The following is a 115,343-nucleotide window of genomic DNA, read 5'->3' on the forward strand; positions in this document are numbered from 1 at the left end:
ATCACTTTGAGACAATGATACCTATTAAAGTATCACACTCAAAACTAAACAAAACTTTGAAACAAACAAATTGACACTTAAGTCGCTGTCGCTTTCCGATTATCCTTAGAAAGGAGGTGATCCAGCCGCAGGTTCTCCTACGGCTACCTTGTTACGACTTCACCCCAGTCATCTGTCCTGCCTTAGACGGCTCCTTCCCGAAGGTTAGGCCACCGGCTTTGGGCATTACAAACTCCCATGGTGTGACGGGCGGTGTGTACAAGACCCGGGAACGTATTCACCGCGGCGTGCTGATCCGCGATTACTAGCGATTCCGACTTCATGTAGTCGAGTTGCAGACTACAATCCGAACTGAGACGTACTTTAAGAGATTAGCTCACCCTCGCGGGCTGGCAACTCGTTGTATACGCCATTGTAGCACGTGTGTAGCCCAGGTCATAAGGGGCATGATGATCTGACGTCGTCCCCGCCTTCCTCCGGTTTGTCACCGGCAGTCTCGCTAGAGTGCCCATCTGAATGCTGGCAACTAACAATAAGGGTTGCGCTCGTTGCGGGACTTAACCCAACATCTCACGACACGAGCTGACGACGACCATGCACCACCTGTCACTTTGTCTCCGAAGAGAACACTTTTATCTCTAAAAGCTTCAAAGGATGTCAAGACCTGGTAAGGTTCTTCGCGTTGCTTCGAATTAAACCACATGCTCCACCGCTTGTGCGGGTCCCCGTCAATTCCTTTGAGTTTCAACCTTGCGGTCGTACTCCCCAGGCGGAACACTTAATGCGTTAGCTTCGGCACTAAGAGGCGGAAACCTCCTAACACCTAGTGTTCATCGTTTACGGTGTGGACTACCAGGGTATCTAATCCTGTTTGCTACCCACACTTTCGAGCCTCAACGTCAGTTGCAGTCCAGTAAGCCGCCTTCGCCACTGGTGTTCTTCCATATATCTACGCATTCCACCGCTACACATGGAGTTCCACTTACCTCTACTGCACTCAAGTTAACCAGTTTCCAATGCAATTCCGGAGTTGAGCTCCGGGCTTTCACATCAGACTTAATAAACCGTCTGCGCTCGCTTTACGCCCAATAAATCCGGATAACGCTCGGGACATACGTATTACCGCGGCTGCTGGCACGTATTTAGCCGTCCCTTTCTGGTATGGTACCGTCAAACTAAAATCATTTCCTATTCTAGCTGTTCTTCCCATACAACAGTGCTTTACGACCCGAAAGCCTTCATCACACACGCGGCGTTGCTCCATCAGGCTTTCGCCCATTGTGGAAGATTCCCTACTGCAGCCTCCCGTAGGAGTTTGGGCCGTGTCTCAGTCCCAATGTGGCCGATCAGTCTCTCAACTCGGCTATGCATCATCGTCTTGGTAGGCCTTTACCCCACCAACTAACTAATGCACCGCGGATCCATCTCTAGGTGACGCCGAAGCGCCTTTTAACTTTGTATCATGCGACACTAAGTTTTATTCGGTATTAGCATCTGTTTCCAAATGTTATCCCCAGCCTTGAGGCAGGTTGTCCACGTGTTACTCACCCGTTCGCCACTCACTTGAAAGGTGCAAGCACCTTTCGCTGTGCGTTCGACTTGCATGTATTAGGCACGCCGCCAGCGTTCATCCTGAGCCAGGATCAAACTCTCAATTTGAAAATTTGAAGATTGCTCTTCGATTAAACTGACTATTTTTCGCTATATCTCTATAACGTAATCCGTTTATTGTTTGTTACGAATTGACTTCGCAAATTTGTTTTTGTTACTTTACGTAACAGCTACAGATTCGTTTGTTCAAAGTTTTGTTCAGTTTTCAATGTGCTACTTGTTGTCGCTGAGACAACTATATTATCTTATCACGCTCTTTTCGATTTGTCAACTACTTCTTTTCGTTGCTTCCTCTCTCTTTTCGCGCTCGTTCCTTCCCTACGCCTCAACCTTTTCGTTGCTTCGCTCCGTCGGAACATATACTAATATACCAACTTTATCCCTTTCAGTCAACTACTTTCTTTACTTCTTTTTTACGTTCGTTTTTTACCCTTTTTATCTCGTTTCCTTTTGCTTACATTCGCTTTAATCGCACTTTTCTTGTCCCTTGACTCATTTTCGTTCTTTTATTTAACTAATTATTGCAAGGTTAGTTTAAGATCTTCCGCCCTAATCACTTTCAATTTAGTCACGAATAACCATTTTAAGGCTATAGCGATAATAACGGGAAGTATGACAAATACTAGCAAAATGCTAAATATAGATACAAGGCTTTTGTCTGATTCTGACCAAGCTGTCAAGGGACCCACTAATCCAGAAAATCCAAATCCTGCGGAAAATGGTGTACCTTTGATATTCAATATAGTTGCTACCGTACCCATTATCGCCGCACCTATACTTGTCGGTATAAATAATTTAGGCTTGACTAACATATTTGCCATTTGAATTTTTGGTGAACCAACAAAATGTGCCAACGTACCACCAATAGGATTCACACTAGCGCCCATTAGCGCTAATGTAAAACTGGCTACTGTAATTCCTGCATTAGCAGCACCTGATCCAACCCCTGTTAGGCTAATAGCCATCGCAATACCTACCGAAGATAGCGGGGAAACAATGAGAAAAGCAAAAATCGCGCCTAGAGCCGCGCCCATGAGTAACGGTGTTAATTCAGTAGCATAAGCAACACCATCCCCTATCCAAGTTTGCAAGACACTGATTGGCTGTAAAGTCATCAGTCCAACAGTACCAGCAATAACGACTACAAATAATGGCTGTAATAGTATTTTAAGATGTCCAAAAGATTTTTCAGTGAGCTTTACCAATATAGATGCCAAAAATGCCACGAGCAAAATATTAAGTATCACACCGCTACCAGAAATAATTGTCCCATTGGCTGTGCTTTTCACAACACCAGCAGAAACAAACATTGCAAGTGCAATGGCGCCTGAATCAATCACTGTTAACTTTAAAATTTGACCAACAGCAAAACCTGCTACTAATGGCAATGTACTCTGAATCAGTGTTGTCATGAATGCAATTCGGGTAGCAATTTCATTACCAGAAAACAATAACAGTAATTGACTGACCAACGCACTAGGAATTAAAGTCAACACTATACCCAAACTCGTACCATTCAATATATCAATAATAAATTTTTTGATTGTTGTCGCGGAACTATGTTTAACTGATCTCATATTTCTTTCCTATGTATGCGCCGAAGCGCTTAATTTAAACTTCGTGTGGTGAAGATTGTCCGTTGAGTATCATTAAAGTATCATCCAACGAAATATCAACCATGTTTTTGACGGCTATGTTAGTAAAGAAGCCAATATGTGGCGTAATAATGACGTTTGACATTGATAATAGTTTTTGGATGCGTTCATCTGGCACCCCCTGATCGTGTAAATCATGATTGAAAATACCGGACTCATTTTCTACCGTATCTAGTGCCACGGCACCCACTTGACCATTCTCTAAAAAAGTAATTAAATCACTTGTGTTGATAACTGGTCCACGCGAAGCATTTATTAACAACACACCCTTTTTCATTTTTAGGAAATCCGCTTCAGAAAGCAAATGAATTGAGGTTTCATTTAAATCAACATGTAAACTGATTACATCACTTTGCGCCAAGAGCTCATCTTTTGTAACGTAACTAATCACATCACAAAGTGCGACATCAGGAGCTATATCATAACCTAAGACATTGACACCCATGCCTTTTAATAATTTTGCCAGTGTACCACCAATTCGTCCTACACCGACAATACCGACAGTAACCGAATGAATTTCTCTCGCTTGCAGACCTATCCAGCGAAAATCGTTGTTAGCAATTCGTTTATCAAATTCTGGCGTATGACGCAACAACCTCAAAATCTGCATAAGTGCCATTTCAGCTACTGATCTTGGTGAATAGGCTGGTACATTGGTTATTTTCAAACCAGCTTTTTTAGCCAAATTAATTTCAATCATGTCATATCCAGCAGTTCTGGTCGCTATTTGCGGTATGTGCTTGGCAATATGATCATAAAACTGCTGATTCCCGCCAATTTTTGCTGTTTGTTGTATCACTAATCCGTCAATTCCTGTTAAATCAGGTAGTGTTTCAAGATGAACATCATCACGAGAAATCACTATCTCCACATGATTTTTTTCAGCATAGTGATGAATAGCCTGCTCTTCGTCACTACGCACACTTGTCATTAATATTTTATTCATTTACCATTTTCTTCCATATAAGCAGTCAAACGGTGCATGGCTTTTTGTAATGTTTCAATGGATGCTGCATAGCTTAATCGAATATATCCTTCTCCGCCTGGACCAAATGACGAACCCGGAATCAAAGCTAACCCATTTTTTTGAGCTAAATCACGCGCAAAAGCAAAATCATCCTGAATATAGCCAGCCGGTATTTTAGCAAAAATATAGAATGCGCCATCTGGTTTAGCAACTTTAAAACCAAGTTGTGTCATTGTGTCATAAACATAATCACGTCGTTGAAGATACTCAGCTTTCATGGCCAACGTATCTTGCCGCCCTGCCTCTGTCCCTAAGGCCTCTGCAGCTGCAGCCATAGCTGGATTAGAAGCAGTCGTGGTTACAAACTGATGAATCATCGCTATTTTTTGAACCAATTGTGCTGGACCAGCTAAAATACCAATGCGGTAGCCCGTCATTGCATGTGATTTTGAAACGCCGTTTAGCAGAATTGTTTGTTCAGGCAAATATTTAGCCATGGATACATGCTTGTTTTCATATGATAGTTCAGAATAAATTTCATCGGAAATAACAATAATGTCCGTACCACGCAAAACATCCGCAATCGCTTTTATTTGTTCCTCATTGTAAGTAACCCCAGTTGGATTAGATGGGAAGTTGAGCACAACAGCTTTAATATCATCCCCATGCTTCTCAATTGCAGACTCAAGCATCTCTGGACTCAACACAAAATCATTTGAAGAAGTGTCGATAAATACAGGTTCAGCACCATCTACTAATCCAACTGCTATATATAATGGAAAAATCGGTGTAGGGAGTATAATTTTATCGCCCGGGTTTAATATCGTTGTAAGCGTATCATAAATAGCTTCGGTTGCACCTATAGTTACAATAATTTCACTAGTAGGATCGTAATCGATATCATAACGATCTGCCAAGAATCCAGCCGCAGCCTCACGTAAATGAATCGTACCATTGGATGCAGCATAGTGTGAATCATTTGCTTCAATGGACCGAATCGCAGCTTGCTTGATATGATCAGGTACATTAAAATCCGGTTCACCTAGTGTCAGCTTAATAATGTCTGGAATTTCACTTACTTCAATATCAAATGCCCGAATAGCAGATGGACCAACAAGTTTTAAATGTTGATTGAGGTTATTCAATAACGTGGGTTTTACTTCTGGCATAATTTTCTCCCTAATTTAACACAAAACGCACACCCAGAAAGAACTCTGAATGTGCGTTTGCTCAAATGTATATGAACTCACTAGGCATTCAGCAGATTAATCCGAATACCTACGCAAAATGCCTTAAGTACTTGGACAATTAACCAAAATACTTAAAGTAAAAATTTACTGTAGTTTTGTTCATTAAATGTGACATTGTGTTAAAACCTTTTTTATTTTTATGAGACTAATTTTAATATTAATTCAATCATTTGTCAAGTTTCTTATTAACAAACTCACATTTTCCCTTTTCGAGGTAGGCTACGGCCACTTATAATATCATTCACCAGAAGATCGAGACGTATTTTAGTTTTTGCCCAATCATCGTTTGCTAGCTCATAAGCAACATTTTTTAGTTCTTTTGGCAAAGTTACGTCACGTAAAAATTCTGGCGAGGCGATTCGTTGTTCAATCACTAATGGATCATCACCTCGAACTTGCACGCGGTCAATTAACATATCAGGATGTGTGACCGTAACGAAAATAATTACAGCCTGCTCACCCAGCTCCCGAGAATATGTAATAGCTCCCGCTGTATCCAAAACAATTGTTGCATACGGGTTTTTCCTCCAAGCGCGCTCTAATGCTTCATATGATGAGCCATATTTATATCCAGCATACTGCACCCGTTCCAAATAATGATTTTTTTCAAAACTATTATCAGTTTCAAAATAGTAGGCCACGCCGTTCTCTTCCCGTTCCCGCGGGTGGCGCGTTGTATGCGTTACAACTCTCGGCATCCGATATGTATCTTGCAAATAGCGGGCAATTGTTGTCTTACCAACACCTGTGGCACCAGTAATTACAAAAACTTTGTTATTTTTCATCATTCAAATTCCTTAGTTATTATTGTATCGTAAAACTATTTGTAAAGTTCGACAAGTATACTTGAAATTGATAGAATAACTGGTGTACAAAAACTATTAAAAATTGGAGAATTATTATGTCACTTCTTGCGCGAGCTTTTAAGCGAGAATCTGTTGATAATTATTTGAGTGCAGATTCACATATGTCGCGGGTTTTAACAACGCGTGATTTGATTAGTCTAGGAGTAGGCACAGTCATTGGTACAGGAATATTTATTTTACCAGGTCACGAAGCCGCCGATCATGCTGGGCCGGCGGTTGCTATTGCATTCCTAATTGCTGCGATTTTTTCTGGCTTATCGGGTATGGCTTTTGCCGAGTTTTCAGCAGCCATGCCAGTTGCCGGCTCAGCGTACTCATACGGGGGCGCTATTTACGGAGAAATTATTGGTTGGCTATTGGGTTGGTCATTAATTGTTGAATATTTCTTAGCAGTATCAGCAATTGCAACCGGATTCTCGGCATACCTGAGCAACTTATTAGCTATATTTGGCATTCATATTCCCAAATATCTATCTGCAGGTCCAATGGAGGGCGGAATTGTTAATTTATTTGCAGTATTAATCATTTTACTCGTCGCTGTTATATTATCCCGAGGATTAAATACTTCAAAAAATGTTGAAAATGGTGCGGTCGTTATCAAAATTGTTATTTTAATCTTGTTTATTGTTGGCGGATCATTCTTTATTAAAACAAGTAATTATGTACCGTTTTATCCCAAAGAATTCCACAGCGGATTTGGTGGATTGAACGGCATCTGGGCTGCAACAGCAAGTATTATCTTTGCTTTTCTAGGATTTGATACCATTGCTGCTCATGCTGCTGAAGTTAAAAACCCACAGAAAACAATGGCTAAAGGTATTATTGGAACGGTTGTTGTTTCGGCTCTATTGTATACACTATTCTCCATCGTATTAACAGGAATTGTTAATTATAAAAAGCTGGGCGTTGATGATCCAGCAGCGTTTGCGCTGCAAGTTGTCCACCAAACACAGTTTTCTATTGTGATTACCATCGGTGCATTAATTGGTATGTTTACAGCCGTATTGGCTCTGATTTATGCGTCATCTCGTTTAACTTATTCTTTCGGACGTGACGGTTTACTCCCTCGTAGCCTAGGTAAAATATCACCCAAATCACATTTACCAGTCAATGCATTAATTTTGGCAGTTGTTGTTGAAGTTATCTTTGCCGGCCTTATTCCCCTTAGCACATTGGCTAGTTTAATTAATGCGGGCACTTTAACAGCCTTTGCTTTTATTAATTTTGGTATTCTAATTCTTCGTCGGCGTAAAGATTTAGCGCATGATGGTTTTAAAGTACCTGGCTATCCAGTTGTACCGTTTATTGCGGGTGTGATAAGTTTGTTCTTTATTACACAGCTATCTGCCGAGACACTCAAAATGTTTGGCCTCTGGTTACTACTTGGTGTTATCTGGTACTTCTTCTATGGCATTAAGCATTCTAAATTATCATAACCTAACATAAAAGGAGCCACCGCTCAATAGCGGTGGCTCCTTTTATGTCGACTATACTAATGGTGTTTTTCGACGCATATATGAATCAACTAGTCTTTCATAAACCCCTGGTTCAGCACTATCAAGAGCTGATCCGAGGATATCCATTGCCTGCTTGAAATTGTAATCTCTCTCGTAAAACATACGTGCTTGCTCGCTTGCAGCAGCCACACGCTCATTCGAAGCACGATAACGATTAGCATATTGTAATAGTTGTTCGGTTAGTGCGGCCTGATCAACGATTTCTTCTGTCTTTTCTTTTAATGTATCAATATCAGCTGATACAATGTTCAATTGACGTTGTACCTCATCCATATTAATCAAATTCGTATTTAATGACTTTGCAAGACGCTTTAATTCGTTTGATACAGCGTAAAAATATTCTAGATAAGCAACTGGTAAGCCCGGCAAACTCATCCGTTCAACAGCATTTTTAATGGCTTCAACTTCTTTTTGGTATTGTCCACCTAGCTGTCTAGCTGATCGGTCAGCTTTTTCTAATCCAGATATTTTATCCCAAATATCTACCTGCTGTGTCTCAATTTCTTCAAACTGCTTCAGCAATTTTTCTTGCTGAATCCGCAACTCACTGTATGATATCTCTTTAGCTTCGAGTAAATCATCATTATGATTAATTTGCTCCTCTGCCATATTGATTTGTTCTAATAAAGTACGTCGTGTTTCTAACTCTTTATGATTAAATTGGAAACTTTGACCTAATCTATCCAGCTCGACAGATAATGTCTGATTTTGCTCACGTAAGCGTAGCAAATCAGAAGATAGACGATCGGCATTTTTAGTAACGTGTTTGCGAGCCGTTACTTCCGTTTCCATCGTTTCGTACATGGCATCAATACGCTGTTCGATATATCCAGTTTGTTCAGTTACTTCCTTTAATTTCAAATCTGCTAATAATTTCAAAACTTGCTGACGTTGTGCGTCAATTGCCTGAAGTTCTTGCTCCACACTATCATTTAGAAAAACATAACCAGCTTCTATAAGCTTAGTGTGTCCTTGAGCTAATTCATTTAATTGGTCAACATACTTAATATTTAATTGATCAAACAGCTCTGGAATATCGGCCATCATTTTTTCCATTTGAGTGGTTTCCATCGCTAATTGCTCATAGATATCAGAAGCCGTAGCATGATCACCATTTTCAGTTAACTCTGTAAACTCATCATAATCGGCTTCTAATTGACTCAAAAACTCATCTAGAGCAGGATTAGCTGGCCCAAACTTAAAGTTTTCAGCAAGCAACCGCTTACGCAATCCTTCATACTTCTTCTTAAGATCGTTGATTGCCTCGCGGTGTTCCTCATCTGTTTTCTTTAAATCAAGCAGACCAGACCGCACATCTTTAATGGTAGTTTCTGTATCATCGACCATACCTTGCAAACGTTCTAATTCATTGCGTGTCTTAATGAAATTGATACCCCGAGCTTCAAAAAGTACCAAATTAGCTTGTTGATCAATTTTTAAAAACTTGTTATTTTGAACATCGTTAAAAGAACTCTCAAGTTTTTGATAGTTCTTTAAAGACTGACCTGTTAAAGGCAATTTTCGCCCTTCTACAAGTTCTTCACGAACTTTCAAAGACTCAAGCTGCTCTTTTCTTGCTCTGAGGTCACTAACTTTTTTGACGGTCGTTCTTTGCATCACAAATATTGCTAAATAAGCGATGACAACCAAAAGTAATATAATTGCTAAAACTGTAAAGTTAAACATATGGATAGTTTCCAACCTTTTAATTTTCACTTTCCATCTTAGCACTTATACAGTTGAATTAAAGGAGATTTGCCAAATCTCAAATCGTTTACAATTTTCTTAACAATTTGCTATTCCTTAATGATTCTGATATCATGTAATGAGTTGTTAAATTGAGTAGCAGTAAGTAAAGAAGCGCGTCAACAACGCCCCAAATCGTTAGTAAGGCCATAGCTACTGGCTCTGAGAAACGTCAAGATAGGCGCTGCACGCATCTGGTACTTACCCTCAAATGTACAGCATAATACATTTTGGAGGACATATACATGTCACGTTATACAGGTCCAAAGTGGCGTATCTCACGTCGCTTAGGTGTTTCATTGTCTGGTACTGGTAAAGAATTGTCACGTCGTGCTTACGCACCTGGTGATCACGGTGCCGGTCGTCGTGCTAAAATTTCTGAATACGGAATGCAATTGCGCGAAAAGCAAAAGTTGCGCTTCACTTATGGTTTGACTGAACGCCAATTCAAAGCTTTGTTTAACAAGGCTGGTAAGATTCGTAAGGGTACTCATGGTACTAACTTCATGATCTCATTGGAACAACGTTTAGATTCAATTGTTTACCGTCTTGGTTTGGCAACTACACGCCAACAAGCACGTCAACTTGTTAATCATGGTCACATCTTAGTAGATGGTAAGCGCGTTGATATTCCTTCATACAACGTACAACCTGGACAAGTTGTATCAGTTCGTGAAAAGTCAAAGAACATCTTGCCTATCCAAGCTGCTATCGAATCAGTTGTGGCTCGCCCACAATTCGTATCATTAGACACTGAAAAGCTTGAAGGTTCACTCGTTCGTTTGCCAGAACGTGAAGAATTAGATGCTGATATCAACGAAGCGTTGATCGTCGAATACTACAACCACTTGGGTTAATACTTTAATTCTTAGTTGTTTGTAACGTCACCAGATTTGGTGACGTTTTTCTTTTTTATAAGTAACAAGCAAAAAGACAGCTCAAAATTGGGCTGTCTTTTTGTACGAATTTTTTTATTCGTGTCGCTATTTATTTTTCCAGTATTTTTATAATCATATTAATTCCTTTCATTTACTAAGAATTGATAAGCATAGCGCTATAACAGCATGAGTCATGTAAAACCAGCCCTTTTCAAATAAATGAAATATCATCTTTTTTCAGTTTGTATGCAACAATGTGACTGTAAAAAATAGCTAGAACAATACCCTCACCTTAATAGTTCGCTCGAATTATTTTTTAACCTCTGCTAATGGTCTATCCCTTCGTATTGTTGAATGAGGACTAACAGAAATTTCTCCTGTGTCAGCGTGAGCTCGTGAACTAACGGCTAAGATAAAGTATAATAGAAGTATCAAACATTAATGGAGAAAATTATGGACGTCAATGAACGCTTACAACAAGAACAGCTTGGTAATGGTAGCCCAAAAATTAACCCCGATGAGCAAAACCGCTATCTTGGTACGTTCCGAGAACGTGTCATTGTCGCAATTAAGTTATCTCAATTGGGCAATTCAAACATCCAATCACAATTTGCCGCATCACTTAAATCGCACAGCATCGGTAAGGTTTTAATCGATCAACAACTTGCTGGCGACTATTTTTCAACGTATGTCGGTTTGGCAACGCAAAGCAAACATAGTTTTACCTTACTTTCTGACGCTACAAAATCTGCACATCAAGAAGACCCCATAGCAGTAGTACTAGCCGCTAATACTGCTGTCAATGTGGATAATATTTACTTAGGATAAACGTTCATGACCCAAGAACCGCTAGCGTACCGTATGCGCCCCACAAAAATTGAAGAAATTGTCGGCCAACAACACTTAGTTGGTGAAGGCAAAATCATCTGGCGTATGGTCTCTGCTCATCGACTGAGTTCGATGATTTTGTATGGACCACCTGGTACTGGTAAAACATCAATAGCTAGTGCCATAGCCGGTTCATCAAAATATGCGTTTCGCATGCTAAATGCTGCGACCGATAGCCAAAAAGATTTACAAATTGTTGTCGAAGAAGCCAAAATGTCAGGTACTGTTGTCTTACTACTAGATGAAATTCATCGTTTAAACAAAGTCAAACAAGACTTTTTGCTACCGCATTTGGAGTCCGGAGCAATTATATTAATTGGTGCGACGACAGAAAATCCTTATATTAATGTCACACCAGCTATTCGTTCTAGAACGCAAATATTTGAAGTTAACAGCCTAAGTGAAAATGATATCACAAACGCTGTTAAAAGAGCCATTGCTGACAAAGAAAAAGGTCTTGGGCAATATAATATTGCTCTCGATGATAATGCTATGTTACAGTTATCGCGAGCAACAAATGGTGATTTACGTAGTGCATTAAATGGTTTAGAATTAGCAGTTTTATCAACAAAACCTAATGAAAATGATATCGTTCATATCAGTTTGCCAATCATTGAAGAAACTGTGCAACGTAAAGCATTATCAGCTGATAAAAATGGAGATGCACATTACGATGTGATTTCAGCACTCCAAAAATCAATTCGTGGATCCGATACCGATGCAGCATTACACTACGCTGCACGTATTATCGAATCTGGTGATTTACCAATCTTAGCACGTCGACTTACGGTTATTGCATACGAAGATATCGGATTAGCAAATCCACCAGCAGCTCAGCGGGCAGTGACTGCTATTCAAGCAGCACAAACACTAGGATTCCCAGAAGCCAGAATTCCGATAGCCAATGCTATTATTGAACTTTCTCTCTCACCTAAATCTAATTCCGCCTATAAAGCAATAGACTTGGCTATTAGTGATGTGCGTCATGGCAAATCTTACGATATACCTGATCATTTAAAAGATGCACATTATAAAGGATCTTCGGAATTGAATCACGGTGTGAATTACGCATATCCGCACGACTATGATAATGATTGGGTAGCTCAACAATATTTACCAGATAAAATGACAAACACTCAGTACTTTGATCCTAAAGGCAATTCAAAAATTGAACAACAATTATTTGATGTCTATCAGACACTGAAATCACGACAAGATGACGGCCTAAGTTGAAAAGTCAAGTCTTTCAGTTAACGAGTTTTAGCGTTATAATACTATATGAATTCCTCAGATATACGCATTGCTACATCATCAGCTTTTTCCTTACAACTTTTATTTTCGGTTGGGAATTCAGAACTTAGAAGGTATGCCCTTTCATTCGGTAATCTGACAATTTTGATGAACCATCCACCTCGATAATTTCGAGGAAAATCTGCGTAGTGATTAACGGTATCAATTGAGTGTTCCAGGCTAGGCCTGTGCGTCCACATCTGTGGGCGCTTTTTTGTATAAATTAAAACCGGTGTCTATTAAGATGAAAGAACATACTATTAATTTTGTTATGAAAGCGCTATACTAGACATATACAAGAACGCATTGCATATTGCAAGAAGGGATGTTATTATGACAGCAAATTATCATAGGATTTTAGTACCAATGGATGGCTCAAAAGAATCTGAAGCTGCATTAACGCGCGCAATTGAACTGACGTTGGATGCTGGTGATGAAGGTATCTTGTCAATTTTGAACGTTATCGATACCCGTGCATTTCAAAATGTGGCCAGTTTTGACGATACAATGGTTGAAGCAGTTTCAGATGAAACACGAAAAAGCTTAGAACAATATAAAACACAGGCGATTGAAGCTGGCGTTAAAAATGTCGATTATCTAATCGAATACGGGTCACCAAAGTCGTTAATCGCTAAAGATGTACCTAACGAAGTCAATGCTGATTTGATTGTTATTGGTGCAACTGGATTAAATGCTGTAGAACGTTTAGTTATTGGTTCTGTTACGGAATTCGTGACAAGGTCTGCTAAAGTTGATGTCCTAGTAGTACGTGGCTAAGCTATTACCCATATAAAAAACATTACCATATCAAGTAAACTCGATAACTTCGACAGAATAGAAAATCTGTTCATCAAGCTATCGGGTATTTTTGTGTCTAACTATTCAAATAACTTTAAAATAATAATTGTCAAAGACTGGCTGGACCAGAGGAAGCTGTGCTCATCAAAAAGCACAAAATATTTACGCCTGTATGACTGGTTCAATTATTATTAAGGCCATTCACCAGAATTCAAAATCCTTATGTTGAATTGTCTAGAATCCCATCCACTGATTACATCAAATTACCGCATCAAAAAACTCAATAATTTGTCGCCAATTCAATATCGGCAACTCATCACTGAGTTTGATAGTTAATTAATTCTATTTTGTTTAACTATTGTGTGGCACTTCAGATAATGTAGTGCCTTTTTATATCCACTTATTTATATTGTTTTAAATCGACATCTTTTAAAGCAATTAGCTTCGTTTTGTGAGAAATTTTGTACCAAAGATATAAGATTACAAACAAAGGTACTGATAAGTAGGTTACAAATATCTTTTCCCAATTCAGATGGGCAAAACTGTTTGGATCTTGGCCAATGATAACCCCAATAGAAATTACTAACGCAAATAGTGGGCCGAATGGGAACCACTTAGCTTTGTATTTCAAATCAGACAAGCTCTTTCCTTGCGCCACATAAGCTCTTCGGAATCGGTAATGAGAGATAGCAATGCCGACCCAAGCGATAAATCCTGTTAATCCTGAAGCGTTAACTAGCCAAGTATAAGCAACTGATCCTCCTTTGGTATTAGCAATAAATGCTAATAACCCAATAGCAGTGGTTACTACTAAGGCTGCTACCGGTACGCCTCTAGATGAAAGTTTGGCAAAAATTTTAGGGGCATCCCCTTTGCGTGCCATAGCGTACAACATACGTGTAGAAGCATATGAACCTGAATTTGCTGACGAAATAATTGATGTTAAAATAACTGCGTTCATCAAACTAGCCGCAAAAGCAATCCCTGCATTTTTAAATACAATGGTAAATGGTGAGACAGCAATATTTTGTGTCGAAGAACTCAACAAGCGTGGATCTTTATAGTAAACCAAGGCGGAGATAACAAAAATTGCAAGAATATAAAACAGTAAGATACGCCAAAAAACTTGATTTATGGCCTTGGGAACTGACTTATCAGGATCCTGAGCTTCACCAGCAGTGATACCTATTAGCTCAGTGCCTTGAAAAGAAAATCCAGCAACAACAAATACCGACAAGATAGCCTGAGGTCCACCAACAAATCCATGATTACCAACAGACAAGTTTTTCATAACATTAATGTCAGAATGAATTACACCAAAAATAGTAGCTAACCCAGTAATCAAGAAAGCGATAATAGTTACTACCTTGATCATCGACAACCAAAACTCAGCTTCTCCAAAAGTGCCAACTGAAAAAACATTAATTAAGAAGATGAGTAATAAAGCAATCGCGGAAAATATCCACCCTGGTGTATTTGGAAACCAAAATTCAGCGACTAAGCCAACTGCTACAATATCAACAGCTAGTGTTATAGCCCAATTAAACCAGTAGTTCCACCCCATGGCAAACCCCAATGCTGGGTCAACATATTTACCAGCATAGTCAGAAAATGAACCTGAAGTTGGTGAATAAGTGGCCATTTCACCCAGCGAAGTCATCAAGAAATAAACCATCACCCCAATAGCTAAGTAAGCGACAATAGCCCCCATAGGGCCTGCTTGTGCGACGGTAGCTCCCGAAGCTACAAATAATCCCGTTCCAATTGAACCACCTAATGCGATCATTGACACATGGCGCGTTTTTAAATTACGCTGTATGTGTCCTTTATGCTCAGACATAAAATCTCCTTCTCAAAATAAAAAACCTCTCCTTAACAAGCAGGACGAGGTTTAAAAAGTCATTATATAATCACTTTTCAAAGCGCACCGCATTTCTACGACAGTCTAGTAACTCTTAATCACTAGCCCAAGGGTTATCTTGCCTGTTAACCCTTTCGGCAACCTTCCCTTTTACATGATTTCAACATCCTGGCGGACTCATTCATGTGACTCATGTTGGTTGCAACCTCTTTGACAATATGAAAATAATAACACACTTATACGCGCCCGTCAATTTCAAGTACCTTTTGCCAATGACGCGCTCTTTTATAATATTGTTGTGTACTAAACTGCCACCAAAAATAACCAAAAGTAATTGCACCCAAGCCACTCGTAAATGCCATGTGATGAGATTGAATGCGAGCTAACATAATCGATAACCAAAATAAACCAATGACAATATTAATTGTCACTTGAATTTTTCTCGACTTAACCAAATATGGCATAATAATGACCAATAGTAAGAGTAATTGTAACCACCACACCAATAATAAATTAGGTATTGTTTCACCTATTTTAGGACCGTTCTGCCAATGGATGCGCAAAATAATTGTAATCACCCATGTCAGTAGCATCGCAATAAGTTGTGTAATCACAAACCACCAGGCAGCAATTTTATAATTTATTAAATAAAGAAATGCTACCATGACTCCTATCAATGGCACAATAACCCAATAATGAGAAAAAAGACTACCTAACTTTAAGTACAAAGGTATTTTCGACGACAAAATGTTATTTACAGCAAAATCTACAGTCGCATCCAGAACTTGCATGAATATCATATGAAATCTAACTTGAATTCCTATAAAAACAAAAATAACACCAAAAGTAATCATTAAAATTTTTCTTAGCTTATCCGGTGGAATTAACATTATTTATCATTGTGATATTACGGATAAGCATATTTAAATTGCATACGCACAAATACAGTTTTGTGACGACAATAATACTTAATATGCTTAATAAACTCCGACTACTCACATTCTCCCAAATATTAAATTTCTACAAACTCATTTGCTTATAGTTCTTAATAATTGTAGCATTATATGAGATATAATTATAAGAAAAAGCCGATATAGTTAAAATTTAATCTTGACTTTAACTAGGTTCGATAACATTATTATCAGTTGGATTTTTTACCTTTGTTACACAAAATGGCAGTATATCGGTGACACTCGGTAACTGTCTTTATTTTCTTACAAACCGCCATATTTCAATGGCTAAAACAATCGAGAGACCGTTATGAAAAAAAATAAACAAACTGCAGTGAAGTCCAGAATTGATCGCTATTCAAAAAGTAATCACAAACTACGAAATATTACCTTGCTCATTGTCGGTTTCTTACTTATCGTGTCGGGTACATTTGCTTGGATGGCAATCCATAATACTAAATCAGCAATCGATAAAACATATAAGAGCAGTGGCGTCACTAAATCCCGAAACGTCTCGAGCGTTGTTCAAAGTGGAAAACCTTTATCTATTTTGTTATTTGGAACGGATACTGGTGAATTAGGGCGTACATACAAAGGACGTACAGATTCAATGATGTTGCTTCTGGTCAACCCCAAGACCCAAAAAACAACAATGATTTCTATCCCTCGTGATGCAATGGTTTCTATTCCAGGATACGAAAGTACGTTCCCTCAAAAGATAAATGCAGCATATGCCTATGGTTCAACGGCTACCGCTATTAAAACTGTAGAATCTTACTTAAACATTCCTATTGATTTTTATGCCTTAGTTAATATGTCCGGATTGGAAAAAATGGTCACTCAAGTCGGAGGCATTTCTGTGAAGTCACCTATTGACTTCACTTATAGTCAGGAAACAGCCCATGACTACGGTGAAAACCTATACCGCTTCCACAAAGGAAGCACAGGTTATGAACATTCTGATGATAATGGTGTCACTTGGTCAGCAACCAAGCACGTTATGACAGGCGATGCAGCCCTTGCATTTTCACGTATGCGTTACGATGATCCAGATGGTGATTATGGGCGCCAAAAACGTCAACGATTGGTATTAGAAGGTCTGATTAAAAAGTCAGCTAATGTATCAAGTTTATTGAATACAAAGTTTATGAATACAATGAGTTCAAATGTTCAAACTGATTTGTCATTTGGAGATATGACGACGATTGCTAGCAAATATATTAATGCAGCAAAAAATATTGTCACCGAACATATTCAAGGTGTCGGAACAAGTTATCCTGACGCTGAAGGAAATAACGTTTCATATGAAGTTGTTACCCAAAAAGAAAAGCAACGCGTGACTAACTTAACTCGTAAAGCACTAGGCTTAAAACATGCTTCCACCGGTTCAGCATACGGTGGTGACATACCGAGTTCTCTACAGACAATAGCCGATTCTCTCCGACCAGCAGAAGAATCACCATCAGAATCTGTCGAAGATTCTTCAAATTAACTAAAAAAGACGCCGTTAACGGCGTCTTTTTTATGTTTTCTCATTGACTGATATTGTGAGTAAGTCACGAACTGAAAATGCGTACATATAACACTATTTTCGTGTAAGTTCTTTACTCAGTCATATATTATACTTATGCTCGATTTAATTAAACTAATCATATGCCATTAAATCAATATGTATAAACAGTTTACATCTTATTCAAGCGACGAGATAGGATTATATAAACAGGGTAACCAACCGCGACAATTCCTATAGAAATTATAACACCAGACAAGTCGTGCATAATCTCAGAGATTTCAACATAGAGTGAACCACAAATAGCAATGATTGGTATCCAGGGGTACAATGGCATAGAAAAGCTACGTTTCTCTCCAAGAGAATCCTTTTTACGTAATTTAAAGACACCAACAAAAACAAGTATATAAAATAAGAAAGTCGTAAAAATCGCAATATCACTTAAACGATCTGGATTCGTAAAGATAATCATCAAAATGCCAAGAAAAATCATAAACCAAATGGACTTATTAGGGGTCCGAGAACGCATATTGATTTTGGCAAACTGTTTGGCAAACGGAAACATACCATCGTTAGCCATTGCAAATAACACCCGTGGGAATGAAACAATTTTTCCATTTAGTGTACCAAGTAAAGAGATTAATACAGCAATACTCAATAACCTACCACCGATAACACCAAATGCATTTGTAGCCATGTATAACGTTGTGTTTTGTCCTAAATTAACAATGGTATTAGCGGGTAAACTCTGATAAACGCCAAAGCTCACACCGACATAAGCAACTAGAACGATCAAAATACCAAAAATAATAGCCTTGGGTAAGACCTTTTGTGGATTTTTAATTTCACCACTTATATTAGCTAGCGTAACCCAACCATCGTAAGCAAATAAGGTCGCTAATACAGCCACTCCAAAGCTACCTTGTCCACTCTGCGAAGCTTGAGCAACAGTTTGTCCAATAGCATCGTGCTGTCCAAAAAATAAACCAAAAACGATTAATGCAATAATCGGTAACATTTTCACTGTAGTTGTTATTATTTGAAATCCAGCACTGAATCGGTTTGGAATTGAATTAATAAGACCTACAAAAGATAATGCAATAATTGCAGATGGTATAGCTAGAGACTTAGATAATCCAAATAAATCAACAAACAAAATACCGAAATAGGCTGCAATGGACCCCATCATTGCTGGGCCGTAAAATACCACTTGCATCCACCCAGCCAAAAAGCCCCAAACTTTACCATAAATTTTCTCGATATAAATATAAATGCCACCAGTTTTGCCCATTTGAGAGCCAATTTCAGCTACGCTGATTCCTGATGCTAGCGTTAAAAGACCTCCAGTAATCCACGCTAGCATTGCTGCGTTTGTACTACCTGCTGACTCTAAGACGCTACCTTGCTTAAAAAATATACCAGAACCAATGATTGTTCCAACAACTAAAGCTAATGATGCTGTTAGCCCGAAACCACGATTCAATTTCTGTTCATTATTTCCCATCATATCTCCAAGATAAATAAACGATATTTCAATTATTTATCAATACCTATCACATAAAATAAAAAAGTTCGGAAAATCCGAGCTCTTAATTGCTAAAATAATCCAGTCCCATCACGTGACGAACATCTTTCATTGTTTGCTCAGCGACAACATTGGCTTTATTTGAGCCTTCTTGTAACATATTTAAAACTGCCGGGATATCTTGGGCATATTCTTCACGTCGTTGACGGATTGGTGCCATTTCAGCTTCCATGACATCTATCAAATGCTTTTTTATTTTCATATCGCCTAAACCACCAGCGGTATACTGATCTTTTAGTTCTTGAACACGTTTTTTATCTGGATCAAAAATATCTAAGTAAGTAAACACCACGTTACCCTCAACATGACCAGGATCAGTAATATTGATATGTAAGGGGTCTGTATACATTGACTTAACCTTTTTCACCAACGTATCTGCATCATCACTTAAGAAAATACCGTTATTTAATGATTTAGACATTTTTGCATTACCATCTAAACCTGGTAAACGTCCTTGTCCCTTGGGTGGAAAAACACCAACTGGTTCAACTAGAACATCGGACTTATAAGCATGGTTGAATGAACGTACTAATTCACGTGTCTGTTCAAGCATGGGTTCTTGATCATCCCCTACCGGCACCTTTGTTGCTCTGAAAATAGCGATATCAGCTGCCTGTGATACTGGATATGTCAAAAATCCTGCAGGGATTCCCTCATCAAAACCTTTTTGTTTAATTTCTGACTTAACTGTTGGGTTTCTTTGCAAGCGAGCAACACTAACCAAGTTCATAAAATATTCTGTCAGTTCAAATAAGCCTTTAATTTGTGACTGTACGAAAATGGTTGTCTTCGCTGGGTCAATGCCAACCGCCAAATAGTCCAAGGCTACTTCAGTTAATGATTGACGTATCTTATCCGGATTACGAGCATTATCTGTAAATGCTTGTGTGTCAGCGATCATAACAAATGGCGAGTAATCACCAGAATTTTGCATGCTCACACGGTTTTTTAATGATCCAATATAATGACCAATATGTAGTTTACCAGTGGGCCGATCACCAGTTAAATAAATTTCTTTTGACATGTTCAAAACCTTCTATTAATTAGTTAACTCATTCTATTATACGTTAAATCTGGCAACAGCGTTGAAGAAATTATCACAAAACAAAGTACGCTATTATTGACATTTCCCTATAAAACTTATACACTATCACTATTAAGAAGAAAGAGGTACGAGAACTTGTTGAACAATTTTTAAGATGTGGTGAATAAAAACAATAGATTGTTTTTATGCGCTTTTCTTGAGATTGGTCTGCTATTTTCGTACCAAACACGTAAACTGCCACCAATCTCGCAAGTTGATTGGAGGCATTTTTTATGCAAGAAAACTCTCGTAAAGTATTTTTAGTTGGTTTAACAACGAGTCAGGGAAACCTAAACTACGAATTAGAAGAACTAGCGAATCTAGCAAAAGCAAATAATCTTGACCCCGTTGAAACTTTTACGCAAAAACTAGAACGTCCGAATCCTAGTACTTACTTTGGTAAAGGCAAGGTTGAAGAGTTAAGTGAAGCTGTAAAAACTTATAACGTTGATATGATTGTTGTTAATGATGAATTAACACCTTCTCAAATTCGTAATCTAGAAAAAACAACAGACGCTACCGTTGTTGATCGTACTGGTTTAATTCTAGAAATTTTCGCAGAACGAGCTCAGACTAAAGTTGCAAAACTTCAAGTACAGTTAGCACGTTTACAATACCAATTACCCCGCTTACGTACAAGCATGTCAATTTCACTAGATCAACAAACAGGTACAGGTGGTGCAGGTTTCACCTCACGAGGTTCTGGTGAAACAAAACTAGAACAATCTCGCCAACGTATTACGTCTCAAATGGTTCATGTCCGCCAAGAGTTAGCTGATTTAGAAAAAAGTGAACATACACGTTCAATGCAACGACATGCGAATGATTTACCTAACGTAGCGCTGGTTGGCTACACAAATGCTGGAAAATCTACCTTGATGAACCGTTTGTTGATGCGTTTTGGTGTTGGTGCCGACAATAATGATAGTAAGCAAGTGTTTGAAAAAGATATGCTGTTTGCTACGCTCAACACAACAGTCAGACAATTGACTCTTGCAGATAAAAGACAGTTTTTATTAAGTGATACAGTTGGTTTCGTGTCAAAGCTACCTCACAACTTAGTTGCTGCTTTCAAATCAACACTGCAAGAGGCAGCCAATGCTGATCTAATCCTGCACGTTGTTGATATTTCAGACGAGCATTATAAAGAAATGATGGAAACAACTGAAACAACATTAACTGAGATTGGTGTTACTGGGAAACCAGTGATTACCGTATATAACAAAGCCGATCGTACTGAGTTACACTATCCAGACATATCTGGCGATAACATAATTACCTTGTCGGCATTAGATACCAATTCTCAAGATGCTTTGATTACTCTCATTGTTAAACATATTTTTAACGACAGCGAAGTTGTAACACTGCACATACCGTTTGATAAAGGAAATGTCGTTGCCCAATTAGCAGCAAAACATCAATTTATAAAAGAAGACTATGACGAAACCGGTAGTTGGCTAACCATTGAGCTATCTGAAGTTGAGCGAAACTTATTTCAACAATATATTACGAAAACAAAAAGCATGAATTCATAGGAATTCATGCTTTTTGCTTGAAAGTAATTATGCCGACCGCCGGGCTCAAACCGGCGACCCCCTCATTACTAGTGAGGTGCTCTATCAACTGAGCTAGGTCGGCAAATTAAAGTACTCAGGTACTACACGTGAATAATACCAGATACCTCAATATAAAAATATGGCGGCGGCCATATTATACGGGTGACAGGAATCGAACCTGCACGGATTACTCCACTGGAACCTAAATCCAGCGCGTCTGCCAGTTCCGCCACACCCGCATGTATCACACAACCATTTAATTCTACTGGAAAAAACTAAATCAGTCAAGGGGTAATACAATTTAAATCAAAAAAATATTAAAAAAACTGCTATTCTAACGTTTCCTTAGTCAATTGACGCATCTCAATGGCAAATTTAACAACAGTTCGAACAACCGCATACATCGGTACAATCAATATCATGCCAAAAATGCCCCAAAGATTACCAGCTACCATCAAAAGAATCATAATTGTTAATGGATGGATTTGCAATGATTTTCCAATAACATTTGGATAAATAAAGTTCCCATCCAATTGCTGAACAACCATCATTACAATCATTACCAACAACATTTGTTTCCATGATTGTGTACTAGCAATAATTAATGCTGGGATAACCCCAATCCAAGGGCCAATGTACGGCACAATGTTAGTAATACCAGCAATCACAGCCAGCAACCATGCGTATGGTTCACCAATAATCAAATAACCTACAGCCATAGCCACACCGACAAACAACATCTCAATAGCTTGCCCTGATATATATCTTTCAATGGTTTTATCCATTTTAATTGTCAATTTCTTAACATTATCAGCAAAACGAGCTGGAAAAAGCTTCTGGATTGCTGGCAAAAAGCGATCACCGTCACTTAGCATATAAAATAAGACGACTGGAATAGTCACGACATTAATCGTGACCGAAGTAACCATCGAGACAGCACTACCTAATGTACCGGCCGTAACAGTTAAAAAAGAAGCCGAATACTTCCCAACCGCACTTTTTACTTCATTCGTATCAATTGATAAATTTAAATTCGTTAACCACTTACTTTGTAGTAACTCTGTGACAAAGCGTTGTACATTTTGTGCAAATTCAGGCAATGCTGTAATTAAATTCGTAATTTCTGCAACTAGAGTTGGTATTAATAAAATCAAGGAACCTGCTATCACAGCTAGAAACAACACGAAAGTAATTATAACAGCCAATTGATGCGGTATTTTATGTCCTTTAACTGTAATTTTCTTTAGGAGTGTCAAAATTGGTTTCAAAACATAGTACAAAAAGCCGGCGACAATCAATGGTACGAAAACTGTAGAAATAAACACTGAAATTGGCTTCATTAGAAAATCAAATCGGGAAACAATCAAAATTAAGAGCGATAGCGCTAATAATTCAATCGTCCAAAAAAATATATTTTTGTATTTAGAATTCGGTATCATATAATTTCTCCAATAATTTATGTTGTACCTTTGGTAAACTTAACGCCGTCCACTCATCAGAGCTAAAATATTGTTGGTTATCATTTAACACAGCTGTCTCTTGCTTTACTAACCAAATTTCCCATCGACGATGCGTAAAAATATGTGTTACGGGCTTAATATTTAATTGTTGACCCGTAATAGATTCCATACTTTCAATTTGTGTTAGTGGAAATGTCCAAAATCCAGCTAATAAACCGCTATCCGGTCTTTTTTCAAATAATAACTTACCATCTTTTTCAAAAACTGACGCCATAAACAACTGTTTTACTGGTCGTTGCTTCTTGGTTTTAACAGGATATTGATCCTCAACACCATCTCGAAAAGCCGCATTAAATTCGCGTACTGGTGAATACAAACTGTCCGGGTTTTTGGCCGTCATATAACTTGACCCCAAATCCATAATTGCCTGATTAAAGTCCCCTGGTCTTGCCGGATCGACAATCGGCGCAATAATATCATAAAATATCTTGCGTGATTTTGCATCAGCAATATCAGCATCAATTTTAAGTAGTCTACTAAAAACTCGATATTGGTTGCCATCAACTGCCGGAACTACTTCATTGAAACTTATTGACGCAATGGCTGCAGCTGTATATGGGCCCACTCCAGGTAAGCTTTGCAGATCATCACTACTCTCTGGCCAGTGCCCATGCAATTCATTGACAACAAATTGTGCCGCCTTTTGTAAGTTTCGTGCTCTCGAATAGTAGCCTAACCCTTCCCATAATTTGAGTACGACATCTTCTGGTGCGGTTGCTAAATCATCCACCGTTGGTAACGATGCCATAAAACGATCAAAATACGGAATAACTGTATCTACGCGTGTCTGTTGCAGCATAATTTCTGAAACTAAAACACGATAGGGATCATGATTCACACGCCATGGCAAGTGCACTCGTCCTTCTTTATCATACCAATTGAGCAATGTTTTACGAAATTCTTTAATTGTTTTTTCATTCCAAGTTTCCATAATATATATTGTAACACTTGTAATCGTATAGATTTTGCCGTATAATTATTGTTTGTATGAAATCATTGAATAAAAAAGGAGCACAATCATGGTATTAAAGAAGCCACTGAACTCATTTGCACGTGCCCGCAAAGTTAGTCATAGCGCTGCTAAGAAACAACGTCAAGCTGCTATTGCAAAATTGCAACAATGGGCAAAAGGTAAGTCAGAAGAATTACCTTCTACAAAGTAATTTTATTGACTAAAAAAACCAGTATTTATACTGGTTTTTTGTTTGTATTTTTATGACGAAAAAATGAAAGGTGGATACTATTGAATATAACAAAAAAGCAAAAAACAATCTTAGTCATATTAGTGATTGGTACCTTTTTAGGCTTTTTAAATCAAACATTAATGAATGTTGCCTTACCAGATATCATGCGTGACTTTCATATTTCCACAGATTTAGGCCAATGGATGACAAATGGCTACATGTTAGTCAATGGGGTGATGGTTCCGTTAACAGCTTTCCTGATTCAACGCCTAACAACTCGTACATTGTACTTGACCGCTGCCGGACTGTTTGCCGCAGGAACAATCATCGCTGGATTTGCGCCAACATTTGATATCCTCATTATCGGGCGAATGATTCAAGCCTTGGGCGCTGGTGTATTTGGCCCCTTAATGAACGTCATTGTCATGAACTTATTCTCGCCCGATGAACGTGGATCTGCCATGGGAACAATTGGTTTGGCGCTTAACTTTGCTCCTGCTTTAGGCCCTAGCTTGTCAGGGCTAGTCGTTACTAATTTAAGTTGGCGCTTCCTATTCTACCTTGTCGCACCATTAATTATCGCGAACTTCATCTTGGCTTATTTCTTACTACAAAATATCGGGCAACAAAAGAAGTTGAAATTCGATTTTATCGGCGTTGTTTTGTCAAGCATTGGCCTTGGATCATTACTTTACGGATTTTCTAATGCAGGGGCAACCCCTTGGAATGAATTTACTGTGTGGGGATTTGTATTAATAGGTATTATTGTTACCAGTTTATTCATTTGGCACCAGTTTACAACCAAAACACCCCTGTTAAACATGTCTGTATTTAAATATCGACAATTTAATGTTGCTGTTTTAATTAATGTTGTTTTGATGATTGCTATGTATGGCGGTGCACTGATGCTACCCCTTTATATGCAGAATGTACGTGGTACCACAGCTTTCCAATCAGGTCTAGTGTTGTTCCCTGGCGCCTTGGTGACCGCATTTTTATCACCATGGAGTGGTCGTTTATACGATCGTTACGGTGCTAAGTACTTAACATTAGTTGGTATTATGATTACAGCACTTGGTACTTTTATTTTAGCTTCGCTAACATTAACAACCTCACTTTGGCTCGCTGTTATTGGGCAGTTTATCCGTCAACTTGGACTCGTATTGGTCCTAATGCCAATTCAAACAGAGGCCTTCAATGCATTACCTTTAACACTTATTCCTGATGGATCTGCTATGTTTACCACAATCAGACAACTCGCAGCATCATTTGGTACAGCCGCTTTGGTGACAATTATGACAAAAAGTGCACTTAACTACGGTCATAAACATGCACACCTCAGTGCTGAAATAGTTGATTTGCATGGTGTACAAGTAACCTTTTTAACTGCTGCATTCTTAATGTTAGTTGCAGCAAGTTTGACTAGCCTACTAAAACTTAAAACAAGAGCCACATAAAATAAACAGCTGTTGTTTGTTATAATGTAACTATAAAACATAAAGGAGTTTCGACTATGAATTATGGTTTCATTGGTGCTGGTAACATGGCTACTGCGATGATTAAAGGATTAATCCACGCAGGTATTGCCAGCAAGAGTATTTATGTTTCCTCTCCACACAGTGCGGCTAAATTGGCAGAAAAGTTACATATCCAAGCAGCCGACCCAGAAACAATCACCAAAGCGTGTGATATTGTCATCATCGCTTTTTTACCTAACCAACTACACACGATGAGTAATTCTTTGAACCTAGACGGTAAAATTGTTATCTCAGTACTCGCGCAAGTAACGGTTGCGGATCTTGATAAGGCGTTCCCAACAGCTTTCAATGTGCGTTCATTACCTAATATTAACTCAGCAATTGGTCAAGGAAGTACCGCTTTAGCATTTTCAAACCGCTTAAACGAACACCAAATAGAAGTTGTGCAAAATTACTGGCATTTGTTAGGTACTACTAGCGTCCTTGATGAACAACATTTTGCTATCTTTTCAGCAATTGCGGGTTCAGGCCCTGCATTTGTCCTCAAGTTTATCGATGCTTTAACTCAAGCCGGAATCAACAACGGATTAGATAGCGAAAGTGCAGCAACTATCGCTGCTTCAACTGTTGCTGGTACAACTGAAACTCTGCAAAACTCAAATCGTGATGCAGTGACATTAATGAACAACGTTGCTTCTCCAGGTGGATCTACTCGTGCTGGTTTGGATGATTTTGAAAAAAATAACTTCGATGCTATTGTGAATTCAGCCATAGCAGCTACTGTTAATCATAAACATGCTTAAGCGTTCTAAGAACGCTTTTTTATTTTATTTTATTTTTTGTACAAAAAAAGCCACAACCTAAGTTGTGACTTTTGATAGCTCGTGAGAGAATCGAACTCTCGATTCTGCCGTGAAAGGGCGGCGTCTTAACCACTTGACCAACGAGCCATGATCAATATGTTATTTGTTTCAATCAAACAACTATATTAGTATATCAAGAATATTAATTACCGTCAACCCTTTTTCTTCAAAGTCATTAATTTTGTTGGATCAATCTGTTTTCTAGGCTGAATTGGCGTACTTTTATAGTATTTCCAGGGTGCCTTTGGATCAAATTCTATGTCCGTTGTTATTGGGAAGCCATTTTTAAAACGAGTCAATAGCCATTTTTTTAATGGCTGGGGTACTCCTAATAAATCAAAATCAGCTGGAGAAACAGCGTACCTAATAGACTTCTCATCATTCAATTTTACTTTCTGAACCCAATTTGGGTCAGCAATCAGCGCTCTGCCCATAGCCGCAAAGGTGACTCCTTCATCGAGTAATGACTCGACCTGCATAGGTTGTTTAATAAGTCCTGCTACCATTAATGGTACATCATTAGGTAAAACTTCCGTGTAATAAGCCGTTATTTTTTTGGCAGCTTTTGCATCACGAAAAGGTTTTTGAAAAGCATCCTTTAGTGACAAATGTAAATAGTCTATCGGTAGCGCAACCAACCTTTTTACAAAAGCTAATGAATCTGACAATGTGATGCCTGGGGTAGTTGATTCCTCTGGAGATTGCCTATACCCCATCAAAAATGGACGTTCCGCATACTTATCAATGGTGTCAGCGACTTTAGCGGTAACCGCTAATCCAAAACGCATTCTTTTTTCTAAAGTCCCACCCCAAATATCTTGGCGTCTATTACTTTCTGGTGAAAAGAACTGTTGTAATAAATACAAATTCGCACCATGCAATTCAACACCATCGAATCCAGCTAATATAGCTCGTTTTGTTGCTGCTGCGAAATCCTCAATGGTTTGCGAAATCTCTTCATGCTTAAGCTCACGAGGCGTTTCATGGTTACCGTGAGGGTAAGGTTGAGAAGAAGCTGAAACATTTTGTTTACCACGCAAAATTGTTTGGTCTGACTGTCGACCAGCTGCAAATAGCTGCAGAATAGCCTTAGCGCCACCTGAATGAATTACACTAGCTAACTTCGACAATCCCGTGATTTTATCGTCATCCGCAGCTGAAAGCCCTCCTTCCCAGCCTTTTCCGAGCTCATTAACGTACGCTGCTTCAACGATAATCATTCCTGGACCATTTGCCCGCATTTGATAGTATTTCAGTTCGTTATCTGATACACTACCATCTTCCAGAGAACTTTTTAGCGTAGTTGGTGCCATAACGACATGGTTACGGATTGTTATTTGTTTATTTTTAAATGTATATGAATCTAAAAAATCGTAATTTATTTGCATAAATTTATTATAACGAAAAAAATCGCCAAGTGGCGATTTTCTTTTTTATAAAACTAAATTTTAATACCAACCAGTAGAATTTGAATGTGACAAAGCATTCACAGCATTACCATAACGGGCTGAGATGTATGCCTTCATAGCATTTAATTGATCATTGTAATCAGCACTGTTACCACCGTAAATAGAACGTGCTTGTGCAGATAATTGACCCAAGCCATAATATTGACCGTTAGTAGCATTAACATTTCCACTTGATTCGCGTGCAATCAATGCATTCAAAGCATCTGTTTCTGATGATGACATTGTCGCTACAGGTTGTGCTTGTGTTGCAGGTTGTGCTGGCGCTGCAGGTTGTGCTGGCGCTGCAGGTTGTGCTGGCGCTGCAGGTTGTGCTGGCGCTGCAGGTTGTGCTGGCGCTGCAGGTTGTGCTGGCGCTGCAGGTTGTGCTGGCGCTGCAGTGTTATTATCTGTAGCAAAGCTCAAATGTTGGCCTGCAACGATCCAGTTAACATTTGAGATGTTGTTTTGAGCAGCAATTTTATCAACTGAAACATTGTACTTTGCTGAAATTTTATTTAATGTGTCACCTGATTGAACAACATAGTCTGTTGTATCGGCACTAGCATGGGCTCCTCCGAACGCTAAAGCACCGGCAACACCGGCAGCGATTGTCAAAGTCTTCTTGATGTTAAACATATATATTTGTACTCCTAAAGTTGTCTGTTCTAATTTAGACACACCAGAATTGGCACATCCATGTAATTAACTTACGAGTATTAGTTTAGTCGCTGAATATAATAGACAAACGTCCGGAACATATCAAGAATATTACATACTATTATTTACTATACAATTATATTCTACAATGTCTTATAACATTCTTAACATTTATATTCATTCTAATATATAACATTTAACTGTAGTTTAGGTGCCGCTGGTAAATCCCTATGTTGACTAATATAAGATATAATCATGTCTTGAACTGACTGATCTCCTGACCAGATTGTTTCCGATTTCTCATATTCTGGGAAATCTCCACCACCCACTGCTCTGTAATTATTCATGGCTACAGTAAATTCGTCAGTGTCTGCAATATCTCGACCATTATATTTAAATTCAGTAATACGCTTTCCAAATGGATGGTTAACATTAATCGTATATGTTAAACCATAAACTAAATCGTAGTTATAATGTTCAACCTTGGGACTTAACCAATCGGGGTTCACTGCTAATTGTCCATCGTGTATCACAAAATAACGAGCAGTATGCTCCAAAGCTGATCGTAAATTTTTACCACTAACCCGCTTAACCACTAAGCTATTATCAAATGGATAATTTTGCAAAATTGATCGTAATGTCATTTCCTGAGGTAAATATGCAGGATTATTATTCAGTCCCTGCAATGTTATTTGAGCACTCGAAGCCATTAACTGAACCTTTGCAACCAAACGTAAAAAATCATTGCCATATTGGGCTAGGTTAATTGGCTTTTCGATAGCTACAGGATTAGACAACCTAGCTAATGGCTGGTCTAACCATTCTTCTACTTTGTTATTGATTGGTTGTAATACTGATTTCATATCAGCATTACTTTTTTCTCCTGCAGAATTTATTCGTGCTGAAAAATGCCACGCATTGTCAGTAAATTCTCCATCAATTTCAGCATAAGATGTCGCTTGATTACGTAATTGTAGCGTTAGGGTGTCATTAATATATTGTGGTTCAACTGCAGCATGTTGATGTGCTGTTAACAAAATATCCAAATCCAATTTTTCAGTTAGTTGCCACGCAATGTTTTCTGTTGTATGACTCACTACCTTTCCAGTAGCTAAATCACGTTCAAAACCACCATGATAAATGCCAATCACAATATCAGTTTTTTCTCTTAAATGTTCGATTGTTTTAATTGCTTTTATTAGCGGTGACTCAATTTTAACGCCCGCCAAGTGTGTAGGATCTTCCCAAATATTAATATAGTCCGTGACTAGTCCGATCAGACCAACTTTTGTACCATCAGCTAATGTTTTGATTTGAGCAGGATACAACGAATTCCCCTGTTCATCAGTGACATTTTCTGCAATTACCGTGGCATTCAAATGTGATAATCTTTCCTTCAAAACATCAAAACCATCATTAAAATCGTGGTTTCCCAGCGTAACATAATCATAACCCGCCATGTTCATCATAGCTGAAACAACATCGTCTTCATCATTCTTTTTTAAATATTGCATAAGTGGTGATCCTTGATACATATCGCCACCGTCAATAATAAGCGTATTGCCATCTTTTTTGTAATTTTCAGCAACGTTGATTAGGCCCTGATTTTGTTCTGTCTTCTGGATATAGTCGGTTGGCCACAAATAACCATGTACATCAGAAGTATAGTATATTTTAAAATGTTTCATAAATAGCTGTCCTTTTTCAAAAAAAGTAGTACTGACTATATCAGTACTACATCAAGTTAACCATGTAATAAATATTGACGTAACTTATCAGATAGATATTCAATCACAAAAATTAAAATAAATAATCCAATAAGTATTGCACCGACTTTATGCCATTCGTATCCGCTCATCGCAAAAATCATTGGTGCACCAATACCACCAGCACCGACTAATCCTAAAATAGTGGCTTCACGCAAGTTCATATCAAAACGGTACGCTAAAATAGAAATAAAATCCGAGCTCAACTGGGGAAGCACACCATAACGAATTTTTTGGAAAAGTGTACTACCTGCTGCGTCTAATGATTCTAAAATACCTGAATCTAAATCTTCAATCGTCTCAATAAATAGCTTAGAAATCATACCAATAGAAACGACTGCTAAAGTCATTACACCAGCAAATGGGCCCGGACCAGTTACTCTAATAAACATCAGACCATAGACCAATGAAGGTACTGTTCTGATGGCCATAATGATAAATCGTGTAATAACCACAATTGGCTTTGGAACAATATTTGTAGCAGAAATAAATGATAATGGCACTGCAATAAACGCACCAACAATGGTACCTAAAAAGGCAATTGAAATAGTTTGTAATATTAGGTAAGCTACACCACTATCACCCCCACCAAATAACAGTGTAGTATCGGGTGTGATGATACCTTCCAGTATATTCCAACCTATGCTTAACCCTTTGGACGTTACATGCATTTGATTTAATGCTGAAGAAGACCAAATCAACATGGCCAATACAAGCACTGCTGCAGTAATATAGTACTTTGCTCTTTTGGGTTGTGTTAGTAGAACATCTTCTAGTTTCTTATTCATGTTGTTCTCCTCAACTCAAGTATTTTCTTAATTGTTGACTCAATGTTTCAATGAGAACAACTGCTGCAAATAGTGATACCAAAATCATGCCAACACTTTGAAATTCACGCCAACCAATTTTTTGATTTAAAATCATACCAATACCACCAGCACCTACATACCCCAAAATTGCAGCATAACGAACGTTCCCTTCAAAAGCAAATAGCGAAGTGGATAAGTATGTTGGCAATATTTGTGGGAAAATTGTTGTTACAAAAGCACGCGAAGGATTAGCACCAGTAGCAATTAGTGCTTCGTAGGCGCCCATATTAACAGTTTCAATATACTCAAAAAGTTGCTTACCAACAAAAGACATACTGAATATAAAAATTGCTACAGTACCTGCAAATGTACCTAACCCGAAGATATATGTTGCAATTAATGCCGCAACGAGTGTTGGTAAAGTTCGCATAATGGTCAAAACAAAGCGAGCCACTAAATTAATAACTCTACTATTTGTCACATTATTTGCAGATAAAATGGCTAAAGGTAAAGCACATAATGCACCAAAAAATGATCCAAAGAATGACATTTTTATTGTATCAAGTAATGGTTGCCATACTGACGGAAAGTATGACCACTTAGGTGGAAATAAGTCAGCAAAAACCATCCAAAATTGAGTAAAATTAGTAAATAATGTTGGTAAACTAAAACCAGTCACAACTATAGAAATAATCAGAACCACCAATAACAGCAATAGAATTAACGGTGCTCTCGTGAACTTTTGGTTAACTGTTTTACCATTAGCTAAAGTGAATTTTTTAGGTTTAAATAGTGTATCATACCACCTCATTATTTTCACCTTCACTTTTTGTATAAATCTGATCTAATATTTCTTGCGTAACGCCTGCTACTGGCCCGTCATAAACAACACGCCCAGCTTGAATGCCAATAATTCTTTGCGCATAATCTAAAGCTAGATCAACATGATGAATATTAATGAGAACTGTTTGGCCTAATTCTTCGTTGATACGCTTGAAGTCATCCATTACTTCACGTGCTGTTACCGGGTCTAAAGCTGCTACTGGCTCATCAGCAAGTAGTACCGAGGGATTTTGCGCTAATGTACGTGCCAACGAGACACGTTGTTGTTGCCCACCAGATAATTGGTCGGTCCTAACAAACGATTTGTCTAGCATTGAAACACGGTCCAATGCTTCTAAAGCGCGAATCTTATCTTCTTTGGAAAACAATCCCAAAGCAACTCGCCACATGGGCATATCTGGTACTAAAGAACTCATTACATTTCGGATAACACTGATACGTGGTACCAGATTGTATGATTGAAAAATCATACCTACTTTACGACGAAAACGACGTAATTCCTTGCCTTTCAAGTGTGAAATTTCTATATTGTCAACTGTCAACTTACCTTCAGTAATACTATTCAAACGATTAATTGTGCGAATAAAGGTTGACTTTCCAGCGCCAGACATACCAATAATTCCAACAAATTCTCCGTCTTTAATCTCTAAATTAATATCTTGTAACCCCTTCACACCGTTGGGATAAACTTTTGAAACATGTTCAAATTTAATCATATTTTTCTTCCTACAATAGTTTATGTATTGGCGCCTTTATTCGGCACCATAAGCAATAAAAAGCAGCTATCCAGCCGCTTATCATTACTTTGTTGATTCTTTTAATACCTTTTGTGCTTCACGTTCACCATCATAATTTGATGACTTTGCTTTGACATAACCTTCATGAGAGTAAATAGCAATCACTTTTTTACCTTCATCTGTCTTTGCTAATTTAATAAATGACTTTGACAAAGCGCTCTTAAAATCCTTTGTCATGATTTTAGATTTCTTTGAAACTGAAATTGTATCATTATAAATTGGCTGTGATACACCAATAACATTCGTTTCTGCCCAAATTGACTTATCTTGTTTATAATCTTTTGTCCAAGCATCAGTAAAGTCACGACGTGCATCTTCATAAACTGGTAAAATATCAATCTGGCCTGAAGCAAGTCGAGCCATGCCTGAACCGTATGAATCGACCTGTACGGTATTTGACAAATCAGTTACTGTCTTCTTATAGTTCTTGTTCAACCATAATGATGGGTAAATATATCCAGCTGATGAAGTTGTTGATGACAGCCCCCATTTAGCTGAATTAACATCTTTCCAACTCAATTTTTTACCAGCATTAATTTTCTTTGCTAATTCTTGGCCTTTAGCTGATGGACCAGCAATAAATAATGAACGATAAGTTGATGCTTGTTTATCCGTTGCTTCAGTTGCTTTTCCATCATTCCATTTTTTTGCTGATGTGAAATCTTTATTCAATCCTGCTCTTGTTGCTGTAAGCAAAACTTCAGCACCATCGTCATACATGACATAAGTACCACCGGGGATAAATCCAATATCAGCAGTTCCTGATGATAAAGCTTCTCCAGCTGCTTCGTAACTTGTACCAACCTTGATATCAACACTTTTAACATTGTATCCTTGTTTCTTTAACTGAGCTTTCAATAAACCTTTAAGTGGCTTAGTGGCAGTCACAATTTGATCTGGTTGCTTTGAAGGAACAAAGTAGATCTTCAAATTATTAATTGTCTTGCTATCGGCATGAACATTCTTAATATTCAATGTTATCGATGCAATCAAAGCGATAGCTAAAAGCATTCCTAAACGAACAACTTGCTTAGCAGTTTGTTTCATGATTCAGTTCTCCTGTTGCCAGTATTGGCCTCTCTCATTTTAGTAACAACTTGTTACTTAGTCCAGTCTACACAAACAATATGATTCTCTTGTCAAAAATATGTAAAGAATTGATATTATTTGTCCATATACTACTTTACCAAAAAAATAGTCTTTTTCACTATTTTTTAATTAAGTATTTACTCATTTTTATAAAGAATGTTCGTTAATAACGAACATTCTACTAAAAACTGAATATAAAGCCGAACGTTTGTGTTTAAATGAGAACACCATACCACTGTCAAAATTTATAATTTATTGTTTATACAAAAAACTCTTGAGATAAATTATCTCAAGAGTTTTTATTTTATTTACCCGACTTCAATGCAGCAACGTGAATTCGGTTGACGGCACGCATCAAAGCAATTCGTGCACGACGTAATTCAGCATCGTTATGATCATCTTGTGCATGAGCTAAACGTGCTTCTGCACGTTCCTTAGCGCTTTGAGCACGGGATACATCAATCACATCCGAAGTTTCAGCACTATCGGCTACAACTGTCAAAGTATTATTTGAAAACTCAGCAATACCACCATTAACAGCCAATGATTCCTTATCATTACCACGCTTGACGATTAACTCATCAATTGTTAACGCTGCTAGTATTGGTACGTGTTTTGCCATAATACCAACTTGACCACCTTGAGTGTTTACAACAGCGATATCAATACCACTTTCATTGTAAATTTCACCTACTGGTGTCACGATTTGAACAGTAATGCCTTTTGTTGCAGTTGTTTCATCTGCCATATGTCAATACCCCCTTATTAGGCCATTGTCTTGGCTTTTTCAACGACTTGCTCAATAGCACCAACGTTACGGAATGCATCTTCTGGCAAATCGTCATATTTACCATCCAAAATTTCCTTGAATGATCGTACAGTTTCAGCAACTGGTACATATTCACCATTGATACCAGTAAACGTTTCGGCAACTGAGAATGGTTGTGACAAGAAGAATTGAATACGACGTGCACGGTTAACAGTCGTTTTCTCTTCATCTGACAATTCATCCATACCCAAAATTGAAATGATATCTTGCAATTCACGATAACGTTGAAGTGTACGTTGTACTTCAGTAGCAACTTCATAGTGCTCTTGACCAACAATTTGTGGATCCAAAGCAGAAGAAGTTGAAGCCAAAGGATCAACAGCGGGATAAATACCTTGTTGTGTCAACGAACGTTCCAAGTTAGTTGTTGCATCCAAATGCGCGAACGTTGTAGCAGGGGCTGGATCAGTATAATCATCGGCAGGCACATAAACAGCTTGAATTGAAGTAACAGATCCCTTCTTAGTTGAAGTAATTCGTTCTTGCAATTGACCCATTTCTGTTGCCAATGTTGGCTGATAACCAACGGCTGATGGAATACGTCCCAACAAAGCTGACACTTCAGAACCAGCCTGCGTGAAACGGAAAATGTTGTCGATAAACAACAACACATCCTTACCTTCATTGTCACGGAAGTTCTCAGCCATTGTCAAACCTGTCAAGGCAACACGCATACGTGCACCTGGTGGTTCGTTCATTTGACCATAAACCATGGCAGTTTGTTTCAAAACGCCTGATTCTTCCATTTCATGGTACATGTCATTACCTTCACGGGTACGCTCCCCGACACCAGTAAAGACCGAAATACCATTGTGGCCTTGCGCAATGTTGTGGATTAATTCTTGAATCAGAACTGTCTTACCAACACCGGCACCACCAAATAAACCAATTTTTCCACCACGAACATATGGGGCAAGCAGGTCAATAACTTTGATACCTGTTTCCAATATTTCTGTCGAGCTTGTCAATTCGTCATACTTTGGTGCATCACGATGAATTGAGCTACGACGAACATCAGAAGCAATTGCACCGTTATTATCTACAGGTTCACCCAATACGTTGAAGACACGACCAAGTGTAGCTTCACCAACTGGAACCTCAATAGGATTACCAGTGTCAACTACTCCCATTCCTCGTTGGAGTCCGTCTGTTGAGTCCATGGCAATCGTGCGGACAACACCGTCACCTAGAGCCAAAGATACTTCAACTGTCAATGATTGCCCATTGCCCTTATCTATTACAAGGGCGTTATTGATATCAGGAACTTGTTGCCCTGCTTCAAACGCAATATCGACGACCGGACCAATCACTTGTACGACTTTTCCAGTACTCATTGTCGTTTCCTTTCAGTTTTAAGTATGAGGCTATACATGAATACCGAACCGATCAATGCCAAGCTAGCCATTGATTGCGATTCTTTAATCATATGATACCAAATACATTCCTACACAAAATAAATGTGCGTATTTTAAATATAGAGTGAATGGCATTAATTAGCTTATTCCAAAGCTGCCATACCACCAGTAATTTCAGTAATTTCAGTCGTAATTGCTGCCTGACGCGCACGGTTAAACTGTAATTCTAAACGACCAATAAGATCTTTCGCATTATCAGTTGCACCCTTCATCGCTGTAGATGAAGCTGCGTGCTCAGCCGTTTTTGCATCAAGCACTGCTTCATACACTAAACTTTGCGCAAACTGTGGCAAAACAACATTCAATACTGCAGTTGTATCCGGTTCGATTTCATAAGTTGCTTGAACGTCAAGTTCAGCTTTTTGCTCTTCTGTTCCGCCCATTGCATTCAGCGTGTCCCCAGTTAGTGGCAATAATTGCACATCCCTGTATTCACTAGTCAAACGGTTCACAAAATGGTTATAAACCACATGAAGTGCGTCAAACACTTCATTTTCATATAGACTTGTCACCGTTTTAACAACTGAACGAATTTCATTAAATGTTGGAACATCTGACACACCACGGTGCTCTAAAATAACCTCAAAGCCACGTTTCTTATAAAAATCAGCACCATTACCACCAACAGCTAAAATCGTTGTGTTGCTTGTATCCAAATTCAGATTTTGCATTAAAACATTGGTTTGTTTAATAACATTTGCATTATATGATCCAACTAACCCACGATCTGATGTAACCACCAAAATACCAGTTTTCTTAATTGGACGTTGTGCAATCAATGGAATATGATCAGCATCTGCATTATCAAAGAGGTGAGCTGAAACCAAATGTTCAACAACTGCCTCTAAACGAGCTGCATATGCGCCATATCCTGCACTATATTTCTGAATTTGACTTAATTTTGCCGTTGAGACCATTTGCATGGCACTCGTAATTTGACGTGTTTTTTTAGTGGATGAAATACGACGCTGAATATCTTGCAAAGAAGCCATAGCAGCGCCTCCTTTTATTCTGCTGATTCAGATCCAGCAAATCCAGCCTTAAAGGCTTCGATTGCTGCATTCAAATCAGCCTCTTCAGGTAAGTTCTTTGTTTCAACAATTGCTTTGAATAACTCTGAAGCATTTGCATCAACATATGCAATCAATTCATCTTGGAAACGTTGAATATCTGACACTTCAACATCATCCAAGTAACCATGTGTTAATGCATATAACACAACAACTTGATGTTGCACAGGCATTGGCTTGTTTAGTGGTTGTTTCAAAATTTCAACAGTACGGCGTCCACGAGCCAACTTTGCTTGAGTTGCTGAATCCAAGTCGGAACCAAATTGCGCGAAACTTTCTAACTCACGGAAAGAAGCCAAATCCAAACGCAATGTGCCAGCAACCTTCTTCATAGCCTTAATCTGTGCATCACCACCAACACGTGAAACAGAAGTTCCAGCATCAATGGCAGGACGAACACCAGCATAGAATTGATCAGCATCTAAGAACACTTGACCATCGGTAATTGAAATAACATTGGTTGGGATATATGCTGAAACATCTCCAGCTTGTGTCTCAATAAATGGCAAAGCAGTCATTGAGCCGCCACCTAGTTCGTCAGATAACTTAGCTGCACGCTCTAACAAACGTGAGTGCAAGTAGAAGACATCACCAGGATAAGCTTCACGTCCAGGCGGACGACGAAGAATCAAAGACAGCTCACGGTAAGCCGTTGCCTGCTTTGACAAATCATCATACACAATCAAAACGTGCTTGCCATTGTACATGAATTCTTCACCCATGGCTGCGCCAACATAAGGTGCCAAATACAGCATTGGTGCTGGTTCTGAAGGACCAGCGTTAACAACAATCGTATAATCCATAGCACCCATCTGACGCAAAGTTTCAACCTGTGCACGCACAGTTGAATTCTTTTGGCCAATGGCAACATAGATAACAATCATGTTTTGGTCTTTTTGATTCAAAATTGTATCGATGGCCAAAGAAGTTTTACCTGTCTTACGGTCACCAATGATTAACTCACGTTGCCCACGTCCAATTGGAACAAGAGCATCGATTGCTTTAATACCTGTCTGTAATGGTTCAGAAACTGATTTACGTTCCATAACACCAGGTGCTTTTACTTCTACAGGACGTGTCTTATCTGTCTTGATTTCACCCAATCCATCAATTGGTTGACCCAAGGCGTTAACAACGCGTCCGATTAATTGTTCGCCAACTGGCACTTCCATAATGCGGCCAGTACGCTTTACTGTGTCACCTTCACGAATATCATCAAAACCACCAAGAATGATGATTCCAACTTCGCTTGATTCGAGGTTTTGGGCCATGCCGTAAGTGCCATTAGCAAATTCGACAAGTTCACCAGCTAAAGCATTTGCCAAGCCGGTTGCACGGGCCACACCATCACCAACATAAGTGACAGTTCCCACTTCTTCTACAGTTAGCGTTGTGTCGAACTTTTCGAGCTGTTGCTTAATTAAAGCAGAAATTTCTTCAGCTTGAATAGCCATTATTCTTCCTCACTAACCTAATAATTGTGCCTTCATTTTGGCAATTTTTGTTTGCAAGCTACCATCAATTAAAGTTGATTGTGATTGCAAGATAACACCACCAAGGATGTTTTCATCAACTACGTTTTCAATATTAACTTGCTTTGCACCTGTTTTTGATGCAAATACTGAAGCTAATTTGTCCAAACGTTCATCGTCTAGTGCGATAGCCGTAGTGGCTTGCACATCCACGATGCCATTTACTTCATTATATTGGCTGACAAATTCATCAACTACAATTGATAAAATGTTCAAACGGTTGTTAACCTGTAACAGCTTAACCAGATTTTTAACTGAGTCAGTACTGTTACTCGTCAATGTTTTTAACAAGTCATCACGTGAAGCAATAGCAACGTCTGCTGATGAAACAACAGTTATAAAATTTTGATTTTGATTAAGCACTGTTTTGATTGTGCGTAAATCCGTCAAAACCTCATCAACATTATCTTGTTCGCCAGCAAGTTCAAAAATTGCTTTGGCGTATTGGTTAGCAATATCTTTAATATTTTTTGCCATCCCAATACTCCTTATTTAGTTTCTAAATCTGAAATGTAAGCATCAATTAATGCTTGTTGATCATTTAACGATAATTCTTTTTGCATTAACTTTGAAGCGATTGCCACTGAAAGGGCTGCAACATCGTTTTTTGCACCAGAAATTGCGTCTTCCTTGAGCTTTTGTGCATCTGTCTGTGCCTGTTGGCTGACAGAAGCTGCGCGATCATTAGCTGCAGAAACGATTAAGTCACTTTGCTTTTGTGCGCTAGCTTTGGCATCATTAACCACTTTTGTGGCATTTTGACGTGTTTCAGCCAATTCAGCTTGACGTTGTGATGCTAATTTTTCTGCTTCTTGACGAGCTGCTTCAGCACCGTCAATATCAGAAGAAATTTTATCAGCACGTTCGTCAAGAACTTTTGTCAATGGTCCGTAGGCCACCTTCTTCAAAATGAGCATCAACAAGAGGAAGGCGATGATAATAAACAGCATGTTCCCAAGTGGAAGTGCTGCCAATGTTGTTATTCCCAACATGATTTTCCTCCGCTACTATTGTGTGATTACTTGCCCATCAACATGAAGGCGAAGACAATTGACAAAATTGGCATAACTTCGACCAACGCAACACCCAAGAACATACGTGACAACAAACGGCCTTCAAGTTCTGGTTGACGGCTCATGCCTGCCAAGAACTGTGAAATCAAAACACCGTTACCAATACCACCACCAACAGCGGCTCCAGCAGCTGCAAGACCTGCTGCGATTACACCAAGATTGTGCAAATCCATTAGATTTCTCCTTATACGTAGCGCATACACATGAATTAATTCAATATTATGCTTTTATACTATTTTAGATGATACGCTCTCGCGTTTTATTAGCAAACCAACTCGTGTTATAGAATCATTATTTTGCACAGTGCCTCTGTAACACAAATCTCATTTACAATACACTCTTACTCGTTACCAGACAATTGTGAGATGAATACACCTGTCAAAATGACAAACACATATGCCTGAATACCACCGATGAAGAGTGAAAAGCCTTGCCAGACCATTTCAATCGGCAATGCTAGCACTGACCAGAAACCATTAAAGTGCCCCGGCCAGGCCAAACTGTTAGCCACGAGCGTTAGTAACATTTCACCAGCGAAGATGTTACCAAACAAACGCAGTGACAACGTCAAGAAATTGGCTAATTGTTCAATAATATTCAACGGAAGCATCCATGAATATGGGGTGAAGAACATGTTTTTAATATAACCCTTAAAACCAAGTTCTTGAACGCCCATACCATGAGCAACCATCAACGACATAATTGCAAGCGTCATTGTTACAATTGGGTCAGCAGTTGGTGACTTAATGTAAGTCACACCATCGCCAAGCTTAAACTGTATTAGCAAGCCCATTTCGTTTGACACAATTACAAAGAAAAACAATGTAAATGCGAACAAACCAAACTGGCGTGCTTGCTTCTTTGTTAGCTGTCCATTCACGATACCGTTAGTGAAGTCTAACAAATATTCAATTACGTTTTGCCGTTTGTTAGGCTTTACACTAAGTTTGCGAGTTAACACAATTGAGACAATGATAACAATTGCCATAGCCAGCAACGTTGAAATAATCGTTGTCCAATCAAAGGTTAGACCAAGAAACTTAAACGTTGCCGTTGGGTCATCCATGCGCCTTCTCCTTTCTCATATAATTTGGCGAAATGGTCGAAATCGGCTATTCGTCATAACATAGAATATATGATACGCCTTTCATTTTGAAATTCAACTGTTTACCGCGATGTTTTTCACAAACTTTTTATTTTCTTTAAGAGAAACGTTGTTAATTAAGTTATTCCGACCTTAATATAAGAATAATAACGTTTATCAAGACTTTTATATTGCTTTAAATGTATACGTTTACAATTTATTTTCGTATCACAAGCTTTAACTTTTTTATAGAATAGCAAATTTCAGACCAATGTTTATTGACTGTCTAATCATTAAAAAAAAACGGAATTTTTAACAAATTCCGCCTTCTATGATTTACTTTTCACTTGCAGCCACTTTTGGCAATACTAAATTCAATACAATACCCAAAATAGTAGCAATGGCAACACCTGAAAAATCAACTTGTGTGCTTAATTGCAAATGGAAATTTCCAATACCGACAACCATAATTGGTGCTGCGATCATTAAGTTACGTTTTTTACTATAATCAACTTTGTTGTCAACAATAACTTGCAACCCTGCAGCCGCAATGACACCGTACAACATAAAGCCAACACCACCCGTAACAGCACCCGGAATCGTTGAAATTAAAGCCGACAGCTTGCCCACAAAACTAAAGATGACTGCAAAAAATGCTGCACCGCCAATGACCCAAACTGAATAAACACGGCTCAATTGCATAACGCCGATGTTTTCGCCATAAGATGTTACCGCTGGTCCACCAATCAATCCGGCAACAACAGAAGCCGTACCATCCCCCGTTAAGGTACGTTTCAAACCTGGATTTTCAAAGAAATCAGTCCCAGTGATTTTTGACAAAACCATCAAATGTCCTAGATGTTCAGACAGCGTAACTAATGCTAATGGTGCCATGCTCAGCACAGCGGCCGGATAAAAGACGAAACCATCTTTACCAATAAATGTTTCAAAATTAGGTAATTGGAACCAGTTAGCAGAAGCCACAGGGCTTAAATCTACTAGACCAGTGATTAAGGCCACAATATAACCAAAGATAATACCAAGCAGTACTGGCAATAGTCCCAAAAATCCCCTTAAGAACATATTGAAAGCAATCGTTGCCAACAATGTTACCAACGCGACCATAAACACACGAATATCGTAATGCCCATTCATAGTAGTTGCTGATGAAGCAGCAGAACCAGCTAGGCTCAAACCAATCACCATGATTATTGGTCCCACGACCTCAGCTGGAAAAATATACTCAATCCAAGCAGTACCAGTAAAAGTTATTATGAAAGCAACTATCAAATAGACTAGCCCAACGGAAATAATTCCTTGCGCTACCGCTGGATAGCCAATTGTCTTCAGCAAAGACGTCATGGGAATAATGAAAGCAAAGCTTGATCCCATATAAGCTGGTACTTTACCGCGTGTAATCAGTAAATGGAGCAGTGTGCCAACTCCTGATGTAAACAGAGCTACTCCAGGATTAAGGCCAACGAGTAGTGGTACTAAGACAGTAGCACCGAACATAGAAAATAGATGTTGCAATGATAAACCTAACCATGTAAAAAAAGGTGGTTTATCATGTAAATCATAAATCGCATTATTTTGATTTTTTGACATAAGGGGGTCTCTCCTGCAGAATATACTTCTTTTATTATAAACAAAATTTCAAAATAGTGTCGAAAGATTGCAGAAAAAAAGATACACTACTCAATTTATGAAACAGCATATCTTTTATAAATTAAATTACTTAGTTAATGTCTTTTTTGATACAACTGACAAATCATCAGCTAAATCATATACCAATGGTTGTCCGTTAGCAATTTCAACATTCAAAATATCGTCATCTGAAATATTTTCCAAATGCTTAACCAATGCACGCAATGAGTTACCGTGAGCAGCAATAACTACGTTTTTACCAGCTTTTAAATCTTTTGAAATATCTGATTCCCAGAAAGGTAGTACACGCTCCAAAGTAATCTTCAAGTTTTCACCCAATGGCAATTCACCTTCAGGTACATCGGCATAACGACGGTCAAATGCTGGGTAAGTATTGCCTTGTACTGTCATTGTTTCATCATATGAGTCCAACAATGGTGGCAAAACGTCGTATGATCGACGCCAGATGTGAACTTGCTCGTCACCCCACTTTTCAGCAGCTTCGGCTTTGTTTTGACCTTGTAATGCACCATAATGACGCTCATTCAAGCGCCATGACTTTGCTTCCGGAATAAACAATTGTCCTGCTTCTTCTAAAGCCAAGTGCAATGTTTGGATTGCACGTGTCAAAACTGACGTATATGCTTGGTCAAACTGAATACCTTCAGCAGCTAAAAGGTCACCAGCTTCTTTGGCTTGGGTAATACCTTTTTCAGACAACTTTGTGTCAATCCAACCATTAAACAAGTTTAATGCATTCCATTCACTTTGACCGTGACGGATTAATACTAACTTAGCCATGTGTGCTAAACTCCTTAGTTTGTGTTTAATTTAACGATTATATTATACCACGTTTTGACGACACAAAAAAACACACAACCTATATAAGTTGTGTGTTCCAAAAGAAATTAACCCTTTGTGATGTTTGTTGCTTGCAAACCGCGGTCTGAAGTTTCAACATCAAATGTAACTGCTTGACCTTCGTCAAGAGTCTTGAAACCGTCGCCTTGGATTGCTGAGAAGTGTGCAAATACATCTTCGCCGCTTTCACGTGTGATGAATCCGTAACCCTTTTCTCCGTTAAACCACTTTACTGTGCCTTTTTCCATGATATGTTTCTCCTTTGGTGTGCTCACCAAGTTTTATTGTTCGTAATTTAAATAATTGGTACTGAGCGCCTTCCGAGAAAAACAAATCAAAATCAAAAACTTTTATTACTCTTACAGTTTAACACATCCATAAAAATTAGCAAGCATTACGCATTTTAAATTAAATCCTAGGATGAAATTATTTAATATTTAGCGCTGCCTTAACAGCCTCAATCTGCACTTGCGCTGCCTTGTCAGGATCTTTTTGAGCTAACTCTGCTAATTTCTTTTGCTGTTCAGCAGCAGCAACTTTCTCAACATCTGTTTTAGGTGTCATTTTAGTAGATAACGATTTTGCTTGAGTAGTTGTTAAGGCGATCCAGGTACTTGGTACTTGATAAATAATTCGTCGATGTTTCAAACTTTTATTGTTATCAGCAATTCCAAATAATAACTTGTACGTGTTGTTTTTATAAACCCAACGTGTTGTTTTTGTAACCTTGTAGGCTTTGTTTCCAGCGATATTTTCTCGTCTAGAAGTTGTTTTCAAATCTGGCTTTGCCACGAAATTCTTCTTAGCATCGGAAGAACTTGTTTTATAAATATAAACATTTTCTTTACCATTCGTTCCAACTCCTTGATATAATAGCATACCAAATCTTTGATTGACATCACCCGCCGTATAAATTTGCTCTTTTTTGGTCGTCGTAACTGTTTTCATACCATAATGATCGTGCATGTTTGCGACAATGCCAATCACAGAAATAATTAAGCCGATAAACATAATCAGAGTAGTTAGTAAACGAATAATACGATTTTCTAACATCATATTGGCTAAAAAGCCTAGCAGTGCAAATGCTGCCATAATTAAAATAATCATTTTGACGCCTCCATCTTTGATGGTGTGTTTACCTTACCGCTGTGCAATGTAAATGCAATAATAACAGCTACAATTGAAAAGGTTGCAGCCAAAAGAAATGATGCATGAAAACCTTTCAATGTCGCGTCAATCATTTTTTGTGCCCATTCTAAAGGATCTTGCCCTTTTAAAGCAGATGACGGCTTATTATTATCTGTTACTGATTGCATCATTGAGGCCAGAATAGCTGTTCCTAAAGATGAAGCTATTTGGCGCATTGTATTGTTAGCTGCTGTTCCTTGTGCAGCAGTCTCTGGAGACAAAGCCCCCATAGCTGATGCTGTTAGCGGCATCATAACCATGGCAATACCAAACATACGCAATGTGTAAAGCGCTGTGATATAGATTGACGGGGTATCAGCAGTCATATAAAACAATGGTAGTGTACCGATAATTAAAATGGTAAAGCCAGTAATAGCTAAGCGCTTAGCACCATGCTTGTCATAAAATGCACCAGCTAATGGTGAAATGAATCCCATCATCAATGCACCTGGTAATAATGTCAACCCTGAGTGCAAAGGAGTCATACCACGAATATTTTGCAAGAAGATTGGCAGAATCATTTCAACCCCAATCATGGACATCATAGCCAAAGAAACCAAAATTGTCGTAATCGTGAACTGCCTGTTTTTGAATACTGACATGTCTAAGAATGGCTTATCCATTCTTGATTGATGCCACATGAATTCTGCAATAATTAGAATACCTGCTACTAATGGTAAAATAACCCAACCAATATCACCCCAACCATGTGTTGACACCATGGCAAAACCGAATAGTAACAAGCCAAACCCAAATGTAGATTCCATTAGTGAACGTACATTAAGAGAAATATTCCTAGTAGGTAAAACATCATGGAATACAAAGAATGAGGCAATAATAACAATAATGACGACTGGTAAGTCAACTAGAAATATTGAACGCCATGAATTTTGTAACGTAAAACCTAGAAAAGTATGGTCTTTCTCCAAAATCCAACCTGATAACGTTGGTCCGATAGCAGGTGCCATACCAACAACTAAACCACCCAAGCCCATGGCTTTTCCGCGTGAATTTGCATCAAACAGCGTCAAAGATACGACCTGCATCAAAGGCATGAGAATACCAACTGCCATTGCTTGTAAAACACGTGCAACCATCAGCAACCAGAATGCACTGGTTGGTGTTACAAAGGCCAAAAAAGTTCCGGCTGTAAACAAGCTCAATGCTGATAAATAAAGTGTCTTTGTCGGAATTCTTGTCGTTAAGAAAGCAGAAACTGGCACCATAATACCGTTAGCCATTAAGAAAATGGTTGTCAACCACTGCACAGTTGAGGCATTAACATCAAAAGCCTTCATTAAAGCAGGTTGTGCTGTTCCAAGTGAGGTCTGCATTAACATCACCGAGAAAACACCAACCAATAAGACAAACATCATAGCTAAGCGATTGACGCTTTTACCATGTGTATCTGTAATTGTATTTGACATGTGTAAATCCTTTCATTCGCTTCCTGTTTTTTACAGAAAACACTTTGATACTATTTAACTTCAAATGCTTATTTTACGCTTTAACAAAAAATTGTCAACATAGTTGACAATAATTGGCAGTTATTTTAATTCTATATCAAAAATATGATGTTGTTTATCAAAATGAACAATCACATCAGCAAGTGCTTTCGTAGGTAAAATATACTGGTCTAAGTTTTTTTGATTAGTATTTTCCCAAACCTGCATCACTAACTGAGTAAATTCATCGATTGGCATTTTGGCATAATTGTACCGCCAGCTAGAGGGATTATCCTTAGCTAAAGCTGTGGCTTCAAGCGTTCGAGATAGATACCATTCTTTGATATCCACCAAATCAGCATCTAAATAAATTTTCAAATCAAAATGTTTGGGTGGCAACTGCAAAGCGACAACGCCCTCAACAATTAGAATATTGGGTAACTCAATAGTTTGTGTCTCTTTCGGATGAATATCCGCAAGTTCCTGTGTATAAATTGGGATATCCAGTGACTTTTCCCCAGCACGAAAACGCGTGATAACTGTTTCTAGCAAATCAAGATTGTATGTCTGTGGAAAACCTTTCTGATCAAATAGACCAAGCTCATGGAGCATCGCATTAGACATTAAAAAATCATCAGTGCTGATAACTGTTGTTTTAATACTTTGCTGACTAAGCTTGTCAGCCAAATCATGTGCAAATGTGCTTTTACCGACGGCTACAGATCCTGCGATACCAATAACCATAAATGGCGCAACATATTTACTTTTAATCAATTCATCTAGATTAATCATTATCGAACCTCATAGAGGTTTTTTGACACATTATTTAGTAGCGGTGTTGTAGCCCTCTCTGCAATAATTGTCAGACGATGCATAGCACGTGATGACACAGTATACAATAGACGGCGTTCACTATCTTCCTTATAACGTGTTTCATCTGCATGCCATATGATGACGGCATCGAATTCTAGTCCCTTAGCCAAATATGATGGCACGATAATAACACCTGGAGCTAACCGCTGATTTTCTGATTGAATCAAAGTGACTTTTTTGTCATTAAGCGCGAGTGACAAAGCTTTTGCATCGGCCAATGTTTTTGTAATGATTGCTGTCGATTCTTGTTCTTCGGTATTTTCACGTAATTGGTTCTTTAGCAACTCCAGTAGTTGATTATCGTTTTGCCCAATATAAACGACCGGTTTCTCACCATCTCGATTAAACGCATCAATGTTTTGACCGTCTATCAAAATTTCTTTTGTAAAGTCTGTAATTTGCTGTGTAGAACGATAAGTTTGTGTTAGTTGAACATTTTCAACACGCTCTGGCGCAAATAAGGTCGCAAAGTCTTCTTGTAAATGACTAGCATTATCCTTTGTGAATATGGCTTGATTCAAATCTCCTAAGACCGTGAACTTAGCCAATGGAAAACTAAACTTCAAGAAGGCAAGCTGGAATGGTGTATAGTCTTGAATCTCATCAATAAACAAAAAACGAATATCACGTTCACCATGTTTTCCTGTGATTAAATCATAAAGATATAAATAGATCGTTGTATCAGCGAGAGACATTTGATGATTCTTTAAATTACTGATCACTTGCTCAACGTGTTCACGCCACTCATTGTTTGAGATGCCAAATGCAGATAAATCGATGTATTTATGCGCTTCACGTAAAAAGTCCACAAATTGTGCATTGATATTTAAAAAGCGACTACGCCTAATTTGTTGTGCCAAAGGTTTTAAGGCACGCGTGACGATTTGTTTAGCCAAGAACTTTCTTTCAGCTTTTTCACTAGAAAACTCACGTTCTTGCTCACCTTGACCAAGTTGCGTACGTCGTGTAACAGCCGCAGCATCAGCCTCTTCATTATCCCCCATGCGTACACGACCAGCACCAACTAGTTCATCATATTCTTGCTTCGACAAATTCTCAATTTCAAGATCAACCCAATCTTTACGCATTTCTGTGCCAAGGCGACTACTCAATATTCGCATTAATGTATCTCGTGTGGCTTCCAAACGTTGGCTGAGTTTATAGTTCTCATTGTATTGATAATAAATTTCAGCAATACGTTCCTTAGGAATCAATGGTTCATCACGAAACACGATACTTCGTAATTTCATTCCCCCACGATTCAAACTGTCAGCATATACCGCGACAGCTTTGAACATCATTAAGCTTCCCTTAGCAAGAGCAATTTTGCTATCGGCTTTATCAACTTCAAAACGTTCTTGCATTGTTTCAACCGCAATTTTAGGTAAACGACGCGATGCATACTGGTAGAACGTCATCTGTACCATATTTTGCTCACCTAACTCTGGCAAAACCTGATCAATATAATCATTAAATAACTGGTTAGGACTAAACAAAATGACTTGCCCACTCGTTAACTTGCCACGGTAACGATATAGCAAATAGGCAATACGTTGCAAAACTGCCGCTGTTTTACCTGAACCAGCGGCACCTTGAACAAATAATAAATCAGCATTCGTATTACGAATAATTTTATTTTGTTCTTTTTGAATGGTTGTAACGATGGATTTCATTTTTGTTGATGACTCACCATTCAAAGCATTCATCAGCATCGCATCGCCAATAGCTTCTTCTGTATCAAACAAGGTTACAATAACACCTTCTTCAATTTGAAATTGTCGTTTTAGCGTTACATGCGCTTTTTGTGAGCCATCAGGCGTCAAATATTCAACATCCCCAATACCACCATCATAGTAAATCGAAGCTACTGGTGCACGCCAATCATAGACATAATAATTGTTCTCATCATCGCTAAAAGAGCCAAGCCCAATATAAATTGTCTCTGCCTCACCACTCTCACTGACTGATTCACTAAAATCTATACGCGCAAAATAAGGTTTTTTAATTTGCTTTGTTAATATTTCAAATCTTGCTTCTGCTCGTGTTTTTGAACTTTCACGTTCAGCAAGCATTTGTTGCTGCTGACGTACTGACATGGCTGTCTCGACAATGCCAGAATAGGTGTCTGTTTTTAAACGTACATCCCCCCAGCTTTTTGATACATCATTAATATTCCGATTAGAACGCTTTATCTCGGATTCGGTATCTATCAATGATTTTTTCATTTTCTTGAGGGTTTTGTTTAAATACTGCGTTTCAACTTGTTTAATTTTATCGTTCAAAATGCGTCTCACTCTCTTGATTTCAATGTAATAATTATACGCTTAGTGATTTCAAATGAACAGTAAAATGACTAATGAAAGTACGATGCCCATTCAAATAAAATATCGCATATCACTTTCGATAGATAAAAGAAAGCATCATTCAATTGACACACTAATTTATATATTAGAGACAGTACATGAAACCGATGAATCAAAAAATATGATGGACACTAGAAAATTATTGGAAAAACTGATTTTCTGTTCATTAAAAACTACTGAACTATAACTTTTTATACTACAAATACGCACTTTAAGTATGCTTTACACAACCTTGACGGTATAACAATATCTATCAAATATACTAAAGATGTTAATTTGAAGGAGAAAATATGATGCAATGGGCTACTAGACCAACTAACATTAAACTATTGGATAACAATGAAAATTCATTTAAAACTACAGCAAGTGAACATAAAGTGCTTACTGTCCTACTTAGTATTGGACTCGCGACTTTATTGTTCGCCACATTTTTTGATAAAAATGTCAGTTCTGCAATTATGAACCAGAATTCTATATTTGGTAATATTTTCCAAAACTATGCTGACCAAGGTGCAGGAATTGTTTTATTCACTGCTTTTGAAATCATTGCATGGGGTACATGGCGTCGTGTTCGGGGAAATATCTTGAAATATGCTATGACCGGTAGTGCTTTAGTATTTGCTTTTAACCAAATGCTGGCGATTTTGCAAGATATGCTAAGTTACACATATTCCATGCTCAATAACTTATCAAAAGGACTTCCCATGGGCATGGCAAACAATACGTCTGCAGTGGCAAACTATCCTGAACCCCTTCGTTGGAGCGCAGCGTTTATCCTGACCGTACTATTATCTATACTGTTTTTCAACTGGATTAACGGTAAAAATGACTCAGATATTAGTTATTTAATCAATGCTGCTCTCATCGGTATTGCCGTTGTTTTTATTGCACAAACAACAATTGGAGAAATGAAGTCATTGTGGGGGCGTTTTCGACCATATGAAATGACAAGTGTAGCAGGTGATACAATGAGCGAATTCACACCTTGGTACCATTTGAATGGTGTGAACGGCCACAACTCATTCCCGTCAGGACACACAATGTCCGGCTGGCTATTTTTATACTTAACCTTCTTTGTTCCTCGAGAAAATATTAGTTTGCAAAAGAAAATGACATTTTTAGGGATTACAATGGGTATTCTCACCGGCCTCAGTCGCGTTCGAATCGGCGCACATTGGCTCAGCGATGTCACTGTATCAAGCATATTAGTCGGTCTTATCATCTTTATGGCGAGTCGTTTATTAACAGCACATTTTGTTGAAAGCCGCTCTTCCCTAAACTAAAGTCATCACCATTAAAAACTGCTATGATAACAAATCATAGCGGTTTTTTACTATCACTCAAACAAGATTTTGCTATCTACTTGGGTACTCATACTTAAATACCCAAGTATCATTGACTTGTCCGAATGAAGTAAAAGACAACTTATTAATTTCATTAAAGCCATTTTTCTGATAAAAAACACTGTTAATTGCTGTGTTAGTAATCAAACATATCGCTTTACCGTCTCTTTTTTCAACCATATCAATAATTTGTGATATCGTTCTTGATCCTATTTTCTGGCCTTGATGTTTTGGTGAAACAACCAATGTATCTACGTACCAAAAACTTTCAAATTCTTTTGGCATGATATTATCTGATTGAGATAGATTTCGCATGATTCGTCTAGCAATTTTAGGAGAGCACTTAAAAGGTAGTCGCCATCCACCGATTTTAAAATACGTCCAAATGCCAATATGGTGGTGGTATGGTGCTTTCAAAATAAAGGAAGCGACTATCTCTGACTCTTCAACACAAACGAAACAATCTTCACACCTAATATTGGCTAATGTATTTAAATACATTAGCCAATATAGTGCTTGCTGTGATTGAGATTTTTCAGTTGAGACATTAAATAGCGGATAATCACGGAAAGCATCATATGTCAATTTCGTCACATGATTCAAGTCATTTAGCGTTGCTGTTCTAATAATCATTCTATTCTCCAATACTTCTGAATCAATCTGTACTTTATTATCTCATAACCCTACCAAAGTGTCGTCTTTGAAAATGAGATTATTGACAGAAACACACTTTAGCGTAATAATAACATTAATTAAACAACATTTACTAATTGAGGGGGATTTTAAAACTATGCAAAAAGATGAAAAAGTTGAAACCATGCTGGATCAAATGAGTGTCGCCTTTTCTGACGAAGATGTTAAAAATCAACCAGAATTACGAGAAATGATTTTCAATTACGCACAGGAGTTAACTAAAACGCAAGATACCGGCTTAGTGGCTACTAAAATGGTTAAATCTCTTGTTCAATACTATTGGATAACAAAAACTCAATTGCCCGAAGCAGCCATCAAACTTCATCATCAAATCAAAAAAGATGCTGCCGTTTACGACGGTATCGCGATGTCTGCCCTGTTATTACCTGTATGGTTCTAATTGCTTGGGTCATTTTTCGTTAGCTTAAAATACAAAAAGCTTCTATATAAATACTGACTGTTTAATCAGTTATGCGTTTATATAGAAGCTTTTTATGTTTTCAATCTTTTCCACCAAAAAATAATTAATTAACCCTATTTTGTAACCAATTGTCCCCTTATTCGTTATATATATAACAGGAGAAAATAATGGAGATTAATCAGTATGAAAACATCGTACTAAATATTGCACAAGAGGTTGTCCGATTTTTAGTCAAAAAAGGCGCTAGGCTACAGGACGCCGAAGATATCGCTCAAGACGTAATGATCAAGTTAATCGAAACAAGCATTGTTTTAGAAGAGAATAAACTACGGCCATGGATTTATAAGGTTGCGCTATCAAAATTTTATGACAAACATAGACGAAATAGGAGATATGATAATATCCTGCATGAACTATATAACCATGCGGAAACATCAAACACAGACTATACAAAGTTAAATGATAATAAGCTACCTTATGAAGTACTTCATCAACTCAACCATTATCAATTACAGCTCATTTATCTAAAATACGATGAACAGCGCAGTATTCAATTCATTGCTAAGGAACTACGTTTTAGCCAGGCTAAAATTAAAATTGATTTATTTAGAACGAGAATGTATCTCAAAAAATTATTGGAGAAATATAAAAATGAATGATAATCAAACATTTGAACAATTAATCAAAAAAACCAAAAAAAGAAATATACTCAAAGGTATACTTATTAGTTCTTTATCTACAATTACCGTGTTTTTTATCATTCTTGTTGGCGCAAATTTATTTGTAGCCCATACTATGAATAGACAATTAGAATTACAAAATCAAAAACTAACCATCGAAAATATCGCCTTTTCACCAAATATATTCACAAATAATCAACATACTACTTCCAACGCATGGACAAAATCAACAATAACTGAAACCCGATTTAAAAATATTGATGGTTACCATATTTATTATCCGGAAAAAACTGTACAAATCGGTCTATTTGGAACACAAAATCTCTCCCACAATAACATTGATGTTTATAATGACACCCCCTCAATTATTGCCAAAAATTCGAAAACACAAGAAAAAGAGCCAATGTTTTTCAGCCGTTCTGCTAAGTCAATACATAAAAATTCAAAAAAAATTTCATTGTATACATCACCGACGCATGAAGCAAAAACATTATCTACAATGAAAAACACATTAGCAGAAGTAGCTTTAACATTTGATAAACCTTATTCTTATAGTGAAATAAAAAAAATGCTTCCAGATAATGTCATGATTAATTACTATTGGGTAGGTTTCGGAAATAGTAATACATCAACAATAGCAAGTGCCGGTAATTATATCGGTTTGAATGCTAGCGATGATGGGAAAGGTTCTTTGCAGGAAGGTAGTACAAAAAACAATACCTACACTGGCTACAAGGGATTGAAACAAGCGTTAACTGATTCGATATCTTTACCGTTAGCGTCGCACATTTCCGATAAAAGCTATATCACATCAATTAAATCACAATTATCTTCAAACCTAAGTACCGCAAAATTCAATGGTGTTATTGTCACTGGTAGAACTGAACATCTGCAAAATCTCGATAATTTAAACTTCATTTTTGCAAGTAATGTCGGATTAACAACAGCAATTGTTCCTTATGAAACACCATTAAAATAGATTATCTTATATAGTAAAAGGCACACAAATCTTTATTAGAAATTGTGTGCCTTTTACTAAACAATACATTTAAGTTGCTATTACAATAACTATTGCCTTTCCAAGTATGAATCGTACTGTATTAAGAACAATCAATATGTGATGATTTAGCTTGAGGTATTGACTAATCCATAAATAACCATAGTAAATAAGAAAAAAATGCTGCAAAATCATTTAAATGCTCGAATAATATCCGGAATCGTACCACCAATAAGACCTAATAGTATATCGCTACCCACCAATAATCCGCTGCGAACTCCCAAAAATTCATTTGCTCGCTTCTTCTACGAATATATTTCCCCTTACGTGGATCATATATAAATTCGTTTTTATCTATTTTATCCTCGGCATCGTCTTCTTTTGGCTTAATGCCTAAAACAATCGTATCAAGCGAGCAATCAAATATTTCAGCCAACTTAACTAAGTTGCTCATATCCGGTGTTGCATCTCCAGACTCCCAACGAGAAACCGCTTGACGTGATATGTACAATTTCCCAGCAACATCCTCTTGAGACATACCCAAATTAGTACGTAATTTTTTTAACTGTGTTGGAAACTGTATCTGCATCATTTACTCTCCTAAGTATATTTAATACCTCAATTATTCAACAGAATCTTGTAAAACGATAGCAATTAAATTCGTGAAAATAGCAATCTACAACGTAAAAATGCGCAAACACAGATTGCGTAGGTCAAATCCTATACCTTGATAACAGGCGTTAAGTAGGTTGCGTTTATTTTTTCAAGATTTTTGCCCAAAAACTTTTTGACTTTTCTTTTTGCAACTCGGTTTTCAAATTATCGATTTCTGATACAAACTCAGAAGTATCTGAAACTTCAAGATACTGCTGTTCTTTGACGTCGATCTTGTGCTGTAAATCAAGTGAGAGCGTTTGTTGTTGATCGAGCAATTTATGAAGTTGTTTAATTTGCTCATCTTTTGTCTTGAGTTGCTCTGATAAAGTCTTGACACTTTCTGAAACGGCATCAGAATGATTATTATCGGTAGCTTCAGGCATTGACTCGAGATTTTTTAACTCTTCCTGTGTGAATTCACGCTGACTAGGATTGATGTTCCAGGCTTTAGCTCTCCTATAATAGGTAGCTTTACTAATATCAAGTTGCTTAAGAATACTTGTTAATGTTTTGAATTCTATTTTCCCGCTCTCACTCATCGTCTGATACCTTTCTGATAAAATGTGCATACTAATAGTATACCTTTATCTCGATAAATAGGAAACAAAAAAACAAAAGCACTTTGCATAGAAAATATTTTTGAAGAATATCTAATAGTCATCAAAGTTTTACAGTATTATCTCTACTCTGCTGTGTCGCTCACCAATATGTTAGTACATTGATAACAAATAAAAACATAATTGCTAAAATAATTAGTCATCGCAAAATTCCCTGTATTTTCCACACTGACAATTCCTTATTAATACTATCAACCGTATCTATCGCTCTTCTTTTAACATTGTATCCAAACAAAAACCTAAGTAACCACTCAAACTATCCAAACTTGCATAGGTAACTAGTGTAAAACAACTTGCTATGTAATCTTTAACATATTGATATGAGGATGTTTCAATACAATAATAGACAAAAAAGAGTGTTCCACTCAATGTGAGTGGAACACTCTTTTTATTAATTTTCGATGGTTAATTCTTCCAAAGTAACCGGTGCGTTTGTTAGTAATTTATAACCATCGCTAGTTATCAACACCGTATCTGAATGTCGATAGCCACCTTGACCTTCGAAATAAATTGCGGGCTCTACTGAAACAACCATATTCTCTTTCAAAACTGTATCATTACCTAATGATAATGTTGGCTCTTCATGGTTATTTAATCCGATACCATGACCAGGTCGATGAAGAATGTTATCCTTGAGCCGCTGATCAATGAGGTAATCTCGTACTTTTGCCTCTACTTCAGATGCCTTAACACCCGGTCGTAACATATCGAGCATTATATTCCTAGCTGTCATCATTTGATTAAAGCGTGTTTCTTCTTCTTTTGTTGGTTTCTCCATAAAGAAAGTACGTTCACATTCGGCGGCATAGCCTGCCAATCTAAACACGGCGACATTAACATTTGGCCCATGATCAACTGTTCCCGAAACATCAGGAATGCTATGGGGCATGAAACTATAATTCGATGGCCATACACCGTTTGTTACTCTGTTCGTGAGACTGAAATTATCTGTGATTTCTTTACCCACTACTTTAAACGGGAGATTATAAAGGTCTATCACTTTGGCGTCTTTATTCACTTGGTTTAACGTTGCACGAACAACTTGACTACATACTTTTGCAGTTGTTGAAATTTTGTCAATTTCATAAGCGCTTTTTATTTCGCGTAACTTTTTGATGATATTATTTGGTTGCCAATCTATTATCGGTGTCTTGGTAATTATTTCTAAAAGCGCATTATTTTCGATACCAATTTTATCCAACCCTTCAAAGATTTTTGTTACCATCTCGTACCAGTTTTGACCAGCTTCAGACGTAACATCAAAATATGTTTGAATTTCGTAATCAAAATAGTCAACATCAATGTGTGATTCTTCTAATTTTGGTACCAACATCAAAGGTTTTTTATCTGGATAAATGATTAAGAAAAATGGTCGTTGTTCGGGACTATAATCAATATTTGTCAGATACCATATGTCTTCTACATCTGTTATTACGTATGCACTCAACCCTTTTTCTTGCAGGAGCCTTTGGCAATTTTGGATACGTTTATTTATTTCATCACTGAGTATACTCATAATTTCCTTTTTTAAATATTAACTGTGTTTATAATTAATTTTCTTGATTTTTAATTGTTTGAACATATAGAAACCAATCATAATCAATGTAAAGGCAACAAATATGCCAAACATAATCATTACATCACTTTTAGCGGATCCACCAATCATCAACGTTTCTCGTAATGCATTGACCGAATAAGTCATCGGCAAATATGGGTGTATGGCTTCAAAGAAACCATTTGACAATTGAATTGGATATGTTCCTGCGGAACCGCCCAACTGGACAACCATCAAAATCATTGCCAGGAATGAACCGACTTTACCAAACCATAAATTAAGGGATGTTACGACGTTAATGAAAGTAAATGATACAAGAATCAGTACCCAAAAAGTGGCAGTATAGTGAACTGGTTTGATGCCAATGATACTAATAGAAACAAAATACATAATTGCTGCTTGCAAAAATGCGAATGGATAAAGCACAGACATTTTGCTTGCCCACCAACTAATAGCTTTTTTAGGATACTTTATAGGTGTCACTAAATCAAACATCAGGTTAAAGGCAACAGCACCAACAAACAGTGCCACTGACAACATATAAGGTGCCATAGCTGTACCATTATTGGGAACTTCATCTTTTTCCACATGCTTGGTGCTTGCTGGGGTAGCTAATTGATTATACGTTAATCGATTTGAGTTGATTTTATTAACTTTGTTGTTTGCTTGACCTAGCTTGTCAGCGAGCGTTTCATTCCCATCTTTAACTTTCGTCAGGCCATCACCAAGTTTTGCTGACCCATCAGCCAACTTGGCACTGCCATCTGCTATCTTTGTCGCGCCATTAGCTAATTGAGTCGAGCCACTTAGCAACTTACTATTATTAGCAGTTAATTTGTCCAAACCTGCTGTTAACTGACCACTTCCAGATGACAACTTTGAGGTCGCTGAACCTAAAGCAGGCATCTTTTCATTTAGTGATGATAGGCCGGTGCTGAGTTTCTGGGATCCAGCATTTAACTTGTCACTATTTTGTGACAGTTTTTGGGTACCATTGCTTAACTTAGAACTACCATTAGCTAAACTTTCAATACCACTAGTGAGTGATGGTACATTCGTATTCAGTTGTTCAAGCCCCTCTTGTAATTGTGTTGAACCACTAACTAACTGTTCTGATTTCCCGCTTAATTGTGACAGCCCACTAGTCAATTTTGTTGCGCCACTACTTAATTGTGCAGTTGAATCACCGACTTTATTAAGTGAACCAACCAAACTACTAATACCACCATACAAAGTTTTTGTATCATCACTAGTTCCATAACTAGTGTTTAGTGTATTCACCGCTGACTTCAACTGTGACATATTCGTATTACTAGATTTGATTAATGCATTTAAGCTAGTTTGTAATTCACTTAGATTAGTTGTTGCTGATTTCAGTGAATTGTTAATGTCATCTGTTGGTAATAATGCTGTTTCTAATGCACTGACTTGCGTGTCAGTTAACTTTTGTGTCTTAGCCACAGATTCGATTTTACTTTGCGTACCATTGATGTAATTACTAATCGTAGTAACGTTTGTTGCAAGACTACTCATATTACTGGTTAATTTAGTAATTTGCTCAGAATTTTGATTACTGTTGTCTAACGAGGTATTCAACTGGTTCAAACCTGTCTGAAAACTTTGTAGCCCTGTCTGTAACTGCGTCATTTTATTTTTAGCGTCGTCACTATTTAAAGCTTCATTCATTTGTACCAAGCCATCGGAAACTTTTTGGCTTCCTTTATATGCCTCGTCTGTTCCAGTTGTGTATGCACTAACACCTTTGGTCAAAGAACTCGACCCGTTCGTTAGTTTATTCACACCAGTAGCCAAATTACCACTACCTTGCGCTAATTTTTGTGCGCCAGTATTAAGCGAATTAACGCCGGTATTTATTTGACTCACACCTGCTGTATATTGCTGCAGACCACTATTTAAACTCGATGATCCAGTAGACAACTGTGAAACACCATTACTAAGCGTGGGCATTTTTTCACCTAATTGTCCCAAACCAGCAGTTACTTTTGAGCTTCCTGCATCAAGTTGGCTCACACCATTAAAGTATTGTGATAATCCATCTGTCAGTGTAGTCGTACCATTACTGAAAGTCAAACCGCTTGAAGCAAGTGTCTGTAAATTGGTTGTAATTGTCTGATTCCCAGATTGTAATTGTTCTGTTCCATCAACTAACTTTTTATTACCGTTAGCTGCTGTACCCATACCATTGCCTAACGTTTTAATTTGTTTAAACAAAGTCTCAGCATAAGTCTTTGTTACTTGTTGTGAAATTGAGTTCGTAATGCTTTCAGCTGCTGATTTTGAAAACTTTCCAGCGATAAAACTATGCCCTGAACTCGTTGTATAGTGAATTAACATCTTTTTGGGATGTGCATCCAGTAATGTCGTCGCATTTTCCGAAAAATTCTTTGGGATTGTCATGACCATATAGTACTTACCATCGGACAATCCTTTTTTAGCTTCTTTTTGGGATGGGAAACTAAACTTCATTGCATCTGAATCTGCTAAGTTATCTTTTAGCTTAGATCCCACTGCTAACTCCTTGCCTTGGTAATGTACTGATTTGTCCTCATTAATAACTGCCACGGGCAAATCTTTTATTTTGCCATAAGGATCCCACATCGATTTAAGAAACCCAACCGCATAAATTGACGGAATCAATACAATAGCAATTAAAACAACCACCATAAATTTATTTTTCCATATTTTTTTCCATTCTATTCCGAGCATATTACTCCCCTTTTTTAACAACGTGTTGCTTTTTTTGTAGCTATAGTTTATATTAGCATTGGTTATATATAAATCAATGTACAAATGCTAAGGGATTTGTCTAATTTTATGAGGAGATTATTATGAATCGGCAGGAAAAAAATAGATTAACACAGCAACGAATTATGGATGCTTTCGTGAAGTTAGTGAGCGAAAAAGGTTTCAACAACTTAACTGTCTCCAACATCACACGAACAGCAAAGCTAAGTCGTGGTACTTTTTATATTTACTATCTTGATAAATACGATGTCTTAGAAAAAATTGAGACCTACTTATTAACTAACATGGAAAAACTCATGCAAATTAATATAGATAAGACAATCTCTTGGCTAGACGATGTTGATAATAATAAATTATCTGCTGAGTTAGATACCTATTCACCGTATCGCAGTTTCATTCAGTCTTTTGATTTTCTCGATAAAAACCGTTTTACACTTAAGACACTTCTTTCTCAAAACGGTGATTCACAATTTGTTTATAAGTTGCGCCATTTGATTGATGACCAAATTGACTCACATTACAAAAATATTTTTAAAGATGGTAACGAAGTTATTCCCAGTGACTATACACATGACTTATTAATTAGTTCTCTCATTAGTATTATTGGCCATTGGCTAGAAAAAGATGACCCTGAATCTCCAGCTGAAATTGCTGAAATTTTGATTAGGAGTCGTATACTGGCTGCTTACCAGGTAAAATAATTTTTATAACATAAAATCAAGTCTCAACCACTTTTCCTAAAGTGCTACTGACACTAAATTTAATAAAACAAAGAGAATATGCTAGTCACATATTCTCTTTGTTTTATATTGATATTGTTGGAATTATCAAAACACAATAGTGAGCGATTGCATTTTAGTTCAACATATAGCCGCTATTCGAATCAAAATAGTGAACACTACCGTCCTTGAATTTGATAGAATAGCCCTTTACTTGTGTACCATCGGATTTAAAATAGTAGGTATGTCCATCAATAATTTGTTTACCTATTACAGGTACACCATTACCGTCTAAGTACTTCCACGTACCATCATTCATTTCTACAAAACGATTTTTAATTGTGCTAGTTGCTTGCGGCTGACCTGTGTTAGTTATGCCAAAAGGATATAATACAGCTGAAAAATTTTTTTCAGAATTTGTACTATTAATTGTATTGGTTAATTCTGTTGTACGTGTACTGCTAATTAAGTTACCAGCGAAACACCCAGAACCAACTCTCTGGATATTAGCCGGTAATATAATATTTGTCATTTGATTATCAATGAAGGTACCATCCCCCATTGTTTTCAAAGTGGTTGGCAAGTCAACGCTAGTAAGCTGGTTACTAGCAAACACAAAATCATTTAATGCTGTCAGACTATTATTTGGTAGATTAACGTTTGCAATATTATTTGATGCAAACGCGTACCAGCCAATGCCTGATATATCAGCATCTAAGCTGCTTGGTAAAGTTAATGTATTGGAAATTTGATTGTCGTAGAAGGCAAAATTACCAATCTGTTTCAGATTTATTGCTTTGGAGAAATCCACACCCGTGAGGCCTAATGATTTAAACGCATTATCAGAAACTTTTGTAACATTCGTTGGAATAACAATCGTTTTACCCAATGTAGCGACCCCTGATTTGACACCAGTCACTACTGTTGGATTATTGCGATCGTAAGTAAAACTTTGTGGGTCATTTATGCTACCTGATACCCCTTTTCCATAAAACTGATGCTTTAATGCATATTGCTTAGCAACAGCATCAGCTTGTCCAGTATTTTGCCCAAAAGCTTCATAACCATACCAGCGAACAGGATGATTACCGCTACTATCTAATACGTTATTGGGTAACACCCTAACATTTGAGGCTTGATTTCCATAGAAGGCCCCAGATCCAACACTTAGGTTATTCGTATTTTGTATCGTTGTTAGATCAACCATCTTTAAGTGATCACCAGCAAAAGTCCAATCACCAATTGATTTAATTGTTGCTGGAAAAGTGACCGATGTCAAATTAGGATTTTTGGCAAAAGCACCATCGTTAATATGTGTTACACCACTAGCAAATGTAATTGAGCTGATTGGGTTGTCATAGAAAATATACCATCCCAAGTTATTATCATTTAGATTAGGATACTGCACAGTTGTTAAAGAATTTTTAGCAAACGCATAATCTCCGATAGATTTTAGGTTATTGGCTAAACTAAAATCAACACTCGTAATGCCTTGATTGTAAAAAGCAGTGTTAGCAATACTGGTAACATTATTCGGAATCACAACCTTTGCACCTGTATGTTGTGATGAATTATCCGAAAAACCATACAACACACCGTCTTTTATTTTGAGAGACGGCTGAGGTACTGCATCAGCATGGATAACCTTGCTATTAATACAACATACACCACTAACAAACAACATAATGAACATCATTTTGATCAAAAGATATTTGATCCCAGCTTTTCTGACCGCATCATCACTATACACCATACATCGATTCCTCCTTCAATTATTTCGTACTGTAATAAACTCCTTCACAACATGTTTTACGATAGAAAACTGACTAAGTACTCTTAAAGTTAAATGCGACATCACGTACTCAGAGTTTTCTTGTATCTGCTTTCATTATAAGTCACATTATTTGTTAATACAGTTTTCAACAATCGGTAGGTTAACAATATATTAAATTAATATATTTTCATTTATTACTATATTTGGTATCATTAGAATGTGCTAGAGTGCGGTCGTGCAAAAACTTATTCGCGTTAAAATGTGTTGACAATATGGCATCGCATATATTTGGAAATAGAGGTATCTTACGTTTGTATATCTAAAACAAACGTTGAATCAGGTTGCTCAAATAATACACATGCTTTAGAAAGAACGGTATCCAATGAAAACATATGAAAGCAAGGCTGAATTAAATGAAGCCATCAAAACTAGTTATAAAAAATATATTGATGAATTTGCAAACATTCCAAATTCGCTGAGCCATAAACGGATACAAGATGTTGATCGCACACCAAGCGAAAATATTTCCTACCAGTTAGGATGGATTACCGCCCTTTTGAACTGGGAAAAAGACGAAATAGCTGGTAAAGATGTCTTTGTACCAGCAAAGGGTTATAAATGGAATGACTTAGGCGGACTCTACCAATCATTTTATGATACTTATGCTGATCTTTCCCTTGAAGAACAAATAAATTTACTCAATAGACGTGTTGATGAACTTTGTGAGCTGGTAAGTTCTTTACCCGATGCTATTTTATTTGAACCCAATAAACGACATTGGGCAACTACCCCTGCCCAATGGCCAGTATGGAAATGGATCCACATCAATTCGGTAGCACCTTTCAAAACTTTTAGAACCAAGATTCGTAAGTGGAAAAAATTAGTATTGATTAAATAAAAAAAGCCATGATAACATATACTGTTACCATGGCTTTTTTGTTGTTACAGTTTAACGTTCATTTTGATACAAATCAACTAACCGTTGCCTTAGTTGATCATCATAAGCTGTTAAATACAAACCGTATTTGCCACGTTTAATTAAGACATTCAAAACATTAGCAATAAAATCCTGATATTCTTTGCTTGTAAATTTAATGTCTTTGCGCTTCTTAAAAATCTCTTTATGTGAGTATTTTTCTGGCAAAATAGTCATGCTATCCGTTTTGTCATCATAGCCAAATGATGGCCCAATAATCATGCCCACGTAATTTAAATCGAATCCTTGTAACGTGTAAATTGTACCTACTTGTGTAATAGACGACTCACGTTTAGCCCAGTGCGTACGCTGCGGATCCCATTCATCCCACGGTAAAGAAAAGGTGTCCATTTCAACATTATGGCGCCCATCAATACGCGGAAAACCAGAGGTTGCGACTACACGACTCAACCCAACTTCGCGATTTTTAGATTTAATTTCCTCATACAAATCCCCTGCTGTTGAGAATACTTTAAAGTCAAAATCACTATTACGAGGAAAAGACATCATTGGCTTTTGTGCTGTTAAGTCATCCATCCATTGTACTTGTTCTGAACTCGCTACCATACGATATTGAAAATCCATGTCAAATTGTCGGTATGGATGGTTACCAACTGTCTGACGTAATAGGTCTTGTGACCAGTACATTTTAGACTGAAAAACTTGTGCAAAGTCATAGACGACCACCACAATTTTGGCTAAGTTCATTAAATCTGTAAGCTGATTCTCACCTCGATAGTGCGCATAAGGCTCTGGTTTTGAATATAATAAATGTGCCTCATCTACGAAAATAACATCATATTTCCAATTGTTTTTCTGGGCACGATTAATGAGTGCTGTGGGACGCAAGATATCCTTTTCTTTCATGCCAGGAATATCATGGGCCAGATCTTGATAAGCTTTAAATAATTCGGGATGGTTAACAACTAAAGCGGTTTTATAACGTTTATCCGTCATATATTTTGTAACTAAATTCATTAAAACGACTGACTTACCAGTGCCGGCAGCCCCTTGAATAACCGCCACAGCATGCTGATTCCCTTTAATACTATCATTGATGTAACTATTTATATTTGTAATGGTTTCTTTCTGATTATCAGATAATTGATCAATCATAAACTGATCTTTTAAAATTTTATTCATTGCGATTCACTCCTATTGTATTTATTATACAGATTTGGTAAGGAAACATCAGATTTTATTGTTATTCGCGTAATTTGCATCAGGTTAATATTTATTTAAGATTTTTCTAAGAGTATTTGTGTCTCTGCACCATTTGATACGATATAAACAAAGTAAATCGTTCCAAATACTAACGTGCAAATACTTATCCACGATAAAAGATGTATCAACGGAGTTGCATGATGACTGCAAGTGAGATGAACTAGGTTGCATATCTCTTTAATTGTTTATAGAAATATGACTAATGCATATTAAAGAAAAGAGAAAAACATGTTTATAGGTAACAATGTAAAACTGTCACATTACCACGAAGAAGATGGAAAAAAATTAGCTAGTTGGCAATGGGACGAAGATTTTATAGCGCCATTAGCTAGTGATATGATTCACCCTTACACGGCGGAAGACTGGGAGAAAATCTTTAGGAATGCTTCCAACAGCTACGAAAATGTTGAATTTACTATTCGAAAAGTTAGCGATGATAGTTTAGTTGGCTTTGTCGATCTATTTGACATTAGCGTACGCAATCATTCCTGCGAACTTGGCATTGGTTTCCCAAAAAGGAAGACCGATCAAAGGGATATGGCACCGAAGCGCTGTCTTTAATATTGAGTTACGGTTTTAATAATCTCAATATGCACAAAATTAAGCTCTCAGTATACCCTTTCAATGTTGGCGCTGTAAAGGCCTACACTAAAGCGGGATTCGTCAAAGAAGGCTCAGCCAAAAATGAAGTTTTTTACAACGGCAAATGGGTTGATATAGACTATTATGCAATTTTCCAAGAAGACTGGTATGCCAGGCAACAATAAAAAATAAAAGCACTCCTTGAGTGCATACATAAAGAAGTTAACATGTAGGACTCTTAAAAGAATTGGGAGAATGATTATAGATGAGAATGGCAAAATTGTACCTGTTGAGATTAAAGGTTGGCACTGGGGCGCCTTCATGTATAACATATTTTGGGGAATTGGTAACAAAACTTATTTACCTTTACTCTGCCTAATCCCTTTATTTAATTTCATTTGGATCTTTGTTTCTGGATTTAAAGGTAATGAATGGGCTTGATAAAAAGGTGATTACACAGACGTGGAGACATTTAAAGCTGTCCAGGCCACATGGAATCGTGCTGGATTGGTACGGTTTATTCTGACAATCGCTATATTAGTACTATACTTTTTACTTTTCGTGATTCTTTTCTCATCAGTCTTAAATCAAAATAACTATTACTAGTCTCATCCTATTTGGTGTACTTGCGCAGAGAAAAATCAACAAAAAATTTAAGGCATCCAACCGTATCTTAAAAAAATTAGATGCAAAATATCCGCTTGATGCCTATATTCAATATCAATATGCTTGGAGCTTCGATATTCTTGGGCAAGAAAGAGAAGCTGTCTCTCACTACTATGCAGCCATTAATAACAATGGGCTAGAATCTGTCGATTTAGAAAACGCCTACTTAGGTTTAGGTAGTACTCTACGATCAATAGGTTCTTATGATGAATCATTAGATATTTTATCAAAAGGTACGGAATTATTTCCAACAAATAATGCTTTAAAAGTTTTCAAGGGGATGACACTCTATAATTTAAAACGCTTTAAAGAGTCCACAACTTTTTTATTGGAATGTCTTATTGAGACAAGTGAAGACACTGATATTAGATCGTATACTAAAGCACTAGAACTGTATTCGCACGATCTAGACCAGACATTTTAAATGATCACCGAGCATCGTATATTCAAAATCCTCAATGGGGACAAATCATGAAAATAAAACCGGCAAATCACTCGCTGTTTTAATGCGCATATAAAATGCAAAGAAGAATAAATATGAGCAGAAAAAATATGCAAACACGTTCCAAAAATAAAAATTTTTATCAAAGTATTTGGATTGCCACGCTAATAATAGTCATTGTCGCCATTATTGGCTTTTGGCAAGTTTATACTAGATATTCTGGTGATTTGGTTAAAAAAGTTGATACAACCTCAGCCAAAAACAATTTAAAACCACAGTCAATTTTTACAGTTGGTGAGACAGCAGCATATAAGAATATTCATTTTAAAGTGAATGACTTCAATTTCATAGATGGTTACCCCAAAATTGATAAATTAACTGCTGGAAATCAATTTGTTGTTATCAATATGACCATTACCAATAAGAGTAATAAAAAATTTGATTATGATGCATACTTTTTTCATCTTGATGACGATGATCAACAAACAGATACAACAGAGTCTTCTTACAACGTAACTGATTCTTTAGACAGTGGCACTTTACATCAAGGTGAATCAACGACGGGAAACCTTGTGGGACAAGCAAATACAAATCACCAACTAAAATTAATTTACCAACAAGATATTAATCTTAACAAAGGAAAAATAACTTTTAAACTAAATCAAGAATAAGGTTTAAATTTCAAAGTAAGAAACAGTTCACTTTTAACTTACTACTTTGCTAAGAAACAGCGAGATACAGCAAACTTTTTGACTAACTTTGTCTATATTTTCATTAAGTAATTTTAAACTAAATAGCTGCTTATGCTAACAAGATAATGGACACTACTTGCCCTTCCAAATTACGTGCTTGAACCACGTTAAAAGCATTATTGGGGATGAAATATGACACAAAATACACAAGAATTAAAGATGCAACTAGTAGCTTATGGTTGGCAACTATTTACACCTGAAAATACAATCGTAATGGATATTGACCAAGGTAACATAGCTATCGGAGATACTTCTAATAATTTCAGGGGCGGACCAATGATAGTGCTAAAAGTTAGCGATAATGAAGTTACAGTAGAAGCTAGTGGTTACTTTGAACAAGGTATATCAATTACTTTGGACAAAAAGATTATCATTGAACGTCGTCCTGATATTGAGTAAAATGGTAAGTTAACTTGGCTAAATATTCCATTTTTATTATTAGGCTTATATTTTATACTAAATCCTTGGCTCTCAGTTAGTTAAAAGCGTTCAAAATAAAATACTGTACTTGAATTCACATGTTTACCGTAACTGTTAGTGCCGTATTTATTATGGTTACTATTTGCTGAGTAACTTTTCAAAACAATAAAAACCACAATCACTATTAAATACAGATTGTGGTTTTTATTGTACTCATTTTAAGATTGTTTTTACAGTATCAACATGTGCTTCTAACTTTAAATGCTTACTATTGCTGAACAAATATATGGGAATACACTAGCTTTTTGGTCTGACTACTTCCAATTTACTTGTGTCATAAGCTACTCTGGCATGGTTAGTTTTGATCAATTTTTCAGAAATTAAATTCCCGTTGTTAAGTACATATTGAAAAATCTTTCCACAACGATATACTTGCCCACCTTCATCAATAAACTTCTCATCAATCATTTTAACCTCATACGTATTTTTAGGTGCTTCAGAAGCACGTAACTCACCATGAAGATACTTATCACCGACATACGTTATTAACTGATATGTTGTCGAAGTGTTGTTTTTAAATCTATAGTCAAGATAATTATAAACAATGGATGTTCCACTACCAAAAGGCACCTGCCTATCAGAATCAGGAAACATATCTACTTGCTCATGATGATACTTTTCAATGATATCTAACGGCGAGTGTAGAACCATCCAATGAATCAGGTTACTAAATTGACATAATCCACCACCAGTTCCTTTTTTTAGTTCACCATCATTTGCAACCATTAAACCTGATTGATAACCATTTTGAACCGTACATCTTCCTACCAAATTCCAAAACGAAAAAGTTTCTCCTGGTTTAATCAATACACGATTTACCTTAGGAGCAGCAATCTGTAAATTTTTTACTTTTGCTTCTTCCACGGGAACTGGTACTTTTCTCAACCCTCTTCGCATCAAAGACTGGTGTTCAAAGACAATGTAAGGTAGTCTACTATCATACTTATCTTTAGCTATATTTGCCCTCAAAGTATCAGTAATTTTACGTTTCAGAATATGACCCTCATAAGATATTTTATAAGTTAATGGCGATATTTCACAAAACAATTTTCTTGTCATCATTTCCCCCGACTCTATTCTCTCTTCTTTAAATATTATCATTTTGTAAAAAAAAATTAACCCATTCTAATTGAATACGGTAATTTATATAACAATCTTAATTTTTTACTTATAACACTTAAACTAAACTTAGAAGCTACTTCATTCGATGATATTAGCTTTACCGTCTGATAAACTGTGCCTGTGTAAATAATGCGTTTGATACTATCATGATAATCCCCCTATTTCGTTGCTTTTAACGTGGCTCACTCTTGCACGTATTTATCCCGTGTTGTCTTTAAATGACCTGTATTGTCTGGTATGATATGTATATTAAAGGAACTTTTTCTATACATTTGTTCCTTTAATGAATAATGACGCTTAGATTTACTTAACATTTTTTATACTTTCTTAACTCTTTGGAGGAATATCATGTCCGTAACATCTGAAAGAATTAAATTATCTAGGCAACAAAAAAACTAACCCAAAGTGGTTTAGCTGAGCTAATTAATTCTTCTCGTGGCACTGTTGCTAAATACGAGGGAGATGAGCGCAACCCGTCTTATGCCATGCTCTCATTGATTGCTGACGCTTTAGATACCACCGTGGAGTATTTACAGGGCAAGACAGATAATCCTACTCAAACTATTGATAGTAACGTGAATACTGGGGATGAAAATAAAAAGCATGTGGAACTATCAGATGACGAGTTAATCATGTCCTTTGAGGGTAAAGAGCTATCGGAGGACTATAAAAAGTCTATTCTTGCATTCGTTAAGATGTTGCGTGAGTAAAGAAAATAAATGTATGAATACCTCGACTATACATCCCCGTTAGATTACTTTAATGACGTGGTAGAAGACTATAACGTTGCTAGGAGTACCCATGACAAAATTGTGGTTACTGAAATGAACGGGTCTATCTATGATCCAGATGTTGCTTTACCGTCTGATACCCTGATTATTGTTAATCCTAACTTCAAGACAAAGTTTTCACTGCTTTTTAGAAAGTTTCACGAATTACAACATATCTTGAATAGCGAACAACACAAAACTTATGCATTCTCTCCTTTGGCCAAGAATGATGCAGAAATTAGCGCTAATGCTTATGCGTTTAAAATGTTAGCTGATTTTTACTTTGACGAAAATACGGACAGATACAGCAAACTTTACGACTTCATGGCGTACTTTGGCATCCCCATGTCGCTTGAGAGTGCTGTTTTGAAGAATATATAACTTGGGGAAATTTCATGGACTTATTAGTAATCTTTCCAGTGGCTAGTATTCGACTAACACTTTTAATACTAAGTAAAAACGACAATAATCAAAAATATCGTGTGGCGGGAATACTGATTTTATTGGCAAGTTCAATTATCTTTTTGACTTACTTTGTCTATAAATAAACGTCATCTACTATCAGTAAGTGACCTAATTATGATGATTGGGGATGACATCCCCGCTGATTATTCAAATAAACTAGGAGAGAGACAATGAAACTAACTAAAAAACATGTGCTCATATTATTAGACATAATCGCTGTACTATATCTTACTTTTGCATTGGTATTGCCATTGTTTAATATCGGTCATAACTCTAATAGTCCATTAATTGCATTGGCAACTATTTATCTAGCTGTCTCCGCTATTTCATCAAAATAAAAAAACACTAAAAAGTTTATACATAATACGTGCAGAACCACATTAAAAGCATTAGGAGATGAAATACGTGAGTACAGTGCTACAAATTATTATTTTATTAATTGGAGCTGCGTTAGTTAGAGCTGCAAGAAAACCAAGTCCAAATCAAAAGTATCAAAGATATATCGGTAGTTTTTTACTAATCTTTGGAATTATCATTTTTGTGATACATTTACTGAAATAAAAAAGCAATCACAGAGTGCATATATATTACGTGCAGAACCACGTTAAAAGCATGAGGGAGAAATATTATGGATGAAAACGGAACTATAGTACCAGCTGAAGCTAAGGGATGGAACTGGGGAGCATTTATGTACAATATTTTCTGGGGTATTGGAAATAAGACATATCTTCCCCTATTATGCTTAATTCCGGTATTTAATATTGTATGGGTATTTGTATGTGGTTTTAAAGGTAATGAATGGGCGTGGCAAAAAGGCGACTACAAAGATGTAGAAACATTTAAAGCTGTGCAAGCTACATGGAACAGAGCAGGTATTGTTCAATTTATTCTTGCAATCGTGTTCATAGTTTTATATATCTTGTTTATTGGAACTATAGTGACAACTATTTTAAATAACAATAACTACTAGTCACAGGCACTCACAGAGTGCATACATATCTTAAAATTAATTGGGGATTAATTATGATAAAACAACCATTTAAAATAACGAAAACTATAGGTGCGATGGTTTTGATTTCAATGTCACTACTGAACTATGCCAACTTTCAATTCAACTATACAAAATACGGCGCTCTGATTGTGACATTAATGATGATTGTTCTTGGTTTTCAGGGTTATAGTGAGAAGAAAAAGTTTAATTCAGACATTGGTTTTGTCAAGGTTACTGGCCTAGCAACGTTATGCATTTTTTTCGTTAACTAAACCAATACAGGGGATGAAACCTGAAACAAAGCAAAATAACTTCGATTTATAAAATAACAATATCAGGTATTGCAGTTTTAACCTTACTAGCTTATTTTATCTTTAACGAGTACTTAGTTTCACATTTAATAATTCAAATATTACCCGCTTGTATCATCATACCTTTTAGTATTGAAAGTTATAGGAATAAAAAATGGTTACTATTCTCAACATACACCATTCTTTCAATTTTGATTATATTGTCATTCATGCAAGAGTTATATCGTCAAATATTTATTTATTGAAAAACCACAGTATTTTACATTAAATTACGTTACAAGTAGCTAATGCTTATGCACTAGAAACGCTTGCTGACTTTCATTTGACTAGAATACAGACAGATACAGTAAACTCTACGATTTCATGGTGCACTTTGATATACTTAATGTCGCTCGAGAGTGCTGTTTTAAATAATATATTAATGGGGGAACCTCTTTTAAAATGAAATGTATAAAGAAAAATATTGACAAGATATTTCAAATTATTTGTTATTTAATTATAGGGACGTTTGGTTCTGTTTTGTATATATTTACTCTATTCATAATTGTTCTCAACACTCAATCGTTGACAGCTACTAATTTAATACCAATCGTCATACTCAGTTTGAGTCTTTTATATTTAATTTTTGACCATAAAAGTAAAACAGCATTTTTTTTTACAGGGATATCAATAATTTCTTTTCAAGCATGGTTGATAAACATACTTAACATCAACCTGCTAATATGTTTATCAATAGCGTTGTTAAGTTATGTTTGTTATAAAACTAAATTACTTTCAAATATAAAATTCCCAAAAGAGTTACTTCATAAACCAATGATGGGTTATGTTATGATAACATCATTAGTAATAATATCATTTGTAATATTGTTATCAAGCCATGCCATTAGCTTTGTTAATAAATATTTACCTAACGGCACAAAATCAGATTATATGTTATATATTTTTTTATTATTTTCAGCAATTTACAAACAATACACAGCCTTAATTATTTTTGTTGGCATTTCTACCGATTATACAAATCAAATATTCACTTTTTTTAAAGATATAATAAAGTTTTTGGTTGATATTTTGGTGTCTTTTTCGATAATTTTTTCTATGTTAATTGTTTTAAGTGCACGTAGTATAATAAGCAGGAATTGGTTAATAAAAATTGACTGGATTAAAGAAGATCAGAAACATTTTTATCTTCAACCAAACTCTGTGTTCGCATTTTTCGTATTGTCTATTTTCTGTACATTAATATTGACTTGGTTAGTGTATAAAATATTAAATTATTTTTTTAAATCAGAATGGCAATCAAGAACAAAATATACTATTTCTTATCATTATCCAAATAAAAAGTATGTTTTAAACGATAATGATATTTTTAATCGCAATACCAAAAATCTGAAAAGTTAGATATTATTAGTAAAAATCTTGAATTATACTTGTACAGTATCTTGTAATAATTATCCACTCGTTGAAAAACAAAAAGTTACAATAGTTGCAACGATAAATGTGACCTTTTTTGTAACAAAGTTACAGGCTGTGACAAGGTTTGTAACGCATTATATGGCCATTTATAGCAACGATGAAACACCTATGAATGTAGGTATTTGTTGGTATGTCATGCTAGGAAATGCTAGGATTCATACTGGAAAATACTGGAGTTGCATGCTAACATTTTTGTAATTTTATATGCTTGCTTTTACTTGCATATTTCTAACATTGAAGATTAATAATTCATCCCCATATATAATAAAAAACCACGCTCTAGCTTCAATCTAGGTCGTGGTTTTATTCTGTATTTCTTTTAATTACCTATTTATTAACATTTGTTTAAAATTATTCTAATTACTTTTTTGAATTTTTTATGTTTGCTAGTATTAAACTTATAGAGAGTTTTTATTCAATAAAGAATAATTAATAAAGAAGATTATTATGACTGGATTTTTCGTATCACAAAACCAAACTTACAAAACTGAGCATGAAAAACAAATTCTGTGGTCCCCTCAAAAAAATAAAATTGGAGGAGATAATCGTGGATATATAAATATGTCCCATGTGAAAAAAGGAGACATCATTTTTCACTACCACCACAAACAAATTACACATGTCAGCATAGCTCTTACAAATGTGTACGAACGCATTCGTCCATCAGAATTTAATAACAGTATTTGGGATGAATTGGGTTGGCAAGTAGATGTTAGCATGTATAAATTAAATTTGAATATGGAAGAAGTACGTTCATTTTTACAAAAACACGATGCTGAAATTTTCAATACACATGGCCACGTTAATCAAATGTATCTTTTCAGATTAACTAAAGAACAGCTTGATTATTTAATGAGCTATGTAACATCCGATATCAAGAAAAATCTTGAACGTGATATAAAGAGCACCTCCTCTCCCTCTGTCACACTGATAACACATACATCAAAAAAACACTCTGCTAAGAAACATCAATCTGATCGTATTGATTATTTAAAATTACATGAACTAAAATCTAAAATTGGAAAACTTGGTGAAGAATTCATTTTAGATTATCTAACAAAAAAATATCCCGAATCAGAGTTTGATATTATCCCCACCTCTAATAACTTGAATATTTCATCTGGGAATGACAGTGCTGGTTTTGATATAAAAATAATAAATAAAACTACAGACTCTATTACTTTAATAGATGTTAAAACAACTACTTCTACTAGCACGCCACCATTTTTCATGTCTCAAAAAGAGTACCAGGTATTTAGGGAATCATTGGACATGTCCAATACAAACTACTATATATATCGCTTAAGTAATTTAAATGAATTACATAAAACCTATGATCTTGAAATACTCGGACCTGATGAACTAAGTGAAGCTATCTTTACTCCTAATGCCTACTCCGTGTCATTCTGATTTAATGGATTAGTTAATAAAATTAAAGGTAGTAATGTTTAAGTACCAAGAATGCTCGCTGACTTTTACTTTGATAAGTACACAGATAGGTACAGTAAGCTCTACACTTTCATGACGTACCACGGTATCCCTATGTCACTCGAGAGTGGCGTTTTGAAAATTAAATAAAAACAATAGGAACGTGAATCGATGAAGCCTAACAAAAATTTAAAAAATATTATAACCACTCGTAACATTTTCAAACTGATATTATTAATCGCATTAATCTGCTTATCCTTATGGGGGATAAGTAGATTGTGGTTCTTACATCAGTATATTACAATCAATAAGCATAACCCAAATGAACATTTATTTGATTTTTGGAATATGTTTTGGACGTTTATCAGTGCATTGTCTATCCCGTTTTCTGTAATCTCTTACTTAACCACTAAAAATATTGAATCAAGCAACAAGTTAAGAGAGCAAAAAAGAGATTTGATTGAAGGAGAGATTCCCAAATTTTGGTCAGAATATAACACTCATTACAATAATTTAAATGAATCTAGCTTGCCCATTATTACAGAAAGAAAAGAATTATCACCAGAAACAAATGACCTGGTTCAACACGGCATTTGTATCTTATTAAAGATCAACAATATTAAGAAAAATTCGCGTGATACTAATGACGTTGATGATTATTCTGGCTTAATCACTGAATTTCTCTCAAACTATAAAGACGTAATAACCGCTGATTTTCCTATTTTAAGTGTCTTTTTTGAACCTTATGACACTATAGATACAAATAGAAATACAGATTCATATATAGATCAAGATTCCAATATCAGTTCGACTAAAGATTCAATAAATCCTTACGACAACGTTCTTACTTTTTTAATAGGTTCAGACCCCAGCAATGTGCTATTTGTAAGAACTTTAGACACCTATGGCTCTATAGAAAGAATTGTTGGCGATTGGAAAATGAGTTCCTCAAGAGCCAAAAATATAAAATATATTATTGGTGTGACAGGAAACGCATATGGCACAAAAACATACTTAAAAACCGTAAAAGTTTCAGGTTTCAATACCGTCGGAGATCGTATTCGATTCAAATATGAAAATATACTCCTAGATAACACTACTGAGAGCAATGATGCTCATACTGCAGAAATGTCGAAATACGTCTCAGAATTAGTTTCAAATTGGAAGGCTATTAATCCCATCGTTTATCTATCTCATCTTGGATATTTGTTCTCTCAACAAATTATATACCAAACTTTTGAAGATGAATTTTCGCAAAAAATAAACGAATATAATACCATCAAAAAAGATAGCGGCTGTACTAAATTGCAAATTTTTAAGGAATTCAGCGAATTACGTACAAATGGTTTCTTTCGCATTCGATTCAGGTCTAACAAGCTGGATAGTGCTCTATCAGTATCAGATAAGTCTGGTGAAAGAGAACAACACCTTGCTTATAATGACTACTCTCATTGGTATGAAATAATAAGTGACAATAATCTTAAGACAATCAACTTCTCTTCTGTGTTTTTTACCCATATGGCAACAGACAACAACGGTGACGCCAAGCAGTTTTTCGATAATAAACAACTTAATGAGTTTTATGATTACAAACAAACTGAAAAGGTAGTTACTCCTTTTGTAGCAAACGACAAAAAAAAGATTGGATACATTATTACTATTGATGAGCTATCAAAAAGTGAAATTAACAATCAAGAATCATTGACTCATTTCTTTACAAACGTATTCAATGAAATAGATAAAGATCTAGAGTTTGTTAAACACAATACCAAATAATACATGCCCTTTTGGGAGTAAATACGTGCCACGCATCCACGTTAAGGTATTGATAATATTCCCATCTCACTTGAGACTGCTTTTTTGAAGAATATATAACTTGGGGGAACTTCATGGACTTATTAATAGCTTTTTCAATGGCCGTAAGTGGACTAACATTTTTAATGTTAAGTAAAGACGAAAAAAATAAAAAGTACCAGTGGGCCGGAATACTGATGTTAGTATCAAGTTTCATTAGCTTACTGACTTTCTTTTTCTATAAATAAAAAAACCAACTACTATCAGTAAGTGACTTAAAACGAAAAAATAACTCGTTGTTTTAACAAAGATGCCTGCATTGTGGTACGCTTCCCTGTTAAAACTATGGCGGGGGAATAAATACAGAGGTATTGAAAACTATGATCGAAAAAACTATGCATATAATTTTTAATATAATAGATAAATCTGGTGATTTTTTAAGCAATTTAATTGATAAGATAAAGAGTCCTTTTAAAGATAAGTCAATTTACGCCACAATATTATTAATCATTTCAAGCGCTGCTATTCCTATAATTTTCTTTGTCTTTTCAAGTTCTGGCTCTGTAAATGCACCACTTTGGCTTGCTATTCCCGTGGGTGTTTTAAGCCTAATAACGCTTCCTTTCATTGGATTATTTCTATACTGGATTACAAAAGAGTTGGTAGAAAGTTTCAAAGCATTAGATGCAAAAGAAAAAAATACACAAAAAAATTTCGTTAAAATGTATATTTTACTATTAATTTATACTACTTTTTTTCTTGCTTATTTATTTTCCGCCTATTTCTGTATAGCAAGCATAGTTTCATCAAAACTACATCTCGCATGTAACGAAGATTTATCAAGCGTAACTTCTATAACCAACACCATAATAGTAGCCTATACTTTGTTAACCTCGATTATTGTTAAATTTTTTACTGATATTTACGTTAAAAACATGTAAAAAAGTTAGCTCACTCAAAAAGTGCGTACATACGTGCCAAGCATTCACGTTAAAAAGTTAAAACTAAAAGTGTTCAGTTTTCAACGGTAACCTCATAGGAGAATAAAATTATGTTTTTAGAAGAACTCCAAGCTAACAATCAATACCCCATAGTTTTTATAGGTTCGGGAATTACAAAAAGATACTTTTATAATGCACCTGATTGGGAACAACTTTTAAAAACTTTATGGAATGAGGTAAACGATCCAAATTCATTTTATTCTGCTTTCCATACAACAACATCAATGTCTGATTTTGAAGCATACCTAAGTATAGCTGACCAATTAGACTCTGATTATACAACGGCTTTTTACAATCAAAAAATTAGAATTCCAAATTTAACTCTGGCTGAGGCACATGAACATAAAATATCTCCTTTAAGAGCTAAAATTTGCTCTATCTTCTCTAGCTTAACAATTAAGCCTGATATGGAAGAAGAAGTCAAAGAGTTTACTGCAATGTTGAATAAAGCACGAATGATTGTCACTACAAACTACGATACTTTCATCGAACAACAGTTAAACTATAAAATTACTACAAGAGTTGGAAGCAAAGGCTTATTTGAGCAATCTACAGAATTTGGTGAATTGTTTAAATTACATGGTACCATTTTGGATCCTAACTCAATAGCAATTTCAAGCACTGATTACCAAAACATAGATGAAACGTCAACTTTGGTAAACGCTAAAATATTATCTACATTAACCGAGTCCCCTATCATATTTTTTGGTTACTCTATAACAGACGAAAACATTCGCAAACTGCTTCAGGATTTTTCAAAGAATTTAGATATGCCAGTTGAACAGGCCTCTGAACGAATAGCAGTAGTTGAGTATCATAAAGGTAAGCAAGATATAACTGAAATAATTAGCGAATTAAATGACAACGTTCACTACACAAATATCAGTACCGATAATTATGTAAACATATACAAAACCATTTCACAAATTAATCAAGGTGTTACACCAAATGAAATTTCAAAATATCAATCTGCATTTAGAAAAATAATTGAGGTTAAAGGCCACTCTGCTGAGCTAGATACAGTTCTCACATCATTTATAGATTTGGACAATGTTGACGCAGATCTCAAAAACAAAAAATTAGTTATCGCTTTTGGGGATGAACGCTTTGTTTACAAAACTCCAGACTACATTGACTATATTCAGGCATATTTTCACCCTACAACTGAATTTCCAGTAGAAATCGCCCTTAACTACATTAGAAGATATTCTTCGCAGTCAACATTACCTGTCACAAAATTTATTCGAACAGCTAATGGCGGTTTTGATAAATCACTAGTACGAAAATTACCCGCTCTCGCACAAAAAATAAACAAGAGGAACAACAAGTTTAACTCTCTAAAAACTATTACTACAAGCATTAACACACTAGCAAGGGATGCTGAAAGCATACTTGATAATATGCATTTCAAATCACCTTTGAAAGTATTTAATGATAACGAATCAAAGGTAAACGAAAATAATAAAATTCGTTACATCACCGTCAATATTGAACAATATAATTCTAACGATCTTGCAATTTTTACGGATTACTTAATCAACAACATTTCACCAAAAATACTAGAAAACACAGATTTCAGAAAGTACTTTGCTAGTTATGCATTTACTTTAGATCCTGACACTTTAGATTTAAAAATTTAGATACAAAAAAACTCCCCTGTATGGTGGAGTCCATTAGGAGAGCATTTCATAGGCAAGATAAGACAATCATTGCGACAAGCAAGTGTTTTTATCTTGACACCATTATACCTTACTTAAAAAATTATTGACATATCTAATTTCAGCTCTAGAAAAAAGCAACGCTAAATATAACCTTTTTTTGTGACCTTGTGACCATTAAAATGTAACCTTTTTTGTAACAAGGTTACACGCTGTGACAACGTTTGTAACGCCTTGCGTAACCATTTATAGCAACGATTAAACGCCTATAAATTTAGGTATTTGTTAGTATTTACATGCTAGAAAATGCTGGCATTCACACTGGAAAATACTGGAGTTGCATTTTGGAAAATGTTGGAGTTACATGCTAACATTTTTGTAACCCTGCACACTAACATTTACTAACAAATTTGTGACCTTTTACTTACCTTGTTGAACATTAAATTGTTGTATTTCATCCCCTTAAATTAAACAACCGTATAAACCAAAAAGGCACGAACTTATACTATCTAGTCCGTGTCTTTTGTTATGTATTTTATTAAGCTTTGAGAGCCGTTCTCAGCGTTTAATGTCTGTCTGGTATAAATACACTCATCAATATATTAAACGCAAATTCACACGTTATCTAGCTTATTTTGAAACAAATACACAAGCTCTATCTTGCTTACTGATACGGGGATGGAACACAATAAATGATTTATTGATATTTGTTTAAAGTTAAACAACTACTTCCATTTTTATATTTATTAGCATTACACTTATGACTTATAACAAATCAGAAAAAGGTTTCAAATGCTTCCATCCATAAAACAATACAAAGCAATAATACTATACGTACTTTTCGGAGTTCTAACGACAATCATTAACCTAGTTTCATATACGGGGATGTACAGCTTTCCGTTATCCTATCGTGGTTAATAACTGTCCTGTCTGCTTATTTAACGAATAGAAAATGGGTCTTTAACTCTAAGGCAACCACCACAGCAGAAATGCTACATGAATTATTTGCTTTTTTGTCATCTAGATTACTAACCCTAATACTCGAAATGGCTATTATATGGTTTGGTGTTCAACTACTTAAACAAAATCCTTTAGTTTGGAAACTGATTGATAATGTCGTAGTTGTTATATTCAATTACATCATCAGTAAATTGTTCGTATTCAAAGATAGGCCTACAAATATCGAAGAAACGGTATGATAAATACTTTACACCCCCGCCCCTTGTTACCAGATTAAAGAGCGCACACATATCGTCATCTTACAAAAATGTTGAATTTTGAAAACTTTTTCATAGGGGGGATATGCCATAAACATTGATATAACAGCGTTTATAAATTCTACTATAAAGCACAAGAATGCCTTTATATCAACGTTTATAGCTTGCCTGTTTCTAAAACGGGGACAGTTTAGCACTACAGCCACATGGCTTTAAGGCACTTTACACCAAAATTACCGTAAAAAGTACCCCTTATTCCTACCCTACTTTTACAACTATATGTGCCATTTCCAAAACAAAAAGTTACATCAAAATCAACAACTTAGTGGTATGTTTGTGCTACCCCTAAACGCCTATTTTGGGTTAGAAATGCCTTTATATCAGCATTCAATATTCAAAAATGACCCTATAAAAAGTTTTGATTTCTGCATTTGCCAAAAACGAGTACGCCACCTTGTGACGCTCCCTCCTAGTACATAGGAGCGGGGGTGTTTTTTATTGCAAACAAAAAAGCACTACATTGGTAATGCTTGCTGTCTCAGTTTAATAAACTCATCTCCATGTATCATGATCACATGTAATAATCTTTTGAAGTCATTGCGCCATGTTCTCAAACTTGAATGACTTTTACCGGATTCATTGCAAACTTCATCCCATGTAATAAACTTATCACTGTAATACTTGGTAATCGCCTGTTTATGTTCTGGTTTAATCACTGATAAGCAAAATGTTATATCAGCAATGTGCTGTTTGGATTGTGGATTGATTTCTTGCATGAGCTTCAATCGACCAGAGAAGTAATCTCTCAACATCTTGTCCGTACTATCTGCCATTATATTGCCTCCTGTGTCGTTATAACATTCTGCGATAGCAATTCCCTTGTCGTTCGCAACGACCACGAAACTATTCTATGCGTATAAACGTTGTTTTGGGCGTTCTATCTTGCTGACTAAGGCGTTTAATTCTTTGTTTAAAGCCATAATGTAACCCGTAGGAGCAACAACATTGTAAAACTCTGTAAACGGCTTAATCTCTTGAACAAATACCGTGTTCTCATGCCTGTACTGATTGGAACGTTCTGAGTCCTGTTCTATTAACTCACATTCTAAATCTGTCATCCCCGAAAAATAGCGTTTGAGTATTGTTCTATTTATCCATGTGGTCGCCATATACGCTCCTATTTATCTTTTATGTATATATGCAATTATAACAACTATTTATGCGTATATTAAATATAAATATGCAATTAATAGGATAATATGCTTTTATGTACTGTTTTTGTACCATTTCTCCAAATAAAAAACGGCTTAAATGCCGTTACACTGCCTTACTAGCTCGATTTAATTTTGTACCTAAAAAAGTACCTTTTTGTGTGAAATGCTATGAAATACAGTACAACGTTTTTCATAAGAAAAGGCGTTACACCAAGGTTTTTGAGACCTTATGCAACGCCATGAAATGCTAAATGGAGAAGAAGGGATTCGAACCCTCGCACGCTTTAACACGTCTACACCCTTAGCAAGGGCGCCTCTTCAGCCGCTTGAGTACTTCTCCATAACAATAACTAATATACCAGAATTTAGAACAGATAGCAATACCCAAAACCCTATCAACACTGCTTTTTGTGCCCAATACACATTTCATGAGCAAACACTCATATAAATGCCATGATTATCGCATTTCATTATCATGCCTTTTCATGAAAAATTGTTTTAATTGCTATTCAAGCAAGTTTAGACATTATCTATTTGGAGATACCTGTTCATCCATTACACATACATTGTTATTCCGCTTCTTCTTTATAGCTTAATGCGGCAACGTTTAATTCCTTATCTCCTAGTCCCTTTGTAAAACTAGTTTCGTGGGAAACAATAATCACATTCCCTGGGAACTTATCGATAGCTGCACGCAAAGCATTTTTTGTGCCTTCATCTAAGTGGTTTGTCGGTTCATCTAAAATCAAGAAATTACTTGGTTTCATTTCCATAATGGCCAACTTAACTTTAGTCTGTTCCCCACCAGAAAGCTGTTTCATTGGTTTTTGCGCATTTTCAGCGTTAATACCAGCAGCAGCTAACCGGGTGCGCAAAGCTTTCGGCTCTAATTTTGGGAAACGGTCTTGCATTTCTTGCAGTGGTGTTTTTTGATCATCATCCCATTCCAAATCTTGATCAAAGTAATTCACAACTGCTGATGGTGAAAACTCTGCCTCACCACCAAGTGCTGGAATAACACCCAAAACAGATTTAATTAGTGTTGACTTACCAGCACCGTTGAAACCTTTGAAGACAACCTTTTGACCAGATGTCATCGAAAAGGTCACCGGCTCCAAAACAGGTGTTACATAACCAACAGACAGTTCATTTACTGTTAGTGCGTTTGCAGACTGAGAGTTAACATAGGGAAAATTAAACTTAGCTTGCAAAACTTCTGACGGTGGATCAACTCGATCCATTCTTGCCAACATTTTTTCACGTGACTTGGCTTGTTTTGATGTTGAAGCACGCGCCTTGTTTTTGGCGATGAATTTTTGCGCTTTCTCAATTTCACCTTGTTGCTTTTCATATTGACGTAACTGTTGCTCAGCTCGCTCGTCTTTCTGACGCATTGCCTTTTTAAACGAGCCACGAAACTTAGTAATCTTACCAAACGATAGATCAATTATTGCATTGGTTACCTTATCCAAGAAGTCAAAATCATGGGAAATAATCATCGCTGACCCTTCAAAAGACTGTAAGAAATCCTCAAGCCATTCAATATGCGCCACATCTAAATAGTTTGTTGGTTCATCTAAGATAATAACGTCGTCATTTTCTAACAATAACTTAGCCAAAATGACTTTGGCACGTTGCCCACCAGACATTGATTCTAGTGCACGAGTACGCCCAATCGCTTCCAATCCCAATCCAGAAATCACGCGCTCAATTTTGGTATCCACGTCATAAAATCCAGCAGCGTCTAGTTCTTCTTGCATACGTCCGGCGCGTTCCAACAATTTGTCAGATAGACTCTCTGCATATTCATTGTAGAGTTCCGTAATACGGTCTTGTTTGTCATACAAATCTTGATAAGCAGTGTGCAAGAAATCAACCAGTGTCATTCCTTCAGGAATCTCTGCATACTGGTCTAGATAGCCAACCTTTAAGCCTTTTTGCCATTCGATTTTACCAGAGAGTGGTAGTTCTTGCCCAGTAATGATTTTGATAAGTGTTGACTTACCAGCACCATTTTGGCCAACAATGCCCATGTGTTCTCCAGCCTGTAATTCAAATGCTGCATCTTCATATAAAGTTTTTTCTGCGTAGGCCATTGACAGGCCTGAAATTTCTAATAATGCCATAACTATAAGTCTACCATACTTTCAAGTAACATTGAGTATGTATGAGTTTTTTTTTTTAATAATTGCTTTGGAATATTTTATTTTATCTTTCTAATTCAATAATTTTGTGAACAGTCGGAACCAAACTCACCGGCTATTATTTATACTAACTTAACTCGCCAACAAGATATGAAACTGGTTGAAAAAAACAGAAAATCCGCTATACTATAGTTATTATGAAACCACGTAAACTAAACATTAAAACTATTCCATCTGCTGACATTAACCGTGCTTATCGTTTTTGGCGTGATGTATTTGATTTGCCACAATCTGGTCACCAAAGTGGTCGTCACCTTGTAATTGATGGTGAAGATATTGTGTTTGTCATCGGCAAGCCAACGAACCGCTTAGAGATGCTCGTTCGTGATCACCAAGCTGATTTGGTGAAACATTTACGTAACAACTTCATTCCTATTATTGGCGAACCAGAAAAAAGATTTGGAAACAAGGTTGCCTTATCCATACATGATTCCGAAGGCAATTTGATTGTTTTAGAGGCCAATGCTTAAGATGAAATTAAAAGAGCGTAGACAACTGTTATAAGTTGTCTACGCTTTTTTGATGTTAAAGTGTTGTAAAATCAATGACCTTACGACCAGTAATTGAACCGGCCTTCATTTCATCAATAATTTCATTTATGTCTTGGAAAGCAACTTTCTCAACAATTGGCTTAACCTTGCCTTCAGCACCAAATTGGAAAGCTTCCTTTAGGTCTGCACGTGTTCCAACCAATGAACCACGAACTTCAATACCATCAAGGACTGTTTTAGCAATGTTCAAGGCCATATCACCTTGTGGCAAAGCAACAGCTACAAGCTTACCCATTGGACGAAGAACATTCACAGCCTGGGAGAATGCAGCATCGTTAACGGCTGTCACTTGGGCATTGTGAACGCCGCCAGTTAACTCATTAACCTTAGCTACAACATCTTCCTTCTTACGGTTAACTAGTACTTCTGCTCCGTTAGCTTTGGCGGCTGCTAACTTATCATCGTTTCCATCAATAACTGCAACGTGAGCACCAAAAACACTGTGGGCATATTGAACAGCTAAATTACCTAGACCACCAGCACCGTGAACAGATACCCATTCACCGGGCTTAGTTTCACCGACTTTCAAAGCCTTGTACATTGTAACACCAGCACAAGTAATTGATGTCGCTTCAACAGGATCTAAGCCTTCTGGTACCTTAACCGCATACTTAGCATTTACAACAACTTGTTGTGACATTGCACCATCAATTGTGTAACCTGAATTACGCACCTTACGGCAAAATGTTTCGTTGCCTGATACACAATAATCACAAACGCCACAGGCATCATAGAACCAAGCAATTGAAACGCGATCACCAACTTTAAGGTAATCACTAGCACCTTCGCCTAATTTAGACACACGTCCAACGCCTTCATGTCCAATTACTCGACTAAAATTACCGTTACGTTCTCCGATTTTGTTAGGGTCACCGAAATCACCGTTTGCACAGTGCAAATCAGTGTGACAAAGGCCAACATATTCAACATCAACCAATGCATCTCCAAATGCTAACGCACGTGGCTGCCAATCCTCGATTAAATCAACATAACCATCATTTATGTTACGAACAACTGCTGCTTTCATTTTTAACCTCTTTCTTGTATGTGAACTTATTTACAATTAATTTTAACGTTTTTTTGCGTATTTGTAAAGCATTATTTACTACATAACTGATGTTATTAGTGACTTGTTTCACATAAATAACCAAAAGAAAAAGAACATTGTTACTAAATGTTCTCCTTAATTTTTTGGATTATTGATTGGCGCTTAATTTTTTAAATCCAGGAATTGTCAACATGAAAATCAAACTAATGACATACATTAGCGATAAACTCAGCATTACAGCCGCCACACTATAATTGTCCATAATCCAACCAATCACAACTGATGAAAAGGCACCAATAGCACGGCCAGATCCCATCAAAGTATTGGCTGCAGTTGCTCTAATTTCCGAAGGGTACAATTGACTAATAACTGCACCAAATCCACCATACATACCGTTAGAGAAAAAGCCAACTAATGCACCTAAAACTGTTAATGTCCACATATTATATGCAAATGTAAAGACATAAATCATAAGCGCTGAAGCTACTAAGAATATAGCAAATGCGCGTCGAGGTCCGATGGTGTCTAAAATTGTCCCAAAAGTAAGCATACCGATTGCCATACCAACAATAATAGGTATCATACCAAGATTGACGTATCCTGCTGTAATTGTTTCTGTGATACCCAATTGTTTGCGCATAATTGTTGGTAACCAGTTCATCAATCCATAATAGCCTGATGTTTGAATAGTCAACATTACAATTAACACAAAAGAAGTATAAGCACGTTTAGGACTATTAGCAATCGCTTTAAAACTAAATTTCTTTTTGCCAGTTTTATAGTCCGTCTGCAGTTGCTCAAATTCAGGTGTTTCCTTTAAGTGTCGTCTCACGATGTATACGACGATTAGTGGCAAAAATCCTAACATAAATAAACCACGCCAACCAAAGGCAGGCATCATTAATGTTGCTAAAATTGCCGCGAGTATGGCTCCTACTTGTCCACCAATTGCAGTAATAGAACTCATACGACCCACACGACTAGCTCTAAAGCTCTCAGCAATTAATGCCATACTTACGCCATATTCACCACCTGTTCCCATTCCTAGCAAGAAACGAGCTGCATAAATCGTGTGCGTATTATCCAAAAATGCCAAGATAACTGTTGCAAAGGTCACGAGCATAATAGTATAAGACAACACCTTAACACGACCAACACGGTCTGCTAAAATACCAAACAAGAGACTACCTAATAATGCTCCCCAGTTGGACATTGCTGCAATAATCCCACCTTGTGCACCAGTGATGTGTAATTCGGCAATCATAGGTGCCAATGCAAAAGATAGGAATGTTGCGTCCATGTGATCTAAAGTAAACCCTAAGGTTGTTGATCCAAGAACCACCTTTTGTTCGCTGGTCATTTTAGTATCAGTTGCTACCCGACCTTGCTTCATTGCGTTTTCGGACTGACTAATTGTCATATATTGTTTTCCTCCAAAATGTCTGCTCACTGGCAAACGTTATTTTGTCCGTTAATATTAAACCATATAAACAATAATTAATCAATCAAACGTTTAACAATTTTTGAATTAAGGTACAAAAAAAAGCGCTCGCGCGCTATTTTTAAAATTACTTTTCTGAAATTGAGGCGATTCCAGGTAATTCCTTACCCTCAAGGTACTCAAGTGAAGCACCACCACCAGTTGAGATATGAGACAACTTGTCAGCAACACCCAATTGTTGTACTGCGGCTGTTGAATCACCACCACCAACGATTGTTGTACCACCATTTTCAGTAACCTTAACTAATTCTTCACCGATAGCCAAAGTTCCCTTAGCAAAGTTAGACATTTCAAACACGCCCATAGGACCGTTCCAAACAACTGTCTTAGCATCTGCCAATGTGTCTTGCAATAATTGAACTGACTTAGGACCGATATCAAGACCCATGTAGCCATCAGGAATACCTGCTGTTGCATCAACTACTTCAGTCTTTGCATCATTTGAAAATGCATCAGCAGCAATTGAATCAATTGGCAAAACCAACTTGTCACCAGCTTCTGCCATCAATTCCTTAGCCAATTCAACTTTATCAGCTTCAAACAATGAATTACCAATCTTGTTACCCTTAGCAGCATCGAATGTATAAGCCATACCACCACCAACAATCACCTTGTCAGCTTTGTTTAACAATGACTTAACAATTTCAATCTTGTCAGAAACTTTTGCACCACCAATAATAGCAACAAAAGGACGAACCGGGTTAGCAACAGCATCACCCAAGAACTTAATTTCTTTTTCCATCAAGAAGCCAGCAGCTGCTTGTGAAACATTTGAAGCAATACCTACGTTTGAAGCATGGGCACGGTGAGCTGTACCAAAAGCATCGTTGATGAACAAGTCATCACCTAATGATGCCCAATACTTACCCAACTCAGGATTGTTCTTTGATTCGTTCTTGACAACTTCGCCATCAACAACGTCTTCAAAACGTGTGTTTTCAACCATCAATACTTCACCATCTTGTAGAGCATTGATTGCTGATTCTAGTTCTTCACCGCGAGTTTGTGGTACGAACTTAACGTCCTTACCCAATAATTCACCTAAACGTGCGGCAACTGGTGCTAATGACAATTCTTTCTTGTCGTCTTCAGACTTAATACGTCCCAAATGAGAGAACAAAATTGCGCGACCATTGTTTTCCAAAACATACTTGATTGTTGGCAAAGCTGCCACAATACGGTTATCGTTTCCGATAACGCCTGCCTTGATAGGCACGTTGAAGTCAACGCGCATCAATACTTTCTTACCTGAAAGTTCCAAATCTGAAACAGTCAATTTAGCCATGATAGCCTCCAAATTTTTATAGTTACAAGTCTATTATAAAACAAAATTTTGTCTTTGTGTTGTTCGCGTGTGAGAAACTGCACGATTAGTTTCGACGGCGAACCTTTTTTACAGGCAATCCCATCATTCGCAATTTTAAATAATCATTTTTGTCCACTAAGACTCGTGTTATTTCATGCTGATTGTTTTTTAAAACATCAGTTAATTGATTCCGAATATCTCTTTTGTCGTCTGATAATTCATCAATAATCGTTAATGTCGTTCGTTTAGGTACATAGCCCATTTCTCTTTGTAACTGCGTAACATTATAATCATTCTCAGTATATTTACTTAATGTGTTCACGATGTATTTTTCAGCACTAGCATATTTTTGACCAGCAACATAAACAAAATTACGTTTACCTTCAAAATAAAAATCACTAACCATCACCTCTGGATGACCAAAATAAAAATCAGATTGTAATAACTTTCCTTCGCTAAAATATTGTTTTGCAAATAAACGTCCGTCCCGCAAGTAGATATCTTTATAGTCTATTTGACCATCTGAGTCCTGCCAAACAACTGCCTGCACAATGCGTTTAGAATCGCCAAACCAACGTACAGTTGCTAGCTGTTGCCCACGACTAACGATACTTTTAGTCCAATCTTTGTTAATAACCAACTGTGCCTCGTTGGGCACTGGTAATTCACCCCACCATATACCTTTAGTTTCATCAATTTCACTTAAATAAGCCTGCGCGTATATATCAAACACGCTACGCGGATTTAGACCAAGTTTTTGAATAAGATGCACTGCATCTTCATGTGGTGTAGCCAACCATAATTCATCACTATTACCGGACTTTACTTGCTCTATTTGCCAAGCAACGCCCTTTAAATTGGTTTGTGTGAGAGAATCGATAATTTCTATCTTCATATTAGCACCTCACATATCTTTTGCCACTGATCAGCAATGCTAGTTCTCTGATATTCCTGTGCCTTTTGATGGGCACCAACAGAAAGGTGATCATAATTATCAAAAATACGTCGCATTGCATCAGTAAGATTGGAAATATTAACACGCTCTTGCGCTTTGTCTCTATTAAAATCAGCTAGGCACCCATTTACGCCCTCATATACAAGCTCTTGGGCACCATATAAGTTAGCATAGGTGGCTATCGGTAAAGCGTCTCCAATGGCTTCAATATAGGTTAATCCGAACCCTTCAGAATAAGAGGCCGATACAAATGCATCATATTTTTGAAAATCATGAATAATGTCTTGACTCAAACCTTTTAAATGTACACTAGATTGCAAGTTTAATGACGTTATAGCTCTTTGTATAGTTTCTTCTTCGTTGCCCGAACCGTAAATAGCTAGGGTGACATCCATCCCCTCGTCGCGTAATTTTTTTATGGCTTTTACGATTTGTATTATATTTTTTTCCGGATGTAAGCGTGAGGCAGTGACGAACTTAGCAGTTCCGCCGTGCCAATGACGTGGATTTTCTATTTTAGCTACCCCACCAACTGGCACTGCACAAACTTTATCTGCACCTCGCATGTTCATTTGAGTCAGTTGTTTTTTTATTACCTCAGCTTGTAATTTCGTAGCTGTTACGACTAAATCCATATCATCTAGGTGGTTAAACAGGTATTGGTAATAGCTGTTCCATAAAGGATGCCCACCTTGATAGGTGACTAGGTGTTCAGCATGAATCATATTCACAATTTTCAAAGGTAATCCAACGTACTTTAAGCGCACTAACGATTCTTCACATGCAGTCCCACGATCCAAAAAGTACGTATTGTTGTTAAAAATATGTTGTATTTCTATAAAAAAGAAGTCGATTAATGCTTCTTGTGTTGAAAAAACATAGTCTTTACCACGAAAATTACGTAGATGAATATTTGTAGCAATTCTTCCACGCGAACCATTATCTCGATAATGCCACATGATTTCATGCGTGCCGTTTTTCAAAATAACACGATCATCGTCAACCAAGAATAATTTTTTCGCTTCAGAATAATTTTTAGAACGAAAAATTGTCTCAGTATATTGCCCCGTCGTTTGATGCACAATGGTGCGCTGGGTATTCGTTAAGTCCCACAGAGAGTCAGTAGCATATTCATTGATCTCCGTTAAACCAGTTTTGGCGTATCGATCTGGATTGTCACTTAGCAACAAATCATATAATCCGATAACTTCATTTTCTGGTAAAGACCATAATTGCATATGATGATGCAATTGTGGCAATAAGTCAGTGAAGATGAACTTAAATTCAATCTTTTTTTCACGAAAGCATTGTGCACGATAAAATTGTGCGTGTTCAACGCCACTATTACTTTCCCCAATTGCCTTATTCACAAAAAAGTTCATAATTATCGCCTCATATTTTATCTGTTAAGGATAATTATATACAAAAAAAGGAACTCTCCCAAGTTCCTTTTTATTTTAATTGCCCCTGCTGGATTCGAACCAGCGCATGTCGGTACCAAAAACCGATGCCTTACCACTTGGCGAAGGGGCAATAGCTAATTTATTTTGCCGTTAGCTTTAATCGGCAATGGGAGCGGTAGGATTCGAACCTACGAACCCGAAGGAACGGAGTTACAGTCCGTCGCGTTTAGCCAGACTTCGCTACACTCCCATATCTCAAACAACTATATTATAATACCAGAAAATCAGGTTGTTGACAATACCTTTTCGTACTTTTTTTAAATATTATTTTTCCTGGAATCACGAACCAACCCAAAAATCGTCCACAGAGCTACAATAACGATTAACTTGTTTAATAAATCGACGTTCATACTAGTAAAGAACTTAGCCGCAACAATCACACCTAGAACACCACCTATGGCCACTCCGGCAAACCCCCGCCATGACACTCGATTCATTTTGATCACATTTAAAGCTGTAGTAGGCATAATCAATGCTGCATCCAACATCATTACCGGAAAAGCGACTGCAGGATTTACACCCATCAAAGAGAAGAATATCAACTCTGGCGCATAATTACCCAAGCCCATAGTCATCAACACACCAATACCAAAGTTGAAAACGATTCCCAAAACTAACCACCAGCCATGCAATCCATGCACACCCATTGAATTATTACTTCCTGGGCTAGTAATCATACGTACTACCATGATTACAACAGCAATTAATAATGCTACAGCCATCACGCGTTGTACCGTAGGTGCATGCCACTTTTTTGTGACATGAGTCCCGACATAAGCTCCTATAACTGCAGCCGTTGTCATAGGTAATAACGTTGTCAATTCAACCTTGACAGCTGTAATAAAAAATAAAGCTTGCACCATCACTGGTATGGCATGAACCGCGTTCAAAGTCCCCGGTAATTTACGGTCATCATCTATATAACGGGTCATTCGAAACGCCGCCGTTGTTGTTGCAAATGACCCAATGCCGAGTGTATCTCCAAAATCTGTTATAAATCCAATCAACATACCTAAACCAAATCGCTTAAAAATGGGTTGCCTATGGAGCAAGTAAGATCTGATAACAACTATAATCATTGCTATCATTACAACAACAAGTAGTATTTGTATACCGTACAGTATAAAATTTTCAGGAAACATATTTCTCTCACTTCAAAATTAATCTTTTTCATTGTATCAAAAAAAGCGCCTATTTTGCGCTTTTTAACTGTAACATATATTTAAAAACAAATTCACCAAATCTGTACTCGTTCTTGAGGGTCAAGCCACATTTTATCTCCTTGCTTCACATTGAATGTCGTAAAGAAGTCATCAAAATTTTTCACTTGTATATTAACCCGTAATTTAGCAGGACCGTGGGGATCTGATGCAGCCAGTAACTTCATATATTCTGGTCGTGCTTTCATTCGCCAAATGGCCGCCCAATTTTCAAAGAATGCAGTTGCAGAGAAGTCATCATCACGTTTAGCTGCCTCTAGTGCAGCTGCTAAACCGCCTAAGTCTGCTACGTTTTCAGAAACAGTTAAGTGCCCATTAACTTTTGCACCGTATGAGTCCAAACCATCAAATTGATCAACAATTTGATCTGTTTTTACTTTGAATGCTTCATAGTCCTTGTCTGTCCACCAGTTATTCAAGCTACCAAACTCATCAAATGAAGCGCCATTGGTATCAAAGGCATGAGAAATTTCATGAGCAATCACTGCGCCAATACCACCATAATTGGCCGACGATGATTGTGACAAGCTATAAAATGGTTCTTGCAAAATAGCTGCAGGAAACACAATCTGATTTTGTTGTGGATCATAATAGGCGTTAACCAAATGAGCCGGCATGTGCCACTCACTACGGTCTACCGGCTGATGCCACTTACGCCAAGCATAGGCAATTTCTATCTTTCGAAATTTCAAAGCTGTTTCAAATAATGTTGCATCGTTAGAAACTACTTTTTCCGTCAAGCGTTCTGGTAACTTTTCTGGATAACCGATATGTGGGACAATGGTATTTAACTTAGTAACTGCTTTCTTACGCGTCTCTGTGTTTAGCCACTGCGCTGTTTGCAAGCGATTTTTATAAACATCAATCATTGAGGCAACTTTTTCTTCAACATCAGCTTTAGCTTCCGGAGAAAATTTCTCTGATGCATAGTATAAACCAATTGCTTGATTAAATGGACGCGATGCCAGATAAAAGGAGGATTTTTCTTGACTCATCGCTTCAGGAAGACCGCTTAATGCTCGTTGATAGACACCACCCAAGATACGGATTTCGTTCGATAGATATGGTGTAAATTGATTAACCAACGACACAAGTAGATATGCTTTTAATAATGGCCATGCTTCTTCGGAATAAAACTGATCAGCTGCTTGCCAAAAACGTTCTTCTGGAACCACAACCATATCCGGTGTCTGACCAATCAATTCACTTAAAATATTGTTTAGGGGTAACGTCGGTGCTAATTGAACAAATTTTTCCCATTCATATGGGTGGTATAATTTTGCATATTCGTGCCCCTCTTCTTGACTCAATACTACGTTCGCAACACGTGCATCAAATGTAAGATACTTTTCAATCAAATCATTAGTTTCATTTTCCGAAAAACCAAATTCCGGTAGTAAAGCTTCTTGTTCTTCACGAAACTTAGCAAGCAAGACTTTTGCCTGTGGATGATCTTTAGCGTAGTATGTCGTATCTGGTAAGAGGATATTCAAACCACCTGCCCACAAAACATTAGTACGTGCGTCTTTGAAATCAGGTTCCACACCTAATGGCAACGCATTTGGTAGCCCAGCTTTTTCCAGATCAGCGATGTGTGGAGCAAAGTCGGCAAAAGATGAAAAGGATTGGTATTGCTTCAAAAATGGCTGTATTGGAGACGAACCAAGCTCGTTGCGTGTTGTGAAATCAGATGCCAATCGATGATATTTAACAAAATTATTCAAAATACTATCATCAGGTACATTTTGCCCTCTTTGCCACTCAGATGTGGTTTTCAGTAACCATTGCTCAATATCATCAGCCAGATCACTAAACCCGCCAGTGCGAGGCTTATCAGACGGAATTACTGCCGTTTTCTCCCATTCGCCATTTACTGCCTCATAAAAATCATCTTGAATTCGAACCATTAAATCACTCCTTTTCATTTAATACACTCAATTTGTTAACAAACATTATATACCAATTGCATTAAAATATAAAAATCGAACACTATTGCATGTTCGATTTCTATATTACTGCTGTTGTTCTTTATATATTACGGCTTCTTCTTCAGTTGCTAAAACGAAGTGGCCTGGATTAACTTCTAACATTGTACGTTCTTTGCCATCTGTTTCTACACTAGGATCATAATCAATATGTTGGCGATTATTCTCAACTTCCGGATCAGGTACCGGAATAGCTGATAATAAACTTTTCGTGTATGGATGTAAGGGATGATTATATACAGCATCTGCTGTTCCAATCTCAAGCAGTTTTCCCCAATGCATAACACCAATACGATCTGAAATATATTTGACCATCGACAAATCATGAGCAATGAACAAGTATGTTAATGAATGTTTCTTTTGTAATTCTTTCATCAAATTAACAACTTGCGCTTGAATCGAAACATCCAGCGCAGATATCGGTTCATCAGCAATAATAAACTTAGGGTCAACGGCAAGTGCACGTGCAATTCCAATACGCTGACGTTGCCCACCAGAGAACTCATGTGGATAACGAGACGCATGATCTTTGTTTAATCCAACTAAATCCAACAACTCTTGAACTTTAGTATTCCGTTCTTCCTTAGATTTCGCTAAATGGTTCACGTCGATACCTTCAGCAATAATGTCACGCACTTTCATGCGTCCATTCAAACTGGCTTGAGGATCTTGGAAAATCATTTGTGAATCCTTACGAAATTCAGAAAGATGCTTTCCTTTTAACTTAGTGACATCTTCACCATTAAATGTAATTGAACCATCAGTTGGTTCATATAATTTTAAAATTGTACGACCGATTGTTGTTTTACCAGATCCAGATTCACCAACCAGGCCAAATACTTCACCTTCATAAATATCAAAACTAACATGATCAATCGCACGAACTTCATTTGATTTACCTTTGTTAAAATACAACTGTAAATCTTTTAACTCAACCAATTTTTTTTGTGCTTCTTCGGTCATGATTAAGCCTCCTGCCCTTGTAATTCTTGCCAGTGGGCCCAACGATTCAAAATTTGTCTTGGTGGGGTAACCTTAGGCGCACGTTCATCTAACAACCAAGTGGCTGCATAGTGTGTCTCACTAACTTTGAAGAATGGCGGCTCCTCACGGCTATCAATTGCTAACGCATATTGATTACGTGCCGCAAAGGCATCTCCAACGGGAGGTTCTAACAAATCGGGCGGTGTTCCTGGAATTGCTTGTAGTGATCCTTCCTCAGTATCTGTTGTTGGCATCGAATTCAACAATCCCCATGTATATGGATGTTGTGGGTTGAAGAAAATTTCATCAACTGTGCCATACTCAACAATTTTACCAGCATACATAACAGCCACTCGATCGGCCATGCCAGCAACAACACCTAAATCATGAGTGATGAAGATAATAGATGAATTTGATTCTTTTTGTAGTTCTTTCATCAAGTTCAAAATTTGCGCTTGAATAGTTACATCTAAGGCAGTTGTTGGTTCATCAGCAATCAATATTTCAGGGTCAGCTGCCAAAGCAATTGCAATAACCGCACGTTGTCTCATGCCACCTGACCATTGGTGTGGATAGTCATTGATGTGTTCTTCGGCATCAGGAATTCCAACACCTTTCATCAATTCTAGCGCCCGAGTCAAGGCCTCTTTTTCTTTCATACCACGATGCTTAATCAGTGGTTCAGCAATTTGATGACCAATTTTCATTGTTGGATCCAAACTCGTCATTGGATCCTGGAAAATCATAGCAATTTCATTACCACGAACGTGTTGCCACTCTTCCTCTTTCAAGTCTAATAAGTTTCTATCCTTAAATATCAATCGACTATTATCAGGAATAACAGCATTCTTAGCATTTAATCCCATCAATGTTTTCGTTGTTACTGATTTTCCTGATCCAGACTCACCAACAATCGCTAATGTTTCTCCTTCATTTAAATCAAATGAAACATCACGAATCGCTTGCACGGTACCAGCATAAGTATTGAAGTTGACGTGTAAATTTTCAACTTTTAAAATTGGATTACTCATTATACATGTACCTCTTAGTCTTCACTCGCACGTGGGTCGAAAGCATCTCGAAGTCCGTCACCCAATAGAATGAACGCCAACGAAATTAATACCAACACAGCAGACGGAATTAAAATTTGATAGGGATAAAATTGCAGCATACTTTGCGCATCAGAAATCAACGATCCTAACGATGCCGTTGGAGGCTTAACACCTAAGTTAATTGCCGACAAAACAGCTTCAAACATAATCGCATTTGGAACAGTCATCATAATTTGAACAATAATTGTTCCAGCCATATTTGGTATTAAATGCTTAATAGCTATTTTGGTTGAACTTTCACCTAATGCTTTAGCTGCCAATACATAATCTCGCTCTTTTAATGATAAAGTCATGTTACGCACTTGACGAGCCATACTTAGCCAACCTGTTAGCGCAATTGCTATGATAATTGAAGTTACGCCACTACCAAGCAGCAAACCAATCATTGTTACAACAATCAAATTAGGAACAGACGACATAATTTCAATGATTCGTTGCATGACCACATCAACAGTGCCACCTTTCCAACCAGAAAATACACCGTATGAAACACCAATCAACAAATCAATTAATGTTGCCGAAATAGCAACTAGTAATGAAATTCTAAGTCCAACAATGACACGTTTCCCAAGTGAACGACCAATGGTGTCTGTACCAAATAGATAATTTTTCTTAACATTATTGTCCGCATACGGATTAGTCGATTCTGTTGCTCCTGGTTCTTTAATTGTACCTTTCCAACCAGGAATAGGTAGTCCTGACTTTGGTGGCAAATTTTTATATTTACCGACATTGTCAGAATCAAACGAGTTTGCATCATTTTGTTTCACAAAAACATTGGATATAATGGCAAATCCAAGGATAAATACCAAAAACCACATTGATACAACCGCTAATTTATTTAATTTTAAACGACGCCAAGCATCTTGCCAAAATGACAGTGCTGGCTTAGAAATATGTTCGTTGGCATCAGAGCTTTGTGCGCCAACGATGACAAAATCTTCAGTATTTGCAGCCATCATGAGCCTCCTTATTGCAAACGAACACGTGGATCAACAATTGCCGTCAAAATGTCCGTAATTAGAATCATTACCATCAACATCATGGCATAAACAATTGTTGTACCCATGATAACCGGAAAGTCTTTTGTCGGAATAGACGAAACGAATTGCTGCCCAATGCCTGGAATCGAGAAAATATTTTCAATCAACGTTGATCCGGTTAATAAGCCGGCAGCCATTGGCCCAATTAATGTCAAAACTGGAATCATTGAATTACGATAAGCATGTTTATTGACAATTTCTTTTTCACTAAGACCCTTAGCACGTGCCAACTGGACATAGTCAGATCCCAGTGCTTCAATCATTTCTGAGCGGACAAAACGAGTAACTATCGCTGCAGGGCTAACGGCCAATGCAACAGTAGGCAACACTGATTCTGAAAACGAATCACCCCAACCGGAAACAGGAAATAGCGGCCATTTAAACCCGAAAAGATACAGTAAAACAATGGCCAAAATGAAGCTAGGTACTGAAATACCCAAGGTAGACACCACACCCAAAGTACCATCAATTTTATTATTCTTATTACGCGCTGAAACTGCGCCCATAAAGAGACCAGCAATAACACCTATAACTAGAGCTTGTGCGCCCAATTGTGCTGAAATCGGCAATCTTTGCCCAATCAACATACCAACACTTTGGTTTTGATACTGAAACGACGTGCCAAAATCGCCATGGATAGCATTAATCATATAGTTTAGATATTGGTGCCATAGCGGCAAATCTAATCCATACGCTTTGTTCAACTGAGCAATCATTCCTGGTGTCAGCTTGGGATTATTAAAAGGCGTTCCAGGCATTATTTGCATTAAAAAGAACGTCGCAGTAATTACCAAGAATAACGTGAAAAGCAAAAGCACTAATCGCTTTAAAATATATTTCAACATAGTCTTATCTTCCTAATAAATAAGAATTGACTAACGTCAATTCTCATTTTTAATTAAATGTAGCTTAATTTTATCATATTTCGCTTACTTACGATAGGCGTACTTCAAATCCATGTTCGTGCCAGTAGTATTGATAATAATATCTTTAACATTTGAACGAGATAATGCATACCTAGAACGGAAGTATAATGGGTTAATGTTAGCATCCTTATACAAGGCTTCCTCAGCTGCCTTATAATCAGAATCTCTGGCTGAAGCATTTAAGGCATCTGTTGTTTCAGCTTTTTCAACCGCCTGTGTATAGGCACTATTCTTGAACTGACCATTGTTATATGAAGCCCCATCTCTAAATAGGTCGTAGAATGTTGAACCTTCTGGATAATCACCGCCCCATAGTGATACAACAGCATCAAAGTTTTGCGTTTGTGAATCTGACAAACGTTGCTTAAACGGTACAAATTTTTCATCCACCGTTAGTCCTGGAAGCGCTTTTTCCATTGATCCCTTCAAATAGTCTAAGGTTGTCTTTCCAGCAGGAGACTCAGAATCCGTCGTAATTGTGAAACTCATCTTTGTTTCACCTACTTCTTTCAATCCTTCAGCAAATAATTTGGCTGCTTCTTTAGTGTCATACTTGTAGCCTGGCGCAACATATGCAGCTAAATCTTTACCAGAAGATGTTTTGGCTAATCCTTCTGGGACCAACCCTGTTGCTGGGGTTGAAATACCAGATGTAACTTGGTCTGTTAATTCTTTACGATTAGTAGCTAAATTCAAAGCTTGACGAATTTTAGTATTTGCTAAGAACTTGTTTTTACCAGTTTGGTTGTACTCAATATAACTTGTTGTTGCTTCTGGTTGCTTTACAACATCCTTATTGTTTTTATTAGCTTTGTATAATTCAGGCGTGTCCGAAATTGTTGTACGATCTAACTTGCCTTGCTTATACAATTGAACTGCTGTTTCTGGCTTCTGGATAACTTGCCATGTAATTTCTTTTGTCTTTACACTCTTAGCATCCCAATAATTGTCATTCTTAACCATTTTGAATTTATTATTTGTACCATTCCAACCTTCAAACTTATAAGGTCCTGAGTACAATTGCTTTTCTGAAGTTGTGCCATACTTCTTACCTTGCTTTTCAACAAAGCTTTGTTTTTGTGGCATAAAATTAGCAAAAGTTAGTAAGTATTCAAACTGTGGCAATGGCCGTTCTAAACTAAATGTAATCTTATTACCATCTGCTTTAACTCCCAAAGAATTAATATCTGCTTTACCCGCAGCAATTGCTTCAGCGTTCTTAACACCCGAAGCTAAATATGAATACTGTGAAGCGGTTTTAGGGTTAACAATACGTTGCCATGAATATACGAAATCCTTAGCCGTCAACTTTGAGCCGTCTGAATACTTCAACCCACTACGTAGTGTTGCGGTATACGTCAACCCATCCTTTGATACTTTAACAGACTTGGCTAAATCAGGAACTGTTTTCCCTTTGGCGTTAACTCGTAACAAGTTAGAACCTGTATTACCAATGACAGTACCTGAATATGTATCTGTGTTTTTTGATATATCCAATGTTTGAATTGGTGTAGGAAAGGTAAAATTCAAAGTATCCTTATCAGAATCTTGCGAACCACCCCAGAGACCGGCAGCACGCGTTCCAGCGCCAGCAACAACCACAACGGCTGCACCGATCGCCCATTTTTTCCATGTATCCATAAAGATATATCCTCCCGATATACTTAATATATTAATGTTTTTTAGTTTACCATGTTAATTTCTCATTTGCAACTCATTTATATTAGATTTTAATATTTTGTTGCATTTCGTTCAAATGTTAGGAATATTAACAAAACCATACTATTAATCAGCTTTTTTTGATAGAAAGCACTTCATTAGCCGCAATATTTTTAATTATTGCAACAGAAAAACTAAAGCATCCTTAAAATAAAAATAAAAAAGCATCGTTTTTTAACCTCAGAAAAGAAATTCATTAAACGCTTCACATTTTGTATGAAACGCTTTTCTTTAGCAAAAAACATGCTTTTATTAAAAATTATAAATTTGTACTTAAGCTAAGCGATGATCAAACCACTTGGCAACTAAAGATAGTCCATAATTTAACAAGAAGTATACCAACGTAATTGCAATCAAAACTGGAATGATATAAGTAGAATTTTGGGCATAAATAATCTGACCACGATAAGTCATCTCGGCTAAGACAATTCCCATAGCAAGACTAGTATCCTTAACCAATGATATCAACTGTGAAATGATTGGTGGAATCATTTTCTTATACGCTTGGGGCAATACAATGTAAAACATTGTCTGAATATTGGTTAGTCCATTAGCACGTGCGCCTTCAAACTGCCCTTCATCGATGGATTCTAGTCCGCCACGCACAATTTCGGCGAGCATTGAAGATTCAAAAGTACTCATCGCAACAACAGTTGCCCAAAAAATAGGTAAATGGATGCCTAGTTTTGGTAAGGCAAAATACACGAAGAAAATAATTAATAGTAACGGTAAATTACGAATAATATTATTAATTGTACCGACAAACTTAGAAAAATATGGGATACGTTCAAATTGAACAATTCCAATTACTGATCCAGCAATAAAACTTAAAATAACCGAGATAATTGATACACCAACTGTAATGCCTAAACCACCCAACAAATATTGGACGTTTTGCGGTGTAAAGGCGTCAAAAATTCCTAATGTAACCATACTGTCCTCCTTATGCTGCGTGCTTTAGTTTACGTTCTAGATTTTGCATGTAGTAGCTCAATGGCAATGTAATTACCAGATAGAAAAGTGCCACAATGATATACGTGCTAAAAGTGTCGAACGTAGTAGCTGCAACCATATTTCCTTGATACATCAAGTCCAATCCTCCGACGAAGGCTAGGATCGATGAATTCTTCACCAAATTAATAAATTGGTTTCCAAGCGATGGTAATGCTATTTTAAAGGCTTGAGGCAGTATAATGTACCGCATACTTTGACTAAACGATAATCCATTAGCACGCGCACCTTCCATTTGCCCGTTGTCAACGGAAAGAATACCAGCACGAACAGTTTCAGCAATAAAAGCTGATGTATATAATGATAATGCGATAGTTCCAGCAGTAAACCCATTCATTGGAATAACCTTAGCAACTACTAAGAAGAAGAAAAAGGTGATAATCAATAATGGAATGTTACGAAATACTTGCACATATACATTACCAATCTTTTGTACCCATTTTTGTGGCAAAATTTGTAAAATAGCAAAGAACGTGCCCAAAATCATGGAAATGATTAGCGCAATAATACTTGATAGTAAAGTATATCCGAATCCTTGCAAGAACGTTGGGAAATTATTTTGTAGTAACGTCATTATTTCGCCTCCAATTCATGCCAATCAAGTCCTGGTACATCGCTGAACCACTTCTTAATTAATTTATTATAGGTACCATTTTCCTTAATTATAGCAAGCGCTTTATTTGTTTCTCTAACCATTGGTCTTTGATTATTATCAAAAGCAATACCATAAGGCCCATGGGTAAAAGTCCCGCCCGCAATTTGATAATCAGGATTTTCTGTAGCAAATCCATACAAAATCGCATTATCGGTTGACATCGCCTGACCTTGACCAGCCTTAAGGGCTTGCATACCTGTGGCATAATCCTGAACGGCTATCAACTTAGCCTTTGGGGCAAATTTCTTTGTCTCCTCGGCAGCTGTAGTCCCAACAATAACGATAATTTTATACTTTGGATCATTCATGTCTTTAATTGACTTAATGCCTGAGTCTTTTTTAACAAGAATTGATTGTCCAGCATCAAAATATTGATTCGTAAAGTCAATAATTTTTTCACGTTCGGGTGTGATTGTCATTGTTGATACTGTGCCATCAATATTAGTATTCTTCAATAATTGTATTTTTGAAGATGAAGACACTGGTACAAATTCTGCGGACATTGGGACACCTGTTTGCTTTGATATTTGAACAGTTAATGCTTTAGCAATGTCAACGTCGAACCCTTTAGCAACACCAGTCTTTGTATCCATTAAGCCGAATAGCTTGGTGTCAGCCTTCACACCCCAAACAATTCTCCCTAATTTTTGAACGCGTTGTAAGGTATCCTGATGCTCCTCATTTTTCTTAGCAGCAGTAGTTGCCCACAATAAGCCGAGGACAATAACAGCAGCTAAAACGATTGTAGCAATGATACCAAACTGTCTTTTTTTAGCTTTTTCCATAGTAACAGAGCGTTAAAGGATTTCATTTTCAAATACCTTATATCATAAGATACTGAAATTTCCAAAAACGCTTTTCCTCCAAATCTAAATTTTATTTGTGATCAACTTGGCTCAAGAACTGTTGAGCACGTGGTTCTCTAGGATTATTAAAGAATTCTTCGGTTGTACTATCTTCAAGAATTTCACCGTCAGCCATAAAGATAACACGATCAGCCACAGCCTTAGCAAAGCTCATTTCATGGGTAACAACAAGCATTGTCATAGATGAATCCTTAGCAATATCACGCATGACGTCCAACACATCTCCAACCATTTCAGGATCCAAAGCTGATGTTGGCTCATCGAACAACAATGCCTTCGGTTGCATCGCTAATGAACGAGCAATAGCGGCACGTTGCTTTTGACCACCTGATAGTTCAGACGGCATATTAGCCGCCTTATCCGCCAAGCCTACTTTATCCAACAAGGCCATTGCTGTAGCCTTATTTTCTTCCTCACTACGTTTCAAAACGAGACGTGGTGCAAGCATCACGTTTTCTAATGTTGATTTATTATTGTACAAGTTAAAGTGCTGGAAAACCATGCCAACGTTTTTACGGATACGATTGATATCGGTTTTAGGATCATGTAAATCAAATCCATTGACCAGAAGCTTACCTTCTTGTATTTCTTCTAGTCCGTTAATTGTACGAATCAAAGTTGACTTTCCAGACCCTGAAGGACCGATAAGCACAACAGTCTCACCTTCATCAATTTTTAAATTAATGTTCTTCAAAGCATGGAACTTCCCATAATATTTCTCGACGTTTTTAAATTCAATCATTGACATGACTTAATTCTCCTTTTTCTAAGCGTGTACACCGCAGTGTACACGGTAGCAAAAACTAGCCTAACGTAACATCTCAAACTAGTCTCCTCTTATTACCATTTTACGCATACTTGGTCTGTTTAGTCAAAGTAGTATGTGAGGTTTTATAACAAGAAGTTATAGCCATTCACTGTGATATTTGACCTATACCGCTATCCCACTTTGTGCTCCTTGTAATCGATAAAGATCATAATACCTGCCATGTGCTGCAAGTAGTTCATCATGAGTTCCACGTTCAACAACCTCTCCTTGATCCAGTACCAAAATCAAATTGGCATCCTTAATCGTAGAAAGTCTGTGGGCAATTGCAATCGTAGTTCGATTCTGACGCATTTTAATCAGTGAGTTTTGGATTTTTGTTTCTGTTTCAGTGTCAACATTCGCAGTAGCTTCATCTAATATTAGTATTTTAGGGTTAGCCACAATTGTGCGTGCAAAACTGATTAGTTGTTTTTCACCAGCAGAAAAGCTGCTTCCACCTTCTTGTACTTTAGCTTGATACTTACCATCTAACTTTTCTATGAAATCATCTGCACCAACAAATTCAGCTGCTAATTTAATTTGTTCATCCGTAAGGATATCATTGTACATACGAATATTAAACGCAATATCACCATAGAACATGAATGGGTCTTGTAACACTAGTCCCATTTTGCTGCGTATCTTGTCCATTGCAATATCACGAATATCCTGACCATCAATCAAAATTTCACCTGATTGAAAGTCATAAAAACGCATTAATGTATTAATGGTAGAACTTTTTCCAGAACCAGTATGTCCTACCAAAGCAACCGTATCACCAGGGTTAGCAGTAAATGTTAAATCTTTTAGAATTGGGTGACGACCATCATAGCTAAAATTAACATGCTTAAATTCAATTTTTCCATCAGTGATATCTCCCTTAGCATTCTGGTTTTGAGCCGGAGCATAAGTCTCGTTACCGAGGATACCAAGAATGCGATAGCCTGATACTAAACCTTCTTGGAAAGGACTGAATAAATTCATAATACTTTCTAGGGGCCCAAAAATATTGTTTAAATAAGTAGTGAATGCGTAAATAGCACCTGCTGAAACAACTGTTTGTATGGAAAGTTCACCAAAATACCATAAAACTAAAACTGTCGCACCACCTAACAACATATCAATCATAGGCTCTAATAACAAAGCATCGGCTTTAATCATTTTAAAACGAGCATTAAAGTACTCACCGTTAATTTTACCGAATTCTTTTTTAAAACGGTCTTCTTGATAGAATTCCTGAATGATATCAATTCCAGTAACACTTTCAGCAATTTTAGCATTTAATGCTGATAAACGTTCACGCATATGGCGAAATAGTCTTGATGAGAAGCGTTGATAAATGATAATACTGATAACAATGAATGGTACAACAATCGTCATCAGAAGGGTTGCATGCACATCAATTGTCCACATGCCAATATAAGCACCAATCATACTCATCACAGCAAAGGTAAGCTGCATAAAAAATCGCCAAAAATCTGTCAATGAAGCTGTATCGTTATTAACACGTGTTACAAGGGAACCTGCAGGCATTTCATCAAAAAATTTCATCCCCAATGTGTGTAACTTTTGAAATACACGTAATCGCATATCTTCTAAAGCATATTCACCAGCAACCGTGAAATAGTAGGCATTCAAAGCATCTGTCACAGCTTGCAACACGCGAATAACTGCAACCAAAACGGCAAAACTAATCATAATTCTCAACGGTACACTGCTTGTTTGATGTAAATAAGTCGTCATATAGTAAGCAATAACTCGTGGCGCGGCCGCTTGTAATAATGCAAAAGCGGCGCCAATTAGAAGAGCCACGATAAACATGGAACGAAATGGTTTTGCCATTTTAATCAATGTCCAAATAACATGAAGTTGTTCTCTAACTGGTATATTTTTTGCCCAAACAGAATCAGTTTTTTCCGTCATCATTATCCTCCTTTCCCGATAAGTTCTGTTGAAGGGTTATTGCTAATTGTTGTTGCTCATACATTTGAGCATACCATCCTTGGTGAGCAATCAGTTCTTCATGTCGACCACGTTCGACAATTTCCCCGTGGTCAAGAACTACAATTTCATTAGCATTCATTACAGAACTAATTCTGTGAGCAACGATTATCGTTGTTTTTTCTTGCCGAGTAGTTTTTAAAGTGTTCAGTATTTGCTTTTCCGTCCGTGCATCAACGGCCGACAAAGCATCATCTAAAATTAGAATCTCTGGATCAATAATTAAGGCACGAGCTATAGCTAATCGTTGCTTTTGACCACCCGATAAACTTACACCATGTTCGCCAACTTGTGTATCGTACCCCTCCGGAAAGTTCAAGATATCCTCGTGTAAAGCCGCCATTTTAGCAGCTTTTTCCACCTTCTCTTGTGATTTATTGACATCAGCAAACCGAATATTATCTCTCACTGTTGTTGAAAACAAGAAATTTTCCTGTGCAACATAGCCAATAGCTCTGTGATACACACTTAATTTATAATCTTTAATATTTTTACCAGCAAAACTAATTTGGCCAGTATAACCATCAAACTGGCGTAGCAGTAGTTTGATTAAGGTCGTTTTTCCAGAACCAACACGCCCAACAATGCCGACAGTTTCGCCAGCACGAATATTCAGCGAAATATCTTTCAAAACTGCTGATTGATCATCTGGGTACTTAAACTGATCAATCCGAATAGCGACATCACCATGAGATATGCTATCGTAACCATTCTCATCTTCAATAATTGATGATTTTTCAGACAAAATTTCTTGGACACGCATATACGAAGCATTACCACGTTCCAATACATTAAACAGCTGTCCCAAACCAAACATCGGCCATACTAATAATCCTAAATATGTTGAAAATGAGACAAGTTGACCGATTGAAATTGAATCATTCAATACCAGCGATCCGCCGTAAGTAATCATCACAACATAACTAATTGTCATCACCAACGTAGCCATTGGTCCGAATAAGGAATCAATAGCAGCTACCTTTTTATTGATTTGAATCGTTTGTTGTATTTCCTCATTAAAAGCATCAACATCTTGTTTTTCTTGCCCCAATGTCTTGATAGCTTTGATTCCAGCTATCGATTCTTGAGACTTGTTTGATAATCGTGAAAAGGCTTCTTGAGATGATGTGAAGGCACGTCGCATTTTAGGTGATAAATACCAAACACCGGCCGCCAATAATGGTAACGGTAAAACCCCAATCAACGTCAAACGCCAATCAACTACAAGGGTCATTGAGATAACCGTGAAAATAATAATAACAATCGAATCAACCAGCATCAATACGCCACCGGATGCCACTCTCTGAACTGCTGACAAGTCGTTCGTCGCATGAGCCATTAAATCTCCCGTACGTCGACGCTGATAAAATGTAGTATCCATTTTCAAATAGTGATCAAATAATTGTTGTCGCAGTGTTTTTTCCAATAATGCCGAACCTTGGAAAATATGTGTAATCCATGTATAACGAAATATGTACATCAACACAGAAAAAAGCAAAATACCACCAGCATAGAAAAATAGTTGATTCATTGTCATTTGTCGGGATACTATCACATCAGTGAAGCGACCAATTAACGCTGGGGAAACCATCTGTGATACTTCTGTCAGGAACAAAAAAGTAAGCCCTAACATATATAATCGTTTGTGCTCCTTAAAGAACCACATTAATTTGCCAAAAATAGTCATATTATTCTCCCAGACAGTATAAATCTCCATAATTCATTAAATCTATCTAAATAATATACCATATTTAAAAAGATTTTTTATATTTTATTCATACAAAATTAATTAAAATTACTATCATACTACTAACAAACCACACAGTACCACATATAACATGCTGTTTTGAATTTAAATTCATTACACCAGCAAACTCTCGTAAAAACGCTATACCACGGTACGGAAACTGTGTGTATCCTCCTCGACCTTGCGCATTAACTCCTTGCTTTTTCGCTAGTAAAGCACCACGAAAAACATGATACTCGCTTGTATAAAATGTGAATGAACTGTTAATTAATTTAGCACTATTCCTCAAATTTTCATATGTATTTCTAGAACGATTTTCCAACATTGTCTTCTCACGAGGAACATTTAGTTTCTTTACGGCAAAGTTTCTCATAGCTTCTGCCTCAGAAACTAATTCATCTTTCCCTTGGCCACCCGAAAAAAGGATAGTTGGATACTCTGGCATTTTGTTTGCATCTTTAACAGCTGCCTGAATACGATTACCGACGATTCGACCAACATATTGTCCATCAACTAACCCACCACCTAAGACGACAAGCGTACCGCGGATTGGTTGTTTAACCACCAATCCATACAAAATACTACTGATGAAAAACTGTAAAAATTGCCAAAGAATATATATTGACAGCCATGGGATAACAACCAGCATTGGTTTCATAGTTATTGAGAAACTGTCGTTCAGAAGACAGATACCAATATCAGTAATGGCGTATATAAGTAATACCAGTGGAAAAAACAATTGATGTAGGTTATGTTGCCATTTACGCCAACTTTGAAAACTATGATAGGCTAGTGTGATCACAAAAAATAGACCCGTAATATTAGCCCATTTAACGAATCGCTTAGTTCCTCTAATTAACTGACCAACTGATATACTTGGAAACTCAATTACCAACAACCCAATAAATAAGAAAATCACAATGATCAACACATAAAGTCCCATTCGCATACTTGCTGGGTTGGTTTTACTTTGGTACCAAAGTAGCCAAGACAAAATACTTATGGCTAACATTAAACTTGTTAGAATTACTATCATAAAGTTATTGTAACACGTTACTTTTACACACAGTTGTACCTCGCTTTTTGAGACATAAAAAGAGCGCTGAACGCTCTTAAAAAATCTACACTGTGCCAAACTTATTTGCTGCGTTTTCTGGGACTCTGACCAAATTTAAGTCAACAAGACGTTCTGCAATCTGTACTGTATTCCAAGCAGCACCTTTCAGGAGGTTATCTGAGACAACCCACATATGGAAACTATCATCACTTTCCAGATCAGGACGCACACGGCCAACGAATGTTTCGCGTTTTCCTTCGGCATTAATTGGCTGTGGGTACAATTGTTCCTTTGGATTATCTTCCAAAACAACACCTGGAGCCTCACTAAGAATCGCTTGAATATCAGCGGCTGTTGCTCCAGATCCAGCATCCGTTTCAAAATAAACGGTCTCACCATGACCAATAGGAACAGGTACACGAACTGCAGTTGCTGTTACTTTCACCGCCTTGGAATTCTTATCACCAAACATGATTTTTTTAGTCTCATGAATCATTTTCCATTCTTCATGAGTGTAACCATCTTCTTCAAAAACATCTATTTGTGGTAGTAAATTATAAGCTAGTGGATAATGATGCTTAGCACTTTTAACCGGTAAAATCTCAGCATGCATTGCTTTACCAGCATTGTGGGCATCCGTTTCTGAAACTAATTCTTGCCATGCAGATTGTCCTGCGCCAGAAGCAGCTTGATAAGTTGAAACGATAACACGTGTCAAACCATATTTAGCTTTAATTGGCGCTAGAGCAACAACCATCTGAATCGTTGAACAGTTAGGATTGGCAATGATTCCCTGGTGTTGTTTCAAATCTGTTTCATTTACTTCAGGGACAATTAAAGGAACATCATCATTCATTCGCCATTGGCTTGAATTATCAACAACGACAGCGCCACGTTTCACAGCTTCGGGCGCAAACCGCGCTGAAACTGAACCACCACCGCTAGCTAAAACCAAATCAACTCCATCAAAACTTTCCGGAGTTGCTTCCTCAACAACTACGTCTGTACCTTTAAATTGAAGGGTCTTACCTGCTGAACGTGACGAAGCAAGTAATTTTATGTTTTTCACGGGAATCGTTGACTGCTCCAATTGTTCAATGAGTCGCGTGCCCACAGCACCTGTTGCGCCAAGAATGGCAACACTATATTCTCTAGTCATTATCTTCTCCTAATCTACTAAAATACGATGTATTCTATCTTGTAGCCCTGTTGTGATTTCCCACGGCGCCAAATCTACAAACTGTGCAACATCCTCTATCGTATTCTCTAATTCTCCATCTTGACCAATAAAAGTTACCGTTGTACCTTCTGGATATTCACGAGGCAAACGTATCATTAACTGATCCATTGCTACCTGCCCTACAATGGGGGCGTATTGACCATCAATGATAACCTTAAATCCCATTAATTTGCGTAGCCAACCATCCCCATAACCAATAGGTACAGTGCCTATCCACTCGTTTTGAGTTGTCGTATATTTGTGTGAATAACTAATACCCTCACCAGCAGGTAAGCGTTTAACAAAATTCACCTCGCTCCGAAGGGCCATGACGGGTTTCAGGTTACGTCCATCTGCTAGTTCACCACGAGAGGGCTCAATCCCATAAAGCACCGTTCCTACGCGGACAACCTCATGGGGAACCTCTTCTGCGTGATACATTGCAGCACCTGAATTAGCAACATGATAATACTTTGGTTTTGGCAAATCATCTGTCAATTGATGCCAACGTGTTAATTGCTTTTGGAAGTACCTGGTATCTGATGAATCAGATTCGGCAAAGTGCGTCGATAGTCCAACATATTCAAACTTATCAGCATGATCCAAAACAAACTGTATTGCGTTCGCTAAAGTTTCACGATCTCTAAATCCGATTCTCCCCATACCAGTGTCTATTCCTAGTGTAACTGGTAATCGCTGTTCACCAGTTAACTGATGTTCTGCTTTCTCCAACCAATCCAATGAAACAACAGTTGCCATGATATGCTGGACAGCCATTAGTTCAGCATACTTTACCTGTGAAATACCTAAAATTAAAATTGGTGCGGTTATGCGCTCATGCCGCAGTGCAATAGCTTCATCAAGGACAGCTACACCTAAGCCATAAATACCTCCTGCCACAGCAGCTTGAGACATAGGAATCAAACCAAATCCATAGGCATTTGATTTAACGGTCAAAAAGACTTTGTCTGCACCTGATACATTTTTAACGGTCGTTATATTATGTTCAACAGCGCTCTTGGAAACTTCAAGACGTGTTGGACGTGTTATTGCCTCTACCATACGTTAGCCCATTCACAGATATCTATGAATGCATACCTCCTCTATTAAAAAATCCACAGCGCACAAGTAGCAGCCATGGATCCCAATTAATTGCAATCTATAACATAGCACTCCGCTTACGCGACAGTCCAACGGTTTTTCACCAATTGGCCCAGCTATTTGGTGTAACAGCACCAATGCTTCGGCTGCATCCCCTTTAACTTGTTTCAATGTGCCTGTAAGCACTCCGCAAGCTACTAATGTCAGCAGCAACCTCTATGATTCTTAAATTGTTATTATTGTATTCTAATTTTTTTCATTTGTCAAATTCAATATTTTTACGCTTGTTTGATTGATAACACTGTCAAATCACCGTATAATGAATTTAATAACTTATGAAATGATGGGAACTATGACGCGACTTGTTACGGCTACAGAAATGCAGCAAATAGATAATTACACGATTGAAACTATTGGTATGCCACAAGATGTATTAATTGAACGAGCCGCAATGGCAGTGATTGATGTTATCGGTGCGGGTAGATTCGATTTAGGTCACGTATTGGTATTAGCTGGTCTTGGAAATAATGGTGCCGATGGCGTGGCAATTGCTCGTCTCTTGTATGCTCAAGGCGTCAATGTCTCATTACAATTCGTCGGCAATGTCAGCCGTGCAAAAGACAGTGTCAAGCGGCAATTGGCAATCATTGAAAAGCATGGCTTAGTTCGTTCTGAAAAAAGTGACTTCAATGAGGCAACTTTAATCATTGATGCAATATTCGGGATTGGATTAAACAACGTTTTACCTGAAGGGTTACAAAAAATGATTAAAGCGGCCAACCATATTGATAAACCTGTCATAGCTGTCGATGTCCCTACTGGTATTGATGCAACAACAGGTGAAGTACGTGGTGCTGCTCTTAAAGCACATACTACAGTCACCTTTGGTTTAACGAAGGTTGGTTTAACACAACAAAATGGTTGTTATCTTTCCGGAAACGTTATTTTAAAAGACGTTGGAATGCTTGTTCCAGATGATTTTGAATTCAGCCTACAAGAAGCACTGCCCGTTGCATAAAATATAGTGCTTACCAATGTAAAAAAAACAGTTTATTAATGCTTACTGGGCATTAATAAACTGTTTTTTTTCACTCAATATATACAGCTTCATCGCCAATCAACAATTTCTTCACCTTCTTTGGCAAATAATAATAAATCAGCAATCGATGTACGTTTTAATCGTTTCTTAAAATCTTTCTCTGCTTCATAGACAATAGATAGCACTTCTTTTGTTCCTTCAGCTACAGCAGTTTTAGCAGGAAATACACGGTCTGCCAGTTGAGTAGAATGAATGAAGCTATCTTCTCCTTCAATCGCCTCATAAACATCCAATAACGTAATGTCATTGGTATTACGAGCTAACTTGAAACCACCTTCCTTACTAGCTATCGCTTTCACCAAGTTCGCAACAACTAATTTACGCATTGTTTTTTTTAAATATGATTCAGATACTTCTAAATGTTCACTTAAAACATGACTTTTAACAGGTAAGCCATCTTTTTGCAAAGCTAACATGACCAAGACGACCAAACTTTGTTCAACTGCACTAGACATTTTCATTTATTTTTCCAACTTCATTTCTTTATGTACGCAGTCTGTCGACTGCTTTTAAATTAATGCTTAAAAGTTAACTGATTATGATTTAATTTCATTTGGTATACAAACCAGGTTAGCACCATTGATACCACTCCTAAGGATAACAATACAGTTAAGTCTGATGCCACACTACCACCCATAGAAATTGTTTCGCGGAAGGCATGGACAGAGTAACTCATTGGCATCCATGGATGAATTGCCTCAAAAAAGTTGTTTGATAACTCAATTGGATAAGACCCTGCACTAGCACTCAATTGTAACACCATCAAAATCAGCATAATACCTGATCCTAGTTTACCAATTAATACATTAAACAAGACAACAAATTGATTAAACGCAAACGACGCTGCTAAAGCTACAATAAATGTCATTGCTGGTCGCTGCGCTTCCATGCCGTCGACTAAGAAGAGTAAACCAGTCATAATCAGTGCTTGTCCAATAAAAACTGGCGCGTTAATTAACTGCTTATTAGCCCACCACGTAAAACCATTTTTTGGCTTTTTAGAAACCGTCATGAAATCAAATATGGTCGTAAAGGTAATCATACCGACAAATAACCCTACAGACATCATATATGGTGCCATTCCAGTACCATTATTAGGAACCTTTGATAAATTAGATGACTTTTTCTGAACTGGCTGTGATAATGCTACCACATTTGATTTCTTATTGTGTATGGCTGATAATTTGACAGCGCCATCGGCTAACTTATTCGCTAAAGTGGTTGTGCCTGTCCCTGCTTGCTGCAAAGCCGCACTAGCTTGACTCTCACCAGTAAGCAACTGTGTCGTGCCATCATTTAATTGTGAAGCACCATTATTAAGCGTATCGTTTTTGGCAGCTAGCTGTCCAAGACCTGTAGTTAATTGTGAGGATCCTTGAGCTAGCTGCTGAGCACCTGGTACTGCTTGGTTAGCTATTCCTTGGCTGACGGTGGTTAAACTATCATTCAGTGTTTTAATGGCTGTTTGTGCCCCTTGAGTGGCAACAGACCCCTGTTGACCAAGCTGCTGTAGTTCTGGAATTTCTGCCTGCAACGCTTGCAATTGTGGCAACATATTCTTTAACGTAGTTAATTGATTTTGAATTGTACTAGCTGCTGTAGCGCTCGACTGCACGTTTTGACCTAAATCACTTAACGCTGCTTGATATTTAGCAGCAACGGCTGGGTTTTCTTGTAAGAACTTTTGGAAATCAGCATCTTGAGCTAATGCTTTGAACGCAGTTGCGTCTTTTCCAGCACCAGTTAATCCAGCTGACAACTTTTCGGATGCTTCGTTAAGTTTGGTTGTATCAACAGATATAGTTGGTGATTCAACTTTACTTAGTTTTTGTAGACCTTGTGTCAGTTGTGTCAATCCTGTATCCAGCTGCTTTAAATCGGCTGCACTGGCATTTTGCTTTGTATTGATTTCATCGGAAACCTTTTGAAGCTGTATAGCAAGTTGTTGCGCACCTGAAGTTAATTGCTGTGCACCAGCATCAGCGGAAGACACGCCATTTGTGTAGATTGACAAGCCCGTCGCTAATTGTGAAGTACCAGTTTGTAGCTGTGCTGTGCCATCTTGCAATTTTTTAGTACCATCTTGTAATTGCGATAAACCACTCCCAAGTTGTGTGGCACCTTCGGATCCTGATTGAAAACCTTTTTGTGAGGACGTTGCTGCATTTAAAATTGTTTTATTATAAACACTTTGCAATGATTTTGAGACATTTGCCTGTACTTTATCAGCCGCTGAAGCTGTTAATTTTTCAGCAATGAATCCTTGCCCAGTATTATGCGCAATTTTAATTTCAGGCTTAACTGGTTTATCATTCAACAATGTACCTGAATTTTTTGTAAAAGATCTAGGTATTGTGATGGTCATGTAATACTTTCCAGATACAAGGCCCTTTTGCGCTTTTTCAGCCGAAGTCTTCGTTAATTTTAATTGCTTACCGTCAAGCAACTTGTTAGTTAAATTATCACCTATATTTTGTGATTTACCATTAATTTTTGCGGTTTTATCTTGATTAACAATGGCAACAGGAAGGTGATCTACTCTACCGTATGTATCCCAAAGTGACGACAAAAAAATGACTGCGTATAAACTCGGAATGAGTGTAATACCAACCAATAATAATGGTAACCCCCTGATTTTTCGAACGCGGTTCCATTCTGAATTCTCAAAAAAATTCCTCATACTTCACACTCTTTCGTGTATATTTTTTATCTATGGATATATTATAGACACGGAACAATGAAAATGCAATATTAGTTTTCATTTTTTTACATGTTACTTATGATAAGGCGATCCTTGTTGAATCATAAAAGCACGATAAATTTGTTCAATCAGTACAAGACGCATTAATTGGTGCGGCAATGTTAACAACCCAAAGCTCATTTTCAAGTTGGCCCTTTGCTTGATTGCCTTGGATAATCCAAGAGAACCACCAATAATAAAAGTAATATCTGAATAACCATTAACCGCAACGGTTTCAAGTTTTTGAGAAAATTCCTCGGAAGGGAACTGTTTTCCTTCTATTGCTAGCACAATCACATAATCACGCGAACCAATTTTGGCTTGAATCCGCTCCCCTTCTTTAGCCATAATTTGGTTTTTCTGTGCCTCACTAGCATTTTCCGGTGTTTTTTCATCAATCAACTCAACTACCTGCATTTTACAAAAACGAGATAATCGCTTTGTGTACTCTGCAATACCTTCTGTTAAATACTTTTCTTTTAATTTTCCGACAGTGATTAGTTTAATATTCATTTCAAATCCACTCTTTACAGTTTCTTAATATTTTCGGTTGATTACTTATACTCATTATATTAGATGTTATCCACACGAACAAAAAAAAAATTTTTTTCTAAAAATGCTTTTATATCAACTTTCTTGCTGTTCGCTTTTTTAAGTTATCCACTGTTTTTTGTGATTTTCAAAAAAATGTGGATAACTTTATAAACGTTATTTCACTCTTACTTAGATAAAATGTAGATATCTTTTCACCAGTTATCCACATTTATCCACAAAGTTATACACAGTTGTGGATAAGCACACGCGTTCGATTGATATTTAAAGTAAAATTTCTTTACATTGTTCGGAAAATGTATCCTAAATAGTATTGCATAAATGTTTTTTTTTTAATTTCTCCAATACACGAACATTACTACTATTCTTCTAAAAATGAAATATTTTGCCTTAAATATATCCTAAAAGCATCGATATTTATCATTTCTTATAGAAATAGAGCGTTTATCCACGAATTAAAATATCTTTTCCACATTTACCAGTATTTAGTCCACAAATTATCAACATTTTCGGATTTTTTTCAACATTTACATAAAATACATATTTTTTAATAAAAGTCAAACAGATGTAAAGAAAAAGCTAACAGTTTTGTTAGCTTGCCAATTTCTGTGTTAATTTAACTTTGACGGTTTTCTTAGTGTCTTGATGATAATAAGTCAAGCTTATTGTGTCCCCAAGTGAATGCTTGTAAAGTTCTTCTCGTAAATCAGCCTGTGAACTGACCTTTTTACCATTGATGCCGACAATAACATCGTACTTCTTCATTCCAGCTTTATCTGCTGGGCCATTGTTAGTCAAATTCATTACTACAACCCCACCAGTAACGCTATCCGGAATTTTCAAAGTCGATTTTTGCTCCGAAGCTGTTACTTCCGATAAATTAATCAGACTAATACCAATTGCGGGTCGTGTAACTTTTCCATCTTTGACTAATTTGTTAACAATGTCAACGACTTGGTCCGAAGGAATTGCGAAACCCATCCCCTCAACACTCGTTCCAGAAGAAGATGTTGATAGTTTCATTGAGTTAATACCAATAACCTGTCCTGCAAAGTTAATTAATGGTCCACCTGAATTGCCAGGATTAATAGCAGCATCCGTCTGAATAACAGTGGATCCGCCGTAATTTTGACCATTTTCAGATGTTGTCTCAACTAACCTTTTTTTGGCAGAAACAATGCCTTGCGTCACTGATGAAGCATATTCGGAGCCCAGTGGTGAACCAATTGCCAAGACATTTTCACCAACAGTTATTTTACTTGAATCGCCAAATTGTGCAGTTGTCGTAACATCTGTGTCATCTATTTTCAGAACAGCTAAGTCCGTCATCGCGTCTTTGCCGACCAATGTAGCCGTGGCTTTCTTACCATTGTGGAGCATAACCTGAATTTTAGCTGCTTCAGTGATGACGTGGTTATTTGTTACGATAAAAGCGGATCCATCTGTTTTTTTATAAATTACGCCAGAACCTTCTGACGACTCTTGGTAACTACCTTGACTGGACTTAGTGAAGTTTAATACAGATACGACTGCATCCGACACCTTATTATAAGCTGATGTAGCGGTTGCATTCTTGGCAATCGTTTTTGTACTTGTTGCTGTCGTACTTACTTTTTGATTTTGATTTTGTAACACTTGTACGCCTTGCTGCCCGTACAAAATTACTCCTCCACCAATTACACCAGCAATGACACCAGTTAACAACGTTTTTGTAAATGCTGATTGTACCATTAGTCACCTCTCAACCATGTTTATTTTATTCTATCAATTTGAAATTAAGCAAAAATTAAATTATTCTGATAAATTATCTCCTGTAAAGGTATTGATTTTCAAAAT

The 115,343-nt window shown here is 37.0% G+C and carries 100 protein-coding genes, 6 tRNA genes, 1 rRNA gene and 3 pseudogenes (1 of these 110 only partly in view); 32 read left to right on the top strand and 78 right to left on the bottom strand.

Going from position 1 to position 115,343, the window contains the following annotated elements; genetic code table 11:
• Positions 1-102: 102 nt before the first annotated feature.
• The 5 genes from GJV51_01600 to GJV51_01620 form a co-directional block, all read right to left on the bottom strand.
• Positions 103-1,659: ribosomal RNA gene (locus GJV51_01600) — 16S ribosomal RNA — on the bottom strand.
• A 470-nt stretch (positions 1,660-2,129) separates the two neighbouring features.
• Entirely contained in the window at positions 2,130-3,188 is a 1,059-nt protein-coding gene (locus GJV51_01605; GenBank protein QGM24757.1) for a hypothetical protein, read from the bottom strand.
• Between the two features lie 34 nt (positions 3,189-3,222).
• A complete protein-coding gene (locus tag GJV51_01610; GenBank protein QGM24758.1) occupies positions 3,223-4,212 on the bottom strand; it encodes a D-2-hydroxyacid dehydrogenase in 990 nt (329 codons plus the stop codon).
• Positions 4,209-5,402 carry an aminotransferase class I/II-fold pyridoxal phosphate-dependent enzyme gene (locus tag GJV51_01615; GenBank protein ID QGM24759.1) on the bottom strand — a complete coding sequence of 398 codons (1,194 nt, stop codon included), beginning with the start codon at positions 5,400-5,402 and terminating at the stop codon, positions 4,209-4,211. The genes GJV51_01610 and GJV51_01615 overlap by 4 nt, the downstream gene beginning before the upstream one ends.
• Before the next feature lie 275 nt (positions 5,403-5,677).
• Positions 5,678-6,268 carry a guanylate kinase gene (locus GJV51_01620; protein ID QGM24760.1) on the bottom strand — a complete coding sequence of 197 codons (591 nt, stop codon included), beginning with the start codon at positions 6,266-6,268 and terminating at the stop codon, positions 5,678-5,680.
• A gap of 116 nt (positions 6,269-6,384) precedes the next feature.
• Here GJV51_01620 and GJV51_01625 point away from each other — a divergent pair, with 116 nt between their 5' ends.
• On the top strand, positions 6,385-7,785 hold the full coding sequence (locus GJV51_01625) for an amino acid permease (GenBank protein QGM24761.1): 1,401 nt from the start codon (positions 6,385-6,387) through the stop codon (positions 7,783-7,785).
• A gap of 51 nt (positions 7,786-7,836) precedes the next feature.
• Here the strand turns inward: GJV51_01625 and ezrA are convergent, their stop codons facing one another.
• Complete coding sequence (gene ezrA, locus GJV51_01630; GenBank protein ID QGM24762.1) at positions 7,837-9,552, bottom strand: septation ring formation regulator EzrA; 1,716 nt, start codon at positions 9,550-9,552, stop codon at positions 7,837-7,839.
• A gap of 305 nt (positions 9,553-9,857) precedes the next feature.
• Between ezrA and rpsD the strand changes: the two genes are divergently transcribed.
• The 3 genes from rpsD (at position 9,858) to GJV51_01645 (ending at position 12,611) form a co-directional block, all read left to right on the top strand.
• Complete coding sequence (gene rpsD / locus GJV51_01635) at positions 9,858-10,469, top strand: 30S ribosomal protein S4 (GenBank protein ID QGM24763.1); 612 nt, start codon at positions 9,858-9,860, stop codon at positions 10,467-10,469.
• Between the two features lie 474 nt (positions 10,470-10,943).
• Positions 10,944-11,318 carry a DUF1694 domain-containing protein gene (locus GJV51_01640; protein QGM24764.1) on the top strand — a complete coding sequence of 125 codons (375 nt, stop codon included), beginning with the start codon at positions 10,944-10,946 and terminating at the stop codon, positions 11,316-11,318.
• Positions 11,319-11,324: 6 nt separating this feature from the next.
• Positions 11,325-12,611 (top strand): AAA family ATPase, encoded by a 1,287-nt coding sequence (locus tag GJV51_01645; GenBank protein ID QGM24765.1) that lies wholly within the window; start codon positions 11,325-11,327, stop codon positions 12,609-12,611.
• Positions 12,612-12,652: 41 nt separating this feature from the next.
• Here the strand turns inward: GJV51_01645 and GJV51_01650 are convergent, their stop codons facing one another.
• A complete protein-coding gene (locus GJV51_01650) occupies positions 12,653-12,868 on the bottom strand; it encodes a hypothetical protein (GenBank protein ID QGM24766.1) in 216 nt (71 codons plus the stop codon).
• Positions 12,869-13,001: 133 nt separating this feature from the next.
• On the opposite strand from GJV51_01650, the gene GJV51_01655 reads away from it, so the two are divergent.
• Positions 13,002-13,445, top strand: a complete 444-nt coding sequence (locus GJV51_01655; protein QGM24767.1) for a universal stress protein — start codon at positions 13,002-13,004, stop codon at positions 13,443-13,445.
• Positions 13,446-13,866: 421 nt separating this feature from the next.
• On the opposite strand, the gene GJV51_01660 is transcribed toward GJV51_01655, so the two are convergent.
• A complete protein-coding gene (locus tag GJV51_01660; protein QGM24768.1) occupies positions 13,867-15,306 on the bottom strand; it encodes an amino acid permease in 1,440 nt (479 codons plus the stop codon).
• A 257-nt stretch (positions 15,307-15,563) separates the two neighbouring features.
• Positions 15,564-16,217 carry a phospholipid phosphatase gene (locus tag GJV51_01665; protein QGM24769.1) on the bottom strand — a complete coding sequence of 218 codons (654 nt, stop codon included), beginning with the start codon at positions 16,215-16,217 and terminating at the stop codon, positions 15,564-15,566.
• 370 nt (positions 16,218-16,587) lie between these two features.
• Between GJV51_01665 and GJV51_01670 the strand changes: the two genes are divergently transcribed.
• Positions 16,588-17,769 carry a LytR family transcriptional regulator gene (locus tag GJV51_01670; GenBank protein ID QGM24770.1) on the top strand — a complete coding sequence of 394 codons (1,182 nt, stop codon included), beginning with the start codon at positions 16,588-16,590 and terminating at the stop codon, positions 17,767-17,769.
• A gap of 190 nt (positions 17,770-17,959) precedes the next feature.
• On the opposite strand, the gene GJV51_01675 is transcribed toward GJV51_01670, so the two are convergent.
• The gene (locus GJV51_01675; GenBank protein QGM24771.1) at positions 17,960-19,291 is read right to left on the bottom strand and encodes an amino acid permease; all 1,332 of its coding nucleotides are present in this window, start codon (positions 19,289-19,291) and stop codon (positions 17,960-17,962) included.
• A gap of 85 nt (positions 19,292-19,376) precedes the next feature.
• Positions 19,377-20,396, bottom strand: a complete 1,020-nt coding sequence (trpS, locus tag GJV51_01680; GenBank protein QGM24772.1) for a tryptophan--tRNA ligase — start codon at positions 20,394-20,396, stop codon at positions 19,377-19,379.
• Between the two features lie 293 nt (positions 20,397-20,689).
• Here trpS and hflX point away from each other — a divergent pair, with 293 nt between their 5' ends.
• Positions 20,690-21,991, top strand: a complete 1,302-nt coding sequence (gene hflX, locus GJV51_01685) for a GTPase HflX (protein QGM24773.1) — start codon at positions 20,690-20,692, stop codon at positions 21,989-21,991.
• Between the two features lie 30 nt (positions 21,992-22,021).
• On the opposite strand, the gene GJV51_01690 is transcribed toward hflX, so the two are convergent.
• From GJV51_01690 to mutY, 4 genes are all read right to left on the bottom strand, one after another.
• A tRNA-Thr gene (locus GJV51_01690) sits at positions 22,022-22,094 on the bottom strand.
• Positions 22,095-22,169: 75 nt separating this feature from the next.
• Positions 22,170-22,251, bottom strand: a tRNA-Leu gene (locus GJV51_01695).
• Positions 22,252-22,341: 90 nt separating this feature from the next.
• Positions 22,342-23,451, bottom strand: coding sequence for an AI-2E family transporter (locus GJV51_01700; protein ID QGM24774.1), 1,110 nt, complete (start codon positions 23,449-23,451; stop codon positions 22,342-22,344).
• On the bottom strand, positions 23,435-24,463 hold the full coding sequence (mutY, locus tag GJV51_01705) for an A/G-specific adenine glycosylase (protein ID QGM24775.1): 1,029 nt from the start codon (positions 24,461-24,463) through the stop codon (positions 23,435-23,437). Before mutY ends, GJV51_01700 begins: the two co-directional genes overlap by 17 nt.
• Positions 24,464-24,775: 312 nt before the next feature.
• Between mutY and GJV51_01710 the strand changes: the two genes are divergently transcribed.
• Together GJV51_01710 and proC are read left to right on the top strand one after the other, a co-directional pair.
• Positions 24,776-26,173: a DHA2 family efflux MFS transporter permease subunit gene (locus GJV51_01710; protein ID QGM24776.1), complete on the top strand. Its 1,398-nt coding sequence runs from the start codon at positions 24,776-24,778 to the stop codon at positions 26,171-26,173.
• Positions 26,174-26,229: 56 nt separating this feature from the next.
• Positions 26,230-26,997, top strand: a complete 768-nt coding sequence (gene proC / locus GJV51_01715) for a pyrroline-5-carboxylate reductase (GenBank protein ID QGM24777.1) — start codon at positions 26,230-26,232, stop codon at positions 26,995-26,997.
• A gap of 75 nt (positions 26,998-27,072) precedes the next feature.
• On the opposite strand, the gene GJV51_01720 is transcribed toward proC, so the two are convergent.
• The 23 genes from GJV51_01720 to GJV51_01830 all read right to left on the bottom strand — a co-directional run bounded on the left by GJV51_01720 (position 27,073) and on the right by GJV51_01830 (position 49,765).
• Positions 27,073-27,144: transfer RNA gene (locus tag GJV51_01720), tRNA-Glu, on the bottom strand.
• 65 nt (positions 27,145-27,209) lie between these two features.
• Entirely contained in the window at positions 27,210-28,445 is a 1,236-nt protein-coding gene (locus GJV51_01725; protein QGM24778.1) for an NADH-dependent flavin oxidoreductase, read from the bottom strand.
• Positions 28,446-28,505: 60 nt separating this feature from the next.
• The gene (locus GJV51_01730; protein ID QGM24779.1) at positions 28,506-29,141 is read right to left on the bottom strand and encodes a LysM peptidoglycan-binding domain-containing protein; all 636 of its coding nucleotides are present in this window, start codon (positions 29,139-29,141) and stop codon (positions 28,506-28,508) included.
• A gap of 203 nt (positions 29,142-29,344) precedes the next feature.
• The gene (locus tag GJV51_01735) at positions 29,345-30,850 is read right to left on the bottom strand and encodes a bifunctional metallophosphatase/5'-nucleotidase (GenBank protein QGM24780.1); all 1,506 of its coding nucleotides are present in this window, start codon (positions 30,848-30,850) and stop codon (positions 29,345-29,347) included.
• 56 nt (positions 30,851-30,906) lie between these two features.
• Entirely contained in the window at positions 30,907-31,716 is an 810-nt protein-coding gene (gene phnE / locus GJV51_01740; protein ID QGM24781.1) for a phosphonate ABC transporter, permease protein PhnE, read from the bottom strand.
• Positions 31,717-31,726: 10 nt separating this feature from the next.
• On the bottom strand, positions 31,727-32,548 hold the full coding sequence (gene phnE / locus GJV51_01745; protein QGM24782.1) for a phosphonate ABC transporter, permease protein PhnE: 822 nt from the start codon (positions 32,546-32,548) through the stop codon (positions 31,727-31,729).
• Positions 32,535-33,296: a phosphonate ABC transporter ATP-binding protein gene (gene phnC, locus GJV51_01750; protein ID QGM24783.1), complete on the bottom strand. Its 762-nt coding sequence runs from the start codon at positions 33,294-33,296 to the stop codon at positions 32,535-32,537. The genes phnE (GJV51_01745) and phnC overlap by 14 nt, the downstream gene beginning before the upstream one ends.
• An 84-nt stretch (positions 33,297-33,380) precedes the next feature.
• On the bottom strand, positions 33,381-34,424 hold the full coding sequence (locus GJV51_01755) for a PhnD/SsuA/transferrin family substrate-binding protein (protein QGM24784.1): 1,044 nt from the start codon (positions 34,422-34,424) through the stop codon (positions 33,381-33,383).
• Between the two features lie 346 nt (positions 34,425-34,770).
• Positions 34,771-35,214: a F0F1 ATP synthase subunit epsilon gene (locus GJV51_01760; GenBank protein ID QGM24785.1), complete on the bottom strand. Its 444-nt coding sequence runs from the start codon at positions 35,212-35,214 to the stop codon at positions 34,771-34,773.
• Positions 35,215-35,231: 17 nt separating this feature from the next.
• A complete protein-coding gene (gene atpD, locus GJV51_01765) occupies positions 35,232-36,629 on the bottom strand; it encodes a F0F1 ATP synthase subunit beta (protein ID QGM24786.1) in 1,398 nt (465 codons plus the stop codon).
• Positions 36,630-36,793: 164 nt separating this feature from the next.
• Positions 36,794-37,702, bottom strand: a complete 909-nt coding sequence (locus tag GJV51_01770) for a F0F1 ATP synthase subunit gamma (protein QGM24787.1) — start codon at positions 37,700-37,702, stop codon at positions 36,794-36,796.
• Positions 37,703-37,716: 14 nt separating this feature from the next.
• Complete coding sequence (locus GJV51_01775) at positions 37,717-39,234, bottom strand: F0F1 ATP synthase subunit alpha (protein QGM24788.1); 1,518 nt, start codon at positions 39,232-39,234, stop codon at positions 37,717-37,719.
• A 12-nt stretch (positions 39,235-39,246) separates the two neighbouring features.
• Entirely contained in the window at positions 39,247-39,789 is a 543-nt protein-coding gene (locus GJV51_01780; protein QGM24789.1) for a F0F1 ATP synthase subunit delta, read from the bottom strand.
• Positions 39,790-39,800: 11 nt separating this feature from the next.
• Positions 39,801-40,304 carry a F0F1 ATP synthase subunit B gene (gene atpF / locus GJV51_01785; protein QGM24790.1) on the bottom strand — a complete coding sequence of 168 codons (504 nt, stop codon included), beginning with the start codon at positions 40,302-40,304 and terminating at the stop codon, positions 39,801-39,803.
• 26 nt (positions 40,305-40,330) lie between these two features.
• Positions 40,331-40,558 (bottom strand): F0F1 ATP synthase subunit C, encoded by a 228-nt coding sequence (gene atpE, locus GJV51_01790; GenBank protein QGM24791.1) that lies wholly within the window; start codon positions 40,556-40,558, stop codon positions 40,331-40,333.
• Between the two features lie 167 nt (positions 40,559-40,725).
• Positions 40,726-41,451: a F0F1 ATP synthase subunit A gene (gene atpB / locus GJV51_01795; GenBank protein QGM24792.1), complete on the bottom strand. Its 726-nt coding sequence runs from the start codon at positions 41,449-41,451 to the stop codon at positions 40,726-40,728.
• Between the two features lie 354 nt (positions 41,452-41,805).
• Positions 41,806-43,077 carry a uracil permease gene (locus tag GJV51_01800; GenBank protein QGM24793.1) on the bottom strand — a complete coding sequence of 424 codons (1,272 nt, stop codon included), beginning with the start codon at positions 43,075-43,077 and terminating at the stop codon, positions 41,806-41,808.
• Positions 43,078-43,203: 126 nt separating this feature from the next.
• Positions 43,204-43,917: a 2,3-diphosphoglycerate-dependent phosphoglycerate mutase gene (gene gpmA / locus GJV51_01805; GenBank protein ID QGM24794.1), complete on the bottom strand. Its 714-nt coding sequence runs from the start codon at positions 43,915-43,917 to the stop codon at positions 43,204-43,206.
• A gap of 107 nt (positions 43,918-44,024) precedes the next feature.
• Positions 44,025-44,225 carry a cold-shock protein gene (locus GJV51_01810; protein ID QGM24795.1) on the bottom strand — a complete coding sequence of 67 codons (201 nt, stop codon included), beginning with the start codon at positions 44,223-44,225 and terminating at the stop codon, positions 44,025-44,027.
• A gap of 178 nt (positions 44,226-44,403) precedes the next feature.
• Positions 44,404-45,084, bottom strand: coding sequence for a DUF4811 domain-containing protein (locus tag GJV51_01815; protein QGM24796.1), 681 nt, complete (start codon positions 45,082-45,084; stop codon positions 44,404-44,406).
• The gene (locus GJV51_01820) at positions 45,081-46,592 is read right to left on the bottom strand and encodes a DHA2 family efflux MFS transporter permease subunit (GenBank protein ID QGM24797.1); all 1,512 of its coding nucleotides are present in this window, start codon (positions 46,590-46,592) and stop codon (positions 45,081-45,083) included. Before GJV51_01820 ends, GJV51_01815 begins: the two co-directional genes overlap by 4 nt.
• Positions 46,593-46,712: 120 nt before the next feature.
• On the bottom strand, positions 46,713-47,402 hold the full coding sequence (locus GJV51_01825) for a type I pantothenate kinase (protein ID QGM24798.1): 690 nt from the start codon (positions 47,400-47,402) through the stop codon (positions 46,713-46,715).
• Entirely contained in the window at positions 47,402-49,765 is a 2,364-nt protein-coding gene (locus GJV51_01830) for an AAA family ATPase (GenBank protein QGM24799.1), read from the bottom strand. The genes GJV51_01825 and GJV51_01830 overlap by 1 nt, the downstream gene beginning before the upstream one ends.
• Positions 49,766-50,139: 374 nt before the next feature.
• On the opposite strand from GJV51_01830, the gene GJV51_01835 reads away from it, so the two are divergent.
• Positions 50,140-51,129 (top strand): phosphatase PAP2 family protein, encoded by a 990-nt coding sequence (locus GJV51_01835; protein ID QGM26092.1) that lies wholly within the window; start codon positions 50,140-50,142, stop codon positions 51,127-51,129.
• A gap of 72 nt (positions 51,130-51,201) precedes the next feature.
• Here GJV51_01835 and GJV51_01840 read toward each other — a convergent pair whose 3' ends face one another.
• A complete protein-coding gene (locus GJV51_01840) occupies positions 51,202-51,822 on the bottom strand; it encodes a GNAT family N-acetyltransferase (protein QGM24800.1) in 621 nt (206 codons plus the stop codon).
• Between the two features lie 157 nt (positions 51,823-51,979).
• On the opposite strand from GJV51_01840, the gene GJV51_01845 reads away from it, so the two are divergent.
• The 3 genes from GJV51_01845 (at position 51,980) to GJV51_01855 (ending at position 53,962) form a co-directional block, all read left to right on the top strand.
• The gene (locus GJV51_01845; protein QGM24801.1) at positions 51,980-52,282 is read left to right on the top strand and encodes a bacteriocin immunity protein; all 303 of its coding nucleotides are present in this window, start codon (positions 51,980-51,982) and stop codon (positions 52,280-52,282) included.
• A gap of 188 nt (positions 52,283-52,470) precedes the next feature.
• Complete coding sequence (locus GJV51_01850; GenBank protein QGM24802.1) at positions 52,471-52,962, top strand: sigma-70 family RNA polymerase sigma factor; 492 nt, start codon at positions 52,471-52,473, stop codon at positions 52,960-52,962.
• Positions 52,955-53,962, top strand: a complete 1,008-nt coding sequence (locus GJV51_01855) for an anti-sigma factor (protein QGM24803.1) — start codon at positions 52,955-52,957, stop codon at positions 53,960-53,962. The genes GJV51_01850 and GJV51_01855 overlap by 8 nt, the downstream gene beginning before the upstream one ends.
• Positions 53,963-54,218: 256 nt before the next feature.
• Here GJV51_01855 and GJV51_01860 read toward each other — a convergent pair whose 3' ends face one another.
• The 4 genes from GJV51_01860 to GJV51_01875 form a co-directional block, all read right to left on the bottom strand.
• Positions 54,219-54,572 carry a helix-turn-helix domain-containing protein gene (locus GJV51_01860; protein QGM24804.1) on the bottom strand — a complete coding sequence of 118 codons (354 nt, stop codon included), beginning with the start codon at positions 54,570-54,572 and terminating at the stop codon, positions 54,219-54,221.
• A 163-nt stretch (positions 54,573-54,735) separates the two neighbouring features.
• A complete protein-coding gene (locus tag GJV51_01865) occupies positions 54,736-55,176 on the bottom strand; it encodes a hypothetical protein (GenBank protein QGM26093.1) in 441 nt (146 codons plus the stop codon).
• 469 nt (positions 55,177-55,645) lie between these two features.
• A complete protein-coding gene (locus GJV51_01870; protein QGM24805.1) occupies positions 55,646-56,770 on the bottom strand; it encodes a M24 family metallopeptidase in 1,125 nt (374 codons plus the stop codon).
• An 18-nt stretch (positions 56,771-56,788) separates the two neighbouring features.
• Positions 56,789-59,536 carry a YhgE/Pip domain-containing protein gene (locus GJV51_01875; GenBank protein ID QGM24806.1) on the bottom strand — a complete coding sequence of 916 codons (2,748 nt, stop codon included), beginning with the start codon at positions 59,534-59,536 and terminating at the stop codon, positions 56,789-56,791.
• A 122-nt stretch (positions 59,537-59,658) separates the two neighbouring features.
• Between GJV51_01875 and GJV51_01880 the strand changes: the two genes are divergently transcribed.
• Positions 59,659-60,276, top strand: a complete 618-nt coding sequence (locus tag GJV51_01880; GenBank protein QGM24807.1) for a TetR family transcriptional regulator — start codon at positions 59,659-59,661, stop codon at positions 60,274-60,276.
• A gap of 154 nt (positions 60,277-60,430) precedes the next feature.
• Here GJV51_01880 and GJV51_01885 read toward each other — a convergent pair whose 3' ends face one another.
• Positions 60,431-62,047 (bottom strand): leucine-rich repeat protein, encoded by a 1,617-nt coding sequence (locus GJV51_01885; protein ID QGM24808.1) that lies wholly within the window; start codon positions 62,045-62,047, stop codon positions 60,431-60,433.
• A gap of 403 nt (positions 62,048-62,450) precedes the next feature.
• Here GJV51_01885 and GJV51_01890 point away from each other — a divergent pair, with 403 nt between their 5' ends.
• Positions 62,451-62,966 carry a ClbS/DfsB family four-helix bundle protein gene (locus tag GJV51_01890; protein QGM24809.1) on the top strand — a complete coding sequence of 172 codons (516 nt, stop codon included), beginning with the start codon at positions 62,451-62,453 and terminating at the stop codon, positions 62,964-62,966.
• A gap of 51 nt (positions 62,967-63,017) precedes the next feature.
• On the opposite strand, the gene GJV51_01895 is transcribed toward GJV51_01890, so the two are convergent.
• Positions 63,018-64,187 carry a DUF2075 domain-containing protein gene (locus tag GJV51_01895; GenBank protein QGM24810.1) on the bottom strand — a complete coding sequence of 390 codons (1,170 nt, stop codon included), beginning with the start codon at positions 64,185-64,187 and terminating at the stop codon, positions 63,018-63,020.
• Positions 64,188-64,496: 309 nt separating this feature from the next.
• Between GJV51_01895 and GJV51_01900 the strand changes: the two are divergent.
• The 5 genes and pseudogenes from GJV51_01900 (at position 64,497) to GJV51_01920 (ending at position 67,109) form a co-directional block, all read left to right on the top strand.
• Positions 64,497-65,035 (top strand): annotated as a pseudogene (locus tag GJV51_01900) (GNAT family N-acetyltransferase).
• Positions 65,036-65,111: 76 nt separating this feature from the next.
• Positions 65,112-65,456: pseudogene (locus GJV51_01905) on the top strand (ribonuclease G).
• A 4-nt stretch (positions 65,457-65,460) separates the two neighbouring features.
• On the top strand, positions 65,461-65,940 hold the full coding sequence (locus GJV51_01910; GenBank protein QGM26094.1) for a tetratricopeptide repeat protein: 480 nt from the start codon (positions 65,461-65,463) through the stop codon (positions 65,938-65,940).
• Between the two features lie 113 nt (positions 65,941-66,053).
• Positions 66,054-66,629, top strand: a complete 576-nt coding sequence (locus tag GJV51_01915) for a DUF4352 domain-containing protein (protein QGM24811.1) — start codon at positions 66,054-66,056, stop codon at positions 66,627-66,629.
• Positions 66,630-66,842: 213 nt separating this feature from the next.
• Entirely contained in the window at positions 66,843-67,109 is a 267-nt protein-coding gene (locus GJV51_01920) for a hypothetical protein (GenBank protein QGM24812.1), read from the top strand.
• 318 nt (positions 67,110-67,427) lie between these two features.
• On the opposite strand, the gene GJV51_01925 is transcribed toward GJV51_01920, so the two are convergent.
• Positions 67,428-68,249: a vancomycin resistance protein gene (locus GJV51_01925; protein QGM24813.1), complete on the bottom strand. Its 822-nt coding sequence runs from the start codon at positions 68,247-68,249 to the stop codon at positions 67,428-67,430.
• A gap of 411 nt (positions 68,250-68,660) precedes the next feature.
• Between GJV51_01925 and GJV51_01930 the strand changes: the two are divergent.
• The 10 genes and pseudogenes from GJV51_01930 to GJV51_01975 all read left to right on the top strand — a co-directional run bounded on the left by GJV51_01930 (position 68,661) and on the right by GJV51_01975 (position 79,402).
• Positions 68,661-69,022 (top strand): annotated as a pseudogene (locus tag GJV51_01930) (helix-turn-helix domain-containing protein).
• Between the two features lie 9 nt (positions 69,023-69,031).
• The gene (locus GJV51_01935; GenBank protein QGM24814.1) at positions 69,032-69,463 is read left to right on the top strand and encodes a hypothetical protein; all 432 of its coding nucleotides are present in this window, start codon (positions 69,032-69,034) and stop codon (positions 69,461-69,463) included.
• Positions 69,464-70,175: 712 nt separating this feature from the next.
• Positions 70,176-70,517, top strand: coding sequence for a ribonuclease G (locus GJV51_01940; protein QGM24815.1), 342 nt, complete (start codon positions 70,176-70,178; stop codon positions 70,515-70,517).
• 53 nt (positions 70,518-70,570) lie between these two features.
• Positions 70,571-70,810, top strand: a complete 240-nt coding sequence (locus GJV51_01945; GenBank protein ID QGM24816.1) for a hypothetical protein — start codon at positions 70,571-70,573, stop codon at positions 70,808-70,810.
• 867 nt (positions 70,811-71,677) lie between these two features.
• Entirely contained in the window at positions 71,678-72,247 is a 570-nt protein-coding gene (locus GJV51_01950; GenBank protein QGM24817.1) for a hypothetical protein, read from the top strand.
• Positions 72,248-72,769: 522 nt separating this feature from the next.
• The gene (locus GJV51_01955; GenBank protein QGM24818.1) at positions 72,770-73,732 is read left to right on the top strand and encodes a DUF3883 domain-containing protein; all 963 of its coding nucleotides are present in this window, start codon (positions 72,770-72,772) and stop codon (positions 73,730-73,732) included.
• A gap of 189 nt (positions 73,733-73,921) precedes the next feature.
• Entirely contained in the window at positions 73,922-75,526 is a 1,605-nt protein-coding gene (locus GJV51_01960; protein ID QGM24819.1) for a hypothetical protein, read from the top strand.
• Between the two features lie 398 nt (positions 75,527-75,924).
• Positions 75,925-76,485, top strand: a complete 561-nt coding sequence (locus GJV51_01965; GenBank protein QGM24820.1) for a hypothetical protein — start codon at positions 75,925-75,927, stop codon at positions 76,483-76,485.
• 110 nt (positions 76,486-76,595) lie between these two features.
• The gene (locus tag GJV51_01970; protein QGM24821.1) at positions 76,596-78,185 is read left to right on the top strand and encodes a hypothetical protein; all 1,590 of its coding nucleotides are present in this window, start codon (positions 76,596-76,598) and stop codon (positions 78,183-78,185) included.
• 893 nt (positions 78,186-79,078) lie between these two features.
• Positions 79,079-79,402: a GtrA family protein gene (locus GJV51_01975; protein ID QGM26095.1), complete on the top strand. Its 324-nt coding sequence runs from the start codon at positions 79,079-79,081 to the stop codon at positions 79,400-79,402.
• A 533-nt stretch (positions 79,403-79,935) separates the two neighbouring features.
• Here GJV51_01975 and GJV51_01980 read toward each other — a convergent pair.
• The 4 genes from GJV51_01980 to GJV51_01995 form a co-directional block, all read right to left on the bottom strand.
• The gene (locus GJV51_01980) at positions 79,936-80,253 is read right to left on the bottom strand and encodes a hypothetical protein (protein QGM24822.1); all 318 of its coding nucleotides are present in this window, start codon (positions 80,251-80,253) and stop codon (positions 79,936-79,938) included.
• 75 nt (positions 80,254-80,328) lie between these two features.
• Entirely contained in the window at positions 80,329-80,589 is a 261-nt protein-coding gene (locus tag GJV51_01985) for a hypothetical protein (GenBank protein QGM24823.1), read from the bottom strand.
• Between the two features lie 297 nt (positions 80,590-80,886).
• A tRNA-Ser gene (locus tag GJV51_01990) sits at positions 80,887-80,974 on the bottom strand.
• 229 nt (positions 80,975-81,203) lie between these two features.
• Complete coding sequence (locus GJV51_01995) at positions 81,204-82,760, bottom strand: ATP-binding cassette domain-containing protein (GenBank protein QGM24824.1); 1,557 nt, start codon at positions 82,758-82,760, stop codon at positions 81,204-81,206.
• Between the two features lie 215 nt (positions 82,761-82,975).
• Between GJV51_01995 and GJV51_02000 the strand changes: the two genes are divergently transcribed.
• Complete coding sequence (locus tag GJV51_02000) at positions 82,976-83,308, top strand: lactoylglutathione lyase (GenBank protein ID QGM24825.1); 333 nt, start codon at positions 82,976-82,978, stop codon at positions 83,306-83,308.
• A 55-nt stretch (positions 83,309-83,363) separates the two neighbouring features.
• Here the strand turns inward: GJV51_02000 and adhP are convergent, their stop codons facing one another.
• The 23 genes from adhP to alr form a co-directional block, all read right to left on the bottom strand.
• On the bottom strand, positions 83,364-84,416 hold the full coding sequence (adhP, locus tag GJV51_02005) for an alcohol dehydrogenase AdhP (GenBank protein QGM24826.1): 1,053 nt from the start codon (positions 84,414-84,416) through the stop codon (positions 83,364-83,366).
• Between the two features lie 169 nt (positions 84,417-84,585).
• Positions 84,586-85,857, bottom strand: coding sequence for an MFS transporter (locus tag GJV51_02010; GenBank protein QGM24827.1), 1,272 nt, complete (start codon positions 85,855-85,857; stop codon positions 84,586-84,588).
• A 148-nt stretch (positions 85,858-86,005) separates the two neighbouring features.
• Complete coding sequence (gene pgk, locus GJV51_02015) at positions 86,006-87,223, bottom strand: phosphoglycerate kinase (protein ID QGM24828.1); 1,218 nt, start codon at positions 87,221-87,223, stop codon at positions 86,006-86,008.
• A gap of 85 nt (positions 87,224-87,308) precedes the next feature.
• The gene (locus tag GJV51_02020; protein QGM24829.1) at positions 87,309-88,139 is read right to left on the bottom strand and encodes a glycosyltransferase; all 831 of its coding nucleotides are present in this window, start codon (positions 88,137-88,139) and stop codon (positions 87,309-87,311) included.
• Complete coding sequence (locus GJV51_02025) at positions 88,136-89,581, bottom strand: glycosyltransferase (protein ID QGM24830.1); 1,446 nt, start codon at positions 89,579-89,581, stop codon at positions 88,136-88,138. Before GJV51_02025 ends, GJV51_02020 begins: the two co-directional genes overlap by 4 nt.
• 79 nt (positions 89,582-89,660) lie before the next feature.
• A tRNA-Gln gene (locus GJV51_02030) sits at positions 89,661-89,732 on the bottom strand.
• Positions 89,733-89,769: 37 nt separating this feature from the next.
• A tRNA-Tyr gene (locus GJV51_02035) sits at positions 89,770-89,852 on the bottom strand.
• A 67-nt stretch (positions 89,853-89,919) separates the two neighbouring features.
• Positions 89,920-90,804: a TSUP family transporter gene (locus GJV51_02040; protein QGM24831.1), complete on the bottom strand. Its 885-nt coding sequence runs from the start codon at positions 90,802-90,804 to the stop codon at positions 89,920-89,922.
• 92 nt (positions 90,805-90,896) lie between these two features.
• Complete coding sequence (locus tag GJV51_02045) at positions 90,897-92,789, bottom strand: endopeptidase (GenBank protein QGM24832.1); 1,893 nt, start codon at positions 92,787-92,789, stop codon at positions 90,897-90,899.
• 105 nt (positions 92,790-92,894) lie between these two features.
• A complete protein-coding gene (locus GJV51_02050; protein QGM24833.1) occupies positions 92,895-93,830 on the bottom strand; it encodes an ATP-binding cassette domain-containing protein in 936 nt (311 codons plus the stop codon).
• A 2-nt stretch (positions 93,831-93,832) separates the two neighbouring features.
• Positions 93,833-94,882 (bottom strand): ATP-binding cassette domain-containing protein, encoded by a 1,050-nt coding sequence (locus GJV51_02055; protein QGM24834.1) that lies wholly within the window; start codon positions 94,880-94,882, stop codon positions 93,833-93,835.
• 14 nt (positions 94,883-94,896) lie between these two features.
• Positions 94,897-95,922: an ABC transporter permease subunit gene (locus tag GJV51_02060; GenBank protein ID QGM24835.1), complete on the bottom strand. Its 1,026-nt coding sequence runs from the start codon at positions 95,920-95,922 to the stop codon at positions 94,897-94,899.
• Between the two features lie 11 nt (positions 95,923-95,933).
• The gene (locus GJV51_02065; protein QGM24836.1) at positions 95,934-96,851 is read right to left on the bottom strand and encodes an ABC transporter permease subunit; all 918 of its coding nucleotides are present in this window, start codon (positions 96,849-96,851) and stop codon (positions 95,934-95,936) included.
• An 84-nt stretch (positions 96,852-96,935) separates the two neighbouring features.
• Positions 96,936-98,573, bottom strand: coding sequence for a peptide ABC transporter substrate-binding protein (locus GJV51_02070; protein ID QGM24837.1), 1,638 nt, complete (start codon positions 98,571-98,573; stop codon positions 96,936-96,938).
• Between the two features lie 351 nt (positions 98,574-98,924).
• Complete coding sequence (locus tag GJV51_02075; protein QGM24838.1) at positions 98,925-99,584, bottom strand: ABC transporter permease subunit; 660 nt, start codon at positions 99,582-99,584, stop codon at positions 98,925-98,927.
• Positions 99,585-99,594: 10 nt separating this feature from the next.
• Positions 99,595-100,236, bottom strand: a complete 642-nt coding sequence (locus GJV51_02080) for an ABC transporter permease subunit (GenBank protein ID QGM24839.1) — start codon at positions 100,234-100,236, stop codon at positions 99,595-99,597.
• Positions 100,236-101,102, bottom strand: coding sequence for a transporter substrate-binding domain-containing protein (locus GJV51_02085; protein ID QGM24840.1), 867 nt, complete (start codon positions 101,100-101,102; stop codon positions 100,236-100,238). The genes GJV51_02080 and GJV51_02085 overlap by 1 nt, the downstream gene beginning before the upstream one ends.
• Positions 101,103-101,193: 91 nt before the next feature.
• Positions 101,194-101,931, bottom strand: a complete 738-nt coding sequence (locus tag GJV51_02090; protein QGM24841.1) for an ATP-binding cassette domain-containing protein — start codon at positions 101,929-101,931, stop codon at positions 101,194-101,196.
• 183 nt (positions 101,932-102,114) lie between these two features.
• The gene (locus GJV51_02095; GenBank protein QGM24842.1) at positions 102,115-103,914 is read right to left on the bottom strand and encodes an ATP-binding cassette domain-containing protein; all 1,800 of its coding nucleotides are present in this window, start codon (positions 103,912-103,914) and stop codon (positions 102,115-102,117) included.
• Positions 103,898-105,679 (bottom strand): ATP-binding cassette domain-containing protein, encoded by a 1,782-nt coding sequence (locus tag GJV51_02100; GenBank protein ID QGM24843.1) that lies wholly within the window; start codon positions 105,677-105,679, stop codon positions 103,898-103,900. Before GJV51_02100 ends, GJV51_02095 begins: the two co-directional genes overlap by 17 nt.
• 88 nt (positions 105,680-105,767) lie before the next feature.
• On the bottom strand, positions 105,768-106,775 hold the full coding sequence (locus GJV51_02105; GenBank protein QGM24844.1) for a YdcF family protein: 1,008 nt from the start codon (positions 106,773-106,775) through the stop codon (positions 105,768-105,770).
• 85 nt (positions 106,776-106,860) lie between these two features.
• Positions 106,861-107,955, bottom strand: coding sequence for an aspartate-semialdehyde dehydrogenase (locus GJV51_02110; protein QGM24845.1), 1,095 nt, complete (start codon positions 107,953-107,955; stop codon positions 106,861-106,863).
• A 9-nt stretch (positions 107,956-107,964) separates the two neighbouring features.
• Positions 107,965-109,077, bottom strand: coding sequence for an alanine racemase (gene alr / locus GJV51_02115; protein QGM24846.1), 1,113 nt, complete (start codon positions 109,075-109,077; stop codon positions 107,965-107,967).
• 391 nt (positions 109,078-109,468) lie between these two features.
• Here alr and GJV51_02120 point away from each other — a divergent pair, with 391 nt between their 5' ends.
• Positions 109,469-110,134 (top strand): NAD(P)H-hydrate epimerase, encoded by a 666-nt coding sequence (locus tag GJV51_02120; protein QGM24847.1) that lies wholly within the window; start codon positions 109,469-109,471, stop codon positions 110,132-110,134.
• Positions 110,135-110,223: 89 nt separating this feature from the next.
• Here the strand turns inward: GJV51_02120 and GJV51_02125 are convergent, their stop codons facing one another.
• The 5 genes from GJV51_02125 to GJV51_02145 form a co-directional block, all read right to left on the bottom strand.
• A complete protein-coding gene (locus tag GJV51_02125; GenBank protein QGM24848.1) occupies positions 110,224-110,676 on the bottom strand; it encodes an Rrf2 family transcriptional regulator in 453 nt (150 codons plus the stop codon).
• Positions 110,677-110,729: 53 nt separating this feature from the next.
• Positions 110,730-112,895, bottom strand: coding sequence for a YhgE/Pip domain-containing protein (locus GJV51_02130; protein QGM24849.1), 2,166 nt, complete (start codon positions 112,893-112,895; stop codon positions 110,730-110,732).
• A 93-nt stretch (positions 112,896-112,988) separates the two neighbouring features.
• On the bottom strand, positions 112,989-113,468 hold the full coding sequence (gene rlmH, locus GJV51_02135; GenBank protein ID QGM24850.1) for a 23S rRNA (pseudouridine(1915)-N(3))-methyltransferase RlmH: 480 nt from the start codon (positions 113,466-113,468) through the stop codon (positions 112,989-112,991).
• 630 nt (positions 113,469-114,098) lie between these two features.
• Positions 114,099-115,238, bottom strand: a complete 1,140-nt coding sequence (locus GJV51_02140) for a PDZ domain-containing protein (GenBank protein QGM24851.1) — start codon at positions 115,236-115,238, stop codon at positions 114,099-114,101.
• Between the two features lie 60 nt (positions 115,239-115,298).
• A protein-coding gene (locus GJV51_02145; protein QGM24852.1) for a hypothetical protein crosses the window boundary here: on the bottom strand, positions 115,299-115,343 show its end. 759 nt of this gene lie beyond the right edge of the window; 45 of the gene's 804 nt are visible here — the last part of the coding sequence; its start codon lies off the right edge, out of view; it ends in the stop codon at positions 115,299-115,301.

It is taken from the genome of Leuconostoc mesenteroides subsp. mesenteroides, from assembly GCA_009676745.1.
Lineage (GTDB): Bacteria > Bacillota > Bacilli > Lactobacillales > Lactobacillaceae > Leuconostoc > Leuconostoc koreense.

Bases quoted from the DNA above. Each gene is read 5' to 3' on its own strand.
- GJV51_01605 (QGM24757.1), bottom strand. From the start codon at position 3,188: ATGAGATCAGTTAAACATAGTTCCGCGACAACAATCAAAAAATTTATT.
- GJV51_01610 (QGM24758.1), bottom strand. From the start codon at position 4,212: ATGAATAAAATATTAATGACAAGTGTGCGTAGTGACGAAGAGCAGGCT.
- GJV51_01615 (QGM24759.1), bottom strand. From the start codon at position 5,402: ATGCCAGAAGTAAAACCCACGTTATTGAATAACCTCAATCAACATTTA.
- GJV51_01620 (QGM24760.1), bottom strand. From the start codon at position 6,268: ATGAAAAATAACAAAGTTTTTGTAATTACTGGTGCCACAGGTGTTGGT.
- GJV51_01625 (QGM24761.1), top strand. From the start codon at position 6,385: ATGTCACTTCTTGCGCGAGCTTTTAAGCGAGAATCTGTTGATAATTAT.
- ezrA (QGM24762.1), bottom strand. From the start codon at position 9,552: ATGTTTAACTTTACAGTTTTAGCAATTATATTACTTTTGGTTGTCATC.
- rpsD (QGM24763.1), top strand. From the start codon at position 9,858: ATGTCACGTTATACAGGTCCAAAGTGGCGTATCTCACGTCGCTTAGGT.
- GJV51_01640 (QGM24764.1), top strand. From the start codon at position 10,944: ATGGACGTCAATGAACGCTTACAACAAGAACAGCTTGGTAATGGTAGC.
- GJV51_01645 (QGM24765.1), top strand. From the start codon at position 11,325: ATGACCCAAGAACCGCTAGCGTACCGTATGCGCCCCACAAAAATTGAA.
- GJV51_01650 (QGM24766.1), bottom strand. From the start codon at position 12,868: ATGTGGACGCACAGGCCTAGCCTGGAACACTCAATTGATACCGTTAAT.
- GJV51_01655 (QGM24767.1), top strand. From the start codon at position 13,002: ATGACAGCAAATTATCATAGGATTTTAGTACCAATGGATGGCTCAAAA.
- GJV51_01660 (QGM24768.1), bottom strand. From the start codon at position 15,306: ATGTCTGAGCATAAAGGACACATACAGCGTAATTTAAAAACGCGCCAT.
- GJV51_01665 (QGM24769.1), bottom strand. From the start codon at position 16,217: ATGTTAATTCCACCGGATAAGCTAAGAAAAATTTTAATGATTACTTTT.
- GJV51_01670 (QGM24770.1), top strand. From the start codon at position 16,588: ATGAAAAAAAATAAACAAACTGCAGTGAAGTCCAGAATTGATCGCTAT.
- GJV51_01675 (QGM24771.1), bottom strand. From the start codon at position 19,291: ATGGGAAATAATGAACAGAAATTGAATCGTGGTTTCGGGCTAACAGCA.
- trpS (QGM24772.1), bottom strand. From the start codon at position 20,396: ATGTCAAAAGAAATTTATTTAACTGGTGATCGGCCCACTGGTAAACTA.
- hflX (QGM24773.1), top strand. From the start codon at position 20,690: ATGCAAGAAAACTCTCGTAAAGTATTTTTAGTTGGTTTAACAACGAGT.
- GJV51_01700 (QGM24774.1), bottom strand. From the start codon at position 23,451: ATGATACCGAATTCTAAATACAAAAATATATTTTTTTGGACGATTGAA.
- mutY (QGM24775.1), bottom strand. From the start codon at position 24,463: ATGGAAACTTGGAATGAAAAAACAATTAAAGAATTTCGTAAAACATTG.
- proC (QGM24777.1), top strand. From the start codon at position 26,230: ATGAATTATGGTTTCATTGGTGCTGGTAACATGGCTACTGCGATGATT.
- GJV51_01725 (QGM24778.1), bottom strand. From the start codon at position 28,445: ATGCAAATAAATTACGATTTTTTAGATTCATATACATTTAAAAATAAA.
- GJV51_01730 (QGM24779.1), bottom strand. From the start codon at position 29,141: ATGTTTAACATCAAGAAGACTTTGACAATCGCTGCCGGTGTTGCCGGT.
- GJV51_01735 (QGM24780.1), bottom strand. From the start codon at position 30,850: ATGAAACATTTTAAAATATACTATACTTCTGATGTACATGGTTATTTG.
- phnE (QGM24781.1), bottom strand. From the start codon at position 31,716: ATGAATAAGAAACTAGAAGATGTTCTACTAACACAACCCAAAAGAGCA.
- phnE (QGM24782.1), bottom strand. From the start codon at position 32,548: ATGAGGTGGTATGATACACTATTTAAACCTAAAAAATTCACTTTAGCT.
- phnC (QGM24783.1), bottom strand. From the start codon at position 33,296: ATGATTAAATTTGAACATGTTTCAAAAGTTTATCCCAACGGTGTGAAG.
- GJV51_01755 (QGM24784.1), bottom strand. From the start codon at position 34,424: ATGAAACAAACTGCTAAGCAAGTTGTTCGTTTAGGAATGCTTTTAGCT.
- GJV51_01760 (QGM24785.1), bottom strand. From the start codon at position 35,214: ATGGCAGATGAAACAACTGCAACAAAAGGCATTACTGTTCAAATCGTG.
- atpD (QGM24786.1), bottom strand. From the start codon at position 36,629: ATGAGTACTGGAAAAGTCGTACAAGTGATTGGTCCGGTCGTCGATATT.
- GJV51_01770 (QGM24787.1), bottom strand. From the start codon at position 37,702: ATGGCTTCTTTGCAAGATATTCAGCGTCGTATTTCATCCACTAAAAAA.
- GJV51_01775 (QGM24788.1), bottom strand. From the start codon at position 39,234: ATGGCTATTCAAGCTGAAGAAATTTCTGCTTTAATTAAGCAACAGCTC.
- GJV51_01780 (QGM24789.1), bottom strand. From the start codon at position 39,789: ATGGCAAAAAATATTAAAGATATTGCTAACCAATACGCCAAAGCAATT.
- atpF (QGM24790.1), bottom strand. From the start codon at position 40,304: ATGTTGGGAATAACAACATTGGCAGCACTTCCACTTGGGAACATGCTG.
- atpE (QGM24791.1), bottom strand. From the start codon at position 40,558: ATGGATTTGCACAATCTTGGTGTAATCGCAGCAGGTCTTGCAGCTGCT.
- atpB (QGM24792.1), bottom strand. From the start codon at position 41,451: ATGGATGACCCAACGGCAACGTTTAAGTTTCTTGGTCTAACCTTTGAT.
- GJV51_01800 (QGM24793.1), bottom strand. From the start codon at position 43,077: ATGTCAAAAAATCAAAATAATGCGATTTATGATTTACATGATAAACCA.
- gpmA (QGM24794.1), bottom strand. From the start codon at position 43,917: ATGGCTAAGTTAGTATTAATCCGTCACGGTCAAAGTGAATGGAATGCA.
- GJV51_01810 (QGM24795.1), bottom strand. From the start codon at position 44,225: ATGGAAAAAGGCACAGTAAAGTGGTTTAACGGAGAAAAGGGTTACGGA.
- GJV51_01815 (QGM24796.1), bottom strand. From the start codon at position 45,084: ATGATTATTTTAATTATGGCAGCATTTGCACTGCTAGGCTTTTTAGCC.
- GJV51_01820 (QGM24797.1), bottom strand. From the start codon at position 46,592: ATGTCAAATACAATTACAGATACACATGGTAAAAGCGTCAATCGCTTA.
- GJV51_01825 (QGM24798.1), bottom strand. From the start codon at position 47,402: ATGATTAATCTAGATGAATTGATTAAAAGTAAATATGTTGCGCCATTT.
- GJV51_01835 (QGM26092.1), top strand. From the start codon at position 50,140: ATGCAATGGGCTACTAGACCAACTAACATTAAACTATTGGATAACAAT.
- GJV51_01840 (QGM24800.1), bottom strand. From the start codon at position 51,822: ATGATTATTAGAACAGCAACGCTAAATGACTTGAATCATGTGACGAAA.
- GJV51_01845 (QGM24801.1), top strand. From the start codon at position 51,980: ATGCAAAAAGATGAAAAAGTTGAAACCATGCTGGATCAAATGAGTGTC.
- GJV51_01850 (QGM24802.1), top strand. From the start codon at position 52,471: ATGGAGATTAATCAGTATGAAAACATCGTACTAAATATTGCACAAGAG.
- GJV51_01855 (QGM24803.1), top strand. From the start codon at position 52,955: ATGAATGATAATCAAACATTTGAACAATTAATCAAAAAAACCAAAAAA.
- GJV51_01860 (QGM24804.1), bottom strand. From the start codon at position 54,572: ATGATGCAGATACAGTTTCCAACACAGTTAAAAAAATTACGTACTAAT.
- GJV51_01865 (QGM26093.1), bottom strand. From the start codon at position 55,176: ATGAGTGAGAGCGGGAAAATAGAATTCAAAACATTAACAAGTATTCTT.
- GJV51_01870 (QGM24805.1), bottom strand. From the start codon at position 56,770: ATGAGTATACTCAGTGATGAAATAAATAAACGTATCCAAAATTGCCAA.
- GJV51_01875 (QGM24806.1), bottom strand. From the start codon at position 59,536: ATGCTCGGAATAGAATGGAAAAAAATATGGAAAAATAAATTTATGGTG.
- GJV51_01880 (QGM24807.1), top strand. From the start codon at position 59,659: ATGAATCGGCAGGAAAAAAATAGATTAACACAGCAACGAATTATGGAT.
- GJV51_01885 (QGM24808.1), bottom strand. From the start codon at position 62,047: ATGGTGTATAGTGATGATGCGGTCAGAAAAGCTGGGATCAAATATCTT.
- GJV51_01890 (QGM24809.1), top strand. From the start codon at position 62,451: ATGAAAACATATGAAAGCAAGGCTGAATTAAATGAAGCCATCAAAACT.
- GJV51_01895 (QGM24810.1), bottom strand. From the start codon at position 64,187: ATGAATAAAATTTTAAAAGATCAGTTTATGATTGATCAATTATCTGAT.
- GJV51_01915 (QGM24811.1), top strand. From the start codon at position 66,054: ATGAGCAGAAAAAATATGCAAACACGTTCCAAAAATAAAAATTTTTAT.
- GJV51_01920 (QGM24812.1), top strand. From the start codon at position 66,843: ATGACACAAAATACACAAGAATTAAAGATGCAACTAGTAGCTTATGGT.
- GJV51_01925 (QGM24813.1), bottom strand. From the start codon at position 68,249: ATGACAAGAAAATTGTTTTGTGAAATATCGCCATTAACTTATAAAATA.
- GJV51_01935 (QGM24814.1), top strand. From the start codon at position 69,032: ATGTATGAATACCTCGACTATACATCCCCGTTAGATTACTTTAATGAC.
- GJV51_01940 (QGM24815.1), top strand. From the start codon at position 70,176: ATGGATGAAAACGGAACTATAGTACCAGCTGAAGCTAAGGGATGGAAC.
- GJV51_01945 (QGM24816.1), top strand. From the start codon at position 70,571: ATGATAAAACAACCATTTAAAATAACGAAAACTATAGGTGCGATGGTT.
- GJV51_01950 (QGM24817.1), top strand. From the start codon at position 71,678: ATGATAACATCATTAGTAATAATATCATTTGTAATATTGTTATCAAGC.
- GJV51_01955 (QGM24818.1), top strand. From the start codon at position 72,770: ATGACTGGATTTTTCGTATCACAAAACCAAACTTACAAAACTGAGCAT.
- GJV51_01960 (QGM24819.1), top strand. From the start codon at position 73,922: ATGAAGCCTAACAAAAATTTAAAAAATATTATAACCACTCGTAACATT.
- GJV51_01965 (QGM24820.1), top strand. From the start codon at position 75,925: ATGATCGAAAAAACTATGCATATAATTTTTAATATAATAGATAAATCT.
- GJV51_01970 (QGM24821.1), top strand. From the start codon at position 76,596: ATGTTTTTAGAAGAACTCCAAGCTAACAATCAATACCCCATAGTTTTT.
- GJV51_01980 (QGM24822.1), bottom strand. From the start codon at position 80,253: ATGGCAGATAGTACGGACAAGATGTTGAGAGATTACTTCTCTGGTCGA.
- GJV51_01985 (QGM24823.1), bottom strand. From the start codon at position 80,589: ATGGCGACCACATGGATAAATAGAACAATACTCAAACGCTATTTTTCG.
- GJV51_01995 (QGM24824.1), bottom strand. From the start codon at position 82,760: ATGGCATTATTAGAAATTTCAGGCCTGTCAATGGCCTACGCAGAAAAA.
- GJV51_02000 (QGM24825.1), top strand. From the start codon at position 82,976: ATGAAACCACGTAAACTAAACATTAAAACTATTCCATCTGCTGACATT.
- adhP (QGM24826.1), bottom strand. From the start codon at position 84,416: ATGAAAGCAGCAGTTGTTCGTAACATAAATGATGGTTATGTTGATTTA.
- GJV51_02010 (QGM24827.1), bottom strand. From the start codon at position 85,857: ATGACAATTAGTCAGTCCGAAAACGCAATGAAGCAAGGTCGGGTAGCA.
- pgk (QGM24828.1), bottom strand. From the start codon at position 87,223: ATGGCTAAATTGACTGTTTCAGATTTGGAACTTTCAGGTAAGAAAGTA.
- GJV51_02020 (QGM24829.1), bottom strand. From the start codon at position 88,139: ATGAAGATAGAAATTATCGATTCTCTCACACAAACCAATTTAAAGGGC.
- GJV51_02025 (QGM24830.1), bottom strand. From the start codon at position 89,581: ATGAACTTTTTTGTGAATAAGGCAATTGGGGAAAGTAATAGTGGCGTT.
- GJV51_02040 (QGM24831.1), bottom strand. From the start codon at position 90,804: ATGTTTCCTGAAAATTTTATACTGTACGGTATACAAATACTACTTGTT.
- GJV51_02045 (QGM24832.1), bottom strand. From the start codon at position 92,789: ATGGTTCGAATTCAAGATGATTTTTATGAGGCAGTAAATGGCGAATGG.
- GJV51_02050 (QGM24833.1), bottom strand. From the start codon at position 93,830: ATGACCGAAGAAGCACAAAAAAAATTGGTTGAGTTAAAAGATTTACAG.
- GJV51_02055 (QGM24834.1), bottom strand. From the start codon at position 94,882: ATGAGTAATCCAATTTTAAAAGTTGAAAATTTACACGTCAACTTCAAT.
- GJV51_02060 (QGM24835.1), bottom strand. From the start codon at position 95,922: ATGGCTGCAAATACTGAAGATTTTGTCATCGTTGGCGCACAAAGCTCT.
- GJV51_02065 (QGM24836.1), bottom strand. From the start codon at position 96,851: ATGTTGAAATATATTTTAAAGCGATTAGTGCTTTTGCTTTTCACGTTA.
- GJV51_02070 (QGM24837.1), bottom strand. From the start codon at position 98,573: ATGGATACATGGAAAAAATGGGCGATCGGTGCAGCCGTTGTGGTTGTT.
- GJV51_02075 (QGM24838.1), bottom strand. From the start codon at position 99,584: ATGGTTACATTAGGAATTTTTGACGCCTTTACACCGCAAAACGTCCAA.
- GJV51_02080 (QGM24839.1), bottom strand. From the start codon at position 100,236: ATGACGTTACTACAAAATAATTTCCCAACGTTCTTGCAAGGATTCGGA.
- GJV51_02085 (QGM24840.1), bottom strand. From the start codon at position 101,102: ATGGAAAAAGCTAAAAAAAGACAGTTTGGTATCATTGCTACAATCGTT.
- GJV51_02090 (QGM24841.1), bottom strand. From the start codon at position 101,931: ATGTCAATGATTGAATTTAAAAACGTCGAGAAATATTATGGGAAGTTC.
- GJV51_02095 (QGM24842.1), bottom strand. From the start codon at position 103,914: ATGACGGAAAAAACTGATTCTGTTTGGGCAAAAAATATACCAGTTAGA.
- GJV51_02100 (QGM24843.1), bottom strand. From the start codon at position 105,679: ATGACTATTTTTGGCAAATTAATGTGGTTCTTTAAGGAGCACAAACGA.
- GJV51_02105 (QGM24844.1), bottom strand. From the start codon at position 106,775: ATGATAGTAATTCTAACAAGTTTAATGTTAGCCATAAGTATTTTGTCT.
- GJV51_02110 (QGM24845.1), bottom strand. From the start codon at position 107,955: ATGACTAGAGAATATAGTGTTGCCATTCTTGGCGCAACAGGTGCTGTG.
- alr (QGM24846.1), bottom strand. From the start codon at position 109,077: ATGGTAGAGGCAATAACACGTCCAACACGTCTTGAAGTTTCCAAGAGC.
- GJV51_02120 (QGM24847.1), top strand. From the start codon at position 109,469: ATGACGCGACTTGTTACGGCTACAGAAATGCAGCAAATAGATAATTAC.
- GJV51_02125 (QGM24848.1), bottom strand. From the start codon at position 110,676: ATGAAAATGTCTAGTGCAGTTGAACAAAGTTTGGTCGTCTTGGTCATG.
- GJV51_02130 (QGM24849.1), bottom strand. From the start codon at position 112,895: ATGAGGAATTTTTTTGAGAATTCAGAATGGAACCGCGTTCGAAAAATC.
- rlmH (QGM24850.1), bottom strand. From the start codon at position 113,468: ATGAATATTAAACTAATCACTGTCGGAAAATTAAAAGAAAAGTATTTA.
- GJV51_02140 (QGM24851.1), bottom strand. From the start codon at position 115,238: ATGGTACAATCAGCATTTACAAAAACGTTGTTAACTGGTGTCATTGCT.